This is a genomic window from Streptomyces sp. DH24, from assembly GCF_029813775.1.
Lineage (GTDB): Bacteria > Actinomycetota > Actinomycetes > Streptomycetales > Streptomycetaceae > Streptomyces.
In genome coordinates this window covers 173,015-280,069 of sequence record NZ_JARVKW010000004.1, presented here as the reverse complement: position 1 = coordinate 280,069, position 107,055 = coordinate 173,015, and the positions used below count along the sequence as shown (strand labels likewise).

The 107,055-nt window shown below is 73.1% G+C and carries 90 protein-coding genes, 1 tRNA gene, 9 pseudogenes and 1 riboswitch (1 of these 101 running past the window's edge); of the genes and pseudogenes, 40 read left to right on the top strand and 60 right to left on the bottom strand.

Going from position 1 to position 107,055, the window contains the following annotated elements:
• Positions 1 to 709 (bottom strand): acetyl-CoA C-acyltransferase (locus QC282_RS05215; RefSeq protein WP_279547985.1); only part of this gene is annotated, 709 nt, incomplete at its 3' end.
• Positions 710 to 873: 164 nt separating this feature from the next.
• Between QC282_RS05215 and QC282_RS05210 the strand changes: the two genes are divergently transcribed.
• From QC282_RS05210 to QC282_RS05175, 8 genes and pseudogenes are all read left to right on the top strand, one after another.
• On the top strand, positions 874 to 1,686 hold the full coding sequence (locus QC282_RS05210; protein WP_279547984.1) for a lysophospholipase: 813 nt from the start codon (positions 874 to 876) through the stop codon (positions 1,684 to 1,686).
• Between the two features lie 109 nt (positions 1,687 to 1,795).
• Positions 1,796 to 2,065 carry a WhiB family transcriptional regulator gene (locus tag QC282_RS05205; protein WP_279547983.1) on the top strand — a complete coding sequence of 90 codons (270 nt, stop codon included), beginning with the start codon at positions 1,796 to 1,798 and terminating at the stop codon, positions 2,063 to 2,065.
• A complete protein-coding gene (locus tag QC282_RS05200; protein WP_279547982.1) occupies positions 2,062 to 2,547 on the top strand; it encodes a DNA starvation/stationary phase protection protein in 486 nt (161 codons plus the stop codon). Before QC282_RS05205 ends, QC282_RS05200 begins: the two co-directional genes overlap by 4 nt.
• A gap of 37 nt (positions 2,548 to 2,584) precedes the next feature.
• Positions 2,585 to 2,917 carry a DUF3140 domain-containing protein gene (locus tag QC282_RS05195; RefSeq protein WP_279547981.1) on the top strand — a complete coding sequence of 111 codons (333 nt, stop codon included), beginning with the start codon at positions 2,585 to 2,587 and terminating at the stop codon, positions 2,915 to 2,917.
• A gap of 2 nt (positions 2,918 to 2,919) precedes the next feature.
• On the top strand, positions 2,920 to 3,567 hold the full coding sequence (locus QC282_RS05190) for an endonuclease (protein WP_279547980.1): 648 nt from the start codon (positions 2,920 to 2,922) through the stop codon (positions 3,565 to 3,567).
• Between the two features lie 125 nt (positions 3,568 to 3,692).
• Positions 3,693 to 3,875 (top strand): annotated as a pseudogene (locus QC282_RS05185) (SAM-dependent methyltransferase); the annotation flags it as partial.
• A gap of 332 nt (positions 3,876 to 4,207) precedes the next feature.
• On the top strand, positions 4,208 to 5,020 hold the full coding sequence (locus tag QC282_RS05180; RefSeq protein WP_279547979.1) for an SAM-dependent methyltransferase: 813 nt from the start codon (positions 4,208 to 4,210) through the stop codon (positions 5,018 to 5,020).
• Between the two features lie 146 nt (positions 5,021 to 5,166).
• Complete coding sequence (locus QC282_RS05175) at positions 5,167 to 5,694, top strand: NUDIX hydrolase family protein (RefSeq protein ID WP_279547996.1); 528 nt, start codon at positions 5,167 to 5,169, stop codon at positions 5,692 to 5,694.
• Positions 5,695 to 5,849: 155 nt separating this feature from the next.
• Here the strand turns inward: QC282_RS05175 and QC282_RS05170 are convergent.
• Positions 5,850 to 5,923 (bottom strand) — tRNA-Pro (locus QC282_RS05170).
• Positions 5,924 to 6,101: 178 nt separating this feature from the next.
• Here QC282_RS05170 and QC282_RS05165 point away from each other — a divergent pair.
• Entirely contained in the window at positions 6,102 to 6,809 is a 708-nt protein-coding gene (locus QC282_RS05165) for a transketolase (protein WP_279547978.1), read from the top strand.
• A gap of 79 nt (positions 6,810 to 6,888) precedes the next feature.
• On the top strand, positions 6,889 to 7,818 hold the full coding sequence (locus QC282_RS05160) for a transketolase (RefSeq protein WP_279547977.1): 930 nt from the start codon (positions 6,889 to 6,891) through the stop codon (positions 7,816 to 7,818).
• A gap of 290 nt (positions 7,819 to 8,108) precedes the next feature.
• Here QC282_RS05160 and QC282_RS05155 read toward each other — a convergent pair whose 3' ends face one another.
• The 12 genes from QC282_RS05155 to QC282_RS05100 form a co-directional block, all read right to left on the bottom strand.
• On the bottom strand, positions 8,109 to 9,593 hold the full coding sequence (locus QC282_RS05155) for an MFS transporter (RefSeq protein ID WP_279547976.1): 1,485 nt from the start codon (positions 9,591 to 9,593) through the stop codon (positions 8,109 to 8,111).
• A 167-nt stretch (positions 9,594 to 9,760) separates the two neighbouring features.
• Entirely contained in the window at positions 9,761 to 10,120 is a 360-nt protein-coding gene (locus QC282_RS05150; RefSeq protein ID WP_279547975.1) for an MmcQ/YjbR family DNA-binding protein, read from the bottom strand.
• 52 nt (positions 10,121 to 10,172) lie between these two features.
• Positions 10,173 to 10,706: a GNAT family N-acetyltransferase gene (locus QC282_RS05145; RefSeq protein WP_279547974.1), complete on the bottom strand. Its 534-nt coding sequence runs from the start codon at positions 10,704 to 10,706 to the stop codon at positions 10,173 to 10,175.
• Entirely contained in the window at positions 10,703 to 11,302 is a 600-nt protein-coding gene (locus QC282_RS05140) for an XRE family transcriptional regulator (protein ID WP_279547973.1), read from the bottom strand. Before QC282_RS05140 ends, QC282_RS05145 begins: the two co-directional genes overlap by 4 nt.
• A gap of 46 nt (positions 11,303 to 11,348) precedes the next feature.
• The gene (locus QC282_RS05135) at positions 11,349 to 12,266 is read right to left on the bottom strand and encodes a LysR family transcriptional regulator (RefSeq protein WP_279547972.1); all 918 of its coding nucleotides are present in this window, start codon (positions 12,264 to 12,266) and stop codon (positions 11,349 to 11,351) included.
• 31 nt (positions 12,267 to 12,297) lie between these two features.
• On the bottom strand, positions 12,298 to 13,491 hold the full coding sequence (locus tag QC282_RS05130; protein WP_279547971.1) for a glycine C-acetyltransferase: 1,194 nt from the start codon (positions 13,489 to 13,491) through the stop codon (positions 12,298 to 12,300).
• A gap of 28 nt (positions 13,492 to 13,519) precedes the next feature.
• Positions 13,520 to 14,548, bottom strand: coding sequence for an L-threonine 3-dehydrogenase (gene tdh, locus QC282_RS05125; RefSeq protein WP_279547970.1), 1,029 nt, complete (start codon positions 14,546 to 14,548; stop codon positions 13,520 to 13,522).
• Positions 14,549 to 14,725: 177 nt separating this feature from the next.
• Positions 14,726 to 15,307 (bottom strand): GAF domain-containing protein, encoded by a 582-nt coding sequence (locus tag QC282_RS05120; protein ID WP_279547969.1) that lies wholly within the window; start codon positions 15,305 to 15,307, stop codon positions 14,726 to 14,728.
• 64 nt (positions 15,308 to 15,371) lie between these two features.
• The gene (locus QC282_RS05115; RefSeq protein WP_279547968.1) at positions 15,372 to 15,998 is read right to left on the bottom strand and encodes an ATP/GTP-binding protein; all 627 of its coding nucleotides are present in this window, start codon (positions 15,996 to 15,998) and stop codon (positions 15,372 to 15,374) included.
• Complete coding sequence (locus QC282_RS05110; protein WP_279547967.1) at positions 15,976 to 16,347, bottom strand: DUF742 domain-containing protein; 372 nt, start codon at positions 16,345 to 16,347, stop codon at positions 15,976 to 15,978. The genes QC282_RS05115 and QC282_RS05110 overlap by 23 nt, the downstream gene beginning before the upstream one ends.
• A 2-nt stretch (positions 16,348 to 16,349) precedes the next feature.
• The gene (locus QC282_RS05105; protein WP_279547966.1) at positions 16,350 to 16,784 is read right to left on the bottom strand and encodes a roadblock/LC7 domain-containing protein; all 435 of its coding nucleotides are present in this window, start codon (positions 16,782 to 16,784) and stop codon (positions 16,350 to 16,352) included.
• Between the two features lie 107 nt (positions 16,785 to 16,891).
• Positions 16,892 to 19,018 (bottom strand): ATP-binding protein, encoded by a 2,127-nt coding sequence (locus QC282_RS05100; RefSeq protein ID WP_279547965.1) that lies wholly within the window; start codon positions 19,016 to 19,018, stop codon positions 16,892 to 16,894.
• A gap of 590 nt (positions 19,019 to 19,608) precedes the next feature.
• Here QC282_RS05100 and lanKC point away from each other — a divergent pair.
• The 4 genes from lanKC (at position 19,609) to QC282_RS05080 (ending at position 26,556) form a co-directional block, all read left to right on the top strand.
• The gene (gene lanKC / locus QC282_RS05095; protein WP_279547964.1) at positions 19,609 to 22,245 is read left to right on the top strand and encodes a class III lanthionine synthetase LanKC; all 2,637 of its coding nucleotides are present in this window, start codon (positions 19,609 to 19,611) and stop codon (positions 22,243 to 22,245) included.
• A 36-nt stretch (positions 22,246 to 22,281) separates the two neighbouring features.
• Positions 22,282 to 22,410 carry a SapB/AmfS family lanthipeptide gene (locus QC282_RS05090; protein WP_279547963.1) on the top strand — a complete coding sequence of 43 codons (129 nt, stop codon included), beginning with the start codon at positions 22,282 to 22,284 and terminating at the stop codon, positions 22,408 to 22,410.
• Between the two features lie 172 nt (positions 22,411 to 22,582).
• Entirely contained in the window at positions 22,583 to 24,355 is a 1,773-nt protein-coding gene (locus tag QC282_RS05085; protein WP_279547962.1) for an ABC transporter ATP-binding protein, read from the top strand.
• A complete protein-coding gene (locus QC282_RS05080; RefSeq protein ID WP_279547961.1) occupies positions 24,352 to 26,556 on the top strand; it encodes an ATP-binding cassette domain-containing protein in 2,205 nt (734 codons plus the stop codon). Before QC282_RS05085 ends, QC282_RS05080 begins: the two co-directional genes overlap by 4 nt.
• Positions 26,557 to 26,603: 47 nt before the next feature.
• Here QC282_RS05080 and QC282_RS05075 read toward each other — a convergent pair whose 3' ends face one another.
• Complete coding sequence (locus QC282_RS05075; RefSeq protein WP_279547960.1) at positions 26,604 to 27,206, bottom strand: response regulator transcription factor; 603 nt, start codon at positions 27,204 to 27,206, stop codon at positions 26,604 to 26,606.
• 886 nt (positions 27,207 to 28,092) lie between these two features.
• Between QC282_RS05075 and QC282_RS05070 the strand changes: the two are divergent.
• Positions 28,093 to 28,335, top strand: a pseudogene (locus tag QC282_RS05070) (PAS sensor protein); the annotation flags it as partial.
• Positions 28,336 to 28,952: 617 nt separating this feature from the next.
• Here the strand turns inward: QC282_RS05070 and QC282_RS05065 are convergent.
• Positions 28,953 to 30,146, bottom strand: coding sequence for an MBL fold metallo-hydrolase (locus tag QC282_RS05065; protein ID WP_279547959.1), 1,194 nt, complete (start codon positions 30,144 to 30,146; stop codon positions 28,953 to 28,955).
• 237 nt (positions 30,147 to 30,383) lie between these two features.
• Here QC282_RS05065 and QC282_RS05060 point away from each other — a divergent pair, with 237 nt between their 5' ends.
• Both QC282_RS05060 and QC282_RS05055 read left to right on the top strand, forming a co-directional pair.
• Positions 30,384 to 31,565: a glutamate dehydrogenase gene (locus QC282_RS05060; protein ID WP_279547958.1), complete on the top strand. Its 1,182-nt coding sequence runs from the start codon at positions 30,384 to 30,386 to the stop codon at positions 31,563 to 31,565.
• A 51-nt stretch (positions 31,566 to 31,616) separates the two neighbouring features.
• Positions 31,617 to 32,194, top strand: a pseudogene (locus tag QC282_RS05055) (TetR family transcriptional regulator C-terminal domain-containing protein).
• A 296-nt stretch (positions 32,195 to 32,490) separates the two neighbouring features.
• On the opposite strand, the gene QC282_RS05050 reads toward QC282_RS05055, so the two are convergent.
• Both QC282_RS05050 and QC282_RS05045 read right to left on the bottom strand, forming a co-directional pair.
• Positions 32,491 to 33,276, bottom strand: coding sequence for an SGNH/GDSL hydrolase family protein (locus QC282_RS05050; protein ID WP_279547957.1), 786 nt, complete (start codon positions 33,274 to 33,276; stop codon positions 32,491 to 32,493).
• 241 nt (positions 33,277 to 33,517) lie between these two features.
• Positions 33,518 to 34,483, bottom strand: coding sequence for a LysM peptidoglycan-binding domain-containing M23 family metallopeptidase (locus tag QC282_RS05045; RefSeq protein ID WP_279547956.1), 966 nt, complete (start codon positions 34,481 to 34,483; stop codon positions 33,518 to 33,520).
• A gap of 4 nt (positions 34,484 to 34,487) precedes the next feature.
• A riboswitch (cyclic di-AMP (ydaO/yuaA leader) is annotated at positions 34,488 to 34,652 on the bottom strand.
• A gap of 468 nt (positions 34,653 to 35,120) precedes the next feature.
• On the opposite strand from QC282_RS05045, the gene QC282_RS05040 reads away from it, so the two are divergent.
• Positions 35,121 to 35,918, top strand: a complete 798-nt coding sequence (locus QC282_RS05040; RefSeq protein ID WP_279547955.1) for a tyrosine-protein phosphatase — start codon at positions 35,121 to 35,123, stop codon at positions 35,916 to 35,918.
• Between the two features lie 36 nt (positions 35,919 to 35,954).
• Here QC282_RS05040 and QC282_RS05035 read toward each other — a convergent pair whose 3' ends face one another.
• From QC282_RS05035 to QC282_RS04945, 19 genes are all read right to left on the bottom strand, one after another.
• Positions 35,955 to 36,074 (bottom strand): DUF6126 family protein, encoded by a 120-nt coding sequence (locus QC282_RS05035; RefSeq protein ID WP_279547954.1) that lies wholly within the window; start codon positions 36,072 to 36,074, stop codon positions 35,955 to 35,957.
• On the bottom strand, positions 36,071 to 36,694 hold the full coding sequence (locus QC282_RS05030; protein WP_279547953.1) for an XRE family transcriptional regulator: 624 nt from the start codon (positions 36,692 to 36,694) through the stop codon (positions 36,071 to 36,073). Before QC282_RS05030 ends, QC282_RS05035 begins: the two co-directional genes overlap by 4 nt.
• A 139-nt stretch (positions 36,695 to 36,833) precedes the next feature.
• A complete protein-coding gene (locus QC282_RS05025; protein ID WP_279547952.1) occupies positions 36,834 to 38,252 on the bottom strand; it encodes an aspartate aminotransferase family protein in 1,419 nt (472 codons plus the stop codon).
• Positions 38,249 to 40,147 carry a 1-deoxy-D-xylulose-5-phosphate synthase gene (gene dxs, locus QC282_RS05020; protein WP_279547951.1) on the bottom strand — a complete coding sequence of 633 codons (1,899 nt, stop codon included), beginning with the start codon at positions 40,145 to 40,147 and terminating at the stop codon, positions 38,249 to 38,251. Before dxs ends, QC282_RS05025 begins: the two co-directional genes overlap by 4 nt.
• Before the next feature lie 74 nt (positions 40,148 to 40,221).
• A complete protein-coding gene (hpnH, locus tag QC282_RS05015; protein ID WP_279547950.1) occupies positions 40,222 to 41,244 on the bottom strand; it encodes an adenosyl-hopene transferase HpnH in 1,023 nt (340 codons plus the stop codon).
• Between the two features lie 5 nt (positions 41,245 to 41,249).
• Positions 41,250 to 41,891: a 1-hydroxy-2-methyl-2-butenyl 4-diphosphate reductase gene (locus tag QC282_RS05010; protein ID WP_279547949.1), complete on the bottom strand. Its 642-nt coding sequence runs from the start codon at positions 41,889 to 41,891 to the stop codon at positions 41,250 to 41,252.
• Positions 41,891 to 43,930 (bottom strand): squalene--hopene cyclase, encoded by a 2,040-nt coding sequence (gene shc / locus QC282_RS05005; RefSeq protein WP_279547948.1) that lies wholly within the window; start codon positions 43,928 to 43,930, stop codon positions 41,891 to 41,893. The genes QC282_RS05010 and shc overlap by 1 nt, the downstream gene beginning before the upstream one ends.
• A 119-nt stretch (positions 43,931 to 44,049) precedes the next feature.
• Positions 44,050 to 45,186: a polyprenyl synthetase family protein gene (locus QC282_RS05000; protein WP_279547947.1), complete on the bottom strand. Its 1,137-nt coding sequence runs from the start codon at positions 45,184 to 45,186 to the stop codon at positions 44,050 to 44,052.
• Entirely contained in the window at positions 45,186 to 46,613 is a 1,428-nt protein-coding gene (gene hpnE / locus QC282_RS04995) for a hydroxysqualene dehydroxylase HpnE (protein ID WP_279547946.1), read from the bottom strand. Before hpnE ends, QC282_RS05000 begins: the two co-directional genes overlap by 1 nt.
• Positions 46,610 to 46,756 (bottom strand): DUF6380 family protein, encoded by a 147-nt coding sequence (locus QC282_RS04990; RefSeq protein ID WP_279547945.1) that lies wholly within the window; start codon positions 46,754 to 46,756, stop codon positions 46,610 to 46,612. Before QC282_RS04990 ends, hpnE begins: the two co-directional genes overlap by 4 nt.
• On the bottom strand, positions 46,756 to 47,706 hold the full coding sequence (gene hpnD / locus QC282_RS04985; RefSeq protein ID WP_279547944.1) for a presqualene diphosphate synthase HpnD: 951 nt from the start codon (positions 47,704 to 47,706) through the stop codon (positions 46,756 to 46,758). Before hpnD ends, QC282_RS04990 begins: the two co-directional genes overlap by 1 nt.
• Positions 47,703 to 48,605 (bottom strand): squalene synthase HpnC, encoded by a 903-nt coding sequence (hpnC, locus tag QC282_RS04980; protein WP_279547943.1) that lies wholly within the window; start codon positions 48,603 to 48,605, stop codon positions 47,703 to 47,705. The genes hpnD and hpnC overlap by 4 nt, the downstream gene beginning before the upstream one ends.
• Before the next feature lie 359 nt (positions 48,606 to 48,964).
• On the bottom strand, positions 48,965 to 49,744 hold the full coding sequence (locus tag QC282_RS04975; protein WP_279547942.1) for an ABC transporter ATP-binding protein: 780 nt from the start codon (positions 49,742 to 49,744) through the stop codon (positions 48,965 to 48,967).
• Complete coding sequence (locus QC282_RS04970; RefSeq protein WP_279547941.1) at positions 49,737 to 50,672, bottom strand: ABC transporter permease; 936 nt, start codon at positions 50,670 to 50,672, stop codon at positions 49,737 to 49,739. The genes QC282_RS04975 and QC282_RS04970 overlap by 8 nt, the downstream gene beginning before the upstream one ends.
• Before the next feature lie 96 nt (positions 50,673 to 50,768).
• The gene (locus QC282_RS04965; protein WP_279547995.1) at positions 50,769 to 51,641 is read right to left on the bottom strand and encodes a glycosyltransferase family 2 protein; all 873 of its coding nucleotides are present in this window, start codon (positions 51,639 to 51,641) and stop codon (positions 50,769 to 50,771) included.
• A gap of 5 nt (positions 51,642 to 51,646) precedes the next feature.
• The gene (locus QC282_RS04960) at positions 51,647 to 52,426 is read right to left on the bottom strand and encodes a CDP-alcohol phosphatidyltransferase family protein (protein ID WP_279547940.1); all 780 of its coding nucleotides are present in this window, start codon (positions 52,424 to 52,426) and stop codon (positions 51,647 to 51,649) included.
• Positions 52,404 to 53,465, bottom strand: a complete 1,062-nt coding sequence (locus QC282_RS04955; RefSeq protein ID WP_279547939.1) for an iron-containing alcohol dehydrogenase family protein — start codon at positions 53,463 to 53,465, stop codon at positions 52,404 to 52,406. Before QC282_RS04955 ends, QC282_RS04960 begins: the two co-directional genes overlap by 23 nt.
• Entirely contained in the window at positions 53,453 to 54,205 is a 753-nt protein-coding gene (locus QC282_RS04950; protein WP_279547938.1) for a phosphocholine cytidylyltransferase family protein, read from the bottom strand. Before QC282_RS04950 ends, QC282_RS04955 begins: the two co-directional genes overlap by 13 nt.
• Complete coding sequence (locus tag QC282_RS04945; RefSeq protein WP_279547937.1) at positions 54,202 to 56,025, bottom strand: DUF5941 domain-containing protein; 1,824 nt, start codon at positions 56,023 to 56,025, stop codon at positions 54,202 to 54,204. Before QC282_RS04945 ends, QC282_RS04950 begins: the two co-directional genes overlap by 4 nt.
• Positions 56,026 to 56,466: 441 nt before the next feature.
• On the opposite strand from QC282_RS04945, the gene QC282_RS04940 reads away from it, so the two are divergent.
• Both QC282_RS04940 and idi read left to right on the top strand, forming a co-directional pair.
• Positions 56,467 to 57,405 carry a cation diffusion facilitator family transporter gene (locus QC282_RS04940; RefSeq protein WP_279547936.1) on the top strand — a complete coding sequence of 313 codons (939 nt, stop codon included), beginning with the start codon at positions 56,467 to 56,469 and terminating at the stop codon, positions 57,403 to 57,405.
• 244 nt (positions 57,406 to 57,649) lie between these two features.
• Positions 57,650 to 58,243 (top strand): isopentenyl-diphosphate Delta-isomerase, encoded by a 594-nt coding sequence (gene idi / locus QC282_RS04935; RefSeq protein ID WP_279547935.1) that lies wholly within the window; start codon positions 57,650 to 57,652, stop codon positions 58,241 to 58,243.
• A gap of 6 nt (positions 58,244 to 58,249) precedes the next feature.
• Here the strand turns inward: idi and QC282_RS04930 are convergent, their stop codons facing one another.
• Both QC282_RS04930 and QC282_RS04925 read right to left on the bottom strand, forming a co-directional pair.
• The gene (locus tag QC282_RS04930; protein WP_279547994.1) at positions 58,250 to 58,756 is read right to left on the bottom strand and encodes an ATP-binding protein; all 507 of its coding nucleotides are present in this window, start codon (positions 58,754 to 58,756) and stop codon (positions 58,250 to 58,252) included.
• Between the two features lie 174 nt (positions 58,757 to 58,930).
• A complete protein-coding gene (locus tag QC282_RS04925; protein WP_279547934.1) occupies positions 58,931 to 59,590 on the bottom strand; it encodes an HdeD family acid-resistance protein in 660 nt (219 codons plus the stop codon).
• Positions 59,591 to 59,830: 240 nt separating this feature from the next.
• Here QC282_RS04925 and QC282_RS04920 point away from each other — a divergent pair, with 240 nt between their 5' ends.
• Positions 59,831 to 60,577 carry an enoyl-CoA hydratase/isomerase family protein gene (locus QC282_RS04920; protein WP_279547933.1) on the top strand — a complete coding sequence of 249 codons (747 nt, stop codon included), beginning with the start codon at positions 59,831 to 59,833 and terminating at the stop codon, positions 60,575 to 60,577.
• Here QC282_RS04920 and QC282_RS04915 read toward each other — a convergent pair.
• Together QC282_RS04915 and QC282_RS04910 are read right to left on the bottom strand one after the other, a co-directional pair.
• Complete coding sequence (locus QC282_RS04915; RefSeq protein ID WP_279547932.1) at positions 60,558 to 61,235, bottom strand: DJ-1/PfpI family protein; 678 nt, start codon at positions 61,233 to 61,235, stop codon at positions 60,558 to 60,560. The two genes, QC282_RS04920 and QC282_RS04915, sit on opposite strands and share 20 nt — an antisense overlap.
• Before the next feature lie 24 nt (positions 61,236 to 61,259).
• On the bottom strand, positions 61,260 to 62,219 hold the full coding sequence (locus QC282_RS04910) for a GlxA family transcriptional regulator (protein ID WP_279547931.1): 960 nt from the start codon (positions 62,217 to 62,219) through the stop codon (positions 61,260 to 61,262).
• 238 nt (positions 62,220 to 62,457) lie between these two features.
• On the opposite strand from QC282_RS04910, the gene QC282_RS04905 reads away from it, so the two are divergent.
• The 3 genes and pseudogenes from QC282_RS04905 to QC282_RS04895 all read left to right on the top strand — a co-directional run.
• Positions 62,458 to 63,324: a hypothetical protein gene (locus tag QC282_RS04905; protein ID WP_279547930.1), complete on the top strand. Its 867-nt coding sequence runs from the start codon at positions 62,458 to 62,460 to the stop codon at positions 63,322 to 63,324.
• 51 nt (positions 63,325 to 63,375) lie between these two features.
• Positions 63,376 to 63,507 (top strand): LPFR motif small protein, encoded by a 132-nt coding sequence (locus QC282_RS04900; RefSeq protein ID WP_279547929.1) that lies wholly within the window; start codon positions 63,376 to 63,378, stop codon positions 63,505 to 63,507.
• Positions 63,508 to 63,606: 99 nt separating this feature from the next.
• A pseudogene (locus tag QC282_RS04895) lies at positions 63,607 to 65,973 on the top strand (Tex family protein); the annotation flags it as partial.
• Here the strand turns inward: QC282_RS04895 and QC282_RS04890 are convergent.
• Positions 65,968 to 67,362 (bottom strand): annotated as a pseudogene (locus QC282_RS04890) (ABC-F family ATP-binding cassette domain-containing protein); the annotation flags it as partial. The pseudogenes QC282_RS04895 and QC282_RS04890 overlap by 6 nt on opposite strands.
• A 334-nt stretch (positions 67,363 to 67,696) precedes the next feature.
• Between QC282_RS04890 and QC282_RS04880 the strand changes: the two are divergent.
• Positions 67,697 to 68,770: an FAD-dependent oxidoreductase gene (locus tag QC282_RS04880; protein WP_279547928.1), complete on the top strand. Its 1,074-nt coding sequence runs from the start codon at positions 67,697 to 67,699 to the stop codon at positions 68,768 to 68,770.
• Here QC282_RS04880 and QC282_RS04875 read toward each other — a convergent pair.
• From QC282_RS04875 to QC282_RS04855, 5 genes and pseudogenes are all read right to left on the bottom strand, one after another.
• Positions 68,673 to 70,397 carry a BCCT family transporter gene (locus tag QC282_RS04875; RefSeq protein ID WP_279547927.1) on the bottom strand — a complete coding sequence of 575 codons (1,725 nt, stop codon included), beginning with the start codon at positions 70,395 to 70,397 and terminating at the stop codon, positions 68,673 to 68,675. The two genes, QC282_RS04880 and QC282_RS04875, sit on opposite strands and share 98 nt — an antisense overlap.
• Before the next feature lie 102 nt (positions 70,398 to 70,499).
• Positions 70,500 to 71,771 (bottom strand): M14 family metallocarboxypeptidase, encoded by a 1,272-nt coding sequence (locus QC282_RS04870; RefSeq protein ID WP_279547926.1) that lies wholly within the window; start codon positions 71,769 to 71,771, stop codon positions 70,500 to 70,502.
• The gene (locus tag QC282_RS04865) at positions 71,768 to 73,726 is read right to left on the bottom strand and encodes a Xaa-Pro dipeptidyl-peptidase (protein WP_279547925.1); all 1,959 of its coding nucleotides are present in this window, start codon (positions 73,724 to 73,726) and stop codon (positions 71,768 to 71,770) included. The genes QC282_RS04870 and QC282_RS04865 overlap by 4 nt, the downstream gene beginning before the upstream one ends.
• A gap of 148 nt (positions 73,727 to 73,874) precedes the next feature.
• Positions 73,875 to 74,084, bottom strand: a pseudogene (locus tag QC282_RS04860) (hypothetical protein); the annotation flags it as partial.
• Positions 74,085 to 74,100: 16 nt separating this feature from the next.
• Positions 74,101 to 75,573 carry an amino acid permease gene (locus QC282_RS04855; protein WP_279547924.1) on the bottom strand — a complete coding sequence of 491 codons (1,473 nt, stop codon included), beginning with the start codon at positions 75,571 to 75,573 and terminating at the stop codon, positions 74,101 to 74,103.
• Positions 75,574 to 75,782: 209 nt separating this feature from the next.
• On the opposite strand from QC282_RS04855, the gene QC282_RS04850 reads away from it, so the two are divergent.
• On the top strand, positions 75,783 to 76,475 hold the full coding sequence (locus tag QC282_RS04850) for a MerR family transcriptional regulator (protein ID WP_279547923.1): 693 nt from the start codon (positions 75,783 to 75,785) through the stop codon (positions 76,473 to 76,475).
• Positions 76,476 to 76,580: 105 nt separating this feature from the next.
• On the opposite strand, the gene QC282_RS04845 is transcribed toward QC282_RS04850, so the two are convergent.
• From QC282_RS04845 to QC282_RS04830, 4 genes are all read right to left on the bottom strand, one after another.
• Positions 76,581 to 78,758, bottom strand: coding sequence for a 3-hydroxyacyl-CoA dehydrogenase NAD-binding domain-containing protein (locus QC282_RS04845; protein WP_279547922.1), 2,178 nt, complete (start codon positions 78,756 to 78,758; stop codon positions 76,581 to 76,583).
• Positions 78,759 to 78,808: 50 nt separating this feature from the next.
• Positions 78,809 to 80,023, bottom strand: a complete 1,215-nt coding sequence (locus tag QC282_RS04840) for an acetyl-CoA C-acetyltransferase (protein WP_279547921.1) — start codon at positions 80,021 to 80,023, stop codon at positions 78,809 to 78,811.
• Between the two features lie 34 nt (positions 80,024 to 80,057).
• Positions 80,058 to 81,248: a CaiB/BaiF CoA-transferase family protein gene (locus QC282_RS04835; RefSeq protein WP_279547920.1), complete on the bottom strand. Its 1,191-nt coding sequence runs from the start codon at positions 81,246 to 81,248 to the stop codon at positions 80,058 to 80,060.
• A gap of 175 nt (positions 81,249 to 81,423) precedes the next feature.
• Positions 81,424 to 81,819 (bottom strand): MmcQ/YjbR family DNA-binding protein, encoded by a 396-nt coding sequence (locus tag QC282_RS04830; RefSeq protein ID WP_279547919.1) that lies wholly within the window; start codon positions 81,817 to 81,819, stop codon positions 81,424 to 81,426.
• A gap of 90 nt (positions 81,820 to 81,909) precedes the next feature.
• Between QC282_RS04830 and QC282_RS04825 the strand changes: the two genes are divergently transcribed.
• The gene (locus QC282_RS04825) at positions 81,910 to 83,088 is read left to right on the top strand and encodes a trans-acting enoyl reductase family protein (protein WP_279547918.1); all 1,179 of its coding nucleotides are present in this window, start codon (positions 81,910 to 81,912) and stop codon (positions 83,086 to 83,088) included.
• Positions 83,089 to 83,134: 46 nt separating this feature from the next.
• Here the strand turns inward: QC282_RS04825 and mmpA are convergent, their stop codons facing one another.
• A complete protein-coding gene (gene mmpA / locus QC282_RS04820) occupies positions 83,135 to 83,281 on the bottom strand; it encodes a morphogenic membrane protein MmpA (RefSeq protein WP_279547917.1) in 147 nt (48 codons plus the stop codon).
• Positions 83,282 to 83,343: 62 nt separating this feature from the next.
• Positions 83,344 to 84,036: an endonuclease V gene (locus QC282_RS04815; protein ID WP_279547916.1), complete on the bottom strand. Its 693-nt coding sequence runs from the start codon at positions 84,034 to 84,036 to the stop codon at positions 83,344 to 83,346.
• Between the two features lie 205 nt (positions 84,037 to 84,241).
• Here QC282_RS04815 and QC282_RS04810 point away from each other — a divergent pair, with 205 nt between their 5' ends.
• Positions 84,242 to 84,658: an SsgA family sporulation/cell division regulator gene (locus QC282_RS04810; RefSeq protein ID WP_279547915.1), complete on the top strand. Its 417-nt coding sequence runs from the start codon at positions 84,242 to 84,244 to the stop codon at positions 84,656 to 84,658.
• Positions 84,659 to 84,719: 61 nt separating this feature from the next.
• On the opposite strand, the gene QC282_RS04805 is transcribed toward QC282_RS04810, so the two are convergent.
• Positions 84,720 to 85,361, bottom strand: a complete 642-nt coding sequence (locus tag QC282_RS04805) for a GPP34 family phosphoprotein (protein ID WP_279547914.1) — start codon at positions 85,359 to 85,361, stop codon at positions 84,720 to 84,722.
• Positions 85,362 to 85,663: 302 nt separating this feature from the next.
• Here QC282_RS04805 and QC282_RS04800 point away from each other — a divergent pair, with 302 nt between their 5' ends.
• From QC282_RS04800 to QC282_RS04785, 4 genes and pseudogenes are all read left to right on the top strand, one after another.
• The gene (locus QC282_RS04800; RefSeq protein WP_279547913.1) at positions 85,664 to 87,286 is read left to right on the top strand and encodes an ABC-F family ATP-binding cassette domain-containing protein; all 1,623 of its coding nucleotides are present in this window, start codon (positions 85,664 to 85,666) and stop codon (positions 87,284 to 87,286) included.
• A 223-nt stretch (positions 87,287 to 87,509) separates the two neighbouring features.
• Positions 87,510 to 87,701, top strand: a pseudogene (locus QC282_RS04795) (hypothetical protein); the annotation flags it as partial.
• Positions 87,702 to 87,891: 190 nt separating this feature from the next.
• Complete coding sequence (gene ddaH, locus QC282_RS04790) at positions 87,892 to 88,668, top strand: dimethylargininase (protein ID WP_279547912.1); 777 nt, start codon at positions 87,892 to 87,894, stop codon at positions 88,666 to 88,668.
• Positions 88,669 to 88,880: 212 nt separating this feature from the next.
• Positions 88,881 to 89,858: an acyl-ACP desaturase gene (locus QC282_RS04785; protein ID WP_279547911.1), complete on the top strand. Its 978-nt coding sequence runs from the start codon at positions 88,881 to 88,883 to the stop codon at positions 89,856 to 89,858.
• A gap of 58 nt (positions 89,859 to 89,916) precedes the next feature.
• Here the strand turns inward: QC282_RS04785 and QC282_RS04780 are convergent, their stop codons facing one another.
• On the bottom strand, positions 89,917 to 90,162 hold the full coding sequence (locus tag QC282_RS04780; RefSeq protein WP_279547910.1) for a WhiB family transcriptional regulator: 246 nt from the start codon (positions 90,160 to 90,162) through the stop codon (positions 89,917 to 89,919).
• Between the two features lie 305 nt (positions 90,163 to 90,467).
• Between QC282_RS04780 and QC282_RS04775 the strand changes: the two are divergent.
• Positions 90,468 to 90,641: pseudogene (locus QC282_RS04775) on the top strand (VOC family protein); the annotation flags it as partial.
• Positions 90,642 to 90,696: 55 nt separating this feature from the next.
• On the opposite strand, the gene QC282_RS04770 reads toward QC282_RS04775, so the two are convergent.
• On the bottom strand, positions 90,697 to 91,734 hold the full coding sequence (locus tag QC282_RS04770) for a LacI family DNA-binding transcriptional regulator (protein WP_279547909.1): 1,038 nt from the start codon (positions 91,732 to 91,734) through the stop codon (positions 90,697 to 90,699).
• 148 nt (positions 91,735 to 91,882) lie between these two features.
• On the opposite strand from QC282_RS04770, the gene QC282_RS04765 reads away from it, so the two are divergent.
• Positions 91,883 to 92,773, top strand: coding sequence for a hypothetical protein (locus tag QC282_RS04765; RefSeq protein WP_279547908.1), 891 nt, complete (start codon positions 91,883 to 91,885; stop codon positions 92,771 to 92,773).
• A 44-nt stretch (positions 92,774 to 92,817) separates the two neighbouring features.
• Here QC282_RS04765 and QC282_RS04760 read toward each other — a convergent pair whose 3' ends face one another.
• Positions 92,818 to 93,768: a multicopper oxidase domain-containing protein gene (locus QC282_RS04760; RefSeq protein ID WP_279547907.1), complete on the bottom strand. Its 951-nt coding sequence runs from the start codon at positions 93,766 to 93,768 to the stop codon at positions 92,818 to 92,820.
• 234 nt (positions 93,769 to 94,002) lie between these two features.
• Here QC282_RS04760 and QC282_RS04755 point away from each other — a divergent pair, with 234 nt between their 5' ends.
• Positions 94,003 to 96,486 (top strand): ThuA domain-containing protein, encoded by a 2,484-nt coding sequence (locus QC282_RS04755; RefSeq protein ID WP_279547906.1) that lies wholly within the window; start codon positions 94,003 to 94,005, stop codon positions 96,484 to 96,486.
• A 5-nt stretch (positions 96,487 to 96,491) separates the two neighbouring features.
• Positions 96,492 to 98,699: a family 16 glycoside hydrolase gene (locus QC282_RS04750; RefSeq protein ID WP_279547905.1), complete on the top strand. Its 2,208-nt coding sequence runs from the start codon at positions 96,492 to 96,494 to the stop codon at positions 98,697 to 98,699.
• A gap of 97 nt (positions 98,700 to 98,796) precedes the next feature.
• On the opposite strand, the gene ligD is transcribed toward QC282_RS04750, so the two are convergent.
• Positions 98,797 to 99,825: a non-homologous end-joining DNA ligase gene (ligD, locus tag QC282_RS04745; protein WP_279547904.1), complete on the bottom strand. Its 1,029-nt coding sequence runs from the start codon at positions 99,823 to 99,825 to the stop codon at positions 98,797 to 98,799.
• Positions 99,826 to 99,898: 73 nt separating this feature from the next.
• Here ligD and QC282_RS04740 point away from each other — a divergent pair, with 73 nt between their 5' ends.
• Positions 99,899 to 100,975, top strand: a complete 1,077-nt coding sequence (locus QC282_RS04740; protein ID WP_279547903.1) for an ATP-dependent DNA ligase — start codon at positions 99,899 to 99,901, stop codon at positions 100,973 to 100,975.
• 431 nt (positions 100,976 to 101,406) lie between these two features.
• Here QC282_RS04740 and QC282_RS04735 read toward each other — a convergent pair whose 3' ends face one another.
• Positions 101,407 to 102,597 carry a glutathione-dependent formaldehyde dehydrogenase gene (locus tag QC282_RS04735; protein ID WP_279547902.1) on the bottom strand — a complete coding sequence of 397 codons (1,191 nt, stop codon included), beginning with the start codon at positions 102,595 to 102,597 and terminating at the stop codon, positions 101,407 to 101,409.
• A 201-nt stretch (positions 102,598 to 102,798) separates the two neighbouring features.
• Between QC282_RS04735 and QC282_RS04730 the strand changes: the two are divergent.
• Both QC282_RS04730 and QC282_RS04725 read left to right on the top strand, forming a co-directional pair.
• Positions 102,799 to 103,326, top strand: a pseudogene (locus QC282_RS04730) (DUF3048 domain-containing protein); the annotation flags it as partial.
• A 139-nt stretch (positions 103,327 to 103,465) separates the two neighbouring features.
• Positions 103,466 to 104,542, top strand: a complete 1,077-nt coding sequence (locus QC282_RS04725; RefSeq protein ID WP_279547901.1) for a hypothetical protein — start codon at positions 103,466 to 103,468, stop codon at positions 104,540 to 104,542.
• On the opposite strand, the gene QC282_RS04720 is transcribed toward QC282_RS04725, so the two are convergent.
• Complete coding sequence (locus tag QC282_RS04720; protein WP_279547900.1) at positions 104,445 to 106,496, bottom strand: phosphocholine-specific phospholipase C; 2,052 nt, start codon at positions 106,494 to 106,496, stop codon at positions 104,445 to 104,447. The genes QC282_RS04725 and QC282_RS04720 overlap by 98 nt on opposite strands.
• Positions 106,497 to 106,658: 162 nt before the next feature.
• Here QC282_RS04720 and QC282_RS04715 point away from each other — a divergent pair, with 162 nt between their 5' ends.
• Positions 106,659 to 107,055: the start of an MFS transporter gene (locus tag QC282_RS04715; protein ID WP_279547993.1), read on the top strand. The gene runs 899 nt beyond the window's last position; 397 of the gene's 1,296 nt are visible here — the first part of the coding sequence; it begins with the start codon at positions 106,659 to 106,661; the stop codon falls past the right edge of the window.

The following is a 107,055-nucleotide window of genomic DNA, read 5'->3' as shown; positions in this document are numbered from 1 at the left end:
CGGGCTTCAGGCGGGCCAGCTTCTCCAGTGAGGTGTCCTCGCGGACGCACTCGTCGGCGTCGACGACCACGCCGTCCGGGCGGGTGACCGGCAGGATCTCGTGGTCGAAGTGGCCGTTCTTGCGGGCCTCGGCGGCCAGGCGGTGGCTGCGCAGCGCGAACTCGTCCTGCCGCTCGCGCGTGACGCCGTACCGCTCGGCGACCTCCTCGGCGGTCTCGCCCATGGACAGCAGGCCGTGCAGGTCCTTCATCGCCGGGTTGACCAGCCGCCAGCCGAGGCGGGTGTCGGCCGTCTCGATGCGGTGCGGCAGGGCCTCGTCGGGCCGGGGCAGCACGAAGGGCGCGCGGCTCATGGACTCGGAGCCGCCGGCCAGGACGATGTCGGCCTCGCCTGCGGCGATGGTGCGGGCGGCGGCGGTGACGGCCTCAAGACCTGAGGCGCACAGCCGGTTGACGGTGGCGCCGGGCACCGACTCGGGCAGACCGGCGAGGAGAGCGGCCATGCGGGCGACGTTGCGGTTGTCCTCGCCGGCCTGGTTGGCGGCGCCCCAGTAGACGTCGTCGACGCGGGCCGGATCGAGGGCCGGGACGTCGGCGACCAGGCCGCGGATCACGGCCGCCGCGAGGTCGTCGGGCCGCACGCCGGAGAGGGCGCCGCGGAGCTTGCCGATGGGGGTGCGGCGGGCGGCCGCGAAGTGGACGGGACGCACGGGATGACTCCTGACCGACGGCGCTGCGCCCGGCCGGCGACGCTGCCGGTCGAGCACTCCTGACAAGCACTACTTAATTAGCACTGCTAGTTTCGGACTATAGACCGCCGGGCGGCTCCCTGGGAAGATCCCCCCGGACCTTCACCGAAGCAGCCGGAGGAGACATGGCCGACCCGCGTGAGCACGTCCTGACCGGAACCCGGGGCGGGATCACCGTCCGCGAGTGGCCGCATCCGCGCCCCCGCTTCGTCGCCCTCCTGGCGCACGGCTACGGCGAGCACGTCGGCCGGTACGAGGAGGTGGCCGGCGTCCTCGGCGGGCTCGGCGCGGCCGTGTTCGGACCCGACCACATGGGCCATGGCAGGTCGGCGGGCGAGCGGGTGCTGATCGAGGACTTCGAGGACGTCGTCACCGACCTGCGCTCCGCGGCGGAGCCGGCCCGCGACGCGCACCCCGATCTCCCCGTCGTGCTGGTCGGACACTCCATGGGCGGCCTGATCAGCGCCCGCTACGCCCAGCGGTACGGCGCCGACCTCGCCGCGCTCGTGCTGTCCGGGCCGGTCATCGGCACCTGGGAGCTGCCCGGGCGGCTGCTCGCCCTGGACGAGATCCCGGACACCCCGATCAGCCCGGCCTCGCTGTCCCGGGACCCCGCGGTGGGCGAGGCGTACACGGCCGACCCGCTGGTGTGGCACGGGCCGATGAAGCGGCCGACGGTGGAGGCGTTCGCGCGCACCCTGGAGACCGTGAGCGGGAACGGCGACGTGGGACGGCTGCCGCTGCTGTGGCTGCACGGCGACGACGACCGCCTCGTACCGCTCGCCGGGAGCCGGACCGGGGTCGAGCGGCTGGGCGGCGCCTCGACGACCGTACGGATCTATCCCGGCGCCCGGCACGAGGTGTTCAACGAGACGAACCGGGCCGAGGTCTTCGCCGATCTGACGACGTTCCTGAACGAGGTCCTCGGGCTCGGCTGAGGGCACGCGGCCGAGGACACGCGGCCGAAGCCCTCCGCCCGTCCCGGCAGGCCGCCCGGGCCCCGGGACAGCGCGTTTGCCCCCGGACCCCATGGGCACCCGCGCCCGCATGGAATGGTTGCGGAGAGCGGCCTGCGTGGGCGAGGACCCCGAACTGTTCTTCCCCGTGGGCACATCAGGTCCGGCGCTGCGAGACGTCGACGCCGCCAAACGCGTGTGCGCCCGCTGCCCGGTGATCACCGAGTGTCTGACGTTCGCGCTCAACAGCGCTCAGAGCTCCGGTGTGTGGGGCGGCACCTGCGAGGAGGAACGCGCCGAACTGCTCCGCGCCTCCAGAGAACCGGACAAGGACGACGCGAGGAGGAGAAGCACCCTATGACGACGGCCGTGAAGAGCACCCTGCCCGAGGAGGCTCGCCGGGTCACCTGCGAGGCACTTCAGGAGACCTTGACCGACCTGCTCGGGCTGTCGCTGACCGGGAAACAGGCCCACTGGAACATCGTCGGGCCGCGGTTCCGCTCCGTCCACCTGCAACTGGACGAGCTGGTCACCGCCGTCCGGGGCTTCGCCGACACCGTCGCGGAACGCTCGGCCGCGCTCGGCGTCCCGCCGGACGGCCGGCCCGAGACCGTGGCGTCCGACTTCCGGCTGCCCTCCCCCAAGGAGGGGTGGCTGCGCGACTCGGACGTGGTCCAGCTGATGGTGGAGGCGCTGGAGAAGGCCGTCGGACGGCTGCGTGAGCGGATCGACGCGACGGAGAAGTCCGACCCGGTCACCCAGGACCTGCTCATCGGCATCACCGCCGAACTGGAGAAGCAGCGGTGGATGTTCGACGCCGAGAACTTCCCCCGCGACGCCTGACCGGCCCGGCCCGCACGCAGTACGGAAGGGGCACGCGATGACCGACGCCCTCGAACTCGACGCGCTGTGGGAGGACTTCCACCGCGTGGTGAACATGACCTCGCAGGAACTCTCGGCCTGGCTGCGCGTCCGCTACGCGGGCGAGGAGACCGAGCCGCTGCCGGAGGAGCCGGGCTCGCCCACCGGGCAGCACGTGCTGGCCATCCTGCAGAAACGGCGCACGGACCTGACCGAGGACGACATCCGCGTCATGCGCAGGGTCGTCGACACGGTCACGTCCGAGGCCGACCTGGAGAACGAGCCCGAGGCCGAGGACACCCGCCTCCGGCACCGGCTGATGACCCTCGGGCACGATCCGCTCAAGGCGTAGCCGTGCGCCGCGACGAACGGGTGGTGCGCGAACTCGTCGGCGCGCACGGGCAGACGTACGCCGAGGAGGTCGGCATCCGGCTGAGGGACACACCGCAGCCGCTGTACCGGCTGCTGGTGCTGTCCCACCTGCTCAGCGCCCGTATCCGCGGCTCGGTCGCGGTCGCCGCGGCACGGTCCCTGTACGGGGCCGGGCTGCGCGATCCGCGCCGGATGGCCTCCGCGTCCTGGCAGGACCGCGTGGACGCGCTGGGCCGGGGCGGCTACCGGCGTTACGACGAGCGCACCGCCACCCAGCTCGGCGAGGGCGCCGGGCTGCTGGGCGAACGCTGGGGCGGCGACCTGCGGCGGCTGCGGCGGGAGGCCGGCGGCGAGGTGTCCGAACTGCGGCGCCTGCTGCGGGAGTTCCCCGGCATCGGCCCGGCCGGTGCCGACATCTTCCTGCGCGAGGCACAGCGCGTCTGGCCCGAAGTCGCGCCCTACCTGGACGACAAGGCGCTCCAGGGCGCGGACCGGCTCGGCCTGCCCAAGGACCCCGAGCGGCTCACCGAGCTGGCCGGGGACACCGAACCGGCCGTGCTGGCCGCCGCGTTGGTGCGGGTGGCGGTGGACAAGGAGGTGGCCGAAGACAGTCTCCGCCGCGCTGAATGATCATGTCGGACTGCTCGCAGCATCAGGCGAGCGAAAGAGTCACCTCGTGCCCGGCACCCGACCGGCCGTCCGGCCGTCCGGATCGACACGACCGGACCGCATCCGGCCCGGTCTACGACCGGTTCGTGCGCGCACCGCACACGACCCCCGAACGGGCGGGCCGCGTCCTGGACTTCGGGCGTCCCGTCGCGCTGTCCCTGATCGCGCTGCTGCACTTCGTCGCCGACGAGGACGGCGCCTACGAGCTGGTGGACACGCTGGTCGGCGCGCCGACGCCGGGCAGCTGCCTGGAGCTGTCCGCGCTCACCGTCGGACTGGCGTCCCGGCCCCGCCCCGGAGGACGAGGAAGCCGGCACGGACGGGGAGCCCGGCAAGGCTGAGAAGCCCGGCACGGACGGGGAACCGGCAAGGCGGAGGCGCCCGGCAAGGCGGAGAAGCCCGGCACCGACGACGCCGTGCCGGTGTCGCTGTACGGCGCCGTCGGAATCAAGTCCTGAGCCGGCGGCCGCGCAGCGCGGCAGGCGCCGCTTTCGCGGACCCGGTCCGGCGCCGCCACGCCCCCTGTTCCGATCCCCGGGACAACGCAATGGGCGGACGGCACAATGGGCCGGGACTGCTGATCTGCGCAAGGAGCTGAGACGTGAGCGAGAGCCACACACCGACGAGCGGGGCCGCGCGGCTGAACACCGGTGTGGCGCACAACGCGCGCGTGTGGAACTACTGGATCGGCGGCAAGGACAACTACGCGGTCGACCAGCAGGTCGGCGAGCACGTCGCCTCCATGTTCCCGGTGATCCGCGAGGTCGCCCGCGCCGACCGCGGCTTCCTGACCCGCGCGGTGCGGTTCCTGGCCGAGGAGCGCGGGATGCGGCAGTTCCTCGACATCGGCACCGGCCTGCCGACCGCCGAGAACACGCACGCGATCGCCCAGCGCATCGCGCCCGAGGCCCGGATCGTCTACGTCGACAACGACCCGATCGTGCTGATGCACGCCCGCACGATGCTGACCGGCACGCCCCAGGGCGCGACCGCCTACCTGGACGCCGACGTGCACGACCCGGACCTCATCCTCGAACGCGCCGCGGAGACCCTGGACTTCAAGCAGCCGGTCGCGGTGATGATGCTGGGCATCCTGAACTTCGTCCTGGACACCGACAAGGCGCGGGACATCGTGCGCCGGATCGTGGCCGCGGTGCCGTCCGGCAGCTACCTGGCCCTGACGCACCCGACCTTCGACACCGATCTCGGCGGCGAGGGCCAGATCCCGGCGATGAAGTTCTGGAACGAGAACGCCACACCGCCGATCACGGCACGCGGCCGGGCGGACATCGCCTCGTTCCTTGACGGACTGGACCTGGTCGAGCCGGGCCTGGTGTCGTGCTCGCAGTGGCGCCCCGACACCGAATCCCCCGCCGTCGTACCGCAGTTCGGCGCGGTGGCCGTCAAGCCCTGAGCCACCGACGCGCCGATGCCCGCCGTGTGTCCCGGCTCCGCGACGCCCGCCGGTCGAGGGGGTGAGCGGGGCCCGGCCGGTCACCCGTTCCGGAGCGGCTCTCCTGAAGCCGCATGCGCTGAAAGTATGATCAAGCAATGTCTGACATGACCGATACCACGCCCGGTTGGCTGTCCTCCGACGAGCTGGAACTGACGCGTGCCCGCATGCCGATCCTTTACGTCGAGGCCGTTCCGGTGCGTGTCGACGACAGCGGCGAAGTCACCAGCGTCGGCCTGCTGCTGCGCATCGGGCCCGACGGCACGGTCAGCCGGACCCTGGTCTCCGGCCGGGTGCTGCACCACGAACGGGTCCGTGACGCGCTGCTGCGGCATCTGGAGAAGGACCTCGGCCCGGTGGCACTGCCCCGCGTGCCGGCCTCGCTCCAGCCCTTCACCGTCGCCGAGTACTTCCCGACGCAGGGCGTCACGCCGTACCACGACCCGCGCCAGCACGCCGTGTCGCTCGCCTACGTGGTGCCGGTGACCGGTGACTGCCGTCCCCGGCAGGACGCGCTCGACCTGGTGTGGTTCAGCCCGCAGGAGGCGGTGTCACCGGCGGTGCAGAGCGAGATGCCGGGCGGGCACGGCGTCCTGCTGAAGCAGGCGCTGGCGCACGTGGGCTGCGCGGTCTGACGGTCACCGGCCCCCCGGCCGGCGTCGGCACCCGAGGTCCGCGGTCGGCGCGGGCACCACGTCGCCGCTGCCGAGGCCACAAGACGCGAACATGACGCGAACATGATGCGAAAAGGGTCTTCCCGGACTCTCGTCCGGGAAGACCCTTCGCCGCGTCGGGACGACAGGATTTGAACCTGCGACCCCTTGACCCCCAGTCAAGTGCGCTACCAAGCTGCGCCACGTCCCGTTGCCGTCTGACCTGGGGTTTCCCCCGGCCGAACGCGCAGGAAAACCATACCGCACTCGGGTCGGTGGTCGCGCACTCCTTTGTGCGAGCCGACACATTCCGGTCATCTCTCCCCGCCGTGATCCACCGCCCCCGCAACGCTTGACCTCAACTTTGCTTGAGGTTGCACGATCGTGGCATGACGATCACCGAACGACACGAGCGCACGTACACGTACCCGGACCTGTCCGGCCTGATGGGCCTGATGACGGGCGACGAGAAGCACGGCCCGGCCGCCACGTCCACGCTGGACGTGCTGTGGGTGCTCTACGACCGGGTACTGCGGGTCGGCCCGGACCGCACGGCCGACCCGGCACGGGACCGGTTCCTGCTGTCGAAGGGCCACGGCCCCATGGCGTACTACGCGGTACTGGCGGCCAAGGGCTTCTTCCCCGTCGACTGGCTGCGCGGCTTCGGCTCCTACGACTCCCCGCTGGGCCACCACCCGGACCGGACCCTGGTGCCGGGCGCCGAGATCGGCAGCGGGTCGCTCGGTCACGGGCTGCCCATCGCCGTCGGCACGGCGCTGGGGCTGCGCGCCCAGGGGCTGGACGAACCCGCGGTGTGGGCGCTGATCGGGGACGCCGAGCTGGACGAGGGCAGCAACCACGAGGCGATCGCCTTCGCCGGGCCCGCCGCACTGGACCGGCTGCACACCGTCGTGGTCGACAACTCCTCCGCCAGCCACGCCCGGCCCGGGGGCATCGCCGCCCGCTTCGAGGCCGCCGGCTGGTCGGCGGTCACCGTCGACGGACGCGACCACGAGGCGCTGTACGCCGCGTTCACCGCGCCGCATCCGGGCCGCCCGCACGTGGTCGTGGCCCGGGTCGAAGCGAAGAACAGCTGACGCGCCCCCTGCCCGTGACGCCCCGTCCCGCTCCGTCCCACCCCGTCCCACCCTCCGTCCCGTTGAGAGGAACCACCCCATGGACACCATGCGTGACCGTCTCGCCCCCGTCATGACCCGGCTGCTCGACCAGGATCCACGGGTCGCCGTGGTCCTCGCCGAGATCGGCAGGGACGGCTTCACGGAGGCCCTGCGCCGGCATCCCGACCGGGTGATCAACGTCGGCATCCGCGAGCAGCTCCTCGTCGGGGCCGCCGCCGGCCTGGCGCTGACCGGGCTGCGGCCCGTCGTGCACACCTTCGCCAGCTTCCTGGTCGAGCGGCCCTTCGAGCAGGTCAAGCTGGATCTCGGGCACCAGGACGCCGGCGCCGTGCTGGTCAGCGCCGCGGCGTCCTTCGACTGGCCGGCCGGCGGCTACACGCACATGGCGCCCGGCGACGTGGCGCTGCTCGACACGCTGGCCGGCTGGACCGTGCACGTGCCGGGGCATCCGGACGAGGCCGAGGCCCTGCTGCGGCACGCGGTCGCCGCCGGTGACGACAAGGTCTACGTCCGGCTGTCCGTGCTGTCGAACACCGACGGGCGTCCGGTGGACGGCGCGCGCTTCCTGACCGTCCGGGAGGGCCGCTCGGGCGTGGTGGTCGCCGTCGGGCCGACGCTCGACGCCGTACTCGCCGCCACGGAAGGGCTCGACGTCACCGTGCTGTACGCGACGACCGTGCGCCCCTTCGACGCGGCGGCACTGCGCCGGGCCACGGAGACCGCCGGGACGGACGTCGTCCTGGTCGAGCCGTACCTGGCGGGCACGTCGACGGCCGCCGCGAACGACGCGCTGTCCCACCTGCCGCACCGGGTGCTGGGCCTCGGCGTGGGCCGGCGCGAACTGCGCCGCTACGGCCGCGTCGAGGAACACGTCGCCGCGCACGGCCTGGACGCGCGGTCCCTGCGGGAGCGCATCGGCGGCTTCCTCGGGCGGACCGGCGACCGAGCGGTGACGGCCGGGGCGTGACCGGTGGCGTCAGGGCGGCCGGGGCCCGACCGGTGGCGTCAGGTCTTCTCCGCGCAGGGACGACCGTGTCCGTGGGCGGCGCTCACCTCACCGGTCGGGATCTCGCCCGCCGCGAGCCCGGTGTCCCTCGCGATTCCGTCGGCCGCGGGCGCGAGCCCTTAAGCGGTTCCGTCGGGCAGGGGACCGAATTCCCTTGCGCCTCCGTCCGCCGCGGGCCCGAGGCTCTAAGCGGTTCCGCCCGCCGCGGGCCCGCATTCCCTCGCGGCTCCGTCCGCCGCGGGCCCGAGGCTCTAAGCGGTTCCGCCCGCCGCGGGCCCGGATTCCCTCGCGGCTCCGTCCGCCGCGGGCGTGGTCCGGGCGCGAGTGGGCTCAGCGGTCCCGTCGGTGGCGGGCGCAGCCGGGGCGCGGGGCCCCTTCACCGTCCCGTCGGTCGCAGCGGTCGCCGTCATGTCGGTCGCCGTTGCGACGGCGGTGTCGACAACGCTCCCGTCGGCGCGTATCAGGTTCCGTATCGCCGGTGTCGCGAGCAGGATCGCCGGAACGACCAGGCTCGTGGCCGCCGCGACCAGCAGCACCTGGTCCGCGCCGAGCACCCCGGCGGCGGGGCCCGCGAGGGCCTGGCCGACCGGCATCATCGCGAGGGAACCGGCGACGTCGTAGGCGTGGACGCGGTTGAGGACGTCGGGCGGGACCTGGGTCTGCACGCTCGTCGCCCACATCACGCTCCAGAACGACAGCCCGGCACCGGCGACGGCCGCCCCGACCGCCATGGCCGGTACGCCGAGGCCGGCCCCGACGGTCGCCGGGAACGGCAGGAAGGCGAACAGGGCGACGGCACCGGCGCGCAGCATGCGCCGGGGACGCAGCCGCAGGGCGACGAGCCCGCCGACGACGGTGCCCGCGCCCAGCGCGGAGTTGACCAGGCCGTAGGCGCCGGGGCCGTGCTCCCGTACGACTTCCGTGGCGACCAGCGGGATCGTCGGGCCCCAGACGGCGATCATGTAGAGACACCACACGGCGATGACGCCCCACAGCCAGGTGCGGGAGCGGAACTCCCGCCAGCCGTCGGCCAGATCGGCCTTGAAGGCACCGCCCGCGCGTCCCGCGGGCCGGGTGCCGGGCGGCAGTGGCGGCAGCCGGAGCAGCAGCAGGCACAGTGCGCTGACCGCGTACGTCGCGGCGTGGGCGGCGAACACCCCGCCGGGTGAGGCGAGTCCGACGAGGACGCCCGCGACGGCCGGGCCCGCGAGGTGGGCGGCCGACTCGGCGATGCGTATCGCGCCGTTGGCGCCCTGGATGTCGGAGGCGAGCCGGGGCACGGTGCCGGCGACGCCGGGCTGGAAGACGGCGGCCGCCACGCCGTTGACCACGCCGATCGCGCAGATCTCCCAGAGCACGACGTGCCCCGAGAAGAACAGCGCGGCGGCGCCCGCCTGGGCCACCAGGCGGACCAGGTCGGCGCCGATCATCAGCCGCCGGGTGCTGAAGCGGTCGGCGATCACCCCGCCGAAGACGACGAGACCGGCGAAGGCTGCGGTCGTCGCGGCCATGGCGAGGCCGACCGCGCCCGCCCCGTACCCGTGCTGGAGCAGCCCGGCGGCGAGGGCCACGGGCAGCATGGTGTCGCCGAGCCGGGCGACGGCCCGCGCCACGAAGAACAGCGCGAAGTCCCGCGACCAGACGGGCCGCGCGCGCTCCTTGCCGTCGGCCGGCCCCGCGTCACCGCGCCGGCCGGCTCCCCCTGCGGCGCCCCCCGGCGCCGGCCTCCCCGACATCGACTGCGCTCCCCTCCCCGGCCTCCCAGGCCGCTCCCCCGGCCGGACCCGCCGGCCGCCGCGCACGCCGCACGGCGTGCCGGTGGCAGCCGGAGCCCCCTCCACCCCGGCTGCCACTCATGCCACCGGATCATGCCATGGGCCACTGACAACGCGCCGGGGCACGGTCAGTCCGCCACCGGCAGCCCCAACCGGGGGTGGGCGTCGAGCAGTCGGGTGGGCGCGGCCTGCCGCCAGGAGTCGGCGAGGATGTCGCGCAGTTCGTCCTCGTCCTCGACCGCCGCGAGGCGGACCCGTACCCACGCGAACTGTGACTCGTGGTCCGCGATCCAGAACTTCTCCGGTTCGGCCAGGACCAGTTCGTCGCGCTCCTCCTTGGGGCAGCGCACGGCCATGGAGGTCTCGTCCTCGGGGAGCGTGGCGAACATCTTCTGCGCGACCCGGAAGGTGGGCATGCTCCAGGCGATCTTCTCCGTCGTGTCCGGCAGGGACAGGGCGATTCGGCGTACGTCTTCGGCATCCTGCATGGCCCGCACCGTAGCGGCAGGCACTGACATTCGCCTGGTGGGAGCGGTCCGGTCACCCGGCGGGTGCCGCGGCTCCCAGGCGCTTGAAGTAGATCGTCGTGGGCCGCAGTCGCCCGTCGGGGCGCGCCGCGTAGTCGGGGATCGCACCGAGCCGGGTCCAGCCGGCGCCGGCGTAGAGGCGTTCGGCGGGGCTGCCGGTCTCGGTGTCGAGGTGGAGCAGGGTGATGCCGGCCTCGGCGGCGGCCTCCTCGGCGGTGGTCAGCAGGGTGCGGCCGAGGCCCCGGCCACGCGCGTGGCGGTGCACCATGAGCTTGACGACTTCGGCGCGGTGCCGGCTGTTGGGTTTGCCGGGCAGGTCGAGACCGACGGTGCCGGTCACGCGGTCCCCGTCGTGCGCCGCCCACACGGCGAGGCGTCCGGCGGCCACGGCGTCGGCGCGCTCCCGCCACCAGGCGGTGGCCTCCACGCGGTCGAGCGGTGCGAGGAATCCGACGGAGGCGCCGCCGTCCACGACGTCCTGCAGCAGGTCGGCCAACCGCGGCACCAGGTACAGCAGTCCGGCCGCGTCCAGGCGGCTGACGGTCACGGCAGCACCACCGCCAGCGCGTACCGCACGTCCGCGGGTCCGGGGCACCGGAAGCGGGTCGCTCCCCACACCCTGAGGCGCAGGCAGTCCCCGGTGGCGAGGCGGTGCTCGACGTCCTGCGCGGTCACCTCCAGGGCGCCGTCCAGGACCCAGATGTGCTGTTCGAGTCCGGCCACGGGCGGCCGGTCGTAGGCGATGTCGGCGCCGGCGGTGAGCCGTCCCTCGACGAGTTCGCCGCGCAGCCCGGGGTGCGGCGGGGACACCGACCGGCGTACGAAGCCGGAGGCGCGGTCCTCCCACACCTGCTGCTCGGCGGCCCGCACCAGTCGCGCGGGCTCGGCCTCGACCTCGCTGAGCAGCCGGGACATGGTGCGCCCGTAGACGGCGCACAGGCGGTTGAGGAGGGCGGCCGTGGGGCTGATCTCGGCGCGTTCGGCGCGGGACAGGGTGGACCGGCTCACGCCGCTGCGCTCGGCCACCTCGCCCAGGGACCAGCCGTGCTCGGCGCGCAGCTCGGCGAGGCGGGCGGCGAGCCGTGCGTCGACGGGGTCGGTGGCGGGGGCGGCGGGGGCGGCACCCTCCGTCTCGTTTCTCATATCCGGGACGCTATCCCGGATATGAGACGCCCGTGTTACGGAAGGCTCACTCCCGCGCCGCCGCCTCCCGCGCTGCCGCCTCCAGCGCGTCGAGCACCGGCCGGATCAGCGGATGTCCCTCGGCGCCCCGTCGCACGGCCGCGAAGACGCGGCGGGTGGGCGCCACCCCGTCGACCGGTCGGACGACGACGCCCGTGAGGTCCGTGCCGCGCAACGCCGAGCGGGGTACGAGGGCCACCCCGACGTCGGCCGAGGCGAGCGCCACGACCGCGCGGAAGTCGTCCGAGGAGTGCTCCAGGCGCGGCTGGAACCCGGCGTTCTCGCAGGCCAGCACCACCACGTCGTGGCACGGGTTGCCCGGGTACGGGCCGATCCAGGGGTCCTTGGCCAGCTCGGCGAGCGGCACCTCGGCGGCGTCGGCGAGCCGGTGCGCCACCGGCACGACGGCGTCGAACGGCTCGGCGTACAGGGGGACGTGGGTGAGCCGCGGGTCGTCGGCCGAGGGCGCGCCCCGGTACTCGACGGCCACGGCGATGTCGACCTGCCGGTCCAGCACCATCGGCAGGCTGGCGTCGCCCTCGGCGTCCTGGACGCGGAGCCTGATGCCGGGCGCGGTGGCGGCGAGCCGGGCCACGGCGGGCGCGACGACCTGCGCGATGCCGGTCGCGAAGGCGGCGACCGTGACCGTGCCGGCCGCGCCCGAGCTGTACGCGGCGAGTTCGGCCTCCGCGCGCTCCAGCTGCGCGAGGACCGCGTTGGTGTGGCTGAGCAGGATCTCGCCGGCCGGGGTGAGCCGTACGCCCTTGGCGCCGCGCTCGACCAGGCGGTGGCCGGTCTCCTGCTCCAGCGCGGTCAGCTGCTGGGAGACGGCCGACGGGGTCAGATAGAGCGCGGCGGCAGCCGCCGTCACCGTGCGGTGGTCGGCCACCGCACGGAGGATGTGGAGCCGCCGCGCCTCGATCATGCGGACGATTATCGCAATACGTCCGGGCTGCTCAGTCCCCCAGCTCGGCGCGCGCCGCGACGAACGCGTCCACCGCGCGGTTCACGTCGTCCGTGGAGTGCGCCGCGGACAGCTGGACGCGGATGCGGGCCTGGCCCTGCGGGACGACCGGGTAGGAGAAGCCGATCACGTACACCCCGCGCTCCAGGAGCAGTTCCGCCATGCGGCCAGCCCTGGCCGCGTCGCCGATCATGACGGGCGCGATGGCGTGGTCGCCGGGCAGGACGTCGAAGCCCTCGTCGGTCATCCGGCGCCGGAACAGGGCGGTGTTCTCGGCGAGGCGGACCCGCAGGTCGTCGGCCGCCTCCAGCAGGTCGAGGACCTTCAGCGACGCGGCGGCGATGACCGGCGCGAGCGTGTTCGAGAACAGGTACGGCCGGGAGCGCTGGCGCAGCAGGGCGACGATCTCGGCGCGGGCGGCGACGTAGCCGCCGGACGCGCCGCCGAGGGCCTTGCCGAGGGTGCCGGTGACGATGTCGACGCGGTCCATGACGCCGTGCAGCTCGGGGGTGCCGCGCCCGCCGGGGCCGACGAAGCCGACGGCGTGCGAGTCGTCGACCATGACCATCGCGTCGTAGCGGTCGGCGAGGTCGCAGATCTCGGCGAGCGGCGCCACGTAGCCGTCCATGGAGAACACGCCGTCGGTGACGATCAGCCGGCGGCGCGCGTCGGAGGCGTCCTTCAACTGCCGTTCGAGGTCGGCGAGGTCGCGGTTGGCGTAGCGGAAGCGGCGGGCCTTGGAGAGCCGGATGCCGTCGATGATCGAGGCGTGGTTGAGGGCGTCGGAGATCACCGCGTCCTCGGGGCCGAGGAGCGTTTCGAAGACGCCGCCGTTGGCGTCGAAGCAGGAGGAGTACAGGATCGTGTCCTCCTGGCCGAGGAACGCCGACAGGCGGGCCTCCAGCTCCTTGTGGACCTCCTGCGTGCCGCAGATGAAGCGGACGGAGGCCATGCCGTAGCCCCAGCGGTCGAGGGCCTCGTGGGCGGCGGCGATCACCTCGGGGTGGTCGGCGAGGCCGAGGTAGTTGTTGGCGCAGAAGTTGAGGACCTCGCCGGGCCGGCCGCCCGCCGTGACGTCGACGGTCGCGGACTGCGGGGTGCCGATGACCCGCTCGGGCTTGTGCAGTCCGGCGGCGCGGATCTCGTCGAGGGTGGCGCGCAGGTCGTCGCGCACGGAGTCGAACATGGGAAAGCTCCTGAGGAAGGCGGATGGGTTACGCGGTCCAGTCGAGGATGACCTTGCCGCCGCGGCCGCTCGCCGCGTCGGCGAACGCCGCCTCGAAGTCGCGGTAGCCGTACCGGCCGGTGATCACGGGGGCGAGGTCGAGGCCGCCCTCCAGCAGGACGGTCATCGCGTACCAGGTCTCGAACATCTCCCGGCCGTAGATGCCCTTGATCGTGATCATGGAGGTGACGATCCGGGACCAGTCGACCGGGAACTCCTCGGCGGGCAGCCCGAGCATCGCGATCCGGCCGCCGTGCGTCATGTTGGCGATCATGTCGCGCAGTGCCTCGGGGCGGCCGGACATCTCCAGGCCGATGTCGAAGCCCTCGCGCAGGCCGAGTTCGCGCTGCCCGTCGGCGATGGTCGCCCCGGCGACGTTGAGCGCGAGGCTCGCGCCGACCTTCCGGGCCAGCTCCAGGCGGTCCTCGCTGACGTCGGTGACGACGACGTTGCGCGCACCGGCGTGCCGGGCCACGGCCGCCGCCATCAGACCGATCGGGCCGGCGCCGGTGATCAGTACGTCCTCGCCGACCAGCGGGAACGACAGGGCGGTGTGCACGGCGTTGCCGAACGGGTCGAAGATCGCGGCGACGTCGAGGTCGACGGGCACGCGGTGCACCCAGACGTTGGCGGCGGGCAGCGCGACGTACTCGGCGAAGGCGCCGTCGCGTCCCACGCCCAGCCCGACCGTGGCCCGGCACAGGTGGCGGCGCCCGGCCAGGCAGTTGCGGCACTTGCCGCACACCAGGTGGCCCTCGCCGCTGACCAGGTCGCCGGCCGCGATGTCGGTGACGTCCCGGCCGGTGCCGACGACCTCGCCGACGAACTCGTGGCCCAGCACGAGCGGGGTGCGGATGGCCTGCTGCGCCCAGCCGTCCCAGGACCGGATGTGCAGGTCGGTGCCGCAGATGCCGGTGCGCAGCACCTTGATGAGCACGTCACCGGGTCCGACGGCGGGCTCGGGGACGTCCGTCAGCCAGAGCCCGGGCTCCGCCTTCTCCTTGACCAGTGCCTTCAACGCTGCGGCTCCTGTGGGTGAGTTCCCGGCCCGCGGGCATGCCGAGGCAGCCCGCGGGCCGGGAGAAGAGGGGAATCGCGTAGCAATCTGCCGTATGCCGCCGGTCGCGGTCCATCGAGGATTTCTTAACCGCCGCCGCAGCTTTCCTTCACGCCGGGCGGGGCACGCGGCCGGCGGTCAGAGCGGCAGCCCGCCCTCCGTGCCCCGCTCCAGGCGTACGACGAGTTCCCCGGCCGCCTGCTTGATGGTCTCCAGGCCGGACCGGCCCCACGTCCGGGGGGTGACGTCCGCGACGCTGACCGTACCGAGCGCCGTGCCCGTGGAGTCGATGAGCGGGGCGCCGAGGTAGGAGTGGATGCCGTACTCGTCGACGATGGCGTTGCCCGCGAACCGGGGGAAGTCCCGGACGTCCTCCAGTACCAGCGCCTTGCGCCGCGCGAGCACGTGCGGGCAGAACCCGTGGTCGCGGGGCAGCCGGCGGCCCACTCCGGGCCGGGTGCCGCCGTCGGGACGGGCGGGCGGCGCGGCGGGCGGCAGGTGCAGGCCCGCGTAGAACTGACCTTGTTCGTCGGGCAGGTTGACCATGGCGTACGGCGTCGCGGTGTGTTCGGCGAGGCGGCCGGCGAAGGCGTCGAGGGCGGGTTCCGGGCGTTTCCCCAGGCCCAGTCGCCGCAGCCGTTCGGTGCGGGCGGGTGCCTCCTTGTCGTCGGGGGTGAGCAGCAGACGACCTGCCGGGCGGCGCGGCGGGTCATGGCTCATGGCCGGGCTCCGTCGCGGGGGACGTACGTCATGGGGTCGGGCTCCGTGGCGGGTGCGGGCGGGATCACCTGTGGGCGCCGTGGCCGGTCGCCGGCTCCGGGGCGTGGGCGATGAGGTGGCGGACGAGGGTCAGCAGGGTCTGGACCCCGGAGCTGGAGATCCGGGCGTCGCAGCTCACGACGGGGATGTCCGGCGGGAGGTCGATGGCGGCGCGCACCTCCTCGGGGTCGTAGCGGAAGCCGCCGTCGAACTCGTTGACGGCGACGATGAAGGCGAGGCCGCGCTGCTCGAAGAAGTCGACGGCGGCGAAGCACTCCTCCAGGCGGCGGGTGTCGGCGAGGATCACCGCGCCGAGCGCGCCCTCGCACAGTTCGTCCCACATGAACCAGAACCGTTCCTGGCCGGGCGTGCCGAACAGGTACAGCACGTGGCGCGGGTCGAGGGTGAGGCGGCCGAAGTCCATGGCCACGGTCGTCTCGACCTTGTTCTCGATGCCTTCCAGGTCGTCGGTGGCGGCGCTGACCGTGGTGAGCAGTTCCTCCGTGCTGAGCGGCGCGATCTCGCTGACCGCGCCGACGAAGGTCGTCTTGCCCACGCCGAAGCCGCCCGCCACGAGGATCTTCAGCGCGGTCGGGAAGGGGTCGGTGCCGTCGTCGTGGGTCTCGTGGTCAGAGCTGTCGTCGTAGTCCATCGAGCACTGCCTCCAGAAGGGCCCGGTCCGTGGGGTGGTGGGGGAACGCGGGTGGTTTGGTGGTGAGCGCGCCGCAGTCCAGCAGGTCCGCCAGCAGCACCTTGGTGACGGCCGCCGGCAGCCTCAGATGTGCGGCGATCTCGGCGACCGGGACGGGCGTGCGGCACAGGGCGAGCGCCTGCGTGTGCTCCGGGCCGAGATGGCCGAGGGGGGTGGCCCCGGTGGCCGTCACCTGCGACAGCAGGTCGAGTGCGACGCTGGGCCGGGTCCGGCCGTTGCTGACCGTGAAGGGGCGCACCAGCCGTCCGGCCGCCTCGTCGAGCCAGGGCCCGTCGCCTGCCGCCGCCACGCTCAAGACCTCAGCGCCGGGGATTCGACGGCATGCTGCCGGGGAGCCGTCATGAGGTAGGGCCGCACGCTCTTGACGAGCATCGCCATCTCGTAGCCGAGCACGGCGGCGTCGGCCTCGCGGCCGGCGAGCACGGCGAGGCAGGTGCCGGAACCGGCGGTGGTGACGAACAGCAGTGTCGAGTCGAGTTCGACGACGACCTGCCGTACGTCGCCGCCGTCGCCGAAGCGGATTCCGGCGCTGCGGCCGAGGGAGTACAGGCCGGACGCCAGGGCGGCCATGTGGTCGGCGCTGTCGGGATCGAGGCCGTGCACGGACTTCACGAGCCCGTCGCAGGACAGCAGGACCGCGCTGGTGGTGTGCGGGACGCGCTGCACGAGGCCGCTCATCAGCCAGTCGAGATCGGATACCTGGCCGGTCGGCGCATCGCTCGCCATGGTGGATCGACTCCTTGGGGTACGAAGGTCTGCGGGCGCGCTGGTGGCGGACGGGGAAAGGGAAGTGCGGGGGTTCGGGCGGAACATGGCCGCTTCGGTGGGGCTGGTCATCCGGCTGGTGCGCTCCCGTCGTGCCGGGCGGTGTGGTCGGGGCGGGCCGTGGGTCCGCCGTCGTCGCGTGGGCCGTGCGCGTGGTGGTCGCCGGCCGGACGGGCTGTGCCCGCGGGCCGGACCGCCAGGGTCGTGGTGCCGGTCGGCGCGGCGGGGGGCGCCGGCTCCTCGCGGAACGGTTCCGGGCGGACCGTCGCCGTGCGGTCGGGGCCGGTGCCGTACGCGCCGGTGTCCAGGTGCTGCTGGGCCTCGGCGAGGCCGATGCCGCGCTGGAACGCGGCCATGAGTCCCGGGTCGTGGCCGGGAGCGTTGTCGTCGTCCTGCCGGGGCACCGGTCCGTCGCGCAGTTGGGGACCGAGGTGCTCCTGGGCGCGGCGCCTGGGCAGTTGGGGCTTGGCCATGGTGCCGCGCACGGTGCCGGCGCGCGGCAGGGGCGGCACGCCCTCGTGCTCGGCCAGGACGCGCCGGTCGTCGGGCCTGACGCCGGGGACGGCCTCGGCGGGGGTGGGTCGTTCGTGGTGGGCGCCGCGCACGGGCAGCGGCGGCGGCCCGCCGGGGGCGGCGGCGTGGCGCGCGGTGCGGCGCCGGGGCGGCAGCGGGGCGGCGGCGGGCGTGACGGCGGGTGTGAGGGTGCCGGGAAGGTGCGGCACGTCCGGTGCGTGCGGCGGGGCGGAGTCCGGCGGTACGTCGCGGGAGTCATGGGCGTCGTGGCCGTCGTGGCCGTCGTGGCCGTTGTGGCCGTCGTGGTGCGGTGGCGCGCCGGGGACGCCGTGCCGCGGTACGCCGGGTGGGCCCGGTACGGCCGATGCGCCCGGTGCCGTGTGCAGCGGTGCGCCGCCGGTGGCGTCGGGCGCGGCGTACCGCTGCCCGTGCGCCCCGGGCGGCTGCGTCCTCGGTACGGCCCCGGGGACGCCCGGCGCGGAGCCCAGGAGGGCCTGCGGCAGGACGAGGACGGCCTGGACGCCGCCGTAGATGTTGGACTGGAGGCGCACCGTGATGCCGTGCCGCCGGGCGAGCTGGGAGACGACGTGGAGGCCGATGCGGCCGTCGGCGAGGAGACCGGCGACGTTGACCTGGTCCGGGTCGGCCAGCAGGGCGTTCATCCGGTTCTGTTCCTCGGCGGGCATGCCGAGGCCGCGGTCCTCGACCTCGACGGCGAGTCCGGAGGTGACGAGGCCGGTGCGGAGCAGGACCTGGGTGTGCGGGGCGGAGAACACCGTGGCGTTCTCGACGAGTTCGGCCAGCAGGTGGATGACGTCGGCGACGGCGTGGCCGCGCAGTTCGCCGTCGACGGGCGGGACGAGTCTCACGCGGGAGTACTGCTCGACCTCGGCGATGGCCGAGCGCAGCACCTCGGTCATGGGGACGGGGTTGCTCCACTGCCGGCGGGACACGGCGCCGCCGAGCACGGCGAGGTTCTCGGCGTGGCGGCGGATGCGGGTGGCGAGGTGGTCGACGTGGAAGAGGCCCTTGAGGAGGTCCGGGTCCTCGATCTCGTTCTCCAGCTCGTCCAGCGTGGCGATCTCGCGGTGGACGAGGGACTGCAGGCGCCGGGCGAGGTTGACGAAGACCTCCAGCTTCTGTTCGCTGCCCGCCTGGCTGGAGAGCTGGGCCGCCTGGACGACGGCGGTGACGGCGCCGTCGTGCGCGCGGCCGAGATCGGCGGCGAGGAGCTCGAAGTCGTCGGCGTCCTCGGGCGGCCGGGCCTGGGGCGCCTGCCGGGGCGGCTTCTCGCCGCGCCTCAACTGCTCGACGAGGGCGCGCAGTTCGGCTTCACGACGTGCGGTGCCGCGGCGCAGGTCGGCGACGCGGTCGTGGACAAAGTGGGCGGCGCGGTTGGCGGCGACGGCGGCTATGACGATGCCGGCGACGGTCACCGAGAACGCGCCGGCGAGGACGGTCCACAGGGTGGGCGAGGGTCCGGCGCCGGTCGAGCGGACGGTGAACAGGACGGCGGCGCAGCCGCTGAGGGCCACCGCGACGGGCGGGAGCACGGCCATCCGCAGCAGTTGGGGCCGGATGCCGGCGTCGGGCAGCGCGGGGGCGGTGCGGGCGACCGGGCGACCGTGCCGCCCGCCCTCACGGCGGTCGGCGCGTCCGGCCGGTGCGCGGAGGTGAGACATCGGTGTCCTCGTACTGTCCGTCGGTCGGGGCCCGGTTGTCCGGGCCGCACGCGGTCTGCGCGATCCGCCGTGCGTCATCGCGGTGTCGGCGGGCAGACCCTCGGGATGCGGCCCTGCGTCGCCTGCCGGACACTCACAGTAGTCGCCAACGGTTCAGGTGCGGTGGGCAGTTGACAAACTCGTACGGCGAGCGTCCCGCTCTGGTATGAGGCTTCGGACGGCCGACCGATAAGCACGTCAGGCGCCCGCTCACGAACGGACAGGAACAATCCGACCTGGTCAACGGCGATCAGGGACGGTCGGTGGGCTTCGAGCGCCGTGGCCCCTCCCCCGCCCCGCCGCCCGCCGCCCCGGCTCTCGGACACCCCGGAGCGGCCTCGCCGGGGCCTTCCCCGCTCCGTCCCGACCGTCCGGCGAGGTCACGGGCAGTACACGGCGGGACCGGCCCTCGGCGACCGCCTCCCGCGCCGGCCGTCCCGCGAAGTTACCTGTGCGTTCCGCACGCCGGAGTGATGACAGCGGTGACTGTCCGGGGCCGTGGGCCGCGTGACAGCGTCTGTCCCATCGCCGACGCGTGGAGAGGAGAGAGCGTGAACAAGGGCTACGCCGTGTACTGCGATGCGGACCCGCACTTCTACGACGCTCCGCACCGCACGGTTCCCCGCCCCGGCACCGGGCGCGCCCGGTACGCCGCGGCCTCGCTGCCCGTCCCGGCGGGATGGCAGCAGAACGAGAGCGGGGACTGGCTCGCCCTCAGGCCGGTGGACGTCGACCTGCCCGACCAGGGCTGGAAGATCCACGTCTCCGCCTGCCTCGACAACGCCGAGTCCGTACTGGAGCGGGTGCGCCGGCACTGTCTCGCCGACGGCACCGCCTTCAAGTTCGTCCCGAGCCGCTATCTGCTGCACCAGCGCAACGCCAAGTACGCGGACCGGGCCGGAAGCGGCAAGTTCGTCACCGTGTACCCGGCGGACGAGGCGCAATTCGAACGGCTCACGGGTGAGCTCGCGGACCTGCTGGCCGGCGAGCCCGGGCCGCACATCCTGAGCGACCTGCGGATCGGCGACGGGCCCGTGCACGTCCGCTACGGCGGCTTCACCCGGCGCGACTGCTACGACGAGAACGGCGAACTGCGGCCGGCCGTGACCGGTCCCGGCGGAGTGCTGGTGCCCGACCTGCGCGGCCCCGTCTTCCGCGTGCCCGACTGGGTGAGCCCGCCCGCCTTCCTGCGCCCGCACCTGGACGCCCGCTCCGCGGTGACCGTCGCGGACCTTCCCTGCACGATCGAGTCGGCGCTGCACTTCTCCAACGGCGGGGGCGTCTACCTCGCCCGCGACAACCGGACCGGCCGGCAGGTCGTCCTGAAGGAGGCCCGCCCGTACGCCGGACTGGCGGCCGACGGCGCCGACGCCGTGACCCGGCTGCACCGTGAACGGCAGGCGCTGGAACGGCTGTCGGGTCTCGGCTGCACGCCCGAGGTGCTCGACCACCTGACGGTCGGGGAGCACCACTTCCTCGTCCTGGAACACATCGACGGCAAGCCGCTCAACACGTTCTTCGCACGCCGCCATCCGCTCATCGAGGCCGACCCGGGCGAGCAGCGGCTGGCCGAGTACACCGCCTGGGCCCTCGACATCCACGCGTGTGTCGAACGGGCCGTCGCGGAGGTGCATGCCCGGGGCGTGGTCTTCAACGACCTGCATCTGTTCAACATCATGGTCCGGGAGGACGGCAGCGTCGTCCTGCTGGACTTCGAGGCGGCCCACCACGTCGACGAACCCGGCCGGCAGACCGTCGCCAACCCGGGATTCGTGGCTCCCGCCGACCGGCGGGGCGTCGCGGTGGACCGGTACGCGCTGGCCTGTCTGCGGCTCGCGCTGTTCCTGCCGCTCACCAGCCTGCTGGCACTGGACCGGCGCAAGGCGGCGCATCTGGCGGACGTGGTGGCGAGTCAGTTCCCGGTCGAACGGGCCTTCCTGGACGCCGCGGTCGACGAGATCACGGCCGGGGCGGACACAGGACACGCGGCGCGGGGGACGGCCGACGGACACGCGCAGGAGGAGACGGCCGGCATGGTGGCCCCGGTCCGGCCGGGCGACTGGCCGCGCAGCCGGGAGTCGATGGCCGCGGCCGTCCGCGCGTCGGCGACACCGACGCGCACGGACCGGCTACACCCCGGCGACATCGCGCAGTTCGCCACGGCGGGCGGAGGGCTGGCGTTCGGCCACGGCGCGGCGGGAGTCCTGTACGCCCTGGCCGAGAGCGGGGCGGGCCGGGACGAGGACGGGGAGCAGTGGCTGCTGGAGCGGACCAAGCAACCGCCGTCGGGCATGCCGCCCGGTTTCCACGACGGACTCGCCGGGATCGCCTGGACGCTGGAGTACCTGGGCCATCGCGACCGCGCGCTCGACCTCGCCGAACAACTCCTCGACCAGTCCTTCGACCACCTCTCCCCGGACCTGCACAGCGGCACCGCCGGACTGGGCCTGGCCCTGGACTCGCTGGCCGCCGCCACCGGAGAGACCGCGCTGCGTACGGCGGCCCTGCGCTGCGCCGACCTGACCGCCCGCGGCACACCGGCCGGGAGCGGCAGGCCCGCCCGGCCCCGCGCGGGACTGCTGCACGGCGCGGCGGGAAGCGCCCTGTTCTTCCTGCGGCTGTACGAACGCACCCGGGACCCCGCTCTGCTCGACCTCGCGGGCGACGCGCTGCGCCGGGACCTCGCCCGCTGCGTGCGGGGAGCGGGCGGCGCGCTCCAGGTCGACGAGGGGTGGCGCACCATGCCCTACCTGGGAGCGGGCAGCGTGGGCATCGGAATGGTGCTCGACGACTACCTGGCGCACCGGGCCGACGAGGAGTTCGAACGGGCGCGGACCGAGATCGTGGCGGCGGCGCAGGCCATGTTCTACGCCCAGCCGGGTCTCTACCGGGGAGTGGCCGGGATGGTGCTGTACCTCGGCCGCACCACGGCCACGGCGCCGGGCACCGGGCCCGGGGCGGTCCGGCGCCAGCTCGACGCGTTGGCGTGGCACGCCATGTCCTACCGCGGCCGGCTCGCCTTCCCCGGTGAGCAGATGATGCGCCTCTCGATGGACCTCGCCACCGGTACGGCCGGATGCCTGCTGGCCGTCGCGTCGGTCCACGGCGACCCGCCCGCGGCCCTGCCGTTCCTTCCGCCGCTGCCCACGGAGCAGCGGCCCCAGAGCCGGCCCCACCAGGGGTCGTGAAAAAACGCAATCCGTTGCCGTACGAAGGGAAAAGTCATGAACCTTTTCGACCTGCAGTCGATGGAGACCCCGAAGGAAGAGGCCATCGGGGACGTCGAGTCGGGCAGCCGCGCGAGCCTGCGGCTCTGCGGCGACAGCAGCCTGAGCGTCACGACCTGCAACTGACGTCCGGGCGCCGCCGCGGCCACGCGGTGAGCCACGTTGCTCGGCACCGGCGTCCCGGGCTCAGGCCCGGGGCGCCGGTGCCCGCGTTCGCGGGCAGGGCGTGCGCCCCGCCGGGTTCGCCGCCGGTGGCCCGGCGCGCGGGGATGGACCGACGGAAGGGGTTCGGCCGGTGGTGACGACCAGGCCAGGGGCGCGGCCGTCGGCCGCGCGGCGGGACGGGGCGGCGGATGCGAGGCCGGGGCGGGCTCCCGAACTGCTGGTGCTGCTCTGCTCGACCTTGGCGTCGCTGGCGGCGGTGGCCCAGCCCCTCGTCCTCGGCCGCACACTGGACCTGCTGCTGCGCGGCGCGGACGCGGGGCGCTGGCTGGCCCTGAGCGCCGGGCTGCTCATCGGCGAAATACTGCTCGACAGTCTCACCTCGCTGTTCACCGGTCGCTGCACCGCCGGCTGGACGGCGTCCATCCGTTCCCGGGCCCTCACCGGGCTGCTGCGGAGCGCGCCGGAGCGGGCACGGCCCTTCTCCCCGGGGGACGTCGGGACCCGGCTGACCCTCAACGCCGCCGACGCGGGAGGCGCCCCCGCGGCCCGCGCGGCTTTGGCGGCCTCCCTCGTCACTCCCGTGGGCGCGCTCACGGCGCTGGCCGTCGTCGACCTGTGGGTGACGGCGTGCGTGCTGACCGGGCTGCCCGCCCTGGCCCTGGTGCTGCGGACGTTCGCCCGCGACAGCGGTGCGTCGGTGGCCGCCTACCAGCACACGCAGTCACAGATCGCGTCCCGGCTGCTGGAGGCCCTGGACGGCACGGCGACGATCGCCGCCGCGGGGACGGTCGACCGGGAACGCGCGCGCGTGCTGGCGCCGTTGGCGGAACTCGCCGTGCTCGGCCGGCGCATGTGGGCGCTGCACGGGCGGGCGCTGGCCAGGAGCGGGGTCCTGGTCCCGCTGCTGACCCTGGCCGCCACCGCCGTCGGCGGCCTGCGTCTGGCGTCGGGCGCCCTGAGCGTGGGCGACCTGCTCGCCGTCTGCCGGTCCGCCCAGCTCACGGCCGGCGTGGGCGGCGCCGCTTCCCTGCTGGGCGCGATCGTACGGGGCCGGAAGGCGCGGGAGCGGACCCTGGCTCTGGAGCGGATGCCCGCCCTGGAGTACGGAACGCGGAGCCTGCCGCCGGACGGCACGGGCGACCTCGAACTGCGCGGCGTGCGGGTGGTGCGCGACGGCCGGGACGTGCTGCGCGCCGACGGGGTGCGGGTGCCGGGCGGCAGCACCGCGGCCGTGGTCGGCCGCGGCGGGGCGGGCAAGTCCGTCCTGGCGGCGGTGGCGGGACGGCTGATCGACCCCGACGAGGGGCAGGTGCTGCTGGACGGCGTCCGCCTCGGCCGACTGACACGCCAGGCGCTGCGCACCGAGGTCGCCTTCGCCTTCGAGCGCCCGGCACTGGGCGACGGCTCGGTCGCCGACGCCGTCGCCGCCGGTCCCCGTCCGGTGTCGCGCGCGGACATCCGGGAAGCGGCCCGGGCCGCGGGTGCCGACGGCTTCGTACGGCGGCTGCCGCACGGTTACGACACCCCCCTGCCGGCGGCGCCGCTCTCGGGAGGCGAGCACCAGCGTCTCGGACTCGCGCGGGCGTTCGCGCACGCGGGCCGGCTTCTGATCATGGACGACGCGACGTCCAGCCTGGACACCGCCACCGAGCACGAGGTGGACCGGGCACTGCGCCGCTCGGTCCGGCCCGGGACCCGGCTGATCGTCGCGCACCGCCCCTCGGTCGCGGACCGCGCGGACCTGGTGATCTGGCTGGAGGACGGGCGGGTGCGGGCCGTCGGACCGCATCGCGAACTGTGGCGGCTGGCGGGCTACCGGGCGGTGTTCGGCGCCGCCGGAACCGGTACGGCGGCGCCGCGTGCCGGGTCCGCGCGGCTGCCCGAACCCGAAGAGGTACGGCCGTGACGTGTGCCGGGGACAGCCGTGTCCGCGGCCCGGACGACGGGTCCGGGGCGCTGCGCCGGCTCGCGCCGCCGGCCCGCCGCTTCCTCGCCCGCCGCAAGGGCGTGCTGGCGAGGCTGGCGCTCTGGTCAGTGGCCGAGTCGGGCCAGGCCTTCCTGGTGGGCTACTGCGTCGCCCACGCCGTCGACCGGGGATTCCTCGCCGGTGACACGCGCCGGGGGCTGCTGTGGCTCGGCTCGGCCCTGGTCGCCGTGCTGCTCGGCGCTCCGGTGATCCGGGGGGTGTTCGCCCAGCTGGCCGGACTGACGGAGCCGCTGCGTGACGCTCTGGTGCGGCGTGCGGTCGACCGGTCGATGGCCCGGGGGCTGTCCGGGGCCGGCGGGACGGACCGCGCGGCCGTCTCCCGGCTGACGAATCAGGTCGAGATCGCCCGGGACAGCTTCGCCGGTCTCGTCCTCACCCTCCGCTCGTTCGTCTTCACCGCCGCCGGGGCGCTGCTGGGGTTGTTCTCCCTGCACCCGGCCCTGCTCGTGGTGGTCCTGCCGCCGCTGCTCGGCGGCCTGGTCCTGTTCCTCGCGACGCTGCGCCCCATGGCAAGGGTCCAGCGGCGTGCCCTGGCAGCCGACGAGGCGCTGGGCGACCACGCGGCCCGGACCCGGGCGGCCCTGCGTGATCTGACGGCCTGCGGGACCGGGACCGAGGCGGCGCGGCACGGCACGGAACTGGTCACGAGTGCCGCCGCCGCGTCCCGCGCGCTGGCGGGCTGGTCGGCGGTACGGACGGCGGCACTCGGTGTCTCGGGCCAACTGCCCGTGCTGGCGCTGCTGCTGGCGGTGCCGTGGCTGCGCGGCCGAGGTGTGACGGCGGGCGGGCTGCTGGGCGCCTTCACCTACCTCGTCCACTCGCTGCTGCCCGCCCTGCACACCCTGATGACCGCGCTCGGCGCGGCGGGGGCCCGCCTGCTGGTCGTCCTGGACCGGATCGTGGGCCCGGACCCCGGCCCGACGGTCACCGATCCGGCGCGGCCGATACCGGCGTCCCCGGCCGACGCCGACCCCGCACAGCCGGAAGCAGCTCCCCCGTCCGACAGCAGCCCCCCACAACCGAAACCCCCGCCCCGGAACGGCACTTGCCCCGCGCGGCCCAAGCCCGCGCCTCCGGCCGACGCCCACCCCCCGCAGCCGAAACCCGCACCCCCGGCCGACAGCGACCCTCTACAACCGAAACCCCCGCCCACGGCCGGCGCCCTTCCCTCACAGCCGAAACCCGCACCCCCGGCCGGACCGCCGCCCCCGATCGGACCGCCGCCCCTGGCCGATGGTGCCGACAGCGACAGCACCGTCCGCTCACCGTTCCACCGCGACCACCCGGCACCGCCCCCGGCCGCCACCGGCCGCGGCCCGTCTCCCGCGGTGGCGGACCCTTCGCCGCGCGCCCCCGCGCGGCGCTCGCGGCCACCGGCGCGCGAGGAGCCGGCCGCTGCGGTGGAGCTGCGGTCCGTGACCCTGTCCTACGGCGCCCGCGCCGAACCGGTCCTCGACTCGCTCGACCTGCGCGTCGCCCCGGGCGAGCACCTGGCGGTCGTCGGACCGAGCGGCATCGGCAAGTCGACGCTCACCCGCCTGATCGCGGGGCGGCTCGCGCCGAGCGGCGGCGAAGTCCGGGTGGCCGGCCGGGCGGTCACCGGCCGTGCCGCCGCCGAACTCGCCGCGCTGCGCGTGCTGGTCCCGCAGGAGGCGTACGTCTTCTCCGGCACTGTCGGCGACAACCTCGCCTATCTGCGTCCGGACGCGAGCCGGGCCGGCCTCGACGCGGTGGTCCGGTTCCTCGGTCTCCAACCGCTCGTCGGGCGTCTGGGCGGCCTCGACGGGACGGTCCGGCCCGACGAACTGTCCCTGGGCGAGCGGCAGGTCGTCGCGCTGGCGCGCGCGTATCTGTCGCCCGCGCCGCTGCTGCTGCTCGACGAGGCCACCTGCCATCTGGACCCGGCGTCCGAGGCGCACGCGGAGGAGGCGCTCGCGCGCCGGCCGGGCACCCTCGTGGTGGTGGCGCACCGCCTGTCGTCGGCCGTCCGGGCCGACCGGGTGCTCCTCCTGGACGGTGTGGAGACGGTGTGCGGCACGCACGAGGAGGTGCTGGCCCGTTCCCCGCTCTACCGTGACCTGACGGGCCACTGGAACGGCGGTCCGCGGCAGGAGGGGTGACCCGCGCCGGTGCGTCCGGGGCGTCGGTCACCGCGGCGCCGCCCCGGTCACGTCCAGCCGGCGCTCTGGACGATGCGTATCGCGTCGACGCGGTTGCGGGCGCCCACCTTGCGAATCGCCGTGGCCATGTAATTGCGGACGGTGCCCCGGGACAGGTGCAGGCGGGCCGCGATCTCGGCCATCGGCGCACCCTCGGCGGCCAGGGACAGCACACTCAGCTCGCGGCTGGTCAGCGGCATCTCCGCCCCTTCGAGCAGGGCCACGGTGAGCGTCACGTCCAGGAAGCGCTCCCCGGTGGCGACGGTGTGCACCGCCGTGATCAGCCGCTCGGCCGGGGCGTTCTTGTCGACCAGCCCGAGCGCACCGCCCTCGAACGCCCGGCGCAGGACCCCCGGCCGCTCGGAGGTCGTCAGCACGACGAGCCGGTCTCCGCACCGTGCCCTCAAGCCGGCGTCCCGCACGTCCTCGTCCCCCGGCCCCTGCAGGCAGTCCCCGTCCACCACGCACACGTCCGCGGGCGGCACGTCGTCATCCGGCACGTCTGCGCACGGGGACATGGACGTGACGTCAAGCCGGTCGTCGGATCTGAGCAGTTGCACCAGTGCCGACCGAAGCAGCGCCTCGTCGTGCACCACGAGAACCCGAAGCATTCTCCCCACCCCTTGTCAGCGGCTGTCTCATCGGGCAACCGGCTGCCCTCCTGCCACGCCACCGGCCATGTGCCCCCATCAGCCCTGCCGGAACGCGACACTCGCAGCACGGGCGAGCGCACCGGAATCAACACGCCGTTTCCGGGGGCCCGCAGGAGGAGTGAACGTGCCGCCCGCCCCGGCGAAAACGGCGCAGAGTCACACGACAGACGGTCGGCGGCCCGCGACGCGTGACCGGTCGGCCGGCCGCCGCGCCCTCGTCGTCGGACCCGGCGCCCAGGCCACGGCGACGTACGCCTCGGGCCGGCCCGCACCGATGCCCGGCAAGGGGGACGGAACGGGTCGCGTGTCCCGCCGGGAAGGCGGCCGGAAACCGTCGCCGCCCAATCTGGCGCGAAACGCACCGTCCTCGTACGGACACGCACCACCGCTGTACCAACGGCGGCGCCTCCCCGGCCCGCGGGCCTGCCGCACCGGGCGGGTCCGGGCCGTACAGGGGCGGCAGTTCGGAAGGCAGACCGTTACCGGCCCTCGCACCACCGCGAAGAACTGCGCCGAGCAGGTCGGTGACCGTCGGTCCGTCGAGCGGCCGTTCACCGCGGGTCTCACCGCAGCGACCGGAGACCGTCCGTCCGTCGCCGGTGTCACCGTTCCCCGGTGCGGCGGGCACGGTGCGGACCGGGTTCCCGGGACCGTCGGGGCAACGTCCCGGACCCGGCCCGCGCGCCGGAAGGGCGCCCGCTGCGCGTTCCACGGTCTGCTCCGGAGCGGGCGGCCGGTCCCGTCAGCGCGGCCGGGAAATCGGCGTAGCCCGCGTGCTGTTCGCCGACCCCGTCGACGCGAGCTCGTTCCGCGCCTCGTCGATGGCGAACACCGCGCAAGGCAGGTTCTCGGCGCGTTCGACGCGCTGCGGGTCCGTAATCCCGTCCTCTTCGGCGACGACGATGTCGTCCTCGCCAGAGAACTGACCGCCAGATCGGCCGTGGCCATCGACAACGCCCGCCGGCACGAGAGCGTCCGCAACTCCGCCGGGACCCTGCAGCGCAGCCTGCTGCCGGGCCACCACCCGCCCCGGCTCGCCGGACTGGACGTCGCCTCGCGCTACGAGCCCGCCCAGGCTTCCAGCGACCGCCCTCCTGGACGCCCTCGACGGCCGCCGCGGAGCACTGGACGCGACCTGCGACTGGCTCCTCGGCACCCTGCGACACCCGTACGACCATGACGACGTGGCGCTCCTGATCGCAGAAGCCCGCCCGGCGGAGACCGGACGGGTGCACTCCTGATGTCAGCCGGTGAACCAGATCGTCGGAACGGACGGGCCGGCAACGCCCCAAGGCGAGCGGCGGCTGACTTCGCGTCAGCACGCGTGCCGTTCTTGCGGGTTGCGGGGGCTCCCCGGAAGCGGATCACCAACTCGGTCTGGTCACCGGGCGACCGGTTGCCCTCCCGTCACGAGCTCGGTGCCGAGTCGGCGTCGGCGAGCCACCGCCAGGGTCCCCGCGCCCTCTGATTGCAGCCGAGCGCTGCCCAGCCTGTCCCCCTGCTGCAAGCTCAGCGCTGCACAACGCGCGTGCGGACAACAACGCGAACGGGCCTTTCAGGGACGGCAAGGGCCTGAATCGCTGAGCAGCGACTTCTCGCTCTGCCCGGGGCGCCCCGCCAAGTCCAGCAGCGAACGGTCCAGTTGATCCGCCGGGAGACGCTCAAGCCTCCGGACCATCTCCCCAAGCTCATCCCCGGCCGACGTCACCGCTCACCGGCGAGGTCGAGATCAGTCCTGCTCGTACCGGCCACATCCTCAACACCCCGCGGACGCCGCCACAGGTGGTCGATCGGACCGGACACCGCCCGCCACCACGCCTCCACCGGCAGCTCCCCCGCCGGCTCGAACGGCTCACCCGGCCGCGGGAACGCCACCGTCTGGCCGACCTCCTCGGCCGCGTCCTTCGTCCACTCCCCCGGCTCCGCCCAGGCGTGCGTGGCGAGGTTGAAAGTGCCCCAGTGAATGGGCAGCAGCACCCCGGCCGGACCGCCGCCCTGAAGGTCCAGGTGGGAACGGACGCCCTCGTCGGGCGTCATGTGGATGTCCGGCCAGAACGCGCTGTACGCGCCGATCTGGATCATCGTCGCGTCGAACGGCCCGTGCGCGGCGCCGATGTCCTCGAAGCCCTCGAAGTAGCCGGTGTCGCCGCTGTGGTAGACGCGGTGCCGCTCACCGGCGACGACCCAGGACGCCCACAGGGTGTGCTGGGTGTTGCGGAGGCCGCGGCCGCAGAAGTGCCGGGCCGGGGTGGCCGTCAGGGTCAGCCCGCCGACCCGCGTCGACTCGTGCCAGTCCAGCTCGCGCAGCCGGTCCGGGGACACGCCCCACCGCTCCAGGTGGGCGCCGACGCCCAGCGGGACGGCGAACACGGTGTCCGTGCCGGCCAGCGCCTTGATCGTGGGCATGTCCAGGTGGTCGTAGTGGTCGTGGGAGATCACGACGACGTCGACCGGGCCGAGCGCGGTCAGCGGCAGGGGCACGGGGTGCAGCCGCCGGGGCCCGGCGAAGGGGAACGGGGAGCAGCGCTCGCCCCACACCGGGTCGAACAGCACCCGCTGCCCGTCGATCTCCGCGAGCACACTGGAGTGACCGATCCACGTCAGCCGCAGGCCGGTCGCCGGGGCTTTCGCGAGGTCGGCGGCCGTCGTGGGGTGCAGCGGCACCGCGGCGCGGGGGAAGCGGCGGGGGCGGGACTCCTTGTCGAAGTAGACCTTGGCGAATTCGCGTGTCGAACCGGACGGGCGGGTCCGGGCGAAGCCCCCGGGGTTCTGGAAGACACCGTCCTTGAAGTGCGGCGATCTACGGATGCGCGCCATGCGCTCGCCGCTCGGGTCCGCGCCGAACGCCGCCGGCCGCAGCGCGCGGAGCCCTGAGCCCGGGAAACGGAAACCGGCCACGCTACCTCCAGGTGGAGTCGGTCAGACATCCATTATGGGCGGCCCATCGACACCGCCGGTCCCGCCGTGTCCCATTCGGGCACCGGCCCTCCCCGGCGCCTCCGGAACCAGCCACGGCGGTGGGCCGGGAGGGGCGGCCTTCACGCGTCAACTCGGCGCGTTGACAGGGGCGCCGGTCCCGACGATGCTGACCCGCGGTTCAGTAGACCACCCCTTACCCCCGTGTCAGGAGACCCCGTGACCAGCCCTCTGCTGTCCCTCACCTGGACCGACCACGTCACCGGTCGCCGGGGCTTCCTGGTCGTGGACCGGCTGGTGCGCGGGGTGGCCAGCGGGGGACTGCGGATGCGCGAGGGCTGCACGGCCGAGGAGGTCGCCGGGCTGGCGCGAGGCATGTCCATGAAGGAGGCGCTGCACTACGACCCCGAGGCGCGGTACGTCCCGCTGGGTGGCGCCAAGGGCGGCATCGACTGCGACCCGCGGGACCCGGAGGCGTACGGGCTGCTGGTGCGCTACCTGCGCGCGGTGCGGCCGTACGTCGAGTGCTGCTGGACCACGGGTGAGGATCTGGGGCTCGACCAGGACACGGTGGACCGGGCGGCCGTCGAGGCGGGCCTCGTGTCGTCGGTCCAGGCGGTGTACCCGCTGCTCGGCGACGAGGCCGCCGCGCGGCGCCGGCTCGCGGACGCCTTCGCGGTCGAGGTGGACGGCATCGGCCTGGGCGAGCTGGCCGGCGGCTGCGGAGTCGCGGAGGCCACGCTGACGGCGCTGGACCGGGCGGGCGTGCCGCACGCCGGTACGCGGGTCGCGCTGCAGGGGCTCGGCACCATGGGCTGCGCCACGGCCCGATTCCTGGCGCGCGCGGGCCTGACGGTGGTGGCGGTGGCCGACGTCAAGGGCACGATCGTCAACCCGGACGGTCTCGACGTGGAGGCGCTGCTCGCCGCGCGGGACGCCCACGGCGCCGTGGACCGGGGGGCGCTGCGGCCCCGCGATCGCGAGCTGCCCCCGGACGCGTGGCTGTCCGCCGACGCGGAAGTGCTGGTGCCCGCGGCCGTGTCGTACGCCGTCGATGTCTCCAACCAGGCGCGGATCACCGCGCGTTGGGTGGTCGAGGCGGCCAACATGCCCGTCCTTCCCGAGGCGGAGGAGCTGCTGGCCGCGCGCGGCGTGACCGTGCTGCCGGACGTGGTCGTGAACTCGGCCACCAACGCCTGGTGGTGGTGGACGCTGTTCGGCGACATCGGCGCAAACCCGGACGAGGCGTTCGCCCACGTCCGCCGTTCGATGCGGGCTCTGGTGGACGGGGTGCTGAGTCGCGCGGCGGCCGACGGGACGACCCCGCGGGCGGCCGCGCACGCCGTCGCGGAGGAGCGCCTGGCGGAGATCGCGCGGCGGTTCGGCTGGTACCGCTTGTAGGGTGACGCCGTGGCGAGAGTGCGGTTGGGCGTCGCGGAGCGGCGTGCCGAGATGTTGCGGGCCGCCGTCGAGCAGATCGAGGTGCGGGGCGTGGTCGCCGTCCGGATCGCCGACGTGGCAGCCGCGCTCGGGGTGAGCAACGCGCTCGTGCTCTATCACTTCTCCTCGAAGGAGAAGCTGGTCGCCGCTGCCTTCGAGCATGCCGCCGAGGACGACCTCGCCCGGCTGCGCCGGCTGCTCGGCCGCCGCACGACGGCGCTGCGCAGGCTGCGGGCCGCCGTGCGCTGGTACGCCCCGACGGGCCAGGCCAAGGGCTGGCGGCTGTGGATCGAGGGCTGGGCGGCCGCGCTGCGCGAGCCCGTGCTGCGGGACGTGACGGGCGGCCTCGACCGGCAGTGGAAGGCGGCGATCGCCGAGGTCATCACGGAGGGCGTGGCCGCGGGCGAGTTCCGCTGCCCGACCCCGCCGACGCGGCGCTGCGCCTGACCGCCCTGCTCGACGGCCTCGCCGTCCAGCTGACGTCCTACCCGGGCACGCTGACACCGGCCCGGGCCCGGCAGTGGGCCGACGCGGCCCTCGCCCGCGAACTGGGCCTCACCCCCGAGGAGTTGACGGCGGCGGAGCGGTGAGAGGCGCGCCGACGCGACGCCGGTGAGTCACGCGCCGACGTACGCCGGGCGCCGGGCCGGTGAGACACTCCCCGACGCTACGCCCGCATACCGGGCCGGTGAGTCACGCGCCGACGCGACCTCCGAGGTGGCGAGCCGGTGAGACACGTGCCGACGCGGCACCCGCATACCGGGCCGGTGAGACGCACGCCAACGCGGCGCCCGATGCCGGGCCGATGAGGCACGCACGGCGGCGCTGCCGACGTCACCGGACGGCCGTCCCCCGCCGCACCTCCCGCCCCCTCACGCCCGCCCTCTCACGCCACCGGGGCGATCCGCATCTTGATGTCGTCCGGCGACAGCGCCCCCTTGGCCGTCACATGGTCCCCCGAGGACTCGCCGCGCAGCCGGCGCCCGATCCACGGCACCAGGTACTGGCGTGCCCAGTGCACGTCGTCGCGCCGCACCTCCAGCGTGCCGCGCGGCGGCAGTGGCGGCCAGGGCTGTTCCGGGTCGGCCGGGATCTCCAGGCCGAGGACCTGACCCGCGCGCAGCGCCACGCGTGTGTGCCCCTCCGGGGAGAGGTGCAGCCGGTCGGCGTCCCACGCCCTGCGGTCCTGGACGGATTTCAGGGACCACAGGTCGAGCACCGGGCAGCCGTACCGGTCGGCGACGGCCCGGACGTGACCGTTGTAGGTGGCGATCTTGCCGCGCAGGTGCTTGAGCACGGGCATGGTCCGGGTGTCGAAGCCGGTCGTCACCATCACGGTGCCCGCTACGGCCGCCAGCGCGGCGACCGCCCGCTCGAACCGCTCGGCCACCTCGTCGGGGTCGGTGCCGGGCCGCAGGATGTCGTTGCCCCCGGCGCAGAACGAGACCAGGTCCGGGGCGAGTTCGACGGCCCTGGGGAGCTGGTCCGCCACGATCTGGTCGAGCAGCTTTCCGCGCACGGCGAGGTTCGTGTACTGGAAGTCGCCCTCGGGCCGCCGGTCCGCGAGCAGTACCGCGAAGCGGTCCGCCCAGCCGACGAACGCCCCGTCGGGGCCGGGGTCGCCCACGCCCTCGGTGAAGCTGTCCCCCACCGCCACGTACGACCCGATCACTGATCTGCTGTCACTCTTCGAATCGTCTGCCACATCGATCCATGATTCACCCCCGAATGTGACCTACGCGACCGTAGGCAGGGGTTGACGGGCGGTGAGATAAGCCACGCCTGAAGTGTTGGCCAACTCAGGAATAGACAGGGCCGGTCCGCGCGCCCCATACCCGGGCATGCCGAAGGCCGGACCCGGGGATCGGGGTCCGGCCTTCGGCAGCGTGTCGGGCGGGTGGTCGCGCGAGGCGTCAGGCGCCGGAAGCTCCGTGCGAGCGCAGGTACGCCATCGGGTCCACGTCCGAGCCGTAGTCCGGCGTGGTGCGGATCTCGAAGTGCAGGTGCGGCCCGGTCGAGTTGCCGGTCGAGCCGGAGAGGCCGACCTGCTGGCCCGCGGTCACGGCCTGGCCGGCCGAGACGGACAGCGAGGACAGGTGGGCGTACTGGGCGTAGTAGCCGTCGCTCAGCTTGATGACGACCTGGTTGCCGTACGCGCCGGCCCAGCCCGCGGAGACGACGGTGCCGGCGCCGACGGCCTTCAGCGACGTGCCGGTCGGGACGACGAAGTCGACGCCGGTGTGGTAGCCGCTGGACCACATGCTGCCGGCGACCTTGTAGGCGGTGCCGACACCGGAGCCGGACACCGGCAGCGTGAAGCCGGAGCCGGAGGACTGCGCGGCCGTCGACGCGGTGTCGTCCGAGGAGGACGAAGACGACGAAGACGACGAAGACGAAGACGACGACTTCGAGGCCGGGGACTCCGACGCGGACGAACGGGATGAGTCGGACTTACCGGATGAGGAGGACTCCGTCGACGGCTTGGCGGTGCTCGTCGTGGCCTTCTTGCCGAGGGACAGCTTCAGGCCGGGGTGGATCAGCGACGGGTCGCTGCCGACGGCCTCGCGGTTGTCCTCGTACAGCTTCTTCCAGCCACCGCTGACATTCTGCTCGTCGGCGATCTTCGAGAGGTAGTCGCCGCCCTTCACGGTGTAGGTCCGCGGGGCCGAGTTCTTCGCGGCGCTCTTCTCGGGGGCCTTGTTCTGCGCCACCGGCAGGGACTGGACGGCCTTTTCCGAAACCGGCTGCGCGGGGGCGGCGTTGGCGCCGGTGGCCCCGAGAAGCGGAAGGGCGAGTGCGGCGCCGCCGGTTCCGGCGACGGCGATCGATCGGGTGAAACGCTGGGACTTCGTACGGCGGTGCTTACCCTTCGCGGGCATGGTGAATTCCTCTCCGGCGCCTACGAGGTGAGCTGTCGGGTTCGGACTGGAGATGCCCGGCCGCGTTGCTGCGCGGCTTCACCCCGAGCCTCTTCCGGAGACCGGAACAGGCGGTGTTACCTGTGGGTCCCCCGCTCCTGCCGTACACGGGTCAGAGTGTGTGCGGGCTTCCGGGCGGCGGCAGGATTAGGCGTCCGTCCGGATCGGTGGCGAACCTAAGCGACCGGGCGGCGCAGGGACAAGCCCGGGATTGCCTTCCCGCGCTTTTCCGGCGGGTGTTCGTGACTTTTCCGGTCACCGAGCGTGGATTAAGGATCTTTAGCCCTCCTGCAATTCCCTGGAAATGCGCCTGAATTACGTGAACATGGCGACAGCGGATCGTCACGAATATGACGCTGCTCACGCGTCGCACCCCATCTCCCTTGCTACCGGGGCGCGTTATACCTAAACGGTCGATTCGGACGAAAGGCCCACCGAACGACAAAGGGCGCCACCGAAAAAACAGCGCCCGTTTTCATCGCGTTTGCCGCTCACCGCGTGGATCCGTCCCTCTCATATCGCCTGGCAGGCGTGTCGTATCGTCGACCGTGTGCCCGTCGGTGAGCCGCGCCGGCGGGGCCGAGTGGGAGGAGCCCTCGTGACGCAGCAGGTCCCGTCGACCGAGCCCGAGCTGGCCGGAGTGCGCAACTTCCGTGACGTCGGTGGACTGCCGACCGTGGACGGCCGCCGGGTGCGCCACGGCGTGCTGTTCCGCAGCGGCCACCTCGCGCACGCGACGGAGGACGACGCCGCCTTCCTCTCTTCCCTCGGCCTGCACACGATCTTCGACTTCCGCAACGCGGCCGACCAGAAGCTGGAGGGCCCGGACGTCGAGCTGCCGGGCGTGCGCAATCTGAACCTGCCGCTGAGCGACCCGGCCGACGGCGCCGAGTTCTGGAAGATGGTGCGGGACGGCGACCTGGACCAGCTGCGCGCGATCCTCGCGGACGGCAAGGGCGCGAACCGGATGATCGCCTCGTACCGGATGATCATCAAGGAGCGCACCGCGGAGCACTCCCGGGTGCTGCGCTCGCTCGCCGAGGACAGCGTCCCGGCCCTGATGCACTGCGCGGCGGGCAAGGACCGCGCGGGCCTGTCCGTCGCGGTGACGCTGCTGGCCGTCGGCGTCGAGCGGGACGCGATCGTCGAGGACTACCTGAAGTCGAACGCCAAGCACCGCCGCTACAAGGTGCACCGCAGCAGCACGTCGGCCTCGGCCTACTCCCCCGAGGTCATGGAGCTGCTCGACCCCCTGTTCGACGCGCGCGCCGAGTACCTGGCCGCGGCCTTCGAGACCATCGACGAGACGTGGGGCGGCGTGCCGGCCTACCTGGAGCAGGGCCTCGGGATCACCCCCGAGACCCGGGAGCGCCTGCGGGAACGGCTGCTTGACTGACGTCCGCCCGGGGTCGGCGCCCCGGCGCCGCGCGCCCTACTTGGCGCCGACCTCGAAGAGGAGCCAGACGAACGCCGCGAAGACGTGTCCCACGGCGATGTAGATGATCAGCCGGACCCACAGGGCACGCGGGAACTTCTCCTCGATGTCGCTCATGAGCTGCCTCCGGTGATCGGGCCCAGGCACAGCGCGGCCGTGGGGCTCTGCAAAAGGGTGTGGACGAAGAGGAGCTCGACACCGTCGGGGCCGTCGGCGGCGATGCGGTGCGGGGTCAGCGAGTCGAAGTGCGCGCTGTCCCCCGGGTCGAGCCGGTGCAGGGTCTCCCCCAGGCGCAGCCGCAGCCGGCCCTTGAGCACGTGCAGCCATTCCTCGCCGGGGTGGACCCGCACGATGTCGCCCTGCGCCCCGTACGGCACGCTGACCCGCAGGGCCTGCATGCCGCGTCCGGGCGCACCGGCCTGCCAGTACGTCCAGCCACCCGCCGCCGTGGGTTCCATGTCGGCGGCACGCACGACGGCCTCCCGGTCGGCGGCCCGCTCGCCGAGCAGCTCGGAGACCGTCGTACCGTAGGTGCGGGCGAGAGCCAGCAGCATCGGCAGCGACGGCTGGCGCTGCCCGGTCTCCAGCCGGGACAGGTGGGCGGGCGACAGGGCGGCGGCGCGGGCCGCGGCCTCCAGGGTGAGGCCCGCGCGGCGGCGCAGGGCGCGGAGCCGGGGCGCGACGAGCGGCCCCGCCTCGGGCGGCCCGGCGGACGGGTCGGACTCGGGCGAGCTCATGGGCCCATTCAGCCCGACCGTTGCCTCACGGGCAAATTTCTTGCCTCCAAGGCAAAGACCCGGCTCGGCCGCCTGCCCAGGGCCGGCCGGCCCGGCGGCCTGCCCAGGGCCGCGGGAGAGCGCCGGCGTCGAGCGGCCGTCAGCGGTTGGCGATCGCCTGCTTCACCAGCGTCCTGCCGAAGTCCCAGATCAGCCCGCCACTGTGCGCGTCGTCCAGCACGGCGGTGAAGGCGTCGACGAAACGGTCCACCTCCCGCTCACCGATGATCAGCGGCGGGATCAGCTTGATGACCTCCATGTGGTCCCCGGAGACCTGGGTGAGGATGCGGTGCCGCTGGAGCAGCGGCACCACCACCATCTGCGCGAACAGTCCCCTGCGGGCGGCCTGGAGCATGGCCCACCGGCTGCGCAGCTTCAGCGACCGCGGCCTGCCGAACTCGATGCCGATCATCAGGCCCCGGCCGCGGACGTCGGCGAGCAGCTCGTACTGGCCGACGAGCGCGGCCAGCCGCGATCTCAGCAGCTCGCCGGTGCTGCGGACGCCCGCCACGATCTGTTCGTTCTCCAGCACGGACAGCACCGCGAGGCCCGCCGCCATGGCCTGCGCGTTGGCTCCGAAGCTCGCCGAGTGGACCAGCACGCGGTCCATCGAGGAGTAGACCTTCTTGAAGATCCAGTCCTTGCCGAGGGTGGCGCCGACGGGCACGTAGCCGCCGGACAGCGCCTTCGCCACGCACACCAGGTCCGGCTCGACGCCCGCCTCGTGCTGGTAGGCGTAGAAGTCGCCGGTGCGGCCGAGGCCGGTCTGCACCTCGTCGGCGATGAGGAGCGCCTTGTGCCGGTGCAGCAGTTCCTGCGCGGCGCGCAGATAGCCGGGCGGTGCCTCGTGCACGCCCTTGCCCTGGATCGGCTCCACGACCAGTGCGGCGACGTCTCCCTTGCGCAACTCCCGTGCCAGGGCGTCGAGATCGCCGAGGGGTACGGCCGTGTCGGGCAGCAGCGGGCCGAAGCCGTCCCGGAAGCCGTCCTCGCCGTTCACCGAGAGGGAGCCGGTGGTCAGGCCGTGGAAGGCGTGCTCGCAGTACAGGACGCGCGGCCTGCCGGTGGCACAGCGGGCGAACTTCAGCGCGCCCTCGACGGCCTCCGTGCCGCTGTTGCCGAAGAACACCCGGTCCAGGTGCGGGCTGTGCCTGAGCAGCCGTTCGGCCAGCAGTCCGGGCAGCGGCTGGCAGTCGAAGCGGGTGAGGTCGGCGAGGTCCAGGTCGAGGACGTCGTGCAGCGCCTTGCGGACCACGGGGTGGTGGCGGCCCAGGCCCATCACCCCGAACCCGGCGAGCATGTCCAGGTAGTCGTTGCCGTCGGCGTCCCAGAAGTAGGCGCCCTCGGCACGCTCGTAGACCTTGTCGAAGCCGATGGTGTGCAGCATGCGCGGGAGCTGGTGGTTGAGGTACCTGGTGTGCAGCTCGTAGCGCTCGGCTCCGCGTTCGGCCAGCAGCGCGCCGAGGTCGAACTCCCCGGCCTGCGGCGACGACGGCGACGCGGATTCCGCGGTTGTCATTCCGGTTGCTCCTTGGACAGCTCTTCCTTGGCGGCGAGGCTCGCGCTGATCCGCCCCGCGATCTCGACGGGCGTGAGTCCGATGTCGGCGAGCACCTCGGCACGTTTGGCGTGCGCGAGGAACTGCTCCGGGATGCCGAACCGCCGTACGGGGACGTCCACTTCGGCATCTCCCAGGGCCAGCGCCACCGCCGCGCCCACCCCGGCCGCCCGGCTGTTGTCCTCCACGACGGCCACCAGGCGGTGCGCGGCGGCCAGCGGGGGCAGCGCCGGGTCGACGGGCTTGACCCAGCGGGGGTCCACGACGGTGCAGCCGATGCCGCGGGCCCGCAGCAGCTCGGCGGCCCGCAGGCAGACGGGCGCCATCACGCCGACGGCGACCAGCAGCACCTCCGGCCGGTCCGGTGCGCGGTACAGCACGTCGAGGCCGCCCACCCGGTCGACCGCCGGGATCTCGGGGCCCACCGACTCCTTCGGGAAGCGGACCAGGGTCGGCGCGTCGTCGACGGCGACCGCCTCGCGCAGCTGGGCACGCAGCTGGGCCGCGTCGCGGGGTGCGGCGATCCTGAGGCCGGGGACGACCTGGAGGACCGACATGTCCCACATGCCGTTGTGGGAGGGCCCGTCGGTGCCGGTGACGCCGGCCCGGTCCAGGACGAAGGTGACGCCGCACTTGTGCAGGGCGACGTCCATCAGGAGCTGGTCGAAGGCGCGGTTGAGGAAGGTGGCGTAGACGGCGACGACGGGGTGCAGTCCACCGGTCGCCAGGCCCGCCGCGGACACGGCCGCGTGCTGCTCGGCGATGCCGACGTCCCACACCCGGTCCGGGAACCGCGCCGCGAAGGCGGTCAGGCCCACCGGGTGCAGCATGGCCGCCGTGATCGCCACGACGTCGTCGCGTTCCGCGCCGATGCGGACCATCTCGTCGCCGAACACCGCGGTCCAGGACGGCCCGCCGGACGGGGCGAGCGGCTCGCAGGTGAGCGGGTCCATCACGCCGACGGTGTGGAAGTGGTCCTCCTCGTGGGCGAGGGCGGGTTCGTAGCCGCGGCCCTTCTCCGTCAGGACGTGGACCAGCACGGGCCCGTGGAACCGTTTCGCGCGGCGCAGCGCGGACTCGACGGCCCGGATGTCGTGCCCGTCGATCGGGCCGACGTACTTCAGTCCCAGGTCCTCGAACAGGCCCTGCGGGGCGAAGGCGTCCTTGAAGCCCTTCTTCGCGCCGTGCAGCGCGTCGTAGACGGTGCTGCCCACCACGGGCGTGCGCTGGAGGACGTCCTTGCCCCAGGCGAGCACCCTCTCGTAGCCGTCGGTGGTGCGCAGCGCGGCGAGGTGGTGGGCGAGGCCGCCGATGGTGGGGGCGTAGGACCGCTCGTTGTCGTTGACGACGACGACCAGCGGCCGGTCCCTGGCGGCGGCGATGTTGTTCAGCGCCTCCCACGCCATGCCGCCGGTCAGCGCGCCGTCGCCGATCACCGCGACGACGTGCCCCTGACCGCCGCGCACCTGGCGGGCCTTGGCGAGCCCGTCGGCCCAGCCGAGGGCGGTCGAGGCGTGGCTGTTCTCGACGACGTCGTGCTCGGACTCCTCGCGGGACGGGTAGCCGGACAGGCCGCCCTTGCCGCGCAGCTTGGAGAAGTCCTGCCGCCCCGTCAGCAGCTTGTGCACATAGCTCTGGTGACCGGTGTCCCACACGATGCGGTCGGCCGGCGACTCGAAGACCCGGTGGAGGGCGACGGTGAGTTCCACCACCCCCAGATTGGGCCCGAGGTGACCGCCGGTCCTGGACACCGCGTGCACCAGGAACTCCCGGATCTCCTCGGACAGTTCGCCGAGTTCCGCCTCGGACAGCGCCTTCAGGTCGCGTGGTCCCCGGATGTTCTCCAGAATCGTCACGTTCGGGCCCCCTTCGGTCCGTGCTGTTCAGCTCCCGGTGGCGTCCGGCTCCCCCCGCCGCGACGCCGTCCTCGTCAGCCGCCGCTCGGCGCGACGGTCTCGCGCAGGGCGCGCAGCGACTCCTTCAGGGAGCCCATGGTGGCGAGGACGGCGGTCGGCTCGTATCCGCAGTGCGCCATGCAGTTGGCGCAGCGCGGGTCCTTGCCCCGGCCGTACTTGTCCCAGTCGGTCTCCTCGATCAGCTCCCGGTACGTCGGCACGTACCCGTCGCTCATCAGGTAGCAGGGCCGCTGCCAGCCGAACAGGGAGTAGTTCGGGATCGCCCACGCCGTGCACGGGAAGTCGACCTTGCCCTCCAGGAAGTCCAGGAACAGCGGGGAGTGGTTCAGCCGCCAGCGGCGCCGGTTGCCGCCCGCGAAGGCCTTCCTGAACAGTTCCCGGGTCTGCTCCACGCCCAGGAAGTGTTCCTGGTCGGGCGCCTTCTCGTAGGCGTAGGCGGGCGAGATCATCATCTCGTCGACCTTGAGGTCGTCGTTGAGGTAGTCGAGCACTTCGACGATGGTCTGCGGGGTGTCGGTGTTGAAGAAGGTCGAGTTGGTGGTGACCCGGAAGCCGCGCCGCTTGGCCTCCTTGATCGCCGCCACGGCCTCGTCGAACACGCCCTCCTTGGCGACCGATTCGTCGTGCCGCTCGCGCAGTCCGTCGATGTGCACGGCGAAGGCGAAGTACGGCGAGGGCGTGAACCTGTCCATCTTCTTGCGCAGCAGCATGGCGTTGGTGCACAGGAAGACGTATTTCCGCTTCGCCACCAACTGGCGCACGATCTCGTCGATCTGAGGGTGCATCAGCGGCTCGCCGCCGGCGATGGACACCATCGGCGCGCCGGACTCCAGCACCGCCCCCACGGCCTGGGCGACCGGCATGCGCTGCTTGAGCACCCCGGCCGGGTGCTGGATCTTGCCGCAGCCCTCACACTTCAGGTTGCACGCGAAAAGCGGTTCCAGCTCGACGATGAGCGGAAACTTGTCCCGCCTGCGGAGCTTCTGTTCGGCCAGGTAAGTAGCGACCTTGATGGACTGGCGCAGCGGCATGGCCATCTGGCTCACCTCCGGGGGAGCAGCAAAGAACGGTGCCATTCGAAGAAAGCGGGAAGTACCGAACGCAGAACACGGAAAGCCGATATTCCACCGCGCACTGTGCCGATCCGGACGAGTTCGTGTTCCGGGGCGTCCACGACCACTCGTACGGCGGCAACCGGACGCGCGCCGGTGCGCACCGCGCTCAGCAGCGTGGCCGCGGACTCCATGTCCACGGCGATCGCACCGGTGGCGAGCAGTTCGGCGCGCTCGGCGCCGCGGACGACGTGGCCGGAGCCGGTGAGCGGCCCGGTGTGCACGGTCCGGCCGGGCACCGTGCGCGCCAGCTCCTTCACCAGCAGGTCGGTTCCGACGCACGGGGTGGTGCCGCGCGGGTCCCGGGTCTCCTCGGCGACGACCAGGTCGCCGGGGTGCATGCCGGGCGCGAGCCCCGCGCAGAAGCCGGTCGCGAGCACGGCGGCGGCCTCCAGGGCCGGGTCGGCGAGCACCCGGCCGACGGACCGCTCGGCCGCCGCCGGCCCCATGCCCGTGCGGAGCACGGTGACCGGCCCGCCGGCCCCGGTGCGGTCGCCCGTGCGCAGCGCGAGGTGCTCGATGCCGAGCGCGCAGGCGATCAGCAGCGGGGCCGGGGCGGGCTGCGGGCTCATCAGCTCCCCTTGGCCTCGGCGTGGGCCTTCCCGGCCGAACCCGCGCGGTTCTTCACGGCGAAGGGCTCGCCGTGCACGTACCGGCCGAGCGCGGTGAGCGGGAAGACCTGCCGGTACAGGTGGTAGTTGATGGAGAAGTCCCAGGGGAAGCCGGTGCCGGTGAAGTACGGCTCGTCCCAGGAGCCGTCCTCCCGCTGGGTCGCGGCGAGCCAGGCGATGCCCCGCTCGACGGCCCTCGACTCCCGCTCCCCCGCCGCCAGCAGCGCCATCAGTGCCCAGGCGGTCTGCGAGGCGGTGGAGGCGCCGCGTCCGCTCCACTCCTTGACGTACTTGTAGGAGCGCAGGTCCTCGCCCCAGCCGCCGTCGTCGTTCTGCACGGACTCCAGCCAGGCCACGGCCCGCCGGATCGCCGGGTGCGAGCCGGGCAGCCCGGCGGCCGTCAGGGCGGGGACGACGGAGCCGGTGCCGTAGATGTAGTTGACGCCCCAGCGCCCGAACCACGAGCCGTCCGGCTCCTGTTCGGCGAGCAGCCACTCGATGCCGCGCCGGGTGCGCGGATCGTGGGTGAGCCCTTCCACGGCGAGCATCTCCACGACGTGCGCGGTGACGTCGGCGGACGGCGGGTCGATGACCTCGCCGAAGTCGCAGAACGGCAGCCGGTTCGGGAACGGGCTGGTGTTGTCGACGTCGAAGGCGCCCCACGCGCCGTTCTTCGACTGCATGCCGAGGTTCCAGCGCACCCCGCGCGCGATGGCCCGCTCCACGCGCTCCGGGTCGTGATGCTTGATGCGGCGCAGCGCGAGGACCACCTCGGCGGTGTCGTCGATGTCGGGGTAGTTGTCGTTGTGGAACTCGAACGCCCAGCCGCCCGGGGGGAGTTGGGGGCGCCGCACGGACCAGTCGCCGGGCCGCACGATCTGCTCGCCCAGCATCCAGTCGGCGGCCTTGACGAGCTGCGGGTGGTCGGCGGGCACGCCCGCGTCGGCGAGCGCGATGGTCGCCAGGCAGGTGTCCCACACCGGGGACTGGCAGGCCTCGATCATCCGGGCGCCGTCCTCGCGCCACACGGCGAAGCGGTCCAGGGACTCCAGACCCGCGCGCATCACGGGGTGCTGCAGGTCGTAGCCCAGCAGGTGCAGGGCGATGATCGAGTACACGGCCGGGGGCTGGATGCCGCCCCAGCAGCCGTCGTTCTCCTGCCGCTCGATGATCCAGCGGGCCGCGGTGTTCATGGCCGCCCTGCGCAGCCGGCGCGGCGCGATCCGGCGCAGGGCGTGCAGGCCCTTGTCGAGCCGCTGGAAGGCGCCGTCCCAACTCGCCGCGGGCCTCAGGGGCTTGGCGGGGTTGGGGTCGGCGGGGTCGGTGTGCAGCTCGTCGAGCGGGAAGGGCGCGGGGCGCACGGGCCGCTTCGCGGAGACGATCGTGAGCGGCACGATGGTCTGCCGGGCCCAGCAGCCGAAGTCGTAGATGTTGAGCGGCGCCCACGAGGGGAAGTAGATGAGCTCCGGTGGGAGTTCGGGCAGGTCCTCCCACTTCCACCAGCCGAACAGGGCGAGCCAGATCCGGGTGAAGACCCGGGAGGCGGCGATGCCGCCCCGCTCGCGGACCCAGGCCGACGCCCTGGCCATGTGCGGCGCGTCGGGCGCGTCGCCGGCCAGCCGCAGCGCGACGTAGGCCTCGATGGTGGTGGAGAGTTCGCCGGGCCCGCCGTGGAAGGTGGCCCAGGTGCCGTCCTCGCGCTGTTCGCCGCGGATGAAGAGGGCGGCGGCGCGGGTGGTGTCCTCGTCGCGGATGCCCAGGAACTGGCGCAGCAGCAGGTCCTCGGCGTCCATCGTGACGTTCGTCTCGAGGTCGCCCTTCCACCACCCCTGGGTGTCCTGCAGGGAGAGCAGGTGGTCGGTGGCGCGTCGCATGGCGCGCGCGGCGGCTTCGGGTCCCCCGGCCGCCTCGGGGATCCGGATGTCGATGTCGGTTTCGCTGGCCGCGGCAGCGCGGGCCGGCAGGGCGGCCCCGGTGCTTCCGTCGGTCGTCGCTGTCATGGCTTCCCCTTCGTGCAGTGCTGCAAGTCGTGCGTCTGCTGTGGGTCCGCCGTCGGCCGGTGCCGCTCTCCTCGCAACACCGGCCGGCGACTACGCGAGGGCTATTCGACCGATAGTGATCATCTCTTTCGTACGACGACGAAGTCGGCGAGCGCCGTGAACTGCTCCCGGACCGGGTCGGGCATGTCGACGGCGTCGAGTGCTTCGATGGCGATGGTGTGCTGACGACGGGCTTCCTCGGCCGTCCACTCACGGCCGCCGGCCCGCTCGATGAGGTCGGCGCGGGCTGCGAACTCCTCCTCGGAGAAGTTCGCGAAGTCGCTGCTCTTGGCGTCGGCGGCGAGCATCTCGCCGAGCTGCTCGGCGGCGGCGCCGTCCGCCTCCAGCGCGGCGACCACGGGCAGGGACTTCTTGCGCTGGCGCAGGTCGCTCCAGGCCTGCTTGCCGGTGGTAACCGGGTCGCCCCAGATGCCGAGGAGGTCGTCGATCGCCTGGAAGGCGAGACCCAGGTGGTAGCCGTACCTCTCCAGGGCGTCGGCGGTGCGGTCGTCCGCGCCGCCGAGCACGGCGCCGACGGAGCTGGCGCAGGCGAGCAGGGCGCCGGTCTTGTTGCCCTCCATCTCCAGGCACTCCTCGACGCTGACCCGGTCGCGGTGCTCGTAGGAGATGTCCTGCGCCTGACCGTCGATCAGGGCGCGGGTGGCGGCGGCCAGGCGCCGTGCGGCGCGGCCGGCCTCGACGGTGCCGACCTCCAGCAGCACCTCGTTGGCCAGGGCGAACAGGGCGTCGCCGACCAGGATGGCCTGGGCGGGGCCGTGCACCTTCCACACGGTGTCGCGGTGCCGGCGCTGTTCGTCGCCGTCCATCAGGTCGTCGTGCAGCAGCGAGAAGTTGTGGATCAGTTCCACGGCGACGGCGCCGGGCACGCCCGTCTGCGGCGGGGCGCCGGTGACCTCGGCGGAGAGCACCGCGAGGGCGGGGCGCACGGCCTTGCCGCCGTCGCCGTCCGCGGGCCTGCCCTCGGCGTCGATCCAGCCGAAATGGTAGGCCGCGACCGTGTCCATGGGCGGCGCCAGCCGGTCGACGGCGGCCCGCAGCACCGGTGTGGCCAGGGTCCGGCCGCGCTCCAGGAGCGCGGTCACGTCCACCGTGGTCCGTCGGGCGGCCGTGGAGGCCGGGGGCGCTGTGGGCACTGTCTCTCCTCTTGTTGCGGTACCGGGGGTGCGGGGTCCCGCCGTGCCGTGCCTGCCGGGCATCAGGCCGCCTCCTCGAACGCGAAGAGACGACGCGGGCGGGGCCGTCCCAGGGCGCGCAGCGCGGCGTCCGCCGCGCCCACTCCGCTGCGGACCGCACTCTCCATGGTCGCGGGCCACCCAGTGGCGGTCCACGCTCCGGCCAGGTACAGGCCGGGTGACTTGGTGCGGGCGCCGGGCCGCAGACGTCCGACGCCGGGGGTGGGAGCGAAGGTGGCGGTGCGCTCCCGGGTGACGAAGAAGTCCCGCACGCGGGCGCCGCGCGCGAGGGGCAGCAGCCGCTCCAGCTCGGGCAGGTAGCGCTCGCGCAGCACCGCCACGGGCTGGTCGATCTCGTCCTGCGCGGCGGACTGGGACACCGCCAGGTACTGGCCGTCCTTCAGCCCGGACGCGTCGGTGCGGTCGAAGACCCACTGCACGGGGGTGCCGAGCGCCGCGAAGAACGGACTGGTGAGGACCTGCCGGTCGTAGACGACGTGCACGTTGAGGATCGGCGCCGTGCCGATGTCCAGCAGCCGTTCGGGGGCGTCGAGCGCGCCCGCGGGCAGCAGGTCGTACGCCTCGCGCTGCGGTACGGCGAGCACGACGGCGTCCGCCTCGACGGTCTCGCCGGGAACCCGGACGTCCCAGCCGCCGTCGCCGTTCGCCGAGACGGAGGTGACGCGGGTACGGGTCTCGGTGCGGACGCCCGCGGAGTCGAGGGCCCTGCGGGCCAGCCGGTCGTGCAGTTCGCCCAGCGGGACGCGGGCCCAGCCGATGTCGGCGGCGCCCGGGTCGGACAGCAGGCCGGTCTTGAACACCATCGCGGCGAGCCCCAGCGAGGCGTCGGCCGCGACCGCGTTGAGGGTGGCGACGCCGACCAGGTCCCACAGGGCCTCGACGGCGCGCGCCGACTGGCCGTGCGCGGTCAGCCAGCTGCCGAAGTCCTGGGAGTCCAGGGCCGGATCGGCGGGGTCGAGTCCCTTGAGCGCGAGGGCGGCCCGGCCCACGCGGGCGCGGTCGGCGAGCGACAGGTGCGGGAACGTGGTGAGGCTGCGCCCCAGGTGGAGCGGGACGGGCAGCACGTCGCGGCGCAGTCTGCCGAGCCGCCGCCCCGCGGGCTTCGCGACGTCGAGGACGGGCACGTCCAGGCGGTCCTGCAGCGGGGCGAGCGCCGCCGCGTCGATCCGGTCGAGGAACCAGCGGTAGGCGGTGCAGCAGCGCAGGTACACGTGCTGGCCGTTGTCGACGGTCAGCTCTCCGCGCCGGAAGGAGAAGGCGAGCCCGCCCAGCCGCGGCCTGCCCTCCAGCAGGGTGACGCGCACGCCCGCGTCGGCGAGCGCGAGCGCGGCGGTGACGCCGGCCAGCCCTCCGCCGACCACGACGGCGTGGCCCCCGGCGCGGGCCGGGGTCTGCGCGTGCGGTGCGTGAGGCCGGGTGCCGTCGGTCATCGTGCAGCCTCCCCTGCGCGGCGGCCGTGCTGGAACGGTGCACGACCGACCGTCTCAGTCAGGGACGCGGACCGCCACCGGAGGGTTGCCCGCCGTTTTCGCCCGGTGGGGCCTGCGGTGACCGGTTCCTTCCCTGCGCCCATCAGACGCGCCTCCTGACGGTCTGCCGGGACACGTGGCGGGCGTCGAGCCCGGACAGTCCGCGCACGGCGACGTACGCCTTCTCGCGGCCGGGCAGCGAGACCCGGCCGCGCAGCACGGCCTCCGGGTCGCGCTCGATGCGGTCCAGCAGCCGGCGGTAGATGCCGGCCATGGCGGCGACGCAGGCGCCGCTGCGCCGGTCGAGCATCGGCAGCAGGCGGTAGCCCTCGGCGAACAGGGCGCGGGCGCGCCGCACTTCGAAGTGCACGAGGCCCGCGAAGTCGGAACCCTTCGGCGGCGTCGGGCCGCTGAACCCGGCCGAGCAGCCGAACTTGGCGAGGTCGTCGGCGGGCAGATAGGTGCGTCCGCCCTCGGCGTCCTCGCGGACGTCCCGGAGGATGTTGGTGAGCTGCAGCGCGAGGCCGAGCGTGTCGGCGTACTCGGGTGCGCGCTCGGCGCCGCGCGCGCCCGGTTCGGTGCCGAACACGCCGAGCGAGAGGCGTCCGATGGCGCCCGCCACGCAGCGGCAGTAGACCTTCAGGTCGTCCCAGGTCTCGTAGGTCTCGCCGCGCACGTCCATCAGGACGCCGTCGATGAGCTCGTCCAGGCCGCCGAGCGGGATCGGGAACTGCTCGGCCGCGTGGGTGAGGGCGACCGCGACCGGGTCGGTGTCGTCCTCGTCGACCCGGCCCTCGCGGACCCGGGTGAGCAGGGCCCGGGTGTCCTCCAGCCGGGCGATCTTCACGTCGCCGTCGAGCGCCCCGTCGCCGATGTCGTCCACCCGGCGCGAGAACGCGTACAGCGCCGACATCGCGCGGCGCTGCGGCGTCGGCAGGAGCCGGATGCCGTAGGCGAAGTTACGGGCCTGCTGCCCGGTGACGGCCTCGCAGTAGCGGTAGGCGGCGAGTACCGGTGCGGACACGTGCGGTGCGGCCTCCACGGTCCGGATCACCCCTCTCCTCGCAGGGTCAGCCCCACCTCGCGCAGCAACCGGAGCTTGCCGGACTTGGGCGGGCCGGGAAGTACGTCGTGGTCGGCGGCGGCGATCGCCTTCAGGGCCGCGCGTCCTCCCGCCACGAATCCGGCGAGCAGCAGCCTCAGCCTGCCGTGGACGCTGCCCACCAGGGGCATGCCCTCGTCCAGGAGGGCGCGGGCGCGCGCTGCCTCGTGGGCGACCAGGGCGCGCACCGACGCACTCGCGGTCCTCGCGGCGAGGTCCGTCTCCTGGACGTGGAAGCGCTTCATGTCCGAGGCGGGCAGATAGACGCGGTCGCGCCCGAGGTCCTCGGCGACGTCCTGGAGGTGCTCCACGACCTGCAGGGCCGTGCAGATGGCGTCGGAGCGGCGGATCCGCTCGGGTGTCGCGGTGCCGGTGACGGCGAGGACCAGCCGGCCGACCGGGTTGGCCGACAGTTCGCAGTAGGCGAGGAGGTCGTCGTAGGTCTCGTAGCGCTTGACGAGCTGGTCCTGCCGGTTGGCGGCGATCAGGCCGAGGAACGGCTCGGGGGTGAGCGCGTGGCGAAGGACCGTCGGCCGGAGGCGGCGCAGCAGCGGGTGACGGGGCGTCGACTCGAACACCCGGTGAAGGTCGGCCTCGAAGGCGTCGAGCAGCAGCAGCCGGTCCTCGGCCTGCTCCGGGCCGACGCCGAGGAGGCGGGCGTCGGCGCCGCCGGGGGCGAGGTCGCCGTCACCGATGTCGTCGACCAGGCGGGCGAATCCGTAGACGGCCATGAGGTCGGTGCGCCAGGCCCGGGGCAGGAAGAAGGGGGCGACGGGGAAGTTCTCACCCGCGGCCTTGTCGAGCGTGCCGCGCTCCGGGTCGCGGACGCGCGCCGCACCGGTCACCGTCACCGCCGGACGCCCTGGGCGCGGACGGCACACGCGTCCCGGAGCTGGGGAGTTTCCGTAACCATTGCCGTCACATCTCCCGTTCTACACTGCCGACCTAATACACACTATTTCGGACACGCCGCCCGGACTCCCGCACGGTGGCCCTTACGGAAGGTGTCGGGCGTTATCGCCCCACTTGCCGCGTTTAGGGGACCGGTACAGCTTACGTTGTACAGCGCACAGCGGCCCGCGGGGGTGTCCGGCGCATCACAACAACACACCGATTGGCCCCAAGCTTCCTCGGTGCAGCCGGAGTTGACGCTTCCTTTGCAGACGCGGGGCCCCGCCGGACGGTTCCGGCAGGGCCCGCCGGGAGCCGGCTACTTGCCGGTGAACTTCTCGTACTCCTTGAGGACCTCGTCCGTAGGGCCGTCCATGCGCAGTTCGCCGCGCTCCAGCCACAGGACGCGGTCGCAGGTGTCCCGGATCGACTTGTTGTTGTGGCTGACCAGGAACACCGTGCCGGCTTCCTTGCGCAGCTCGCGGATGCGCGCCTCGGAGCGCTTCTGGAACTTGCGGTCGCCGGTGGCCAGCGCCTCGTCGATCATCAGGACGTCGTGGTCCTTCGCGGCGGCGATGGAGAAGCGGAGCCGGGCGGCCATGCCGGAGGAGTAGGTGCGCATCGGCAGGGTGATGAAGTCGCCCTTCTCGTTGATGCCCGAGAAGTCGACGATCTCCTGGTAGCGCTCCTTGATCTCCTCGCGGGACATCCCCATGGCGAGCCCGCCCAATATGACGTTCCGTTCGCCCGTCAGGTCGTTCATCAGGGCCGCGTTCACACCGAGCAGCGAGGGCTGGCCGTCGGTGTAGACCTTGCCCGCCTCGGCGGGGAGCAGACCGGCGATGGCGCGCAGCAGCGTCGACTTGCCGGAGCCGTTGGAGCCGATCAGGCCGATGGCCTCGCCCCGGTAGGCGACGAAGGAGACGCCCCGCACGGCGTGCACCTTGCGCACGCCCCGTTCCTCGCCCTTCTTCAGGATGCGGCTGAGAGCGGCGGTGGCACTGCCCTTGCCGGACTTGGTGCCGTTGACGCGGTAGACGATGTGCAGGTCGTCCGCGATGACGGTCGGGACCCGCGCCTCGGTGTGCTGATCAGCCACGGCCGTACCTCTCCTCCGCCTTCCAGAAGTACACGAAGCCGAAGACACCGGCCAGCAGCGCCCAGCCCGCCGCGAACGCCCACACGTGCGGGGGCAGGTACGAGGAGCCGTAGCCGTCGATCATCGCGAAGCGGACCAGGTCCATGTAGATCGCGGCCGGGTTCCACTGCAGGACGTCGGAGACCCAGCTCGGCACGTCCTTGTCGGCGAGCATCGCCGGGATGCTGAACATCACGCCCGAGGCGTACATCCAGGTACGCAGCACGAACGGCATCAGCTGGGCCAGATCGGGCGTCTTGCTGCCCATCCGCGCGAACAGCAGCGCGAGCCCGGTGTTGAAGACGAACTGCAGCAGCAGCGCGGGCACGACCAGCAGCCAGGACAGGTCGGGCAGGCTGCCGAACGCCACCATGATCACGACGAGCACGATCATCGAGAAGAGCAGCTGCTGGAGCTGCTGCAGCGCGAAGGAGATGGGCAGCGAGGCCCTCGGGAAGTGCAGGGCCCGCACCAGTCCCAGGTTGCCGGAGATGGCGCGCACGCCCGCGAGGACCGAGCTCTGCGTGAACGTGAACACGAACACGCCCGTCACCAGGAACGGGACGTAGATGTCGTGCGGGATGCCCCGGCGGGCGCCGAGCAGCAGACCGAAGATGAAGAAGTACACGGCCGCGTTCAGCAGCGGGGTCGCCACCTGCCAGAGCTGACCCAGCCTGGCCTGGCTGTACTGGGCGGTCAGCTTCGCCTGGGAGAAAGCGAGGATGAAGTGCCGCCGCCCCCAGAGCTGACGGACGTACTCGCGCAGGGAAGGCCGGGCGCCGCTCACGGTCAGCCCGTACTTCGCGGCGAGCTGCGCCGCCGGGAGGCCCTCGTCGGGCGACGGAGGCGCGCTCACCGCGATTCCGCCGTCGTGCGTTGTCTCACTCACTAGTGGAAACTTTCGTCTTCGAGATGCGCAGCCTGTGCGGGCATGGCATGGCTCCGGGGCCTCGGTGCGGCCCGGATGCCCTCAGGAACGAGCTTGTCAGATCACAGGAGGCCGGCCCAGTCGGGTCAGCCGCCACACCGTACGCCACTTCATGGGACGGCGGGGCCCGCACGGGGTCGACCAGCCTTCCCGGAATCCACCGAACCACGCCCTCAGGGCCGGGCGCGAGGGCCGGCGCAGCAGGGTGAGCAGCAGCCAGGCGCCGAGGTAGACGGGGACGAGGAGCGCGGGAAGGTTCCGGCGGGCCAGCCAGACGCGGTTGCGGGCGACCATGCGGTGGTAGACCGCGTGCCGGGAGGGCGCGGTCGTGGGGTGGTACAGCACCATGTCGGACCGGTAGTCGATCATCCAGCCCGCGTCGAGGGCCCGCCATGCCAGGTCGGTTTCCTCGTGCGCGTAGAAGAATGCGTCCGGCAGGGCGCCGACGTCGGCGAACACCCGGGTGCGGACCGCGTTCGCGCCGCCGAGGAAGGTGGTCACCCGGGAGGAGCGCATCGGGTCGGAGGCGCGCAGCCGGGGCACGTGGCGGCGCTGGGTGACGCCGGTGTCCGGGTCGGCGATGCGGAAGCTGATGATGCCGAGCTCGGGGTCGGCGGCGAACGCCTCCCGGCACAGCTCGGCGGTGTCGGTCCTGGCGAGCAGGCCGTCGTCGTCCAGGAAGAGCAGGATGTCGACGTCCCGGCCGCCCGCGCCGAAGGCCTCGATGCCGACGTTGCGGCCGCCGGGGATGCCGAGGTTCTCGGGCAGTTCGATCGTGCGGACGTCGCCCGGGACGTCGGGCACCGGTGAGCCGTTGCCGACGACGACCACCTGGACCGGGTCGCCGTCCTGCTTGGCGACCGAGTCGAGGAGGGCACGGAGCTCGTCGGGGCGGTTGCCCATGGTGATGATGACCGCGCCGACCTTCATGCCGCTCACTTCAGCCTGCTCGACGCGAGGATGGAGACGAGGTGCAGCAGGGTCTGCAGCAGCGCGACGGCGGCCAGCACCGCGACGCCGAGCCGGGTGAAGAACAGGTCGCCGCGGGCCTGGTCGACGATCGCCAGGACCAGGATCAGCAGGGACGCCTCGATGCCGAGGATCAGCCGGTGGAACTTGAGCGCGGCGGCGGCCCGGCGGGCCAGCGCCATGCCGGAGGACCGCATCTCGGCAGCGGCCTCCTGGACCGGCGGCTTCCCGGCCTGGTGGCGGGCGACGCCGACCAGGTCGGTCTCGGCCTTGATCAGGATGGCGCCGAGGGCGGCCAGGGTGCCGAGGAACGCCCACAGCCAGTCGACACGGCCGCTGCCCCACAGGTCGGCGGCGCGCAGGCCGAGGCCGACGAGGACCGCGGCGTCGGTGAGGTAGGCGCCGACGCGGTCCAGGTAGACGCCGCTGAGCGAGTACTGCTTCTTCCAGCGGGCGACCTCGCCGTCGACGCAGTCCAGCAGCAGGTAGAGCTGGACGCAGACGACGCCGAGGACGGCGCCCGCGATCCCCGGCACCAGCAGGGCCGGGGCCGCGAGCACGCCGAAGACGGTCATCAGGTACGTGAGCTGGTTGGGCGTGACCCTGGTGTTCACCAGGTAGCGGTCCACCCGCAGGGACACCTCGCGCATGTAGAGGCGTCCCATCCAGTGCTCACCGCTGCGCCGGTCCTTCACCCCCGCGGGGTGCACGACCGGACGGAGTTCAGCTACCGATGGCCTTGACATAGTCGGCGTAGATGTCCTTGATCTGGTCGGTTTGCAGGTCGAGGTGTTCGAGGATGGTGAAGCGGCCGGGCCGGGTCTGCGGTGCGAACTCCACGACCTGGACGAACTCGTCCGTCGTGAAGCCGATCTCGTCCGGCAGCACCGGCAGTCCGTGCCGGCGCAGCACCTCGGCCATGTGCGCCGACTCCTCGTGCGCGCCCCGCAGGTACATCGCGAAGGCGGCGCCCAGTCCGCACTGCTCGCCGTGGGCGGCGGCACGCTTGGGGAACAGCAGGTCGAAGGCGTGGTTGATCTCGTGGCAGGCCCCGGAGGACGGGCGGGAGTCGCCCGACACGGACATGGCGATGCCGCTGAGCACCAGCGCCTCGGCCAGCACCTGGAGGAAGTCGTTCTCCCCGATGCCGCCGGGGTGCCGCAGCACCGCCTCGCCGGCCTGGCGGGCCATCGCGGCGGCGAGACCGTCGATCTTCTCGCCGTTGACGCGGTTGGCGAGCTCCCAGTCCGCGATCGCGGAGACGTTGGAGATCGCGTCGCCGATGCCGGCGCGCACGTAGCGGACCGGGGCCTCGCGGATGACGTCGAGGTCGATGACGACCGCGATCGGGTTCGGCACGCCGTACGAGCCGCGGCCTGCGTCGTTGTCGAGGGTGGCGACCGGGGAGCACAGGCCGTCGTGCGCGAGGTTGGTCGGCACGGCGACCAGCGGCAGGCCGACGCGGGCCGCGGCGAACTTGGCGCAGTCGATGATCTTGCCGCCGCCGAGTCCGACGACCGCGTCGTAGTGGCCGGCCTTCATGTCGCCGGCCAGCCGGATCGCGTCGTCCAGCGTGCCGCCGCCGACCTCGTACCAGGTGGCGCCGGGCAGCAGCGGGGAGATCCGCTCGCGCAGCCGCGCGCCGGAGCCGCCGCTGACGGCCACGGCCAGCTTGCCGGAGTGCGAGACGCGCTCGTCGGCCAGCACGCAGCCGAGGTCGTCGAGGGCACCCGGGCGGATGTCGACGACGACCGGGGCCGGGATGAGGCGGGTCAGTAGAGGCACGCGATCTCCCGTCCCCGGGCGAGGTCGTCGTGGTTGTCGATCTCGACCCACTCGACGTCGCCGATCGGCGCCACGTCGATGCGGAAGCCGCGGTTGACGAGCTCCTGGTAGCCGTGCTCGTAGAACTGCTGCGGGTCCTTCTCCCAGACGGTGCGCAGCGCGTCGGCGAGCTCGGGGGCCGCGTCGCCCTCGATGAGGGTGACGCCGATGTACTCACCGGTGGCCTCGGCCGGGTCCATCAGCTTGGTGATCTTCGTCATGCCCTTGGCGGGGTCGACGACGACCTTCATCTCCTCGTCGGCCAGCGACTTCACCGTGTCGAGGGCGAGGATGATCTTCTTGCCGTCGCCGCGGGCGGCGAGCAGCGTCTTCTCGACGGAGACCGGGTGGACGGTGTCGCCGTTGGCGAGGATCACGCCGTCCTTGAGGGCGTCACGGCCGCACCACAGGGAGTAGGCGTTGTTCCACTCCTCGGCCTTGTCGTTGTCGATGAGGGTGAGCTTGAGGCCGTACTTCTGCTCCAGGGCCTCCTTGCGCGCGTACACGGCCTCCTTGCGGTAGCCGACGATGATCGCGACCTCGGTCAGGCCGATCTCGGCGAAGTTTCCGAGGGTCAGGTCCAGGACCGTGGGCTCACCCTCTATGCCCGCGGGCCCCACCGGCACCAGTGCCTTGGGAAGGCTGTCGGTGTAGGGGCGCAGACGCCGTCCGGCGCCTGCCGCCAGCACGAGGCCGATCATGCGGGTTCTCCTTCGTCGTGTACGGCGGGTGCGCCCCCGAGGTGGGAGGCGACCCAGAAGCGGATGCTCTCGACGAGCACCACGAGGGCCACGGCCACGGCGAGCACCGTGAGCGCGACCGTGAACTGGGAGGCGGTGAGCAGGGCCGCCAGGACGGCGACGGCCGACGTGCGGCCCTCGTGCCCCCCGATGACCCGCACCAGCAGGCGCGGAGGTGCCCCCGCGTCGCCGCGGATGCGGTACACCGTGTCGTAGTGATGGTAGGCGACGGCCGCCACCAGCCCGAAAGCCGCAGGAAGGGCTCCGTTCACCTCCGCGCGCGCGGCGAGCGCCAGCACCGTGCCGTACTCGGCGGCGCGGAAGACCGGGGGGACGAGCCAGTCGAGGGCGCCCTTGAGGGGGCGGGCCACGGCGAGCGCCGAGGTCACGACGTACACGAGGGCGCCGGCGACGGGCCACGGCCCGCCGAAGTCGGTGAACAGGGCCGTGGCGGTCACCGCGAGGCCGCCGAGCAGGGCGAGCGCCGGGGCGGCGAAGCCGGGCAGGCGGGCGGCGGGGCCGCGCAGCGCGTGCGCGAGCCCTTCGCCGAGCGGTCCGGTGTCGGCGAGGTCGGCCAGTGCCCGGGCGGCGCGGTCGGTGCGGCGGGCCCGGCGCGTGACGGAGCGCAGCACGCGGCCCGCCGTGGTGTACGCCGCCGCGAAGGCGCAGCCGAGGAGCAGCACGCAGAGGGTGATGCGCGGGGTGGTGACGGCCGTGAGGACGGCGATCAGCGCCCAGCGCTCGCCGATGGGCAGCACGATCATGCGGCGCAGCCAGACCGTCCAGCCGATGCTGTCGAGCTTGTCGGAGAGGGCGGCGGTGGGGCTGGTGTTGGCGGTGGCGTCAGTGCCTACGACGTGCGCCTCGTGGAAGGCGAAGTCCACGATGTGCCGGCAGGTCTGCAGGACCATCGCGCCGAGGGCGAGGGCCCACACGTCGTCGCCGCCGCGGGCCGCGCCGAGGGCGAGGCCGGCGTAGTAGGCGTACTCCTTGGCGCGGTCGAAGGTCGCGTCGAGCCAGGCGCCGAGCGTGGAGTACTGGAGGGAGTAGCGGGCGAGCTGGCCGTCGGTGCAGTCAAGCACGAACGAGGCGATGAGCAGCACGCCGGCGGCGACGAAGCCGCCGCGGGTGCCGGTCGCCGCGCAGGCCGCCGCGATCAGCGCGGTGAGCAGCGAGGCGGTGGTGACCTGGTTGGGGGTCAGCCCGCGGCGCGCGCACCAGCGGGCGAGGTAGCGGGAGTACGGGCTGATGCAGAAGGTGGTGAAGAAGCCGTCCCGGGCCTTGACGGCCGACTTCAGGCGGACGGCCTCGTCGTCGACGGCGGCGACGGCCTGCCGGGTCTCCTCGCGGGCCTGCGGGTCGGCCGGGACGGCGGCGACGAGGCTGCCGAGTTCGGGGCGGTGCACGGCGGCGCCGTCGGCCTCCAGGGCGGCGGCGACGCGGTCGGCGAGGCTGCCGACGAGGGTGGGGCCGCCGTCCGCGGAGTTCTCCCGGGCCATCGCGCGGGTCAGCGCCTGGCGGCCGGCCGGCTGGGCGGCGACGGCGCCGGGAATCGCGGCGAGCGGGAAGCGGGGGTCGGTCAGGCCGAGGCGCAGGGCGTGCTCGTGTCCTATGAAGCGGGTGTCGACCACGGCGACGCGTTCGTCACCGGGCACCTGGGCGAGCAGGGTCTCGGCGGTAGCGGCGTCGGCAGCGGTCCGGACGTCGAAGCCGAGGGACCGCAGGTCGGCCTCGATCGACGACCCGGGTACCGGCCGGCCGGTGAGGATGGCGGTCGACAACCGTTACTCACTCCCTGGATGCCGGCACGTCCGCGCCGGTGGTGTGCATGATGGGGGCGCCCGTGCCGGTGGCTCCCGGGCGGCATGTCGGCAGAGGCTATCGGATGACCGGAAGCCCGTGTTCACCGGCCGTTAACGGTTCGGTCGACACGGTCTGCTCGCCTCCGCGGCGATCATCATCGGTGATCCGGCGCCCGCCCCACAAACCACGGACCCCAGACCCGGGCATCGAGGACATTGCGCCGCGGTGGGGCCGGAAGGCGCCCGTCACGGGCATCCGGGGCCCGCGCCACCGCGTGCCGCCGACGGCCCCCAGCGGTCTGACCTGCGCACCGTTTACGCAGGTCAGGGCACATGACAACGGTGTTCAGTGCCGCGTTGCCCGATACCCCCCGCCCGTTGTTCACTGTGAGCCGGGCGGAACACAGGAGGACTGCTGCCATGGGGGCTGGGCACGATCACGGGCACGCGCACGGGGTACCGGCGGGCGCCACGGCGACCGCGGCGTACCGCGGGAGGCTGCGCGTCGCGCTGGCGATCACGCTCGGCGTGATGGTCGTGGAGATCGTCGGCGGGGTGCTCGCCGACTCGCTCGCCCTGGTCGCGGACGCGGCGCACATGGCGACGGACGCCGTGGGCCTCGGCATGGCGCTGCTGGCGGTGCACTTCGCGAACCGGCCGCCGACCGGCAACCGCACCTTCGGGTACGCGCGTGCCGAGATCCTCGCCGCGCTCGCCAACTGCCTGCTGCTGCTCGGCGTCGGCGGTTACGTCCTGTACGAGGCGATCGAACGGTTCGTCACACCGGCCGGCACCGAGGGCGGGCTGACCGTGGTGTTCGGTCTGATCGGCCTGGCGGCGAACTCGGTGTCGCTGGTGCTGCTGATGCGGGGCCAGAAGGAGAGCCTGAACGTACGGGGCGCCTTCCTTGAAGTGGCGGCGGACGCGCTGGGCTCGGTCGCGGTGATCGTCTCGGCGCTGGTGATCCTGACCACCGGCTGGCAGGCCGCCGACCCGATCGCCTCGCTGGTGATCGGGCTGATGATCGTGCCGCGCACCTGGAAGCTGCTGCGGGAGACCGTGGACATCCTGCTGGAGGCGGCGCCGAAGGGGGTCGACATGGCGGACGTGCGGGCCCACATCCTGGCGCTGGACGGTGTCGAGGACGTCCACGACCTGCACGCCTGGACGATCACCTCGGGGATGCCGGTGCTGTCGGCGCACGTGGTGGTGCGCGGGGACGTCCTGACCGCGCTGGGCCACGAGAAGATGCTGCACGAACTGCAGGGCTGCCTGGGCGACCACTTCGACGTGGAGCACTGCACCTTCCAGCTGGAGCCGAGCGGGCACGCCGAGCACGAGGCGCGGCTCTGCCACTAGGCCGTGTCCGGGGCGGGCGCTCCGGTAGCGCACTCGTGGCGCCCGGGGGCGTCAGGGGGTGGCACTCGCGTCGGGCGCGCGCCGGTGGCGTTCACCCCGCGACCCCGGTCCGGACGCATTTCCGCGAGGCATCCCGGGCATGATCGTCGACTGGCGCTCGGGACTCGCGGGCGCCGTCAGGAATTGCCGGGAGTGCCGGATGCGTACGGCACACTGGGCGCGACGACCGATGTGAAGGATGGGTATGCCGACCACACCTGCCACCGCGACGCACAGCACGTCGAACGGCACCGCTGACGCGATTCTGCTGGAACTGGTCGACGAGAACGGTGTGACGATCGGCACCGCCGAGAAGCTCGACGCCCACCGGGCGCCGGGGCGGCTGCACCGCGCGTTCTCGGTGTTCCTGTTCGACGAGCGCGGCCGGCTGCTGCTCCAGCAGCGGGCGCTCGGCAAGTACCACTCCCCCGGCGTGTGGTCGAACACCTGCTGCGGCCACCCCTACCCGGGCGAGGCCCCCTTCGCGGCGGCGGCGCGGCGCACGTTCGAGGAGCTCGGCGTCTCCCCGTCGCTGCTCGCGGAGGCCGGCACGGTCCGCTACAACCACCCGGACCCCGCCTCGGGCCTGGTGGAGCAGGAGTACAACCACCTGTTCGTCGGTCTGGTGCAGTCCCCGCTGCGTCCGGACGCGGAGGAGATCGGCGACACCGCCTTCGTCACCCCGGCCGAGCTGATGGACCGGCACGCGAAGGACACGTTCTCCGCCTGGTTCATGACGGTGCTGGACGCCGCCCGCCCCGCGATCAGGGAGCTGACGGGCCCGTCCGCCGGCTGGTGAGGCCCGTTACGGCAGTCGCTCGGGCTTGAGCGGCAGGGCGGCCCAGATCACCTTGCCGCCGCTCGCCGTGTGCTCGACGTCGCACACCCCGCCCGCCTCCCTGGTGATCTCGCGCACCAGCAGAAGCCCGCGGCCGCCGGTCCGGCCGTGGTCGGCCTCCAGGGCCGTGGGACGGTAGGGGTGGTTGTCCTCCACGGACACCCTGATCCACTCCGCGCCGACGGCGACCTCCACGGCGAGCATCGGCGACAGCAGCGCCGCGTGCCTGACGGCGTTCGTGACCAGCTCCGAGACGATCAGCAGCAGGCCCTGGACGACGTCGTCCGCCACGGGCACCCCCTGACGCTGGAGCAGGTCGCGCACGGCGTGCCGGGCCTGCGGGACCGAGGCGTCGACGGCCGGAGCGGTGAACCGCCAGACCCCTTCGTACGGCAGTGGGCCGGGGGGTCTCCCGTCGACCGGTACGCCTGTGCCCTCTGGGCGTGGACCGGGCCCGCGCCCGTGGTTCTCCATCGTCCGGTCGCCACCCTCGCGCTCGATTGTCACCACATGTCGAGTGTTGGTAACGACCCGCTCCGCCCCGTATACCTGACCAGAAGTCAGCGACTATCGGACACTTCCGACCGTCTTTGTCCGACCGGGCCGGACCGATGACCGGTCTCTTCCCGGTTGTGCCGTGTTGGCGAACTATTCGGGTTGTACGGGTTTGGCTGTGGACTCACCCGTTTCGTTCCGCGTCCCGTGGGCACGCCCACGCGCCGCCTCCTCGTCGGCCAGCCGGCCGGAGACCATGCCCACGATCCGGCGCCCGCCGTACCCGGTGGCGATCAGGCCCAGGCCGTCGAAGAGCAGGCCGAGCGAGAAGAACGTGCCGATGACGTACTGGCTGCTGCTCGGCCAGTCGACCAGCACCAGGATGCCCAGCAGCAGGCCGAAGGCGCCCTGCACGAGCGTCCAGCCGAACTGCGGGCCGCGCACCACCAGGCTGCCGGCCAGCCGGAACACCCCACCGGTGAGGAACAGCAGCGCCGCGAACATGGTCAGCGCCTCGGCCGCCGCCTCCGGCCTGCGGAGGATCACGACGCCGGCCGCGATGTTGAGCGCGGCGACCACCACGCCGAGCCAGAAGAAGTTGGTGCCGCGCGCCTGCACCGCGTGCAGCAGGCCGACGAGTCCGCCGATCAGCAGCAGCCAGCCGAACAGCAGCATGGACGTCAGTGTGGCGACGCCGGTGTAGACGAGACCGACCAGACCCGCGAGGACCAGGACCACACCGAGCGCGGCGAGCCAGCCGAAGCCCCGGCTCAGTTTCGCCGCCTCGCCCGTGGACCTCCTGGACTGCACCATCTGCGCCTCCTCGGTTCGGCCCCCTTCGGCCCCCTCCCCCTTGAGTCCCCGTTGCCCGGCGGTGCGTAACAGTCACGTCCGCTCAGTGCGGCGCACTTGCCGCTTCTGCCCGGCATGACGTGCGACCGTCCGCGTTCGCCCGGCCGCGCGGGGCCCGCGGCCGGCGCCGCCTCGCGGACACGGCCCAGCCACCACCCCTTCTTGATCGGCCGTCCGGACGGGCCGGATAGCATCCGGCGCATGGAGCCGCAGCTGCACCACGGCGTCACCGACTCGGTGGCCACGGTCGTCATCTCCCACCCCGCGAAGCGGAACGCCATGACGGCCGCGATGTGGCGGGCGCTGCCACCGCTGCTCGACAGGCTCGCCGCCGATCCCGCCGTGCGGGCGCTGGTGCTCACGGGCGACGGCGGCACGTTCTGCGCGGGCGCCGACATCTCGACGCTGCGGAACTCGCCGGAGGAGGCGCAGGGGCTCGCCGTGCGGGCCGAGGAGGCGCTCGCCGCGTTCCCGAAGCCGACGCTGGCCGCGATCCGCGGGCACTGCGTGGGCGGCGGGTCCCAGCTGGCGGCGGCCTGCGACCTGCGGTTCGCCGCGCAGGACGCGCTGTTCGGGGTGACGCCCGCCAAGCTGGGCATCGTCTATCCGGCGTCGTCCACCCGCCGGCTGGTCTCCCTGGTCGGGCCGGCCACGGCGAAGTACCTGCTGTTCTCGGGTGAGTTGATCGACGCCGGGCGGGCGCTGCGCACGGGTCTGGTGGACGAGGTGCTGCCGGGCGGGGAACTCGACGCGCGCGTGGACGAGTTCACCCGGACCCTCGTCTCGCGCTCGCAGCTGACCCAGGCCGCGGCGAAGGAGTTCGCGGACGGCCGCACCGACCGGGACGCCCACTGGGCGGAGCAGGCGCGCGGCGGCAAGGACACCGCGGAGGGGGTCGCCGCGTTCCTGGAGCGCAGGCAGCCGAACTTCACGTGGACCGTGTCCTGAGGGACGTCCCGTCTCCGGTCGGCTGGTCGAGCACCATCCCCGGGGTCGCGCGGAACATCTCCACCAGGTGCGCGGGCGCCTTTCGCGGGGAACCGGCGTCGTGCGGCGGCTGCGGGTCGTACTCCGTGGCCAGCTGGACGGCCTGGGCGTAGTCGTCGCCGGCGATCCGGCCCAGCAGGGCGAGGCCCATGTCGATGCCGGAGGAGACGCCCGCCGCGGTGACGTACTTGCCGTCGAAGACGACCCGCTCCCCCGTGGCCTCGGCGCCGAACGGGCCTAGTTGCTCGGTGGCCAGCCAGTGGGACGTGGCCCGGCGGCCCCGCAGCAGTCCCGCGGCGGCCAGCAGCAGCGAGCCGGTGCACACGGAGGTCGTCCAGGTGCTGGTGGCGTCGGCGGCGCGCAGCCAGTCCAGCAGGACCTCGTTCTCCATCTGGGCCTGCTGGCCGGGCCCGCCGGGGACCACCACGACGTCGGGGCCCGGCACGTCGGCGAGGCTCCGGTCGGCGGTGAGGGCGAGGCTGCCCATGTCGGTGCGGACCGGGCCGGGCCGTTCGGCGACGCAGACGGTCTCGGCGTCCAGGAGGCGGCCGAGGGTCTCGTAGGGGCCGACGGCGTCGAGGGCGGTGAAGCGGTCGTAGAGGACGACGGCGATCTGCACGGCGTTTCCTTTCGAGGGGGCCGCTCAGGGCGTGGGTGCGGGGCGGAAGCGCCGCCGGTACTCGGCGGGTGCCGTCCCGAGGGTGCGGACGAAGGCGCGGCGCATGGCTTCCGGGGTGCCGTAGCCGGCGGCGCGGGAGATCTCCTCGACGCCGTCGGCCGTGTCCTCCAGCAGGCGGCGGGCGTGTTCGAGCCGGACCCGGTCGACGTAGCGGCCGGGGGTCATGCCGGTCTCGGCCTGGAAGGCGCGGGCGAAGTGGCGCGGGGAGAGCCGGGCGCGGGCGGCGAGCGCGTCGATGCTCAGGTCGGCGTCCGGGTGTTCGGTGATCCACTGCTGGACCTCGCGCAGCGGTTCGCGCTGTGCCGTCTGGGCGGCGAGCTGGGCGCTGAACTGGGCCTGGTTGCCGGGCCGGCGCAGGAAGACCACGAGGTGGCGGGCGATGGTGAGGGCGGCCTCGCGGCCCAGGTCCTCCTCGACGAGGGCGAGCGCCAGGTCGATGCCCGCGGTGACCCCGGCGGAGGTGGACACCGAGCCGTCGCGCACGTACACGGGGTCGGGGTCGACGTCGATGGCCGGGTGGTCGCGGGCGAGTTTGCCGCTGTACGCCCAGTGGGTCGTCGCCCGGCGCCCGTCCAGGAGCCCGGCGCGGGCCAGCAGGATCGCCCCGGTGCAGACCGACACCAGGCGCGTCGCACGCGGCCCGCGCTCGCGCAGCCAGTCCGTCAGACGCGGGTCGGGGTCCCGGGTGCCCTGGCCGCCGGGGACGACGAGGGTGTGCGGGTCGTCCGCCTCGGCGAAGGTCTGGTCCGGTACGAGCGTCAGGCCGCCGGAGGTGCGCACGGGGCCGCCGTCCAGGGACGCCGTGCGGATGCGGTAGGTGCCCGGGACGCCCTTCTCCGCGCCCGCGAAGACTTCGAGCGGGCCGGTGACGTCGAGGCTCTGCACGTCGTCGAAGAGGAGGAAGAGCACGGTTCGGCGGGTCATGTCACCGATTGTTGGCAGCCCCGGCGACGGCCGCAACGACGAGCTTCCCACCTTTTCTGCCATCGACCGACAGGCCCTCACCACCGGGCCCCACCCAGACTCCCGCCGCCACCGAGTCCCGCCAGGCACCTCGGGTGCCACCGCCCCACCCGGCACCTCCCGCGCCACCGGCCCCACCGGGCACATCGGCGCAGCCGGGGCCCTTCTGCACCTACCGACCAGTCGGTAACCTGCGGCCATGACTTCCTCTCTGCCGCCCCGCGCGGGACGCCGCTGCCACAACGTCCTCAACCCGCTGCACTCCGCCCACTACTTCTCGCCCGACCTCGGCACGGAGCTCGCCGCGATCGGCGTGACCGACGCGCGTGCCGCGTACTTCGCGGTGCGCGCGGCGGCGATGGGGGCGGTGGGCGCCGGGACGGTGACGGCGACCTTCTACAACTTCAGCCACGAACTCGTCGCCCGGCACGTGCCGGAGGTGTGGCGTACCGCGTCCCCCGAGGACGTACTCGCCGCACGCACGCGTGCCGTCGACGCGACGCTGCGCCGGCTGCTCGGCGCCGACACGCTCGGCTCCAAGGACGTGGCGGAGGCCGCCGAACTCGCCCTGCGGGCCACCGAGGCGTGTGTGCGCACGGCGCGCCCGCTGTACGCCGCGCACGCCGACCTGCCGGTGCCCGGCGAACCGCACCTCGCCCTGTGGCACGCGGCGACGCTGCTGCGCGAACACCGCGGCGACGGCCACCTCGCGGTGCTGCTGGACGCCGAACTCGACCCGCTGGAGGCGCTGGTCAGTCACACCGCCACCGGCAAGGGCATGGCCCCCAAGTGGGCCCTCGGCACGCGCGGATGGCGCCGGGAGGACTGGTCGGCCGCCTGCGACCGGCTGCGCGAGCGCGGACTGCTGACCGCCGACGGGGAGCTGACCGAGGCGGGCACCGCGCTGCGCCGGGACATCGAGGAGGAGACCGACCGGCTCGACCGAGCGCCCTACGAGCACCTGGGCGCCGCGGGTGTGGCCCGGCTGACGGAGCTCGCGACCGGGCTGCTGACGACGGCGCTCGCCGCGGGCGCCTTCCCGGAAGGCATGACCGGCAAGGGCTGAGGTACCCGGTCCCTCCCGGCCGGAGCGGCCGGGAGAGGAAAGGGGAAACTCGTGCTGCGAGCCATAGCGGACGTCCTGCGCCAGATCGGCGGCGCCATCGCGACCGTCGTCACGCTGCCCTTCCGGGCCCTGGCCCGGCTGTTCGGCGGCGCCTCCTCCTCGACGAGGAGCCGCCGGGCCTGACGCCGGCACCCGCCTCGCCGGATGCCGCCTGGTCCCCCCGCTGTCGGTGTCACCTGCCACAATTGCCGCGCAACCTCAGTGAGAAGGCGGTACGGGATCGTGACGACACCCGGGTCCATCGGATCCACGGCAGCAGCGTCCATCGAAGGCAGGATCGCCGAGGAACTCGGCGTACGGGAGCGGCAGGTCAGGGCCGCCGTCGAACTGCTCGACGGCGGTTCGACGGTGCCCTTCGTCGCCCGCTACCGCAAGGAAGCGACCGAGATGCTCGACGATGCGCAGCTGCGCACGATCGAGGAGCGGCTGCGCTATCTGCGGGAGCTGGAGGAGCGCCGGACGGCGATCCTGGAGTCGGTGCGCGAGCAGGGCAAGCTCACCGAGGACCTGGAGGCCCGCATCCGGGGCGCGGAGACCAAGGCGCGCCTGGAGGACATCTATCTGCCGTTCAAGCCGAAGCGGCGGACGAAGGCACAGATCGCCCGCGAGGCCGGGCTCGAACCGCTCGCCGAGGGCCTGCTGGCCGACCCCACGGTCGACCCGCAGGCCGCGGCGGCGGCGTTCGTCGACGCCGGCAAGGGCGTCGCGGACGCGCAGGCCGCGCTCGACGGGGCCCGCGCGATCCTCACCGAGAAGTTCTCGGAGGACGCCGACCTGATCGGTGAACTGCGTGAGCGGATGTGGGTGCGCGGGCGGCTGGCCGCCAAGGTGCGGGAGGGCAAGGAGGAGGCGGGCGCGAAGTTCGCCGACTACTTCGACTTCGCCGAGCCGTTCACCGAGCTGCCCTCGCACCGGGTCCTCGCGATGCTGCGCGGCGAGAAGGAGGAGGTCCTCGACCTCGTCCTGGAGCCCGAGGAGCCCACCGACGGCCCGTCGTCGTACGAGGGGATGATCGCGCACCGCTTCGGGATCGCCGACCGCGGCCGGCCGGGCGACAAGTGGCTCAAGGACACGGTCCGCTGGGCCTGGCGCACCCGCGTCCTGGTGCACCTCGGCATCGACCTGCGCCTCAGGCTGCGCACCGCCGCCGAGGACGAGGCGGTGAACGTGTTCGCGGCGAACCTGCGCGACCTGCTGCTCGCCGCCCCGGCGGGCACCCGCGCGACGCTCGGCCTGGACCCGGGCTTCCGTACGGGCGTGAAGGTCGCCGTGGTCGACGCGACCGGCAAGGTCGTGGCCACGGACGTGATCCACCCGCACGTCCCGACGAACCGGTGGGACGAGGCGATCGCCAAGCTCGCGCGGCTGGCCAGGGAACACGCGGTCGAGCTGATCGCGATCGGCAACGGCACGGCCTCCCGCGAGACCGACAAGCTCGCCGGTGAACTCATCGCGAAGCACCCGGAGTTGAAGCTCACCAAGGTGATGGTGTCCGAGGCCGGCGCCTCGGTGTACTCGGCGTCCGCGTTCGCCTCGCAGGAGCTGCCCGACATGGACGTCTCGCTGCGCGGCGCCGTGTCGATCGCCCGCCGGCTCCAGGACCCGCTGGCCGAACTGGTGAAGATCGACCCGAAGTCGATCGGCGTCGGCCAGTACCAGCACGACCTGTCCGAGGTGAAGCTGTCGCGCTCGCTGGACGCGGTGGTGGAGGACTGCGTGAACGGCGTGGGCGTGGACGTCAACACGGCGTCGGCGCCGCTGCTGTCCCGCGTCTCCGGCATCACCTCCGGCCTCGCCGAGAACATCGTGGCGCACCGGGACGCCAACGGCCCCTTCACGTCCCGCGCCGAGCTGAAGAAGGTGCCGCGGCTCGGCCCCAAGGCGTACGAGCAGTGCGCGGGCTTCCTGCGCATCCGCGGCGGCACCGACCCGCTCGACGCGTCCAGCGTGCACCCCGAGGCGTACCCCGTCGTGCGGCGCATGGTGAAGACCAGCGGGCAGGAGGTCGCGGCCCTCATCGGCAACACGGCGGTGCTGCGCTCGCTGCGCCCGCAGGACTTCGTGGACGAGACGTTCGGTCTGCCGACGGTCACCGACATCCTCAAGGAGCTGGAGAAGCCGGGCCGCGACCCGCGTCCGGCGTTCCGGACGGCCACCTTCAAGGAGGGCGTCGAGAAGATCTCCGACCTGTCCGCCGGGATGATCCTGGAGGGCGTCGTGACGAACGTGGCGGCGTTCGGCGCGTTCGTGGACGTCGGCGTCCACCAGGACGGTCTGGTGCACGTCTCCGCGATGTCGAAGACGTTCGTGAAGGACCCGCGCGACGTGGTGAAGCCCGGTGACATCGTCAAGGTGAAGGTCCTCGACGTGGACATCCCGCGCAAGCGGATCTCGCTGACGCTGCGGCTGGACGACGAGGCCGCGCCGCAGGAGCGGCAGGGCGGCGGCGGGCGTCAGCAGCAGCGGGGCGGCAGGCCGCCGCAGCAGCGTCAGGGCCGCGGCGGAGGAGGCGGTGGCGGTGGCGGCGGGTCGCGTCAGGCGGCGCCGCCCGCCAACAGCGCGATGGCGGACGCGCTGCGTCGCCGCGGGCCGCAGCACATGGTCCGTCTTCAGGCCGAACTTGGCGAGCAGCGTGCGGACCTCGACCGGTTCGGTGTCCGGGACCGCCGCGCGGAACGCGTCGAGCAGCGCCTCGTGGCCGTGGAACAGCTTGCGGGCCTGGTCGACCTCCCCGACCAGGACCCCGGAGCCGAGCGCGGCGTGCCCGGCGTCCAGCGGCACGCGGCCGAGCAGCGCGGCGAGCAGCGTCGACTTCCCGGCGCCGTTCGCCCCGGTGACGGCCACCCGGTCCGCCCAGTCGATCTGCAGCGTCACCGGGCCGAGGGTGAACGCGCCGCGGCGCACCTCGGCGTCGCGCAGGGAGGCCACGACGGCGCCGGAGCGCGGGGCCGCCGCGATCTCCATGCGCAGCTCCCACTCCTTGCGCGGTTCCTCCACGGCGTCCAGCCGCTCGATCATGCGCTGGGTCTGCCGGGCCTTCGCGGCCTGCTTCTCACTGGCCTCGCTGCGGAACTTGCGGCCGATCTTGTCGTTGTCGTTGCCGGCCTTGCGGCGGGCGTTCTTCACGCCCTTGTCCATCCAGGAGCGCTGCATCTGCGCCCGGTCCTGGAGGGCCGCCTTCTTGTCGGCGTACTCCTCGAACTCCTCCCGGGCGTGCCGGCGGGCCACCTCCCGCTCCTCCAGGTAGGCCTCGTAGCCGCCGCCGTAGAGGGTGATCCGCTGCTGGGCGAGGTCGAGTTCGAGGACCTTGGTGGTGGTGCGGGCGAGGAACTCGCGGTCGTGGCTGACGACGACGGTGCCCGCGCGCAGGCCGCGGACGAAGCGCTCCAGGCGTTCCAGGCCTTCCAGGTCGAGGTCGTTGGTGGGCTCGTCCAGCAGGAAGACGTCGTAGCGGGACAGCAGCAGGGACGCGAGCGAGGCGCGGGCCGCCTGTCCGCCGGACAGGGACGTCATCGGCTGGTCCAGGTCGACGGCGAGGCCGAGCGAGCCGGCGACCTCCTCGGCGCGTTCGTCGAGGTCGGCGCCGCCGAGGGCCAGCCAGCGCTCCAGGGCGGTCGCGTACGCGTCGTCGGCGCCGGGCGCCCCGTCGACCAGGGCCTGCGTCGCCTCGTCCATGGTGCGCTGGGCCTCGGCGACTCCGGTGCGGCGGGCCAGGAACTCCCGGATCGTCTCGCCGGGCCTGCGCTCCGGTTCCTGCGGCAGGTGTCCCACGCTCGCGGCCGGCGGGGACAGCCGCAGCTCGCCCTGCTCGGGCGCGGTGAGCCCGGCGAGCATGCTGAGCAGGGTGGACTTGCCCGCGCCGTTGGCCCCGACGAGTCCGATCACGTCGCCCGGGGCGACGACGAGGTCGAGGCCGGTGAACAGGGAGCGGTCGCCGTGGCCGGCGGCGAGGTTCTTCGCGACGAGGGTGGCAGTCATCAGACCGCAGATCCTAGCCTCCGGGGCCCGCCGCCCGCGTCCCGGTTTTCCGGCCCTCCGCCGTGGGCGTCACCGCTTCCACCAGCACGGTTCCCCACGTGCGCGCCACGACGAAGGACGTGCCCCGCTCCGCCTTCGCGGGCCGGACGAGCGGATGCCGGCCGGTCCCCGGGGCGCCGTCGAAGACCTCGTGGGTGTGGCTGCGGTACAGGCGGTGGAGGCGGTACGCGGTGAGCGTGCCCCAGCAGGGCGAGGTGCTCGGCAGACGTGCTGGGAGTGTCCCCGGCTCGGGGGCGACGTGAGCACGGCGCGGCGCTTCCGCTACCGTCCCCGCGTGGCATACGAACAGGATGGCGACGTCGTCGTGGTCGGCGGCGGGGTGATCGGTCTGACGACGGCCGTGGTCCTCGCCGAGCGGGGCGGGCGGGTGCGGGTGTGGACGCGGGAGCCGGCCGAGCTGACCACCTCGGCGGTCGCGGGCGCCCTGTGGTGGCCCTACCGGATCGAGCCGCTGGCGCGGGCACGCGCGTGGGCGCTGCGTTCCCTGGACGTGTACGAGGAGTTGGCGGCCGACCCGGCGTCGACCGGCGTACGGATGGCCGAAGGCGTACTGGGCGAGACCGGCCTGGACGAGGTCGGCGCGTGGGCCGCGGCCCGGCTGCCGGGGCTGCGTGCGGCGACGCCCGGGGAGTACGGCGGTCACGGGCTGTGGGCGCGGCTGCCGCTTGTCGACATGTCGGTTCATCTCCCCTATCTGCGGGAGCGGTTGGTGAAGGCCGGCGGGATCGTCGAGGAGCGCGCGGTGTCGGACCTCGCTCAGGCCGACGCGCCGGTCGTGGTCAACTGCACGGGCCTCGGCGCCCGCGAGCTGGTGCCGGACCCGTCGGTGCGTCCGGTGCGCGGGCAGTTGGTCGTGGTGGAGAACCCCGGGATCCGCACCTGGCTGGTGTCCACGGGCCCGGACGGGGCGATGGCGTACTTCTTCCCGCAGCCGGGCCGGCTGGTGCTGGGCGGCACGGCCGAGGAGGACGCCTGGTCACGGGAGCCCGACCCGGCGGTGGCCGAGGCGATCGTGCGGCGGTGCGCGGCGCTGCGACCGGAGATCGCCGGCGCCCGGGTGCTGGAGCACCGGGTGGGGCTCCGGCCGGCCCGTGACGCGGTCCGGCTGGCCCGCGAACCGCTGCCGGACGGGCGGGTGCTGGTGCACAACTACGGCCACGGCGGCGCGGGCGTCACCGTGGCCTGGGGCTGCGCGCGGGAGGCGGCGGACCTGGCCGCCTCCCGCAGAACAGCCGTACGGCGCCGAGCGGTCAGTGCTTGCCGATCGGGTCGCCCTCCACGTCCGTGCCGGGGCCCGGTCCGACCCGGATCTGGAACTCGCCGTCATACTTCGTGTGACCCTCGATGACGGCCATCTCGACGGCCTCGCCCGCCATTTCGCCGCGCACGATGAGCGGGTCCCGGCGCAGGTCCCGCATCAGCGCGACGCACATCAGGATCATCACCACGACGAACGGCGCCGCCGCGAGGATGGTCAGGTTCTGCAGGCCTTGCAGCGCGTCGCCCTGGCCGCTGCCGACCAGCAGCATGATGGCCGCCACGGCACCGGTGACCACACCCCAGAACACCACGACCAGACGGCCCGGTTCGAGCGCGCCCTTCTGCGACAGGCTGCCCATCACGATGGACGCGGCATCGGCGCCCGAGACGAAGAAGATGCCGACCAGGATCATCACCAGCAGGCTCGTGGCGGTGGCGACGGGGTAGTCGCGCAGCACGGCGAACAGCTGCCCCTCGGGCGTGGCCTCCTCGCCGAGCCTGCCCTGTTCCTGGAGCCTCATCGCCGAGCCGCCGAAGACCGCGAACCAGACCAGGCTGACCGTGCTGGGCACGAGGATGACGCCGCCGATGAACTGCCGGATCGTACGGCCCCGGCTGATGCGGGCGATGAACATGCCGACGAAGGGCGTCCAGGAGATCCACCACGCCCAGTAGAAGACCGTCCAACTGCTCAGCCAGGTGGCGACGCCCTCACCGCCGCTGGCCTCGGTGCGCCCGGCGAGGTCCGGCAGTTCGCCGAGGTAGGCGAAGACGGACGACGGCAGCAGGTCCAGGACGATGATGGTCGGACCGGCCACGAACACGAACAGGGCGAGGATCAGCGCCAGCACCATGTTGATGTTGGACAGCCACTGGATGCCCCTCTCCACACCGGAGACGGCCGACGCCACGAACGCCAGGGTCAGCACCGCGATGATGGTGACGAGCAGCCCGGTGCTGACCTTGTCCATCCAGTCCAGCTCCTGCACACCGGAGCCGATCTGCAGCGCGCCGAGCCCCAGGGAGGCCGCCGAGCCGAAGACGGTCGCGACGATCGCCAGGATGTCGATGACCCGGCCGCCGACGCCGCCCGCGTGCCGCTTGCCGATGAGCGGCGTGAAGACGGCGCTGATGGTCTGGCGGCGCCGCCGGCGGAAGGTGCTGTACGCGATGGCGAGTCCGACCACCGCGTAGATCGCCCACGGGTGCAGCGTCCAGTGGAACAGGGTGGTGGCCATGGCCACCTCCATGCGGTCACCGGAGTCGGCCGGGTCGGTGCCCGGCGGCGGGGTCGTGTAGTGCGACAGCGGTTCGCTCACGCCGTAGAACATCAGGCCGATGCCCATGCCGGCGCTGAACATCATCGCGACCCACGACACGGTGCGGAACTCGGGCTTCTCGCCCTCGGCGCCGAGGTGGATGCGGCCGTAGCGGCTGGCCGCGAGCCACAGCGCGAAGACGACGAATCCGGAGGCGGCCAGCATGAACGCCCAGCCGCCGTTGTGCATCAGGCCGCCGAGCATGCTGCTGGAGACGTCTTCGAGGGAGTCGGTGGCCGCGGCGCCCCAGGTCACGAACGCCAGGGTGAGAACGGCGGTGACGCCGAACACGATCCGGTCGGTGCTGGGCCGCCCCCGGCCGGGGAGGCCCGCTTCCGATCCGGGTAGCGAACCTCCCTCGTCTCGTTCCTTGTCGCTTGCCTGGTCGTGCGTCACAGGCGGCACCTTTCACCGAGTCAGTGGGACGGAGGGTGGCGGAAGCAAATCCGCCGACGCGCTCGATACGCTGCTACCACATGCGACGCCGTTCTCACCTCTTCAGCAGGTCGTGTCCGGTTCACCCGTGGTCAAGTGATACGCCGCCCTCCCGTCCAGCAGCAAGGGGACGAGCGCGCGCATCTGCTGGCGCAGGGGGACGCGGGCGCCGTCGCCGTCCGGTGTCACGCGCACGCCGTGAAGCGCCAGCTCGTCGCCGAACTCCGCGTACTGGGCGGCGTCGAGGCGGTAGGCGCAGGGCGGGTCCTGGATCACCTCGGCCGGTTCGGCGGGGTCGTTGTCGGCGCCGCCGAGGTACACCGGCCCGGTGTCCGCGAGGCCGGCCGTCCGGGCCGCCGCGGTGGCCGCCTCGACACGGCCGCGCCGTTCGTTCGCGAACCCGAACAAGCCGTCCAGGGCGGCTAGCTGGGAGGTCACGCGGCGCCGGTTGTTGAGCGCCTCGTCGGCCTTCTCGGCGTCCGTGAGGGCGTCGACGCGGCTCTCGATGAGCAGGCCCACCGCATGCTTGATGCCGGACATGTTCCGCAAAATCCGCTCTTGTCCGTCACCGGCGACCTGCCGGACCGGGTCGCCCGTGACGGGGTCGGTCCAGATGCCGTAGGTGCCGGTCGAGTGGCCGGCGGCCCCGGCCGCGGGACGGACGTACGCCCCGGAGAGGGTGGTGGCCTCGTCGTGGACGGCCGCGTCCGTGTTGAGGTTGCGCGGCCACAGGTCGAAGAGATCCTTGTCGTAGTACGGGGGTGTGGCGCCGTACTCGTGCAGGTCGTAGACGATGTCGGGCCGGTGGTCCCGGACGAGCGCGGCCAGCGCCCGGCCCTCGGCCGTCTTCAGCGCGACGTGGTCGCGGTTGACGTCCACGCCGTCGCCGTTGCCCCGGGTGCCGGCGGCGCGGCCGTCGGGGTTGGCGGTCGGCACGACCAGCACGGTGGTGCGCTCCAGGAAGCGGCGGGTCGGGGTGTCCCGCGCGAACGCCAGGTCGCGGACGGTGGTCAGGCACGCCTCGCGGCCGGCCGGCTCGTCGCCGTGCTGGCTGCACACGAGCAGCACGGTGTTCGGCGCGCGGCCCGTGCCGACCCGGACGAGCTGGAGCGGGCGGCCCTCCTCGGTGGTGCCGACGCGGTCGACGGACACCCGGTCGCTCGCCCGGTCGACGGCCGCGAGGAAGCCCCATTCCTCGGGCTGGGTCGTCCAGCGGGCACCGGCGGTGCGCTCGAAACCGGTACGGGGCGGGGCGTCGTGCGCGCTCGCCGGCGTCGCCGCCAGGGACGCGGCCAGGGCCGCCGTGGTCAGGGTCAGGGCGCGGAGACGGTTCACCGGGCTCCCTCCGGGACGCGGTGGGTGGTGCGGGGTTCCGGCACGCCGTCCAGGACGGTGGGCGTGGGCGCGGCGGGCGGCTGCCCGGCGGTGGCGCGGGCGAAGGCCGCCGTGCCGCCGGTGACCGGGACGTGCGCCGAGGTGCGGGACAGGTCCACGGTCAGCGTCGGGGTGTCGGCGGGCGGGTCGATGAGGCCCTGGTCCGTGCCGCCGACGATCAGCGCGAGGCGGTGGCCCCGGGGCACGACGTGGTCGGTGGCGGCCAGGTCGAGGGTGATGGTGTACGCGCGACCCGGGGTGAGCGGGGCGCCCCGGTCGGAGGCGTGGTTGCCGAGGTCGGCCCAACCGCGGCTGACGATCGTGTGGTCGACGTCGGTGGTGTCCGCCCGGGTCTCCTTGAAGCAGGAGCTGTCGCCGGTGGTGCTCGCGCCCCAGCAGGTGCGGTCGGTGAGCGTGGTGATGCCCTCCCCCGATGCGGCGTAGTCGCGGACGGTGTCCGGGCCGAGGTCCACGAGGACGGCGGACAGATGGGCCGTCGGCGTGGTCGGGGTCACGGTGACGGTGAGCCGGGAGGAGCCCGCGAGCCGCAGGTCGCGGGCGAGCGGCGCGGTGGTGAAGCCGGCCTTGTCCGGTGTCGGCCGGTCGATGTGCGCGGCCCAGTCGGTCTCGCCGTGCTCGGGGTTGTCGGTGAAGGTCTCGGTGCCGGTGCCGGGGCGGAGGCCGAGGGTGCCGACGCCGGGCCGGTCGCCCGCGGCGGGGCGCAGCGTCACGGCGTGGGTGGCGCGCGGGGGCCAGACAGGGGAGGTGACCCACTGGTCGGGGCTGCGTTCGACGTCGGCCATCGGCTCGCGGTCGATGCCGTTGTCGTAGCCGAGGAGTTCGTGGTCGAACCAGCGGTGCAGGGTTTTGACCCAGGTGGCGCGGCGGAAGTCGAACGGGTCGACGTGGCCGGTCTGGGAGAGCCAGATCTTGCGCTCGACGCCGTGCCGCGCGAGGGCGTCCCACCACTGGCCGACGTGCTGCATACGGACGTTGAGGTCCTGCATACCGTGGACCAGGAAGACGCTGGCCTTCACCTTGCTCGCCGCCCGCACGTAGTCGCGTTCGGTCCACAGCGGTGTCCAGTCGCCGGTGCGGGGCGCGCCCTCGACGAGTTCGCGCTGCACGGCGGCGCACCTGGCGCGTGCGTCGGGGCTGTTGACGTAGTTCGACAGCCAGTCGGGGCCGGAGTCGTACAGCGGGGCGCCCTTGGCGAAGTAGTAGTCGTACCAGGAGGAGATCGCGCTGATCGGGACGATCGTCTCCAGGCCCTCGACGCCGGTCGCGGCGACGCCGTTGGCGATCGTGCCGTCCCAGCTCTTGCCGATCATGCCGGTGCGGCCGTTGGTCCAGGTGGCTTCGGCGCGTTCGGTGCCGGTGCGGGTGGTGTACGCCCTGCCGCGGCCGTTGAGCCAGTCGACGACCGCCTTCGCGGACCGGACGTCGGAGCGGCCGCCGACGTCGACGCAGCCGTCGGAGCGGTTGGTGCCGGCGAGGTCGACGCCGACGAAGGCGTAGCCGCGCGGCACGAAGTAGTTGTCGTAGTACAGCGGCATCTGTACGACGTCGCCGTCCGCGTCGTACGTCTTCTTCTGGCTCTCGTTGCCGCGCCCGCAGCAGGAGTAGTACGGGCTGGCGTCCATCACGACGGGGATCCGGCGGCCCTGCCGGGCCGGTTCGCGGGGCCGGACGATGTCGACGGCGACCCGGTCGCCGCGTCCGTCGCCGTCGCCGTCGAGGCCGGTGTCCACCCAGACGGCCTCGCGGACGGCGTTGTCGTACGAGTACACGGGGAGGCTCTCCCGCGCAGTGGCGGGCGCCGCCGAGGCGGGGGTGGTCAGGGCGGTGGCCAGCAGAGCGGCCGTGGCCGCCGTCGCGAGCGGTCTCCAGATCGTGAAGCGCGTGCGTATCGGCATGCGCGGACGGTACATCGGTCAACTGCTGCGCAGAAGAGGGCCGGTGGGGTGCCGGGGACCGGGGCGCCTGACGGGGTGCCCACCGTGTGGATCAACGTCCTTGTACGGGCGGGACCTTGACGGCGTGCCCGGGTCGGTCGCCGTGGCCGTTCGCCGCGCGGGTGCGGTACCCGGTCCGGTGGGCCCGCTCCGGTTCCGGCCGGCGGCGGGAGAGGGCCGGCACGAAGCCCTTGCCCCGGCCGCCGTTGTCGTCGCAGACATGGGCGATCGGTTCGACGCCCTGGGCGGCGGGGGCGGTGGCGGTGGCGTCACCGCGGACGTACGCGATCTCCGGATGACGCCACCGTACGGCCCCCACTGACGACCTCTCGGACCTAGTGGCCCTTGGTGAGGTCCGTCAGTTCGCGGTCCGCGGTCCGTGCGACGCGGCGGCGGACTCCGAACCAGCCCGCCACCAGCATCAGCGCGATCACGGGGACGAGCAGCAGCGTCTTGCGGCCGACCTCGGGGTCGTTCCCCATCAGGCCGAGGACCGCCACGAGGAAGGCGATCGTCGCGATCTCCGTGACCGGGCTGCCGGGGAGGCGGAAACCCGGCCGGGTGAGCTCGCCGGCCCTGGCCCGGCGGACGAAGACCAGGTGGCAGATCATGATGATCACCCACGTGCTGATGATGCCGAGGGAGGCCACGTTCAGCACGATCTCGAAGGCCTGGCTCGGCACGAGGTAGTTGAGGCCGACGCCCAGTACGCACACGGCGCAGGTGAGCAGGATGCCGCCGTAGGGGACCTGGCTGCGGTTCATCACGGCGGTGAACTTCGGGGCCGAGCCCGCCATCGCCATGGAGCGCAGGATGCGGCCCGTGGAGTACAGGCCGGAGTTCAGCGACGACATCGCGGCCGTGAGGACCACCAGGTTCATCACGTCGTCGGCCGCCGGGACGCCGATCTTCGACAGGACCGTCACGAACGGGCTCTGGTCGGCCGAGTAGACCGAACCCGGGAGCAGGAGCGCGAGGAGGACGACCGAGCCCACGTAGAACAGGCCCACGCGCCACATGATCGAGTTCACCGCGCGCGGGACGACCTTCTCCGGCTCGGCGGTCTCGCCCGCCGCGACGCCGACCAGCTCCAGCGCGGCGTACGCGAAGATCACGCCCTGCATGACGAGGACGACCGGCATCACGCCGTGCGGGAAGACCCCGCCGTTGTCGGTGATCACGCTCAGGCCGGGCGTTCCGCCGCCCACCTCGTGCCGGGTCGCCAGCAGGAAGATGCCGATCAGCATGAACGCGACGAGCGTGGCCACCTTGATGATCGCGAACCAGAACTCCAGCTCGCCGAAGATCTTCACCGAGATCAGGTTCACCGCGAGCACGACCGCGAGCGCGGCCAGCGCCAGCACCCACTGCGGGATGTCGGTGAACAGGCTCCAGTAGTGCGTGTACAGCGCGATCGCGGTGATGTCGGCGATACCGGTCGTCGACCAGTTCAGGAAGTACATCCAGCCGGCGACGTACGCGCCCTTCTCGCCGAGGAACTCCCGCGCGTACGACACGAAGGAGCCGGAGGACGGCCGGTACAGGACCAGCTCGCCCAGGGCGCGGACGACGAAGAACGCGAACACGCCGCACACGAGGTAGGCCAGCGCGAGCGCCGGGCCGGCGGAGTGCAGGCGTCCTCCGGCGCCCAGGAAGAGTCCGGTGCCGATCGCGCCGCCGATGGCGATCATGTTGACGTGGCGGGCCTTGAGGTCCTTGCTGTAACCGGCGTCGCCCGCGTCCGCGGGCTTCTGGGCCGCCCCGGTGCGGGGCACGGCCTGTGCCGTGTCCACGGCGTCCTTGCTCACGGGTCGTTCTACTCTCTGGTGCCGCCCGGGTGGGTCTCCCCCGGGTGTCCGGATGTGCCATGGCCGGCGCTCCTGGATGCGGGCACAGACCACAGGCCCACCTTCCCCGACAAACGCCCTGGTAGGCGGTGGGGTACGTCACAGAGCGGGACATCTCACACGGCGCCGGAGGGTTTCACACTTCTGGTGAGACAGTGATACTGCTGCACATGACGACGGACACCGAGCAGCCGACCCTCACGATCGACGAGCTGGCCGCGCGGTCCGGCGTCACGGTCCGCACGATCCGCTTCTACAGCACCCGGGGCCTGCTGCCGCCGCCGGTGCTCGGACCGCGCCGCGTGGGCCGCTACGGCCGGGAGCACCTGGCCCGGCTCGCGCTGATCGAGGAGCTCCAGCGGCAGGGCATGACCCTGGCCGGCATCGAACGGTATCTGGAGCGGCTGCCGGCGGACCTGAGCGCCGACGACCTGGCCATCCACCGGGCGGTCGTGGCCTCCTGGGCGCCCGACTCCGTGGCGACCGTGTCCCTGGAGGAGCTGCGGCGGCGGGCCGGGCGGGCGCTGGACGACGGTGACGTGGAGCGGCTGGTGGCGATGGACGTCGTCACGCGCGAGGGCGACGACTTCCGCGTGGACTCCGGTCTGCTGCGGCTCGGTGTGCAGTTGCTGGACGTGCCGCTGTCGCAGGAGTCGATCCTCGCCGCCCGGACGGTTCTGACCGGGCACGCGCGTGCCGCCGCGCACGAGCTGTCTCAGCTGCTGCGCGGCGAGACGTCGGAGCGGGCCGCTCAGGACGTGCGGTCGCTGTCGGCGCACATGCAGCCCATCGTGGTGCAGGCGCTGCTGACCGCGTTCCAGCGGTCGCTGCGGGAGGAACTGCGGGCCTGGGTGGACCGCTGACGGCACGCCCGCGGTCCCGCCTCCGACGGGGCCCGCGCGGGACGGTGGGTCCGCACGCGTGCGGACCCACCGTTCGTACGACGTCTTCCGCGCCCCCCGGGCGGGTCAGGCGGCGTCGGTGAAGGTCTCGCCCTTCTCCGCCTTCTCCACCAGCAGCGCGGGCGGCGTGAACCGCTCGCCGTAGCGGTCGGCGAGCTCACGCGCGCGTGCCACGAAGCCCGGCAGACCGCCCTGGTAGCCGTTGATGTACTGCAGGACGCCGCCGGTCCAGCCGGGGAAGCCGATGCCGAGGATGGAGCCGATGTTGGCGTCGGCGACCGACGTCAGCACGCCCTCCTCCAGCAGCCGCACGGTGTCCAGCGCCTCCGAGAACAGCATGCGCTCCTGCATGTCCTCGAACGGGATGCGGTGTCCCGGCTTCGTGAAGTGCTCGCGCAGACCCGGCCACAGGCCTGTGCGCCCGCCGTTGTCGTCGTAGTCGTAGAAGCCCGCGCCGCCGCTGCGGCCGGTGCGGCCGAACTCGTCGACCATGCGGTCCACGACCGCCTCCGCCGGGTGCGTCTGCCAGGTGCCGCCCGCCTCCTCGACGGCCCGCTTCGACTCGGCGCGGATCTTGCGCGGCAGGGTCAGCGTCAGCTCGTCCATGAGGGAGAGCACCTTGGCCGGGTAGCCCGCCTGCGCGGCGGCCTGCTCCACGGACGCGGGCTCGATGCCCTCGCCGACCATCGCGACGCCCTCGTTGATGAAGTGCCCGATGACGCGCGAGGTGAAGAAGCCGCGCGAGTCGTTGACGACGATCGGCGTCTTGTTGATCTGCCGGACCAGGTCGAAGGCGCGGGCCAGCGCCTCGTCGCCGGTGCGCCCACCCTTGATGATCTCGACCAGCGGCATCTTGTCGACCGGTGAGAAGAAGTGCAGCCCGATGAAGTCGGTCTGCCGCTCGACGCCCTCGGCGAGGACGGTGATGGGCAGCGTCGAGGTGTTGGAGCACAGCAGCGCGTCGGGCGCGACGACGTGCTGGATCTCCTGGAACACCTTGTGCTTGAGGGCGGTGTCCTCGAAGACGGCCTCGATGACGGCGTCGCAGCCGGCGAGGTCCTGCGGGTCCGCGGTGGGCGTGATGCGGGCGAGCAGCGCGTCGGCCTTCTCCCGCGTGGTGCGGCCCTTGGCGACGGCCTTGGCGCACAGCTTCTCCGAGTAGCCCTTGCCCTTGGCGGCGGCCTCGGGGGAAACGTCCTTGAGGACGACGTCGATGCCCGCGCGGGCGCACGAGTAGGCGATGCCGGCGCCCATCATCCCGGCGCCGAGGACGGCGACCTTCGTGACCTTGCGGGGCTCGATGCCCTGGGGGCGGTTGGCGCCGGAGTTGACGGCCTGGAGGTCGAAGAAGAACGCCTGGATCATGTTCTTCGAGGTCTGCCCGGCGGCCAGTTCCACGAAGTAGCGTGCCTCGATGACCTGGGCGGTCTCGAAGTCGACCTGGGCGCCCTCGACGGCGGCGGCCATGATGTTGCGCGGCGCCGGGTAGGGCGCGCCGTTCGTCTGCTTGCGCAGGTTGGCCGGGAACGCGGGCAGGTTGGCGGCGAACTTGGGGTGGGACGGCGTTCCGCCGGGGATGCGGTAGCCGGGCCGGTCCCAGGGCTGCTGCGACTCGGGGTGGGCGTCGATGAACGCGCGCGCCCTGGCGAGGAGTTCGTCCCGCGTCTCGGCGACCTCGTCCACCAGGCCGTTGTCCAGGGCGCGCCGCGGGTTGTACTGGGTGCCCTGCAGGAGCACCTTCAGCAGGGCGTCGGTGATGCCGAGCATGCGGACGGTGCGGACGACGCCGCCTCCGCCGGGCAGCAGGCCGAGGGTGACCTCGGGGCAGCCGATCTTGGAGCCGGGGGCGTCGAGGGCGACGCGGTGGTGGCAGGCGAGGGCGATCTCGTAACCGCCGCCGAGGGCCGCGCCGTTGATGGCGGCGACGACGGGCTTGCCGAGGGTCTCGATGCGGCGCAGGTTGCGCTTGATGGCCATGCCGCCGTCGAAGAGGTCCTGGGCGGTCTCGGGGGTGACGCGGATCAGGTCGCGCAGGTCGCCGCCGGCGAAGAAGGTCTTCTTGGCGGACGTGACGATGACGCCGCGGATGGAGTCCTTCTCGGCCTCCAGGCGGTCGGTGATCGCGGCGAGCGACTCCCGGAACGCCTGGTTCATGGTGTTGGCGGACTGGCCCGGGTCGTCGAGGACGAGGGTGACGACACCGGTGTCGTCCTGTTCCCAGCGGATGGTGGTGCTCTCGGTCATGACAGGGGTCTCCGTAGAGGTCTCGGAAGTCTCGTGGTCCGCGGGGAGGTTCAGACGCGCTCGACGACGGTGGCGATGCCCATGCCGCCGCCGACGCACAGCGTGGCGAGGCCGTACCGCTTGTCCTGGCGCTCCAGTTCGTCCACGAGCGTGCCGAGGATCATGGCGCCGGTCGCGCCGAGCGGGTGGCCGAGCGCGATGGCGCCGCCGTTGACGTTGACCTTGTCCAGGGACAGGCCCATGTCCTTCGCGAACCGCAGCACGACCGCGGCGAACGCCTCGTTGATCTCCACGAGGTCGATGTCGTCGATGGTCAGGCCGGCCTTGGCGAGCGCCTTGCGGGCGGCGGGCGCGGGCCCGGTGAGCATGATGGTGGGCTCCGAGCCGGACACGGCGGCGGAGACGATCCGGGCGCGCGGCCGGAGACCGCCCCGCTCACCGGCCTCCTTGGAGCCGATCGCGACGAGGGCGGCGCCGTCCACGATGCCGGAGGAGTTGCCCGCGTGGTGGACGTGGTCGATCTTCTCGACCCAGTGGTACTTCTGCAGCGCGACGGCGTCGAAGCCGCCGAGTTCGCCGATGTCGGCGAAGGACGGCTTGAGCTTGGCGAGGGAGTCGGCGGTGGTGCCGGGGCGCATGTGCTCGTCGTGGTCGAGGACGACGAGGCCGCTGCGGTCCTTCACCGGGACGACGGACCGCTCGAAGCGGTTCTCCTTCCAGGCGGTGGCCGCGCGCTCCTGCGACAGGGCCGCGTACTCGTCCACGTCGCGCCGGGAGAAGCCCTCGATGGTGGCGATCAGGTCGGCGCCGATGCCCTGCGGTACGAAGTTGGTGGCGAGGTTCGTCATCGGGTCGTTGAACCAGGCGCCGCCGTCGGAGGCCATCGGCACGCGCGACATCGACTCGACGCCGCCCGCGAGGACGAGGTCCTCCCAGCCCGAACGGACCTTGGCGGCGGCCATGTTGACGGCCTCCAGGCCCGACGCGCAGAAGCGGTTCTCCTGCACGCCGGCGACCGTGTCCGGCAGTCCGGCGGCGATGGCGGCGATGCGGGCGATGTCGGAGCCCTGGTCGCCCACGGGTCCCACGACGCCGAGCACGACGTCGTCGATGTCGGCCGGGTCCAGGCCCGGGAAGCGGGCGCGGATCTCGTGCATGAGTCCGACGACCAGGTCGACGGGCTTCGTGCCGTGCAGGGCGCCGTTCGCCTTGCCGCGACCGCGCGGGGTGCGGATCGCGTCGTACACGTACGCTTCGGTGCTCACAGGTACGCCTTTCAGGAGGGTTCGGCCGGGCGGGTCAGGGGCTGTCCGGCAGGGAGTCCGGGGTGTTCGGTGTGTTCGGGGTGCTCGGGGCCGCCTCGTCGGGCAGCAGGGCGGGCACGTCCCACTCGCGGGCCACGTCCGCCGCGCCGTCGCCGGGCCGGGCGGGGCCGGTGCGGACGGTGGTGGGGGTCGCGGAGAAGCGGGGCGCGGGGGCGGGCTGGGTGATGCCGCCGTGGTCGGTGAAGGTGCCGCGGGCCGCCAGGTGCGGGTGGCGCGGCGCCTCGCGCAGTGACAGGACGGGCGCCACGCACGCGTCGGAGCCCTCGAAGACGGCCGTCCACTCGTCCCGGGTACGGCTCTTGAAGCGGGCCGCGACCGCCTCGCGCAGCTCGCCCCAGCGGGCGGCGTCCGCGCGGTCCGGGGCGGTGTCCGGCAGGCCGAGCAGCTCGGTGAACTCGCCGTAGAACCGCTCCTCCAGGGCGCCGACCGCCATGTACTGCCCGTCGGCCGTCTCGTAGGTGCCGTAGAACGGGGCGCCGCCGTCGAGGAGGTTCGCCGAGCGGCGGTCCTGCCAGGCGCCGGCGGCGAGCATGCCGTGGATCATCGTGGACAGGTGGGCGGTGCCGTCCACGATGGCGGCGTCGACGACCTGCCCGGCCCCGGTCGCGCGCGCGTGGTGCAGCGCGGCGAGGACACCGACGACGAGGTAGAGGCTGCCGCCCGCGTAGTCCCCGAGCAGGTTGGCCGGGGCGGGCGGCGGGGTGCCGGGGGCGCCGGTCATGCCGAGGGCGCCGGTGAGCGCGATGTACCCGATGTCGTGCCCGGCGCGGTGCGCGAGGGGGCCCTGCTGGCCCCAGCCGGTCATCCGGCCGTAGACCAGCGCCGGGTTGCGGGCGTGGCAGTCGGCGGGGCCGACACCGAGGCGTTCGGCGACGCCGGGGCGGTAGCCCTCGATGAGGATGTCGGCGCGCTCGGCGAGGTCGAGGACGCGGGCCGGCCCGTCGGGTGCCTTCAGGTCGACGACGACCGAGCGCTTGTTGCGGTTGGTGACGTCGTGGCCGGGGTCCAGGGCGAGTCCGGGCCCGCCGGGGCGGTCCACGCGTACGACGTCGGCGCCGAGGTCGCCGAGGAGCATCGCGGCGAACGGGCCGGGGCCGATGCCGGCCAGCTCGACCACGCGCACGCCGGTGAGCGGGCCGTGCGCGGGTGGTGGTGCCGCTGTCATCGCGCCCCCTGCTGGACTGTGACACAACTGATGTAACACCGGCGATGCTATGGACGTCCGACGGCCGGCACAAGGGGTTGGCAAGCGAGCGCTTAGTTTTCCACCGGGCGGTGTCGTGGTGAACGCCCGGAGGGCTTTGCCCCCGGACCCCCGGTCGGTGCTCCGCGCCTCCTCCTCAGGCGCCGGACGGGCCGGTGCCGTCCAACCGGGCCGTCAGTCTCTTCGGCGCTGTCGCCCGGTAGCTCTCCTCCACCCACTCGCACAGGAGCTCCGCCGGCGGGGCGCCGTCCTCGGCCAGGGGGACGCGGACCCAGCCGGATCTGCCGAGGCCGTAGCCGGCCGGTTCGGCGCCGGGGCAGGACAGGGCGTGGGCGTGGCTCGTCTCGTCCTTGAGCTTCAGCGTCACCCCCAGGGGGTAGCTGCCGTCCTGGACTCCGAGGAAGACGAACACCTTCTTGTTGACCTTCGCGACCGACTCGCCCCACGGGAACTCCTCGGCCGCGTCCGGCAGGCCGAGGGCGAACTCGCGTACTTTCTGCCACTTCTTCCGGGCGTTTCTGGGCACTGTCACCGTCGGCCTCCGGGCTCGTCGTCGGGCTCCGCACCCCTCACGCTAGCCTCGGCCACCGACAACGGCGCGTGCTGCGGAGCGAGGGGTGTCATGAGCAGGCTGGACAGGGCGGACCGCCCGTACGACATCGTCCTCTTCGGAGCCACCGGCTTCGTCGGGACGCTCACCGCGGAGTACCTCGCCGCGCACGCGCCCGCAGGGCTGCGCTGGGCGATCGCCGGGCGCGACGAGGAGAAGCTGCGGCGGCTGCGGGAGCGGATGCCCGGCGGCGCGGAGCCCGGGGTGCTGCGCGCCGACGTGTCGGACCCGGGCTCGCTGCGCCGGCTCGCGGAGCACGCGCGCGTGCTGGCGACGACCGTGGGCCCCTATGTGACGTACGGCGAGGAACTCGTCGCCGCCTGCGCGGACACCGGCACCGACTACCTGGACCTCACGGGTGAGCCGGAGTTCGTGGACCTGATGTACGTCCGGCACGACGCACGCGCGCGTGAGACCGGCGCGCGGCTGGTGCACGCCTGCGGGTTCGACTCCGTGCCGCACGACCTGGGCGTGTACTTCACGGTGCGGCAGCTGCCGGAGGGCGTGCCGCTGGCCGTGGAGGGTTTCGTGACCGCCGACGCGGCCTTCTCGGGCGGGACGTTCGCCTCCGCCCTCAACCAGTTCGCGCGCGTGCGCGGCATGCGCGCCGCCGCGCTGGAGCGGCGCCGGCACGAGCCGCGGCTGGTGGGGCGGCGGGCGGTGGCCCCGACGGGAGCGCCGCACTTCGCCAGGGCGGTCGGTGCGTGGGCGCTGCCGCTGCCGACCATCGACCCGCAGATCGTGCGGCGCTCCGCGAAGGCCCTGGACCGCTACGGCCCGGACTTCCGCTACCGGCACTACGCGGCGGTGCGGCGCCTGCCCGTCGCGGTGGGCGGCGTGGCCGCCCTGGGCGGGCGGGTCGCGGCGGCCCAACTGCCGCCCGCCCGGCGCTGGTTGTCCGCCCGGCTCAGGCCCGGTGAGGGCCCGGGGCCGGAGAAGCGCGCCAGGAGCTGGTTCTCCGTCCGCTTCGTCGGCGAGGGCGGCGGCCGGCGGGTGTACACGGAGGTGGCGGGCGGTGACCCCGGCTACGGGGAGACCGCGAAGATGTTCGCCGAGTCGGCGCTGTCCCTGGCCTTCGACGACCTGCCGCCGACCGCGGGTCAGGTCACCACGGCGGTGGCGATGGGCGACGCGCTGACCGAGCGGCTGCGCGCGGCCGGGATCCGCTTCCGGGTCGCCGCCCGGCACTGACCGGCCCGTGGACGGCCGGGCCCGCCCTCCCCCTCGCCCGCAGCGGCTACAGCGGCCACTCGGCGACCGTGTAGATCATCCCGGCGATCCAGGCGAGTCCGGCCAGCACGGCGAGCACGAGCGCGACGGTCACGGCACGCTCGGCCGGCCTGCTCGGGTGGGCAAGGGGCTTGGGGGCACGGTGCGATGTCATGGCGCCCAGCCTGCCGGGCGGGCCTTGGGCGCCGTATCCGCGCGCGTACTCAGAGGGCGTACTCAGATACCGGTCGCCCGGCGCAGTGCCGCGCGGCACAGGCCGTCCGCCCTGCGGGTGGTCTCCGGGATCCGGTAGGCCGGGGTGAGGGCCAGGGTGTGGGCGCAGGCGTTGTCGAGGCTGGTGCGGTGGCCGACGGAGACGAAGACCGGCTTGACGCCGTCTTGGGTGCGCAGCGCGCTGCCGACCTCCTCGGTGCCCGCGAGCAGCGCGGACCGGCTGCCGCGCAGGGCGTCCGGGTCGTCGTACGTGAAGGTGAAGGGGTTCTTGGCGACGCCGATGGTGGGCAGGCCGGTCAGGACGCCGAGGTGGCTCGCCAGGCCGAAGCGGCGCGGGTGGGCGAGCCCGTAGCCGTCGCAGACGACCAGGCCGGGCGGGCGGGGCAGGGCGTCGAGGGCGGCCAGCACGGTGGGGATCTCACGGAAGGCGAGCAGGCCGGGCACGTACGGGAAGGAGATCCGGCCGACGGCGGTGGCCTCGCCGACGACCTCCAGGGTCGCCGCGTCCAGCACGACGGCCGCGGCGGCGACCACGTCCCGTTCGTCGTCGTAGGCCACGTCGACCCCGGTGACGTGGCCCGTCCCGGGCGGCAGGCCCGGCTCGTCGAGCACCACGCGGCCGCGCAGTTCGTCCTGCACGGCGCGGGCCTGTTCCTCGGTCGCGGGCCAGCCCGCGGGAATGCGTACGGTCGTCATGGTGACGACGAGCGTACGGGCCGGTCGGCGCCGGGGCGCAACTGCCGTGCGCCCGGGGCGAGAAGACGGCGCGGGGTGTCACGCATGAAGGCGGTGACAGAGGTCACTCGCCCACGGTGTGCACGGAGCGGCGCATTCCGTCGTCTCATCCAGTGCACGGCCCGTCCGCCCGGGAGTCCTGCCAGCCGTCCCAAGGAGCAAGGCGTTGTCCATCGTCATCGAGCAGCTCGTGGAGGCCCGTCTCGTGGCCGACGCGCCCCGCATGCCGAGCATCCCCGCCACGCTGCACTACGACCGGCGCGACCCGTTCGCCGTCCGCATGACGTTCCCGGCCCCGGCCACCCTGGAGGGCGTGGACGTCTGCTGGACGTTCGCCCGCGAGCTGCTCGCCGCCGGGCTGGACGCGCCCGAGGGCCACGGCGACGTGCGGGTGCGCCCCTACGGACCCGACCGCACGGTGCTGGAGTTCCACGCCCCCGAGGGGACCGCCGTCGTGCACGTCCGCTCGGGCGACGTACGGCGCTTCCTGGACGCGACGGGCGAACTCGTGCCCGCCGGCCTGGAGCACCGCCACCTCGACCTGGACCATGACCTCGCGGAGCTGATACGGGACGCCTGCTGAGGCCGCCTCCTTCCCGGCGGTCCCCCGGCGGTCCCGGCGGTCGCGGCGCTCTCCCGGCGGTTCAGCGCACCGACGGCACCGGCAGCGACGACAGCGCCGCGCACAGCTCGGGCAGCACCCGCCCGAGGCCCGGTGCCGCCGCGGCGCGCCCGGTCAGTTCCTGGACCCGCCCTGCGTGGCGGGCGCGGTCCCGGTCCGGCACCAGCGTGCGCGGTTCGGCGGACGCGGCGAGGGCGACGAGTGCCGCGTCCGCCTCGGAGACGTCCGCGGCCGGCAGCGGACCGTCGAGGACGTCCCGGGCGTGGTCGCGCAGCGCGGCCACGTCGGCGGCCCGGGCGGGCACGTACTCGACGGACGGGAACAGCCCCAGCACCCGGCGGCGTTCCGCCCGCACGTACCCCGGCGCGACCAGTTGTTCGCGTACGGCGTCCGAGGTGACCCGGGCGTACGGCGTCACCCAGGCGTCCCACCGGTGCGGCAGGGACTCGCGCACGAGTTCCAGCAGCCCGTCGAGGACGGCGTCCCCGGTGGCGGAGTCCAGGTCGGCCGGGGTGGCGATGCCGTCGTCGTCGACGAGCAGCCCGCGCCGGGCCAGTTCGGTGAGGGCGCCGGCCCGCACCAGGTGCCGCGCCGGCCGCGGTTCCATGGCGTCGCGCGCCAGCAGCTGGAGCCGGGCGGGCAGGGCGAGCGAACCGTGGAACACGGGGCCTCCTCGGGACGTGCGGCCGGCGGCGCCCAAACGCGTTGACACCCCGATCGCCTCCTCATACGCTGTATGGCGGTCCTGTTGCCGTCGATTGGAGAAGGACGTTGCTCGTCTGAGGTCCTGAGACACCCGTGTCACACCCGGTAGGGGTGTGCGTCGTGTGCGACCTCGGCGTTCGAGCCGTCCTTGCGGGACAGGGCTTTTCTCATGCCCTCGCTCTCCCTCCCGGCTGTCGGTCGTGCCTCGCGGTGTCTCGATACGCGATTGCCCCTGACCGCACCGAGCAACCGCGAGGCCGCATGTCCACTTTCGTCACCTGTACCTCCCTGTCCTTCGCCTGGCCCGACGGGACGCCCGTCTTCGACGGCCTCGACGTGGCGTTCGGCTCCGGCCGCACCGGCCTCGTCGGCGTCAACGGCTCGGGGAAATCAACCCTGTTGAAGCTGATCGCCGGGGAGCTCGTCCCGGCCGACGGCGCCGTCCGCGTCACCGGCGAGGTCGGGTACCTGCCGCAGAACGTCACCCTCGACACCGCGCTGCGCGTCGACGAGACCCTCGGCATCGCCGCCAAACGGGCCGCGCTGCACGCCATCGAGGCGGGCGACGTCGCCGAGGAGCACTTCGAGACCGTCGGCGACGACTGGGACGTCGAGGAACGCGCCCTGGCCACGCTCGGCGAGCTCGGCCTCGGCCGCATCGGGCTCGACCGCACCATCGGCGAGGTCTCCGGCGGCGAGTCCGTGCTGCTCAGGCTGGCCGCGCTGCTGCTGCGCAGGCCGGACGTGCTGCTGCTGGACGAGCCCACCAACAACCTCGACCTGTACGCGCGCCGGCGGCTGTACGCGGCCGTCGCGTCCTGGCCGGGCGTACTGATCGTGGTCAGCCACGACCGGGAACTGCTGGAACTCGTCGACCAGATCGCCGACCTGCGCGGCGGGGAGGTCACCTGGTACGGCGGGAACTTCTCGGCGTACGAGGAGGCCCTCGCCGTCGAGCAGGACGCGGCCGAGCGCATGGTGCGCGTCGCCGAGGCCGATCTGCGCAAACAGAAGCGCGAACTGGCCGACGCCCAGGTCAAACTGGCCCGCCGCAAGCGGTACGGGCAGAAGATGTGGGACCAGAAACGTGAGCCGAAGATCGTCATGGGGGCGCGCAGGCGCGCGGCACAGGAGTCCGCGGGCAAGCACCGCATCCTGCACGAGGAGAAACTCGCCGAGGCCAAGGAGCGGCTCGACGAGGCGGCGGAGGCCGTGCGGGACGACGAGGAGGTCCGTATCGACCTGCCGTACACGGCCGTGCCGCCGGGCCGCGACGTCCTCACGCTGAAGGACCTGGAGCTGGTGTACGGGGCCCGAGTGGACGGCGCCTTCGAACTGCGCGGTCCGGAGCGGGTCGCGCTGATCGGGCGCAACGGCGCGGGCAAGACCACGCTGCTGCGCACGATCGCCGGGGACCTCCAGCCGGTGTCGGGCGAGGCGACGGCGCACGTCCCGCTGCGGTTCCTGCCGCAGCGCCTGGACGTGCTCGACGCCGGTCTGACGGTCGCGGAGAACGTGGCCCGGTTCGCGCCGGGCGCCACCAACAACCGGATCAGGGCGCGGCTCGCCCGCTTCCTGTTCCGGGGCTCCCGCGCCGACCAGCAGGCCGGCACGCTGTCCGGCGGCGAACGCTTCCGGGCGGCGCTGGCCGCGCTGATGCTGGCCGAGCCCGCGCCGCAGCTGCTGATGCTGGACGAGCCGACGAACAACCTCGACATGGCGAGCGTCCGGCAGCTCACCACGGCCCTGGAGTCGTACGAGGGCGCGCTGGTGGTGGCCGGCCACGACCTGCCGTTCCTGGCGTCGATCGGCATCACGCGCTGGCTGGAACTGGACGGCGAACTGAAGGAGACCACGCCGGAGGCTGTCGGGTATTCCGCCTAGCGGCCACGGCACGCGCGAGTTCGTCACCGTCACCGTCACCGTCACCGGAGCCCGGAAAGAACAACCTCCCGGAGGTCCCCCTGCGTATCCCGAAGCGCCGGCTGCCCGTGTGCACCGGCGTTTCGGGACCGGAGGAGTCCTCGGCCGTGTTCGCCACGGTCTCGGGGCGCTCGACGTCCTGGACGACCGGGGCGTACGCCGCCGGCCGGGCGCGCTGTGCGGCGCCGGCACCACCGTCGTGGTCGTCGAGCAGGACCTCGGCGTCGTCGCGCACGCCGACCACGTGGTCCGCCCGGGCTCGGACGGCGGGCGGGACGGCGGGCGGGTGATCTTCGAGGGGACGACCCGGCAGCTGCTCGCCGCCCGGAACTCGTACACGGCGGAGCATTTCGGGAGGACCACAGGCCGGTCCTGAGGGTTTTGCCCGCCCGGACCGGCGGGGCATGATGGCCGCCAATGGCGCACGGGGCGCACCGGCGGCGCACGACGGCCGGTGGGCGCCCCCGTGATCGCCGCCGGCGCACGACGGCAGGCCGGGTGCGCCCCGTCGCCGCCGGTGCCGCATGATGGCCCCATCAGCAAGTCCCCGATCCGGAGATTTCCCCGTGTCCAGCAAGAAGGCCCTCGTCCGCCGCCCCGGTCCACGCCTCGCCGAAGGGCTGGTGACGCACATCGACCGGGCGAAGGTCGACGTCGACCTCGCGGTCGAGCAATGGGAGGGATACGCGCGGGCACTGCGCGACAACGGCTGGGAGACGATCGAGATCGACCCGGCCGACGACTGCCCCGACGCCGTGTTCGTCGAGGACACGGTCGTCATGTACAAGAACGTCGCGCTGATCGCCCGGTCCGGTGCCGAGTCCCGGCGCGCCGAGACCGCCGGCGTCGAGGAGGCCGTGGCCCGCCTCGGCTGCTCGGTGAACTGGATCTGGGAGCCGGGCACGCTGGACGGCGGCGACGTCCTGAAGATCGGCGACACGATCTACGTCGGCCGCGGCGGGCGCACCAACGCGGCCGGGGTCCAGCAGTTGCGGGCCGCCTTCGAACCGCTGGGCGCGCAGGTGGTCGCCGTGCCCGTGAGCAAGGTGCTGCACCTGAAGTCGGCGGTCACGGCGCTGCCGGACGGGACGGTCGTCGGGCACATCCCGAAGATGGACGTGCCGTCGCTGTTCCCGCGTTTCCTGCCGGTGCCCGAGGAGTCCGGCGCGCACGTCGTCCTGCTCGGCGGCAGCAGGGTGCTGATGGCCGCGAGCGCCCCGAAGACGGCGGAACTGTTCAGCGACCTCGGCCACGAGCCGGTCGTGGTGGACATCAGCGAGTTCGAGAAGCTGGAGGGCTGTGTGACATGTCTCTCGGTGCGCCTGCGGGAGCTGTACGCCTGAGCCCTTGAGCGGAACGCCTCATTCGGCCCCCGGCCTGCGGGTCGGGGGCCGAGTCGTTCCCCGGCACGACCCGAACCGGCCGCCCACGACGTGACCCGGTTGATCAGCGGTCCTTACGCCACACTTAACCTACGGCGTCGTAACCTACGGGAACGTAGCCTACGATGGCGTAGGTTTCCGCTATTCCGCTCAGCAGTCCCCATGGAGCCTTAATGACGATCACCACTCCCCACCTCGGCAGCCCTGCCGGCGCCTGGACCGACGCCCAGCTGTTGTACGCACTGGAGGAAGTGGTCGAGAAGGAACTCAACCGGCATCTCCAGGTCGCCAAGGACTGGATGCCGCACGAGTACGTCCCGTGGACCGACGGCCGGAACTTCCCGGGCCTCTTCGAGGACGGCGAAGCCTGGGAGAAGGAGCAGTCGAAGGTCACCGAGATCGGCCGCATCGCCCTCGTGGTCAACCTGCTCACCGAGGACAACCTGCCCAGCTACCACCACGAGATCGCCTCGCTGTTCGGCCGCGACGGCGCCTGGGGCACCTGGGTGCACCGCTGGACCGCCGAGGAGGGCCGGCACGGCATCGTGATGCGGGACTACCTGCTCACCTCGCGTGCCGTGGACCCGGACAAGCTGGAGCAGTTCCGCATGGCGCACATGAGCGAGGGCTTCGAGTCGGACAACCGCCACTCGATGCTGCACTCGGTCGCCTACGTCGCCTTCCAGGAACTCGCGACCCGCATCTCGCACCGCAACACCGGCCACCAGTCCGGCGACCCGGTCTGCGACCGCATGCTGGCCCGCATCGCGACCGACGAGAACCTGCACATGGTCTTCTACCGCAACCTGCTGAAGGCCGCCTTCGAGCTCGCCCCCGACCTGACGATGCAGGCCGTGCGGGACGTCGTCGTCAACTTCCGCATGCCCGGCCACGGCATGCCCGGCTTCGAGCGGGCCGCGGCGCAGATGGCGATCGGCGAGGTCTACAACCTGCGGATCCACCACGACGACGTGCTCCAGCCCGTGCTGCGCTTTCTGAAGATCATGGAGATCGACGGCCTCGGCCCCGAGGGCGTGAAGGCGCAGGAGGAACTGGGCCTGTACATGGACGGCCTGGACTCCGAGGCGGCCAAGTTCGACGAGAAGCTGGCGGCGCGCAAGGCACGCATGGCGGCCCGCGGGAAGGCCTGACGACGCCGTCGGCCCGGCCCGGGCGTCCCGGGCCGGGACCGCCGCGCGGCCCGGCCGGTCAGCGGCCGGTGCGCCTGAGCTCCAGCCGCTCCTTCTCCGACAGGCCGCCCCACACACCGAAGCGCTCGTCGTTGTTCATCGCGTAGTCCAGACAGGCGGAGCGCATCTCGCACATGCCGCAGATGCGCTTCGCCTCGCGCACGGAACTGCCCGGCTCGGGGAAGAAGAAGTCGGCCCCGGTCTGCGCGCACAGGGCACGCTCCTGCCAGGCGGTGTCGGCCGGGGTGATCGTCTCGAAGTGCATGAACGCGATCGTGCCGCGCGGCGAAAAACGTTCCATCAACGCCCGATCAACGCCCCCGGACAGGGCCCCCGGCCGCACCGATGGTGGCGCGGCGCACGGCCCGACGCACGGCGGCGCGCGGAACCGGAGGAAAACCCGGACGACTTCCTCCGTCACCGCCGGTGAGCACCCGGCCGCCGCGCCGGGTCGGCCGCTTCCCGGCGGCGATCGCCAGTGGGCGGGTGCCGGACTCGGCAGAGGCAGACCCCGGGCCCTCTGCCGAGGAGGGCGACGATCCCCAACCGGTTTCGTCACCGGCTGGGCTCTCCCCCCACTGGATGGACATCGGCACGTCCGGCATCGAGGGCGCCGAGTCCCTCTGCCACGGCCTCTTCGGCCGGCGCTTCCGGTCGGCCGGGCCCGAGGCCGGCGGTTACGGCTTCTTCCAACTGGACGGCAAGACCGTCGCCGGCGGCAAGCGGACCACGCCCCGGCAGGGCTGAGCACGCCCCGCCCGCAGCGACGCCGGCCCAGACCGGTGCCGGGACCGTACGCCTAGGCGGAAGCGCGGCGCACCAGCGTCGTCGGCAGGATCACGCTGGACGGCGCGCCGCCCACGGTCCCGGCCGACTCGTCGCGGTCCAGGCCGCGCAGCAGCAGCCGGGCCATCAACCGGCCCATCTCCTCTATGTCCTGCCGGACCGTGGTGAGCGCCGGTTCGGTCTGCTCGGCGACGGCCAGCATGTCGTCGAAACCGATCACGGCCACGTCGTCGGGCACCCTGCGCCCGTGCTCGCGCAGCACCCGCAGGGCACCGGCGGCGGTCAGGTCGTTCGCGGCGAACACGGCGTCCAGGTCCGGGCAGCGGTCGAGCAGCTCGCGCATGGCCCGCTCACCGCCCGCAGCGGTGAAGTCGGCCTCGGCGACCAGCCGCGGGTCGGCGTCGACCATGACGTCCCGGAAGCCGTCGAGCCGGTCGACCGCCGACGTCTGGTCGAGCGGGCCCGTGATGTGGGCGACGCGGCCGCGGCCCAGCCCGACGAGATGACGCACGGCCTCCCGGGCGCCGCCCCGGTTGTCGCTGTCGACGTACGCCACGCCGCCCCGGCCGTCGCTCCAGCCGGGCCGGCCGCCGAACACGGTCGGTATCCCGGCGCTTTGGATCAGCCCCGGCAGGGGGTCGTCGAGGTGCAGCGAGAACACCAGCGCCCCGTCGACGTGCCCGCCGGAGAGGTAGCGGGCGACCCTGGCGTGGTCGTCGCGGCCCTCGGTCAGCAGCAGCACGAGCTGGTTGTCCTGGGCCGTCAACTCCTTGCTGATCCCGCGCAGTTGGTGGGCGAAGTAGGGGTCCGCGAAGACCCGGGCCTCGGGTTCGGCGATGACGACGGCGACGGCGTCGTGCCGCCGGGTCACCAGACTGCGGGCCGCCTGGTTCGGAACGTATCCCAGCTCCTCCACGGCCCGCCGGACCCGCTCCACCAGGCTTTCCCGCACCCCGGCCGCACCGTTCACCACCCGGGACACGGTGGCCCGTGAGACCCCGGCCCGCGCGGCCACGGCCTCCAGCGTGGGACGCGGCGCTGTCTCGGTCACTTTCGGGCTCCTGCTCATCCTCGGCGGCTGCCGCTCAGGATAGCGCCGACACGCGCCGGGGTTGAGAGCGCTCTCCGATCCGTGAAAAGGGCTTGCGCGCGCCGCACCCCGGCACCGAGGATCGGCCGCATGACGACGAGAAAGGCCCATGCCGGGTAGCCGGCCCGAGACGCGGCTGGTCCCCCATGCCGGACTCCCGCGCGCCCACCGGCGACCGCACGTCCTGCACAGCACGGTCGACGCCCACGGGCGCGCCCACTGGCTCCTGTCCGAGCGGGCACCCGACCGGGCGCGCGAGGGCCCCGTCGACGCCCTGGTGGTCACCGTCGAGGACGGCTCCCCGTACGAGACGCGGCTGAGCGCCGTGCTGCCGCAGTGCACCCGCGTCGAGGCGCTGCCCGACGGCGGGTTCGTGCTGTACGCCTCCCGCACCGGCGGGGGCGAGCCGCAGGTGCAGGTCTTCGACGCGCTCGGGCGGCCCACGTGGACGTTCCGCGTCGGTGACGCCGTGCAGCACCTACTGGCCGACGAGGCGGGCGACCTCTGGGTCGGCCACTTCGACGAAGGCATCTACGGCGACGACCTGAGCGGGCCGGGCCTGCGCCGCTGGAGTTCCACGGGCGAACCGCTGTGGGCCCACGCCCCCGGCTCGAAACGCGAGTTCATCGACGACTGCTACGCCCTCAACGTGACCGGCCGGACCGCCTGGACGTGCCCGTACCGGGATTTCCCGCTGATCGGCGTACAGCGGGACGGCACGGTGCGTGTGTGGGAGAACCCGGTGCGGGGCGCGAGCGGGCTCGCCGTGCGCGGCCCGCGCGTCGCCTTCTTCGGCGGCCACGGGGACGACCACGACCGGCTCGTCGTCGCGGACCTCGGCGGTGACGCCGTCACGCCCGTGGCGCAGGGGCGGCTCGTACGTCCCGACGGCGGCACGATCGGCGGACGCCGCGTCGTCGGCCGGGGCTTCCGGCTCTACGTGCAGGAGAAGCCCTGGGCCGAATGGGCGGTGTTCGACCTCGGCGACGCCCCCGGCTGACCCGGCCCCCGCCGGCGGAAAGGGCCGGGCGCTTCGGCACCGGGTCAGTGCTCGTGCGGCTCGTGTCCCGGTATGGTCCCGTCCGGCTTCTTCACCAGGAACAGGCCGACCATGCCCATGTCCGAGTGGCTCTGCACATGGCAGTGGTACATCCACGCCCCGGCTCCGACGCCCTCCCCCGCGATCACCTGGAAGCCGAACGAGTCCGCCGGGCCGCAGATCTTGTTGTCGATCACCTGACTCGGGTCCTCGGGCCCGGTGAGCATGCCCGTCCGGTTGTCGGCCCAGCGGTGACCGTGCATGTGGAAGGTGTGGTAGTACTCGCCGTGCGTGATCACCACGAACTCGACGCGGTCCCCCACGGTGGCCTCGAAGTCCGGACCGCTGTGCGCGGGCTTGTTGTTGATGGTCATGTCGTTGAAGACGACCGTGTACGTCATGTCGGGCAGTACGTCGCCCTTGCGGCGGACGATCACCGGCCCGTACAGCCCTTTACGGATGCCGCCCGTGCCGTGCTCGGTGCCCACCACGTGGTCGTGGTAGTGCCAGTAACCCGCGCTGCCCGCCCGCCAGGTGCCGTCCTTGCGGCGGCCGGGTGCGTGGGTGCGCCAGGTGTAGGTGCGGGTGCCGCCGGGCTCCACGTCGCTCTTGTTCATCCTGGTGCCGTCGCTGGAGATCTCGTAGTCCAGCCCGTGGACGTGCAGGCTCACCGGCACGTCCATCGTGTTCTCGAACTCGACGTGCAGCGTGTCGCCCTCGTTGAGCTCGATGAGCGGGCCGGGGATCGTCGCCTTGCCCTTCTCCAGGCCGTAGCCCATCTGCCCGCCGGCGAGCTTCTCCGCGTACAGCTTGATGCGCCTCACCTCGCCTCCGGCCGGTGCGGTGCCGGCCGGGGCCTCAGCCGTGCCGGCGGCGGACTCGGGGGTGAGAGACAACGATGTCGCGACGGCCGCGCCGCCCAGCAGCACACGCCGGTTGAAGGTGCGTCTGTCCATGCCGAACTCCCCATCCGGATGCGGAACGTGACGGTCTGTGAGGGGACGTAGCTGTGAGGAACCTGTGCGACGGTACCGACCCGGCGCCTGTTTATCCACACTCGGGACAAAGTTCGTTGAATCCCGGTCATACCTATTGGCGAACTGTGCAAAGAGGTCTAGCTTCCTTGGCGCTGTTGCCGCGACCGAGAAGGGGTGGGTGAGCACATGCGATTCGCTTCGCATCAACGGCCCATGCACTTGCGAGGATTGAGCGCGAGAAGCACCAGACGGAGAGTCCGGGTCGCGTCCCTGACCGCCGGATTCGTCGCCGCCGGACTGCTGTCGGCACCCGTCGCCGACGCGGGTCCGCTGCCGGAACCGTCCGTGACAACGATGTCCGTGAAGTCACCGCCCGGTGGCGCGAATGTGCGGGTGCTGCTGTTCCACGGTTCCGCCGCCGGGGAGGAGTCCCCGGTCGTGAACGCCGGCATCGAGACCATCGAGCGGATCGGCCTGTCCGGCCCGGCGGGCGAACGCTTCCGGGTCGAGGCGACGGACGACGCCTCCGTCTTCACCGACGAGACCCGGCTGGGGCGTTACAACGCGATCGTGTTCCTCACCGGCGGCGGCGACGTCCTCGACCCGGACCAGGAGGCGGGCCTCGAGGCCTACATGGAGGCCGGCGGCGGTTTCGTCGGCATCCACGACGCGGCTCGCGCGGAACCGTACTCGGACTGGTTCACCGGTCTCATCGGCGCCCGCCCGGCCGCGTCCTCGCCCACGACCACGCAGCGGGCCACCGTTGAGGTCGGCGACCGGCGGCATCCGGCCACCAAGGGCCTGCCGGTGGAGTGGAAGCGGCCGGACCGGTGGCTGAACTGGGTGAAGAACCCGTCCGGTGCGGTGCATACAGTCGCCCGCGTACGGGAGTCCACCTACCAGCCGGGGTCGAGCGCGAACGGCTGGGACCACCCCGTCAGCTGGTGCCGGGACTACGACGGCGGACGGTCGTTCTACACCGGCATGGGCGGCACGGTCTCCTCCTACGACGAGACCGACTTCCGCGCCCATCTGCGCGGCGCCCTGCTGTGGACGACCCGCATCGCGCAGGCCGACTGCAAGGCCACCATCAACGCCAACTACAAGGCCGAACGCCTCACCCGGCCCAACCAGCCCGGCCAGAACGACCAGATCGGCGAACCGCACGGCCTGGTCACCGCACCCGACGGCCGGGTGTTCTACATCGGCCGGGGCGGCGCCGACGCCTCCCGGCCCGTGATCACCGACTGGAACGACCCCGACATCGGCAAGGGCAAGGGCGAGATCCACGTCTACGACCCGAAGACCAAGCAGGTCACCCTGGCCGGCGAGCTGACCGTGTTCGGCAACAAGGGCGGCGGCGACGAACTCGTCAAGGTCGAGGAAGGGCTGCTCGGCATCGAGCTCGACCCGGACTTCGCGCGCAACGGCTGGGTGTACCTGCACTACACCCCGCACTCGGAGATCAACCGCGAGACGCGCATGGCCGAGCGGCGCGTCTCCCGGTTCACCTTCGACGAGGCCACCGGCAGGCTCGACCTCGGCAGCGAGAAGGTGCTGCTGAAGTGGCCGGTGCAGATCCACAGCTGCTGCCACGCGGGCGGCGGGATGGCCTGGGACTCCAACGGCAACCTGTACATCGCCACCGGTGACAACAACTCCAGCGGCTTCAGCGGCGGTTACTCGGGCAACAACCCCGAGCCCGACTTCAAGGGCGTGTCCTTCGCCGACGCCCGCCGCACCGCCGGCAACACCAACAACCTCAACGGCAAAATCCTGCGCATCCACCCGGAGCCGGACGGGACGTACACCCTCCCCGACGGCAACCTCTTCACCGGCAAGGAGACCGCCGAGGGCGGCGGCAAGACGCGCGGCGAGATCTACGTGATGGGCGTGCGCAACCCGGCGCGCATCTTCGTCGACAAGTCCACCGACACGCTCTACGCGGGCTGGGTCGGGCCCGACGCCGGTCAGCCGTCCCCGACCTGGGGGCCGGCGAAGTACGACACGTTCGCCGTGATCACCGAGGCGGGCAACCGCGGCTGGCCGTACTGCATGGGCAACAAGCAGCCCTACCGGGACCGCAATCTGCCGGACCCGTCCAAGCCGCTGGGCTGGTACGACTGCGACCACCCGAAGAACGAGTCGCCGAACAACGACGGCCTGGTCAACCTGCCGCCGGTGACCGGCAACAACATCTGGTACTCGCCGCAGGGCGGCGCGCCGGACTTCCCGCGTGACGCCGACGGCGTGCCCTCCTACAAGGCGGAGGAGGCCACCTACCGGCTGCCCTGGCTCAAGGGCGGCGGGCAGGCCGCGATGAACGGCCCGGTCTACCGCTACGACGCCGGCAGCACCAGCGAGACCAAGTGGCCGTCGTACTGGGACGGCAAGTGGTTCGTCGGCGACTTCTACGACTCCGACCAGCCACGCAACGCCGTGCTCATGGACCCGCGGACGCAGGGCGACGGCGGGCTGCCGGTGCACTCGGAGTCGCTGAAGAAGATCGTGCCGATCGGCAACGACGGCATCAAGAACCTCATGGACTGGAAGTTCGGCCCGGACGGCGCGCTGTACGTCCTCGACTACGGGCGGGGCTTCTTCACCTCGGACGCCAAGTCGGCGCTGTGGCGGGTCACCTACATAGGCGGCGGGCCGACGCCCGCGGCCGACCAGCTGGCGAGGAGGAGCCGGTGACACCCATGACACTCCTGATACGGCAACGAAGAGTCTGGGCCGCCCTGCTGGCCGGTCTGCTGATGACGCTGGGGCTGCAGACGACGGCCGCCGGGCAGGACACCCCGTCCGTGCGGGCCGCGCAGGTCCTCACCTGGACGGCGGACGACGACATCACCAAGTACGCGTCCGCGCCCGCCACGGCGGTGGCGGGCCCGGCGACGATCGTCTTCGAGAACAGCGCGGCGACCGGCAACACCACCGGCATGCCGCACACGCTGACGTTCGTCACCAGCGACCCCGAGTACAACAGCGACGTGCAGCTGAACATCCTGGCCAGTCCGAACGACGACCAGGACGGCCGGCACACCGCCGAGGTCACCCTGACGCCCGGCCGGTACCTGTACCACTGCACGATCCCCGGCCACGGGGAGATGCGGGGCGTCCTCGTGGTGAGCGACGCGGGCGGGGACGACACCACGGCGCCCGAGGCGACGGCGGAGGTGCGCGGCACGCAGAACGCCCAGGGCCAGTACGTGGGTTCGGCGAGCGTGGCGATCAGCGCCACGGACGCGGGCGGTTCCGGCGTGGACCGGATCGAGTACGCGGTCGGGGCCGACGGCGCCTGGCAGCCGTACACGGCGCCGGTCGTGGTCGACCGGGTCGGCGACCACACGGTCCGCTACCGGGCGCTGGACAAGGCGGGCAACGTGTCGGCGGAGAAGAGCGTCACGTTCACCGTCGTCGCCCCGCCGTCGGACGACAGCACGCCGCCGGACACCTCGGCGACGGTCAGCGGTGAACGGAATCCCGACGGGACCTATGTCGACATGGCGACGGTCACCGTCACCGCGTCCGACACCGGGTCGGGCGTCAACAGTATTGAGTATGCGATCGGCAGCGAGGGCGCCTGGCAGGCGTACACCGCGCCCGTGATGGTGCACGAGGCCGGCACGCACACCGTGCGGTACCGCGCCACCGACAAGGCGGGCAACGCGGCGGCCGAGAAGAGCGTCGAGTTCACGATCGTCTCGGCGCCTCCGCAGGACACCACGCCGCCGGTGACGGGTGTGACCGTGGAGGGCACCAAGAACTCCGACGGGGCGTACGTCGGCAGCGCGCGGGTGACGATCGGGGCGACGGACGAGGGCGGTTCCGGTGTCGCCGGTATCGAGTATTCCCTCGACGGCGGACCGTACATCGCATACACCGCACCGCTGACGGTCGACCGCGCAGGCGCCCACACCGTCGCCTACCGTGCGACCGACAAGGCCGGCAACACCTCCGAGCCGCGCACCGTGAGCTTCACGGTGGTGGCCGGCGGCGGGGTGCCCGCGCCGGACTGCCCCGAGTACGACGAGCGGTTGACGGTGATCGTCGGCACGGTCGACTCGGGCGTCCCGAACCGGGTCACGAACAACCGGTGCCGGATCAACGAGTTGATCGAGGACGAGAAGGAGTGGACGTCCCACGCCCTGTTCCTCAAGCACGTGAAGTCCGTGCTGGACGCGCTGCTGAAGGAAGGCGTCGTCGACCAGCGCGAGTACAACGCCATCACGCGGGCCGCCCGGCAGTCCGGGATCGGCAAGCCCGGGCAGACCGAGGGCTACCGCAAGATCCTGGACGGCAGCGCGGAGTCGTTCGCGCGGTGGGAGCAGGTGGGCGGCGGTTCGTTCGCGCTGAACGCGGACGGGTCGATCACCTCGGGCACCACGAAGCCGGGCCTGGGCATGCTGTGGTTCCCGGAGCGCAAGTACGGCGACTTCTCGCTGCGTCTGCAGTGGCGTGACGACGCGCCGGGCACGGGCAACGCCAACTCCGGTGTGTTCGTGCGGTTCCCGTGGGTCCACGAGCACCCGGAGGAGTCGCGGCCGGAGTGGGTGGCCATCAAGTACGGGCACGAGGTGCAGGTGTTCGACCGGCCCGACGGCGACATGTACAAGACGGGGTCGGTCTACGGCTTCGACCGCGTGGGGCTGTCCGGCGCGGGCGTGACTCCGAAGGGCACCTGGAACGACTACGAGATCCGGGTGGTCGACCAGCGCTACTCGGTCTACCGCAACGGCGTGCTGATCAACGAGTTCGACAACACCGGCGGCCAGGTCTTCGAGCCGCCGCGCCCGGACGACCCGGGCACGGACGGCCGGCGCTTCGCCTCCGGCTACGTCGGGCTCCAGGTGCACGGCACGACGGACGTGGTCTCGTACCGGGACGTGCGCATCCGGGAGTTGTAGGACACCGGGCCCACCGGGCCACCGGTCCACCGGCCCACCGGCCCACCGGGCACCTGACCGGCCGGTTGCCGGGCCGGTCAGGGAGCCGGGCCGGGGTTCAGGAGGCGGCCGGGGGACGGTCCTTCCTGGCCCGACTCGGCTGGACCCGCGTGGGCTCGCCCGGCATCTTCGGGTACTCGGGCGGGTACGGCAGATCGCCGAGCCCGTGGTCGTGTTCGTCCTTCGTCGCCAGTTCCAGCAGGGCGTCGAGGGAGTAGGCGTGATCGTCCATGTCCGCGTGCACGTCGCCGAGTTCGGCGAAGCGCGCGGGCATGGTCGCGATGTCGAAGTCCCGCGGGTGGGCCTGCCCGACCTCCTCCCAGCGCAGCGGCGCGGAGACGGGGGCGTGCGGGCGGGGCCGTACGGAATAGGCGGAGGCGATGGTGCGGTCGCGGGCGGTCTGGTTGTAGTCGATGAAGATCCGCTCGCCGCGTTCCTCCTTCCACCACTTGATCGTCACGCGGTCCGGCATGCGGCGTTCCATCTCGCGGCCGACGGCGATGGCGGCGCGCCGCACCTGGGTGAAGGTCCAGCGGGGCTCGATGGGCACGAAGACGTGCAGTCCCCGGCCGCCGGAGGTCTTGGGCCAGCCGCGCAGGCCGCCGAACTCGTCCAGGACGGCGCGCAGTTCGTGCGCGGCGCGGACGGCGTCGTCGTAGTCGGTGCCGGGCTGCGGGTCGAGGTCGATGCGGAGTTCGTCGGGGCGGTCGACGTCGCCGCGGCGCACCGGCCAGGGGTGGAAGGTGAGGGTGCCGTACTGGGCGGCCCACAGCACGGCCGCCTCCTCGGTGGGGCACATCTCGTCGGCGCTGCGGCCGCTGGGGAAGGTGATGTGGGCGGTCGGGATCCAGTCGGGCATGTTCTTGGGGGCCCGTTTCTGGAAGAACGACTCGCCGGTCACCCCGTCGGGGTAGCGCTCCAGGGTGGTGGGGCGGTCGCGCAGGGCGCGCAGGATGCCGGGGCCGACGGCCACGTAGTACCGGGCGAGGTCCAGCTTGGTGAAGCCGCGCTCCGGGAAGAACACCTTGTCGGGGCTGGACAGGCGTACTGTCCGCCCGCCCGCTTCGAGTTCCACCGCGTCACCCATGCGGCCACGGTAGGCGTGGCGGACGGACCTCGCACACCGGGCGGACCGGATGTTCCGGGCGCAGAATCGGACCATGGATCTCCCGGTCATGCCGCCCGTGAAGCCGATGCTCGCCAAGTCCGTGGCGAGTATCCCGCCGGACATGCACTATGAGGCGAAGTGGGACGGGTTCCGCGCGATCGTGTTCCGCGACGGCCCCGAGCTGGAGCTGGGCAGCCGCACCACCAAGCCGCTGACGAGGTACTTCCCGGAGCTGGTCGCGGCGCTGAAGGAGCGGGTGCCCGAGCGGTGCGTGCTGGACGGGGAGATCGTGATCGCCCACGAGGGGCGGCTCGACTTCGACGCGCTGACCGAGCGCATCCATCCGGCGGACTCGCGGGTGCGCACGCTGGCCGAGCGGACGCCCGCCTCGTTCGTCGCCTTCGACCTGCTGGCCCTGGACGACGAGTCCCTGCTCGACGTGCCCCTCACGGACCGTCGCGCGCTGCTGGTACGGGCCCTGTCCGGGGTCACGGCACCGGTGCACGTGGCGCCCGCGACGACGGACGTCGAGGTGGCCCGGCAGTGGTTCGAGCAGTACGAGGGCGCCGGTCTGGACGGGGTGGTGGCGAAGCCGCCGGGGGTGCGGTACCTCCAGGACGAGCGCGCCATGTACAAGGTCAAGCACGAGCGGACGGCGGACGTGGTCGTGGCGGGCTACCGGCTGCACAAGAGCGGCCCGGTCGTCGGTTCGCTGCTGCTCGGTCTGTACGACGACCGGGGCGCCCTCCAGCACGTGGGGGTGTCGGCCGCGTTCCCGATGAAGCGCCGGGCGGAGCTGGTGGCGGAGCTGGAGCCGCTGCGCATGGACGACGTGTCCGGGCATCCGTGGGCGGCGTGGGCGGACGAGGCGGCCCACGAGACGGCGCGGTTGCCGGGGGCGCCGAGCCGCTGGTCCGGGAAGAAGGACCTGTCGTGGGTGCCGCTGCGGCCGGAGCGGGTGGCCGAGGTGGCGTACGACCACATGGAGAACGGGGCGCGTTTCCGGCACACGGCCCGTTTCCGCCGCTGGCGCCCGGACCGCACGCCGGAGAGCTGTACGTACGGGCAGCTGGAGGAGCCGGTGCGTTACGACCTCGCGGAGATCTTCGCGCCGCCGGAAGCGCGGTAGCGGCCGGCGTCCGAGGACCGCCGCCGACCGCCGTCCGGGACCGCGCGGTCGGCTGCCGCGCGAAGCCGGTGAGGAACCTGCCCGGAACCCGGCCGGGAGCCGGCCGGGACTGCCGCCCCGAACCCGGCGGGGGCCGGCCCCCGAGGGGCGTGACATCCGACCGGGACCGTCACCGGACCGGAAACCCCGGCGGCGAGTGCCGCCGAAGAGGCTGCGGACTTCCGTACCGCCGCAGAGTTCCGCACAGCCCGCAGGTTTCCGTACCGCCGCGGACTTCCGTGCCGCCCGCCGGTTTCCGTACCGCCGCGGACTTCCGTGCCGCCCGCAGGTTTCCGTGCCGCCGCGGACTTCCGTACCGCCCGCGGATTCCCCGTCACCCGACGGTTCCGTGCGGAGTCGGCGGGGCGCCCGAGGGAGCCGTCGGCCGGCCGTCAGGGTTCCATCAGGACCTTCACCGCGCCGTCCTGCTTGCGCTGGAACATCTCGTACGCGTGCGGCGCGTCCGCCAGCGGCAGCCGGTGGGTGGCGAAGTCGTCGACGCCGAGGGGGTCCTCGTCCGTCAGGTAGGGCAGGATCTCGTCGGTCCAGCGGCGCACGTTGGCCTGGCCCATGCGGATCTGGAGCTGCTTGTCGAACATCGTGAGCATCGGCATCGGGTCGGCCATGCCGCCGTACACGCCGACGAGGGAGAGGGTGCCGCCGCGCCGGACGAGTTCGATGGCGGTGTGCAGGGCGGCGAGCCGGTCGACGCTGAAGCGCTCGGCGAGCGGGCCGCTCAGGCGGCGGGGCATCATCGCCGAGGCCTGCTGGACAAGGCGGGCGGCGACGCTGCCGTGGGCCTCGGTGCCGACGGCGTCGATCACGGCGTCGGGGCCGCGGCCGTCGGTCTCGTCCTGGATGGCGGCCACGAGTTCCTTCTCGTTGTCGAAGGCCCGCAGGTTGTACGTCTCCACGCCCCGTGAGCGCGCCCGGCGCAGCCGTTCCGGTACGAGGTCGACGCCGAACACCCGCCCGGCGCCGCGTACCTGGGCGACCCGGCAGGCCATGTCGCCGATGGGTCCGAGGCCGAGGACGGCGACGGTGCCGCCCTGGGGGACGTCGGCGTAGGCGACGGCCTGCCAGGCGGTGGGCAGGACGTCGGAGAGGTAGACGAAGCGGTCGTCGGCCGGGCCCTCGGGGACCTTGATCGGGCCGAAGTGGGCCTGTGGGACGCGCAGGTACTCGGCCTGGGCGCCGGGGACGGCGCCGTACAGGCGGGTGTAGCCGAACAGCGCGGCTCCCATGCCCTCGCTGGTGACCTGGGTGGTCTCGCACTGGGTGGGCAGCCCGGTGGAGCACATGAAGCAGTGCCCGCAGGCGATCTGGAAGGGGACGACCACCCGGTCGCCGGGCTTGAGGTCGGTGACCTCGGCGCCGACCTCCTCGACGATGCCCATCGGCTCGTGTCCGAGGATGTCGCCGGGTGTCATGAACGGGGTGAGCACCTCGTACAGATGCAGGTCGGAGCCGCACAGGCCGGTGGACGTGACGCGGATGACCGCGTCCGTCGGCTCCTGGATCTTCGGATCGGGCACGTTCTCCACGCGCACGTCCCGCTTGCCCTGCCACGTCACTGCCCTCATCGCGCCCGCTCCCTCCGTCAGCGTTCGGTCGTGGCCCTCCGGTCCCACGGTGGCGCCCGGGTACCCGGCGCCCCTGTGCCGAACCTTGGCGTGGGCCGGTCGGCCCATTCACCGCGCGCGACCGGAATCGATCGGGTATGGCCAGCTTCGACTGGAAAAGCGCACAATCAAGTGAACAGGACAGGGTGGGCGACGGTGGCCATGGCACGAGGGGCGCGCGTCGGGCGCGCCACGACGACAGCGGCGGTACTGGCCGCGGCGGTGACGGCCGCGCTCGCGGCGGGCTGCACGACGGGGCCGGGACCGGGACCGGACGACGGCCGGGCGGCGAGCCGGGAGCCGTCGCGCGGCACGGCGGACACCACCGCCTCCGTCCTCGCGGTGAAGATCGACAACGCCCGTGCCGCCCGGCCCCACGCGGGTCTGGACGCCGCGGACGTGGTGTACGTGGAGCAGGTCGAGGGCGGGCTGAGCCGGCTGATGGCCGTCTACGCGACGAAGCTCCCGGAAACCGTCGGGCCGGTGCGCAGTGCCCGCGAGTCCGATCTGGAGCTGCTGGCCCAGTTCCGGCGCCCGACGCTCGCCTACTCGGGGGCGCAGGGCAAGCTGAAGCCGCTGATCGACGACGCCCCGCTGCGGGCCGCGCCGCCGGAGAAGGAACGGGACGGCTACTTCCGGGAGCCCGGGCGGGCCGCGCCGCACAACCTCTACGTGCGCGCGGACGCGGTGCCGTACGGCGTCGGGGCCGGCCGGAGCCCATGCCCGCCGACGGGGCCGTGCCGGCCGGAGGGCCGGAGGGGTCCGTTCCGGCCGAGGAGCCCGACGGGTCCGTGCCGGGCGAGGAGCCCCTGCCGGCCGGAGCGGGCCGATGAGTCCGGCGGCGCTGGTCGCCGTCGCCCTCTCCCTCGTCTCCGCCGTCGCCTACGCGGCCGCCGCCGTCGCCCAGGAGCGGCTGGCGGCGCGCAGTCCCGGCACCGGTGCGCCGCGGCTGCTCGGCAGCGGCGCGTGGTGGGGGTCGGTCGCGCTGAACGCGGCGGCGGCGCTGCTGCACGTGGTGGCTCTCAGGTACGGTCCGCTGACCCTGGTGCAGCCGCTGGGCGCGCTGACCCTCGTCGCGGCGGTGCCGCTGGGGGCGCGGCTGGCGGGGCGGCGGGTCACCGGCGTGGAGTGGCGCGGCACGGCGTGGACGCTGGCCGGTCTGGCCGCGCTGCTCGTCGTGGCGTCGGGTCCGGCGCCGGACGACGTGCTGAGCGTGCCCGAGGCGCTGGCGGTCGCGGCGGTGACGGCGGCGCTGATCGGGGCGCTGGCCCGGCCGGGCGCGCGGCCGGGGCTGCGGCACGCGACGGCGTCCGGTGTGGCGTCCGGGGTCGCGTCGGCGCTGACCCAGACGGTGACGGTGGCGGTGACGGACCGTTCCGGGCCGCTGCTCGGCGCGCAGGTGGTGGGCGTGGCTCTGCTGGTGGCCGTGTTCGCCGCGGGCGGGCTGCTGCTGGCGCAGACGGCGTACCGGGGCGGACTGGGCGCGCCGCTGGCGACGGTGACCCTGGCGAACCCGGTGGCCGCCGCCGTGATCGGCCTGTCCCTCCTCGGTGAGCGCCTGCGGGGCGGCCCGGCGGGCGCGCTGCCGGCCGTGGCGGGCGCTGTCCTGGCGGCCCGGGGTGTCGTCCTGCTGACCCGGGCGGTCCCGCGCCCGGCGGGCGCCGCCGGGGCCGGTCCTCACCCGGTCGCCGCCGTCCCGGCCCCGCTAAGCGCGCCGCCCGCCCCACAACCGCCGCTGGTGCCCCGGCAGCCGGAGCCGGGGCACCTCGCACGCTGCGGCGTCGGGGGCACGGCCCTGGCGCCGGGTGTCACTCGGTGGCGATCGCCGGGTCGCTCACGCCCGGTCGGCCGTTCTCGACGTGGCCGGCGAACCGGCGCAGGAAGGCGGGGTCGGAGTCCGACGTGACCGTGAGGTCGTACCAGCGGCGGCTGCGGGTGAGGTCGACGGTGTGCCGCACGGTGGCGCCGGGTCGCACCGTGACGGTCGCCGGCGCTCCCCCGTAGCCGTTGGTGACGGTCAGGCGGACCGTGCCGGAGCCCGCGTTCGTGAAGGTCAGCCGGATGTCGTCGCCGCTGTGCCGGGCGGTCGCCTCGGGGCCCGCCGCGCCGCCCCGGCCCCGGAAGGCGCGCAGGAAGCCGTTCGGGCCGTGCACGGTGAGGTCGTGGGACCCCTCGGAGTACGCGGCGTTCCAGGTGTCGGAGACGGTCCGGCCGGCGTCGGTGGTGTACGTCCAGGGGCCGTCGGCGCGGTTGCCGGACGTCACGAGGAACGCGGCACCCGCCTCGGCGCCGGAGGCGAAGGTGAGCGTGAGCGTCCCGGCGCCGGGGTCCGCGGAACCGTCCACGTGCGGCGCGTACTTCAGCGGGCGGGCGGGGCGCAGGCCGGGTTCCTGCCCGGGCAGCGCCGGGTCGGCCGGCGGCGTGGGGCGGTAGTCGGGGTGGCGTTCGCGGTCCGGCGGCTCGTAGGCGTCGGTGTCCGGCAGCGCGGCCGGCCTGCTGTCCTTGCGGGAGAAGTCGAACGCGGACGTCAGGTCGCCGCAGATGGCGCGCCGCCACGGGGAGATGTTCGGCTCGCGGACGCCGAAGCGGCGCTCCATGAACCTCAGGATCGAGGTGTGGTCGAAGGTCTCGGAGCACACGAACCCGCCCTTGCTCCACGGCGACACGACGAGCATCGGCACGCGCGGTCCGAGCCCGTAGAAGCCCTCCACGTGGGTCTTGTCGCCGGGGAAGACGTCCAGGGAGACGTCGGCGGTGGACCGGCCCTGCGCGTCGGACTTCGGCGGCAGCGGCGGCACGACGTGGTCGAAGAAGCCGTCGTTCTCGTCGTAGGTGATGAACAGGGCGGTCTTCGCCCACACCGCCGGGTTGGAGGTGAGCGCGTCGAGGACCTGCGCGATGTACCAGGCGCCGTAGTTGGAGGGCCAGTTGGAGTGCTCGGAGAACGCCTCGGGGGCGGCGATCCAGGAGATCTGCGGCAGCGTCCCGGCCCGCACGTCCGCGCGCAGCCGGTCGAACCAGCCGTCGCCGTTCTTCACGTCGGTGCCGGTGCGGGCCTTGTCGTACAGCGGGTCGCCGGGCTTCGCGTCGCGGTACTTGGTGAAGTACAGCAGGGAGTTGTCGCCGTAGTTGCCGCGGTAGGCGTCCTCGATCCAGCCCCAGTGGCCGGCGGCGTCCAGGCCGTCGCCGATGTCCTGGTAGATCTTCCAGGAGACGCCGGCCCGCTCCAGGCGCTCGGGGTAGGTCGTCCAGTCGTAGCCGAGTTCGTCGTTGCCGAGGACCGGGCCGCCGCCCTTGCCGTCGTTGCCGGTGTGGCCGGACCACATGTAGTAGCGGTTCGGGTCGGTGGAGCCGATGAACGAGCAGTGGTAGGCGTCGCAGACGGTGAACGCGTCGGCGAGGGCGTAGTGGAAGGGGATGTCCTCGCGCGTCAGGTACGCCATGGTCGTGGTGCCCTTGGCGGGCAGCCATCCGTCGTACCTGCCGTCGCGGTAGGCGGCCTGGCCGTCGGACCAGCCGTGCGGGAGCCCTTCCAGGAACTGCATGCCGAGGTCGTCGGCGTCCGGGTGGAAGGGCAGCACCTCCGTGCCGTCCTTCTCCTGGTGCCACACCGACTTGCCGTTGCCGAGCCGCACCGGGCGGGGGTCGCCGAAGCCGCGGACGCCCCGCAGCGTGCCGAAGTAGTGGTCGAAGGACCGGTTCTCCTGCATGAGGACGACGATGTGCTCGACGTCCTCGATCGTCCCCGAGCGGTGGTTCGCCGGGAGCGCGGCGGCCCGCTGGATGCTGGCGGACAGCGCGGTGAACGCCGTGGTGGTGCCCGCGAGTTGGAGGAAGCGGCGCCGGTTGACTTCGGGCATGACGGGGGGACCTCTCGCCGGGAAACGGGGGGGGTGGAGCGGCCGGGTGTGACGGAACGCGCGCGAAAGGAGTGTTCCAGGAGCACCAAACGTCAGGAAAGGGTCCGATGGCGCCCATGTGAAAGTCGCCCGTACGACGTGTGCCGCATCGGCCGCCCGGGGATGGTCGCGGTCATGACTCGTATGCACACGGCATCCATTCCGACGCGACGGCCCGTACGCCAGCTCCTCGCCGCCTCCGTGGGCAACGCCGTGGAGTGGTACGACTGGTACGCGTACACGTTCCTGGCGACGTACATCGCCGCCGAGGTGTTCCCCGAGAGCGCCGACGACTCGCTCGTGCCGCTGCTGTCGACGTTCGCGGTGTTCGCGGTCGGGTTCTTCATGCGGCCGCTGGGCGGGCTGCTGATGGGCGCGGTCGCGGACCGGCGCGGCAGACGGGCCGCGCTCACGGTCACCATCCTGCTGATGGGCGGCAGCAGCCTGCTGGTCGGCCTGACCCCGTCGTACGACACGGCGGGTGTGCTCGCCCCGGTCCTGCTGGTGCTGGCGCGGCTGC

Coding starts and splice junctions, on each gene's coding strand:
- mmpA (WP_279547917.1), bottom strand. CDS start 83,281: ATGACATCGCACCGTGCCCCCAAGCCCCTTGCCCACCCGAGCAGGCCG.
- QC282_RS04845 (WP_279547922.1), bottom strand. CDS start 78,758: ATGACCGAGAGCACCACCATCCGCTGGGAACAGGACGACACCGGTGTC.
- QC282_RS04925 (WP_279547934.1), bottom strand. CDS start 59,590: ATGGTGCAGTCCAGGAGGTCCACGGGCGAGGCGGCGAAACTGAGCCGG.
- QC282_RS04815 (WP_279547916.1), bottom strand. CDS start 84,036: ATGACGACCGTACGCATTCCCGCGGGCTGGCCCGCGACCGAGGAACAG.
- QC282_RS05175 (WP_279547996.1), top strand. CDS start 5,167: ATGACCGATACCACGCCCGGTTGGCTGTCCTCCGACGAGCTGGAACTG.
- QC282_RS05075 (WP_279547960.1), bottom strand. CDS start 27,206: ATGCTTCGGGTTCTCGTGGTGCACGACGAGGCGCTGCTTCGGTCGGCA.
- QC282_RS04740 (WP_279547903.1), top strand. CDS start 99,899: ATGGATCTCCCGGTCATGCCGCCCGTGAAGCCGATGCTCGCCAAGTCC.
- QC282_RS05205 (WP_279547983.1), top strand. CDS start 1,796: ATGGAATGGTTGCGGAGAGCGGCCTGCGTGGGCGAGGACCCCGAACTG.
- QC282_RS05210 (WP_279547984.1), top strand. CDS start 874: ATGGCCGACCCGCGTGAGCACGTCCTGACCGGAACCCGGGGCGGGATC.
- QC282_RS05160 (WP_279547977.1), top strand. CDS start 6,889: ATGGACACCATGCGTGACCGTCTCGCCCCCGTCATGACCCGGCTGCTC.
- QC282_RS05115 (WP_279547968.1), bottom strand. CDS start 15,998: ATGGACTACGACGACAGCTCTGACCACGAGACCCACGACGACGGCACC.
- QC282_RS04735 (WP_279547902.1), bottom strand. CDS start 102,597: ATGAGGGCAGTGACGTGGCAGGGCAAGCGGGACGTGCGCGTGGAGAAC.
- QC282_RS05010 (WP_279547949.1), bottom strand. CDS start 41,891: ATGAGCCCGCAGCCCGCCCCGGCCCCGCTGCTGATCGCCTGCGCGCTC.
- QC282_RS05105 (WP_279547966.1), bottom strand. CDS start 16,784: ATGGCGAGCGATGCGCCGACCGGCCAGGTATCCGATCTCGACTGGCTG.
- ligD (WP_279547904.1), bottom strand. CDS start 99,825: ATGGGTGACGCGGTGGAACTCGAAGCGGGCGGGCGGACAGTACGCCTG.
- QC282_RS04780 (WP_279547910.1), bottom strand. CDS start 90,162: ATGCACTTCGAGACGATCACCCCGGCCGACACCGCCTGGCAGGAGCGT.
- QC282_RS05045 (WP_279547956.1), bottom strand. CDS start 34,483: ATGCCCGCGAAGGGTAAGCACCGCCGTACGAAGTCCCAGCGTTTCACC.
- QC282_RS05140 (WP_279547973.1), bottom strand. CDS start 11,302: ATGAGAAACGAGACGGAGGGTGCCGCCCCCGCCGCCCCCGCCACCGAC.
- QC282_RS05100 (WP_279547965.1), bottom strand. CDS start 19,018: ATGTCTCACCTCCGCGCACCGGCCGGACGCGCCGACCGCCGTGAGGGC.
- QC282_RS04750 (WP_279547905.1), top strand. CDS start 96,492: ATGACACTCCTGATACGGCAACGAAGAGTCTGGGCCGCCCTGCTGGCC.
- QC282_RS04960 (WP_279547940.1), bottom strand. CDS start 52,426: ATGTCAAGGCCATCGGTAGCTGAACTCCGTCCGGTCGTGCACCCCGCG.
- QC282_RS04850 (WP_279547923.1), top strand. CDS start 75,783: ATGACGACGGACACCGAGCAGCCGACCCTCACGATCGACGAGCTGGCC.
- QC282_RS05165 (WP_279547978.1), top strand. CDS start 6,102: ATGACGATCACCGAACGACACGAGCGCACGTACACGTACCCGGACCTG.
- QC282_RS04800 (WP_279547913.1), top strand. CDS start 85,664: ATGTCCACTTTCGTCACCTGTACCTCCCTGTCCTTCGCCTGGCCCGAC.
- QC282_RS04965 (WP_279547995.1), bottom strand. CDS start 51,641: ATGAAGGTCGGCGCGGTCATCATCACCATGGGCAACCGCCCCGACGAG.
- QC282_RS04865 (WP_279547925.1), bottom strand. CDS start 73,726: ATGCCGATACGCACGCGCTTCACGATCTGGAGACCGCTCGCGACGGCG.
- QC282_RS05030 (WP_279547953.1), bottom strand. CDS start 36,694: ATGAGCTCGCCCGAGTCCGACCCGTCCGCCGGGCCGCCCGAGGCGGGG.
- QC282_RS04835 (WP_279547920.1), bottom strand. CDS start 81,248: ATGACAGCGGCACCACCACCCGCGCACGGCCCGCTCACCGGCGTGCGC.
- QC282_RS05130 (WP_279547971.1), bottom strand. CDS start 13,491: ATGTTCGACTCCGTGCGCGACGACCTGCGCGCCACCCTCGACGAGATC.
- QC282_RS04940 (WP_279547936.1), top strand. CDS start 56,467: ATGGGGGCTGGGCACGATCACGGGCACGCGCACGGGGTACCGGCGGGC.
- QC282_RS04920 (WP_279547933.1), top strand. CDS start 59,831: ATGGAGCCGCAGCTGCACCACGGCGTCACCGACTCGGTGGCCACGGTC.
- QC282_RS05120 (WP_279547969.1), bottom strand. CDS start 15,307: ATGAGCCATGACCCGCCGCGCCGCCCGGCAGGTCGTCTGCTGCTCACC.
- QC282_RS05150 (WP_279547975.1), bottom strand. CDS start 10,120: ATGCAGGATGCCGAAGACGTACGCCGAATCGCCCTGTCCCTGCCGGAC.
- idi (WP_279547935.1), top strand. CDS start 57,650: ATGCCGACCACACCTGCCACCGCGACGCACAGCACGTCGAACGGCACC.
- QC282_RS04950 (WP_279547938.1), bottom strand. CDS start 54,205: ATGATCGGCCTCGTGCTGGCGGCAGGCGCCGGACGGCGTCTGCGCCCC.
- QC282_RS04905 (WP_279547930.1), top strand. CDS start 62,458: ATGACTTCCTCTCTGCCGCCCCGCGCGGGACGCCGCTGCCACAACGTC.
- QC282_RS05195 (WP_279547981.1), top strand. CDS start 2,585: ATGACCGACGCCCTCGAACTCGACGCGCTGTGGGAGGACTTCCACCGC.
- hpnE (WP_279547946.1), bottom strand. CDS start 46,613: ATGACCGACGGCACCCGGCCTCACGCACCGCACGCGCAGACCCCGGCC.
- QC282_RS04760 (WP_279547907.1), bottom strand. CDS start 93,768: ATGGACAGACGCACCTTCAACCGGCGTGTGCTGCTGGGCGGCGCGGCC.
- QC282_RS04825 (WP_279547918.1), top strand. CDS start 81,910: ATGAGCAGGCTGGACAGGGCGGACCGCCCGTACGACATCGTCCTCTTC.
- QC282_RS05035 (WP_279547954.1), bottom strand. CDS start 36,074: ATGAGCGACATCGAGGAGAAGTTCCCGCGTGCCCTGTGGGTCCGGCTG.
- QC282_RS05155 (WP_279547976.1), bottom strand. CDS start 9,593: ATGTCGGGGAGGCCGGCGCCGGGGGGCGCCGCAGGGGGAGCCGGCCGG.
- QC282_RS04910 (WP_279547931.1), bottom strand. CDS start 62,219: ATGACCCGCCGAACCGTGCTCTTCCTCCTCTTCGACGACGTGCAGAGC.
- QC282_RS05090 (WP_279547963.1), top strand. CDS start 22,282: ATGAACCTTTTCGACCTGCAGTCGATGGAGACCCCGAAGGAAGAGGCC.
- hpnH (WP_279547950.1), bottom strand. CDS start 41,244: ATGGCCATGCCGCTGCGCCAGTCCATCAAGGTCGCTACTTACCTGGCC.
- QC282_RS04725 (WP_279547901.1), top strand. CDS start 103,466: ATGAGTCCGGCGGCGCTGGTCGCCGTCGCCCTCTCCCTCGTCTCCGCC.
- QC282_RS04765 (WP_279547908.1), top strand. CDS start 91,883: ATGCCGGGTAGCCGGCCCGAGACGCGGCTGGTCCCCCATGCCGGACTC.
- QC282_RS04930 (WP_279547994.1), bottom strand. CDS start 58,756: ATGGAGAACCACGGGCGCGGGCCCGGTCCACGCCCAGAGGGCACAGGC.
- QC282_RS05000 (WP_279547947.1), bottom strand. CDS start 45,186: ATGCCCGGCAGGCACGGCACGGCGGGACCCCGCACCCCCGGTACCGCA.
- QC282_RS05025 (WP_279547952.1), bottom strand. CDS start 38,252: ATGACAACCGCGGAATCCGCGTCGCCGTCGTCGCCGCAGGCCGGGGAG.
- shc (WP_279547948.1), bottom strand. CDS start 43,930: ATGACAGCGACGACCGACGGAAGCACCGGGGCCGCCCTGCCGGCCCGC.
- QC282_RS04990 (WP_279547945.1), bottom strand. CDS start 46,756: ATGGGCGCAGGGAAGGAACCGGTCACCGCAGGCCCCACCGGGCGAAAA.
- QC282_RS05135 (WP_279547972.1), bottom strand. CDS start 12,266: ATGATCGAGGCGCGGCGGCTCCACATCCTCCGTGCGGTGGCCGACCAC.
- QC282_RS04720 (WP_279547900.1), bottom strand. CDS start 106,496: ATGCCCGAAGTCAACCGGCGCCGCTTCCTCCAACTCGCGGGCACCACC.
- QC282_RS04755 (WP_279547906.1), top strand. CDS start 94,003: ATGCACTTGCGAGGATTGAGCGCGAGAAGCACCAGACGGAGAGTCCGG.
- QC282_RS05200 (WP_279547982.1), top strand. CDS start 2,062: ATGACGACGGCCGTGAAGAGCACCCTGCCCGAGGAGGCTCGCCGGGTC.
- QC282_RS04785 (WP_279547911.1), top strand. CDS start 88,881: ATGACGATCACCACTCCCCACCTCGGCAGCCCTGCCGGCGCCTGGACC.